Origin of the sequence: Microbacterium aurantiacum, assembly GCF_002872075.1 — a bacterium.
GTDB lineage: Bacteria > Actinomycetota > Actinomycetes > Actinomycetales > Microbacteriaceae > Microbacterium > Microbacterium aurantiacum_A.
On record NZ_PGGU01000007.1, the window covers coordinates 113,313 to 225,044 of the forward strand.

General features: G+C 67.9%; 115 protein-coding genes and 1 tRNA gene (2 of these 116 running past the window's edge). 41 read left to right on the top strand and 75 right to left on the bottom strand.

From position 1 onward, the window contains the following. Together uvrA and CUR96_RS07460 are read right to left on the bottom strand one after the other, a co-directional pair. Positions 1–190, bottom strand: the start of a protein-coding gene (gene uvrA, locus CUR96_RS07455; protein WP_102192674.1) for an excinuclease ABC subunit UvrA. It extends 2,699 nt beyond the left edge of the window; only the first 190 of its 2,889 coding nucleotides appear in the window; its start codon is at positions 188–190; its stop codon lies beyond the left edge, outside the window. A gap of 92 nt (positions 191–282) precedes the next feature. Further along, on the bottom strand, positions 283–723 hold the full coding sequence (locus CUR96_RS07460; RefSeq protein WP_102192675.1) for a MarR family winged helix-turn-helix transcriptional regulator: 441 nt from the start codon (positions 721–723) through the stop codon (positions 283–285). Positions 724–766: 43 nt separating this feature from the next. On the opposite strand from CUR96_RS07460, the gene CUR96_RS18775 reads away from it, so the two are divergent. Next, positions 767–1,009 (top strand): hypothetical protein, encoded by a 243-nt coding sequence (locus tag CUR96_RS18775; RefSeq protein ID WP_102192676.1) that lies wholly within the window; start codon positions 767–769, stop codon positions 1,007–1,009. A 3-nt stretch (positions 1,010–1,012) separates the two neighbouring features. Here the strand turns inward: CUR96_RS18775 and CUR96_RS07470 are convergent, their stop codons facing one another. Both CUR96_RS07470 and uvrB read right to left on the bottom strand, forming a co-directional pair. Further along, a complete protein-coding gene (locus CUR96_RS07470) occupies positions 1,013–1,345 on the bottom strand; it encodes a TfoX/Sxy family protein (RefSeq protein WP_245861122.1) in 333 nt (110 codons plus the stop codon). A gap of 21 nt (positions 1,346–1,366) precedes the next feature. Beyond that, positions 1,367–3,439, bottom strand: coding sequence for an excinuclease ABC subunit UvrB (gene uvrB / locus CUR96_RS07475; RefSeq protein WP_102192677.1), 2,073 nt, complete (start codon positions 3,437–3,439; stop codon positions 1,367–1,369). 65 nt (positions 3,440–3,504) lie between these two features. Between uvrB and CUR96_RS07480 the strand changes: the two genes are divergently transcribed. Continuing rightward, positions 3,505–4,104, top strand: coding sequence for a DUF4126 domain-containing protein (locus CUR96_RS07480; protein WP_102192678.1), 600 nt, complete (start codon positions 3,505–3,507; stop codon positions 4,102–4,104). Here CUR96_RS07480 and CUR96_RS07485 read toward each other — a convergent pair. From CUR96_RS07485 to rpsA, 4 genes are all read right to left on the bottom strand, one after another. Beyond that, positions 4,101–4,892, bottom strand: coding sequence for a GNAT family N-acetyltransferase (locus CUR96_RS07485; protein ID WP_102192679.1), 792 nt, complete (start codon positions 4,890–4,892; stop codon positions 4,101–4,103). The genes CUR96_RS07480 and CUR96_RS07485 overlap by 4 nt on opposite strands. 56 nt (positions 4,893–4,948) lie before the next feature. Next, positions 4,949–6,166, bottom strand: a complete 1,218-nt coding sequence (locus CUR96_RS07490) for an MFS transporter (protein WP_245861123.1) — start codon at positions 6,164–6,166, stop codon at positions 4,949–4,951. Continuing rightward, positions 6,163–6,762: a dephospho-CoA kinase gene (gene coaE / locus CUR96_RS07495; protein WP_102192680.1), complete on the bottom strand. Its 600-nt coding sequence runs from the start codon at positions 6,760–6,762 to the stop codon at positions 6,163–6,165. The genes CUR96_RS07490 and coaE overlap by 4 nt, the downstream gene beginning before the upstream one ends. Positions 6,763–6,891: 129 nt before the next feature. Then, entirely contained in the window at positions 6,892–8,346 is a 1,455-nt protein-coding gene (rpsA, locus tag CUR96_RS07500; RefSeq protein ID WP_102192681.1) for a 30S ribosomal protein S1, read from the bottom strand. 231 nt (positions 8,347–8,577) lie between these two features. On the opposite strand from rpsA, the gene CUR96_RS07505 reads away from it, so the two are divergent. The 3 genes from CUR96_RS07505 to CUR96_RS07515 are packed head-to-tail and all read left to right on the top strand — an operon-like array spanning position 8,578 to position 10,887. Beyond that, a complete protein-coding gene (locus CUR96_RS07505) occupies positions 8,578–9,111 on the top strand; it encodes a hypothetical protein (RefSeq protein WP_102192682.1) in 534 nt (177 codons plus the stop codon). A gap of 44 nt (positions 9,112–9,155) precedes the next feature. Then, positions 9,156–9,917 carry a hypothetical protein gene (locus CUR96_RS07510; RefSeq protein WP_146008134.1) on the top strand — a complete coding sequence of 254 codons (762 nt, stop codon included), beginning with the start codon at positions 9,156–9,158 and terminating at the stop codon, positions 9,915–9,917. 40 nt (positions 9,918–9,957) lie between these two features. Then, complete coding sequence (locus tag CUR96_RS07515; RefSeq protein WP_102192684.1) at positions 9,958–10,887, top strand: 5'-3' exonuclease; 930 nt, start codon at positions 9,958–9,960, stop codon at positions 10,885–10,887. 7 nt (positions 10,888–10,894) lie between these two features. On the opposite strand, the gene CUR96_RS07520 is transcribed toward CUR96_RS07515, so the two are convergent. Both CUR96_RS07520 and trpD read right to left on the bottom strand, forming a co-directional pair. Continuing rightward, entirely contained in the window at positions 10,895–11,881 is a 987-nt protein-coding gene (locus CUR96_RS07520; RefSeq protein ID WP_102192685.1) for a PHP domain-containing protein, read from the bottom strand. 8 nt (positions 11,882–11,889) lie between these two features. After that, complete coding sequence (trpD, locus tag CUR96_RS07525) at positions 11,890–12,954, bottom strand: anthranilate phosphoribosyltransferase (RefSeq protein WP_102192686.1); 1,065 nt, start codon at positions 12,952–12,954, stop codon at positions 11,890–11,892. A 181-nt stretch (positions 12,955–13,135) separates the two neighbouring features. Here trpD and ctaE point away from each other — a divergent pair, with 181 nt between their 5' ends. The 6 genes from ctaE (at position 13,136) to CUR96_RS07555 (ending at position 18,644) form a co-directional block, all read left to right on the top strand. Further along, a complete protein-coding gene (gene ctaE / locus CUR96_RS07530; protein WP_180968967.1) occupies positions 13,136–13,765 on the top strand; it encodes an aa3-type cytochrome oxidase subunit III in 630 nt (209 codons plus the stop codon). Between the two features lie 20 nt (positions 13,766–13,785). Next, positions 13,786–14,589: a cytochrome bc1 complex diheme cytochrome c subunit gene (gene qcrC / locus CUR96_RS07535; RefSeq protein ID WP_102192687.1), complete on the top strand. Its 804-nt coding sequence runs from the start codon at positions 13,786–13,788 to the stop codon at positions 14,587–14,589. A 36-nt stretch (positions 14,590–14,625) separates the two neighbouring features. Then, complete coding sequence (gene qcrA / locus CUR96_RS07540) at positions 14,626–15,708, top strand: cytochrome bc1 complex Rieske iron-sulfur subunit (RefSeq protein ID WP_102192688.1); 1,083 nt, start codon at positions 14,626–14,628, stop codon at positions 15,706–15,708. Further along, the gene (qcrB, locus tag CUR96_RS07545) at positions 15,705–17,519 is read left to right on the top strand and encodes a cytochrome bc1 complex cytochrome b subunit (RefSeq protein ID WP_102192689.1); all 1,815 of its coding nucleotides are present in this window, start codon (positions 15,705–15,707) and stop codon (positions 17,517–17,519) included. Before qcrA ends, qcrB begins: the two co-directional genes overlap by 4 nt. Before the next feature lie 95 nt (positions 17,520–17,614). After that, positions 17,615–18,127 carry a GNAT family N-acetyltransferase gene (locus CUR96_RS07550; RefSeq protein ID WP_102192690.1) on the top strand — a complete coding sequence of 171 codons (513 nt, stop codon included), beginning with the start codon at positions 17,615–17,617 and terminating at the stop codon, positions 18,125–18,127. A 97-nt stretch (positions 18,128–18,224) separates the two neighbouring features. Further along, on the top strand, positions 18,225–18,644 hold the full coding sequence (locus CUR96_RS07555) for a rhodanese-like domain-containing protein (protein ID WP_102192691.1): 420 nt from the start codon (positions 18,225–18,227) through the stop codon (positions 18,642–18,644). 44 nt (positions 18,645–18,688) lie between these two features. Here the strand turns inward: CUR96_RS07555 and CUR96_RS07560 are convergent, their stop codons facing one another. Continuing rightward, positions 18,689–19,078 (bottom strand): MarR family winged helix-turn-helix transcriptional regulator, encoded by a 390-nt coding sequence (locus tag CUR96_RS07560; protein WP_102192692.1) that lies wholly within the window; start codon positions 19,076–19,078, stop codon positions 18,689–18,691. Between the two features lie 85 nt (positions 19,079–19,163). Between CUR96_RS07560 and CUR96_RS07565 the strand changes: the two genes are divergently transcribed. Then, entirely contained in the window at positions 19,164–20,597 is a 1,434-nt protein-coding gene (locus tag CUR96_RS07565; RefSeq protein ID WP_219721969.1) for an MFS transporter, read from the top strand. A gap of 57 nt (positions 20,598–20,654) precedes the next feature. On the opposite strand, the gene CUR96_RS07570 is transcribed toward CUR96_RS07565, so the two are convergent. From CUR96_RS07570 to CUR96_RS07590, 5 genes are all read right to left on the bottom strand, one after another. Then, entirely contained in the window at positions 20,655–21,089 is a 435-nt protein-coding gene (locus CUR96_RS07570) for a cytochrome c oxidase subunit 4 (protein ID WP_102192694.1), read from the bottom strand. A gap of 3 nt (positions 21,090–21,092) precedes the next feature. After that, the gene (ctaD, locus tag CUR96_RS07575) at positions 21,093–22,745 is read right to left on the bottom strand and encodes an aa3-type cytochrome oxidase subunit I (protein ID WP_102192801.1); all 1,653 of its coding nucleotides are present in this window, start codon (positions 22,743–22,745) and stop codon (positions 21,093–21,095) included. Positions 22,746–22,823: 78 nt separating this feature from the next. Then, a complete protein-coding gene (gene ctaC / locus CUR96_RS07580; protein ID WP_102192695.1) occupies positions 22,824–23,741 on the bottom strand; it encodes an aa3-type cytochrome oxidase subunit II in 918 nt (305 codons plus the stop codon). Positions 23,742–23,837: 96 nt separating this feature from the next. Next, positions 23,838–24,200, bottom strand: coding sequence for an iron-sulfur cluster insertion protein ErpA (erpA, locus tag CUR96_RS07585; protein WP_102192696.1), 363 nt, complete (start codon positions 24,198–24,200; stop codon positions 23,838–23,840). A gap of 100 nt (positions 24,201–24,300) precedes the next feature. Then, positions 24,301–25,728, bottom strand: a complete 1,428-nt coding sequence (locus CUR96_RS07590) for a dipeptidase (protein ID WP_102192697.1) — start codon at positions 25,726–25,728, stop codon at positions 24,301–24,303. A 45-nt stretch (positions 25,729–25,773) separates the two neighbouring features. Between CUR96_RS07590 and CUR96_RS07595 the strand changes: the two genes are divergently transcribed. Next, positions 25,774–26,346 carry a DUF3043 domain-containing protein gene (locus CUR96_RS07595; RefSeq protein WP_102192698.1) on the top strand — a complete coding sequence of 191 codons (573 nt, stop codon included), beginning with the start codon at positions 25,774–25,776 and terminating at the stop codon, positions 26,344–26,346. Between the two features lie 62 nt (positions 26,347–26,408). On the opposite strand, the gene CUR96_RS07600 is transcribed toward CUR96_RS07595, so the two are convergent. From CUR96_RS07600 to CUR96_RS07720, 25 genes are all read right to left on the bottom strand, one after another. Next, entirely contained in the window at positions 26,409–27,431 is a 1,023-nt protein-coding gene (locus tag CUR96_RS07600; protein WP_102192699.1) for a quinone-dependent dihydroorotate dehydrogenase, read from the bottom strand. Between the two features lie 10 nt (positions 27,432–27,441). Next, a complete protein-coding gene (nrdR, locus tag CUR96_RS07605) occupies positions 27,442–27,909 on the bottom strand; it encodes a transcriptional regulator NrdR (RefSeq protein WP_102192700.1) in 468 nt (155 codons plus the stop codon). Positions 27,910–27,919: 10 nt separating this feature from the next. Beyond that, complete coding sequence (gene hisD, locus CUR96_RS07610) at positions 27,920–29,224, bottom strand: histidinol dehydrogenase (RefSeq protein ID WP_102192701.1); 1,305 nt, start codon at positions 29,222–29,224, stop codon at positions 27,920–27,922. Positions 29,225–29,227: 3 nt separating this feature from the next. Continuing rightward, complete coding sequence (locus CUR96_RS07615) at positions 29,228–30,406, bottom strand: hypothetical protein (protein WP_102192702.1); 1,179 nt, start codon at positions 30,404–30,406, stop codon at positions 29,228–29,230. A gap of 68 nt (positions 30,407–30,474) precedes the next feature. Next, positions 30,475–33,987: a DNA polymerase III subunit alpha gene (gene dnaE / locus CUR96_RS07620; protein ID WP_102192703.1), complete on the bottom strand. Its 3,513-nt coding sequence runs from the start codon at positions 33,985–33,987 to the stop codon at positions 30,475–30,477. Between the two features lie 50 nt (positions 33,988–34,037). Beyond that, entirely contained in the window at positions 34,038–34,610 is a 573-nt protein-coding gene (locus CUR96_RS07625; RefSeq protein WP_102192704.1) for a GNAT family N-acetyltransferase, read from the bottom strand. A 47-nt stretch (positions 34,611–34,657) separates the two neighbouring features. Further along, a complete protein-coding gene (locus tag CUR96_RS07630) occupies positions 34,658–35,578 on the bottom strand; it encodes an RluA family pseudouridine synthase (protein WP_102192705.1) in 921 nt (306 codons plus the stop codon). A gap of 3 nt (positions 35,579–35,581) precedes the next feature. Beyond that, positions 35,582–36,121, bottom strand: coding sequence for a signal peptidase II (lspA, locus tag CUR96_RS07635; RefSeq protein ID WP_281255046.1), 540 nt, complete (start codon positions 36,119–36,121; stop codon positions 35,582–35,584). Positions 36,122–36,172: 51 nt separating this feature from the next. Then, the gene (locus tag CUR96_RS07640) at positions 36,173–36,772 is read right to left on the bottom strand and encodes a DivIVA domain-containing protein (protein WP_102192707.1); all 600 of its coding nucleotides are present in this window, start codon (positions 36,770–36,772) and stop codon (positions 36,173–36,175) included. 183 nt (positions 36,773–36,955) lie between these two features. Further along, positions 36,956–37,252, bottom strand: coding sequence for a YggT family protein (locus CUR96_RS07645; protein WP_102192708.1), 297 nt, complete (start codon positions 37,250–37,252; stop codon positions 36,956–36,958). Between the two features lie 3 nt (positions 37,253–37,255). Further along, entirely contained in the window at positions 37,256–37,732 is a 477-nt protein-coding gene (locus CUR96_RS07650; RefSeq protein WP_102192709.1) for a cell division protein SepF, read from the bottom strand. A gap of 42 nt (positions 37,733–37,774) precedes the next feature. Further along, positions 37,775–38,452, bottom strand: a complete 678-nt coding sequence (locus CUR96_RS07655) for a YggS family pyridoxal phosphate-dependent enzyme (protein WP_102192710.1) — start codon at positions 38,450–38,452, stop codon at positions 37,775–37,777. An 11-nt stretch (positions 38,453–38,463) separates the two neighbouring features. Next, entirely contained in the window at positions 38,464–39,612 is a 1,149-nt protein-coding gene (gene ftsZ, locus CUR96_RS07660; protein ID WP_102192711.1) for a cell division protein FtsZ, read from the bottom strand. 181 nt (positions 39,613–39,793) lie between these two features. Further along, positions 39,794–40,555: an FtsQ-type POTRA domain-containing protein gene (locus tag CUR96_RS07665; RefSeq protein WP_245861125.1), complete on the bottom strand. Its 762-nt coding sequence runs from the start codon at positions 40,553–40,555 to the stop codon at positions 39,794–39,796. Between the two features lie 171 nt (positions 40,556–40,726). Next, positions 40,727–42,127 (bottom strand): UDP-N-acetylmuramate--L-alanine ligase, encoded by a 1,401-nt coding sequence (gene murC, locus CUR96_RS07670; protein ID WP_102192713.1) that lies wholly within the window; start codon positions 42,125–42,127, stop codon positions 40,727–40,729. Positions 42,128–42,159: 32 nt separating this feature from the next. Further along, on the bottom strand, positions 42,160–43,239 hold the full coding sequence (locus CUR96_RS07675) for a UDP-N-acetylglucosamine--N-acetylmuramyl-(pentapeptide) pyrophosphoryl-undecaprenol N-acetylglucosamine transferase (protein WP_102192714.1): 1,080 nt from the start codon (positions 43,237–43,239) through the stop codon (positions 42,160–42,162). After that, positions 43,236–44,474, bottom strand: coding sequence for a putative lipid II flippase FtsW (gene ftsW, locus CUR96_RS07680; RefSeq protein ID WP_102192715.1), 1,239 nt, complete (start codon positions 44,472–44,474; stop codon positions 43,236–43,238). The genes CUR96_RS07675 and ftsW overlap by 4 nt, the downstream gene beginning before the upstream one ends. Continuing rightward, positions 44,443–45,981 (bottom strand): UDP-N-acetylmuramoyl-L-alanine--D-glutamate ligase, encoded by a 1,539-nt coding sequence (murD, locus tag CUR96_RS07685; RefSeq protein ID WP_102192716.1) that lies wholly within the window; start codon positions 45,979–45,981, stop codon positions 44,443–44,445. The genes ftsW and murD overlap by 32 nt, the downstream gene beginning before the upstream one ends. Further along, positions 45,971–47,077, bottom strand: coding sequence for a phospho-N-acetylmuramoyl-pentapeptide-transferase (gene mraY / locus CUR96_RS07690; RefSeq protein WP_102192717.1), 1,107 nt, complete (start codon positions 47,075–47,077; stop codon positions 45,971–45,973). The genes murD and mraY overlap by 11 nt, the downstream gene beginning before the upstream one ends. Then, positions 47,074–48,486 carry a UDP-N-acetylmuramoyl-tripeptide--D-alanyl-D-alanine ligase gene (locus CUR96_RS07695; RefSeq protein WP_102192718.1) on the bottom strand — a complete coding sequence of 471 codons (1,413 nt, stop codon included), beginning with the start codon at positions 48,484–48,486 and terminating at the stop codon, positions 47,074–47,076. Before CUR96_RS07695 ends, mraY begins: the two co-directional genes overlap by 4 nt. A gap of 27 nt (positions 48,487–48,513) precedes the next feature. Beyond that, entirely contained in the window at positions 48,514–50,283 is a 1,770-nt protein-coding gene (locus CUR96_RS07700; RefSeq protein ID WP_102192719.1) for a peptidoglycan D,D-transpeptidase FtsI family protein, read from the bottom strand. A gap of 28 nt (positions 50,284–50,311) precedes the next feature. Then, complete coding sequence (locus CUR96_RS07705; RefSeq protein WP_102192720.1) at positions 50,312–50,890, bottom strand: hypothetical protein; 579 nt, start codon at positions 50,888–50,890, stop codon at positions 50,312–50,314. Next, positions 50,887–51,825, bottom strand: a complete 939-nt coding sequence (gene rsmH, locus CUR96_RS07710; protein ID WP_102192721.1) for a 16S rRNA (cytosine(1402)-N(4))-methyltransferase RsmH — start codon at positions 51,823–51,825, stop codon at positions 50,887–50,889. The genes CUR96_RS07705 and rsmH overlap by 4 nt, the downstream gene beginning before the upstream one ends. Positions 51,826–51,939: 114 nt before the next feature. Beyond that, positions 51,940–52,371 carry a division/cell wall cluster transcriptional repressor MraZ gene (gene mraZ, locus CUR96_RS07715; RefSeq protein ID WP_102192802.1) on the bottom strand — a complete coding sequence of 144 codons (432 nt, stop codon included), beginning with the start codon at positions 52,369–52,371 and terminating at the stop codon, positions 51,940–51,942. A gap of 279 nt (positions 52,372–52,650) precedes the next feature. Then, the gene (locus CUR96_RS07720; protein WP_102192722.1) at positions 52,651–53,025 is read right to left on the bottom strand and encodes a DUF3040 domain-containing protein; all 375 of its coding nucleotides are present in this window, start codon (positions 53,023–53,025) and stop codon (positions 52,651–52,653) included. 86 nt (positions 53,026–53,111) lie between these two features. Between CUR96_RS07720 and CUR96_RS07725 the strand changes: the two genes are divergently transcribed. After that, positions 53,112–54,212, top strand: a complete 1,101-nt coding sequence (locus tag CUR96_RS07725) for a polyprenyl synthetase family protein (protein WP_102192723.1) — start codon at positions 53,112–53,114, stop codon at positions 54,210–54,212. 18 nt (positions 54,213–54,230) lie between these two features. On the opposite strand, the gene CUR96_RS07730 is transcribed toward CUR96_RS07725, so the two are convergent. Next, on the bottom strand, positions 54,231–54,581 hold the full coding sequence (locus tag CUR96_RS07730) for an Rv2175c family DNA-binding protein (protein ID WP_348639570.1): 351 nt from the start codon (positions 54,579–54,581) through the stop codon (positions 54,231–54,233). A gap of 130 nt (positions 54,582–54,711) precedes the next feature. On the opposite strand from CUR96_RS07730, the gene CUR96_RS07735 reads away from it, so the two are divergent. Further along, positions 54,712–55,884, top strand: a complete 1,173-nt coding sequence (locus tag CUR96_RS07735; RefSeq protein WP_102192725.1) for a LysM peptidoglycan-binding domain-containing protein — start codon at positions 54,712–54,714, stop codon at positions 55,882–55,884. Positions 55,885–55,960: 76 nt separating this feature from the next. Then, positions 55,961–57,898, top strand: coding sequence for a Stk1 family PASTA domain-containing Ser/Thr kinase (gene pknB / locus CUR96_RS07740; RefSeq protein WP_102192726.1), 1,938 nt, complete (start codon positions 55,961–55,963; stop codon positions 57,896–57,898). 67 nt (positions 57,899–57,965) lie between these two features. Here the strand turns inward: pknB and CUR96_RS07745 are convergent, their stop codons facing one another. Next, entirely contained in the window at positions 57,966–59,306 is a 1,341-nt protein-coding gene (locus tag CUR96_RS07745) for a class II 3-deoxy-7-phosphoheptulonate synthase (protein WP_102192727.1), read from the bottom strand. A 27-nt stretch (positions 59,307–59,333) separates the two neighbouring features. Further along, positions 59,334–60,032 (bottom strand): lysophospholipid acyltransferase family protein, encoded by a 699-nt coding sequence (locus CUR96_RS07750; protein ID WP_102192728.1) that lies wholly within the window; start codon positions 60,030–60,032, stop codon positions 59,334–59,336. Positions 60,033–60,184: 152 nt separating this feature from the next. Here CUR96_RS07750 and CUR96_RS07755 point away from each other — a divergent pair, with 152 nt between their 5' ends. Next, positions 60,185–62,017 carry an AMP-dependent synthetase/ligase gene (locus CUR96_RS07755; protein WP_102192729.1) on the top strand — a complete coding sequence of 611 codons (1,833 nt, stop codon included), beginning with the start codon at positions 60,185–60,187 and terminating at the stop codon, positions 62,015–62,017. A 67-nt stretch (positions 62,018–62,084) separates the two neighbouring features. Here the strand turns inward: CUR96_RS07755 and def are convergent, their stop codons facing one another. The 3 genes from def to CUR96_RS07770 all read right to left on the bottom strand — a co-directional run bounded on the left by def (position 62,085) and on the right by CUR96_RS07770 (position 67,813). Continuing rightward, positions 62,085–62,576, bottom strand: coding sequence for a peptide deformylase (gene def, locus CUR96_RS07760; protein ID WP_102192730.1), 492 nt, complete (start codon positions 62,574–62,576; stop codon positions 62,085–62,087). Then, positions 62,576–64,339, bottom strand: a complete 1,764-nt coding sequence (locus CUR96_RS07765; RefSeq protein ID WP_245861126.1) for a MinD/ParA family ATP-binding protein — start codon at positions 64,337–64,339, stop codon at positions 62,576–62,578. Before CUR96_RS07765 ends, def begins: the two co-directional genes overlap by 1 nt. 66 nt (positions 64,340–64,405) lie before the next feature. Beyond that, the gene (locus tag CUR96_RS07770) at positions 64,406–67,813 is read right to left on the bottom strand and encodes a pyruvate carboxylase (protein ID WP_102192731.1); all 3,408 of its coding nucleotides are present in this window, start codon (positions 67,811–67,813) and stop codon (positions 64,406–64,408) included. Positions 67,814–67,906: 93 nt separating this feature from the next. Here CUR96_RS07770 and CUR96_RS07775 point away from each other — a divergent pair, with 93 nt between their 5' ends. Next, positions 67,907–68,719, top strand: coding sequence for a ParA family protein (locus CUR96_RS07775; protein WP_102192804.1), 813 nt, complete (start codon positions 67,907–67,909; stop codon positions 68,717–68,719). Between the two features lie 74 nt (positions 68,720–68,793). Here CUR96_RS07775 and CUR96_RS07780 read toward each other — a convergent pair whose 3' ends face one another. From CUR96_RS07780 to CUR96_RS07790, 3 genes are all read right to left on the bottom strand, one after another. Next, positions 68,794–69,339 carry a MerR family transcriptional regulator gene (locus CUR96_RS07780; RefSeq protein WP_102192732.1) on the bottom strand — a complete coding sequence of 182 codons (546 nt, stop codon included), beginning with the start codon at positions 69,337–69,339 and terminating at the stop codon, positions 68,794–68,796. A gap of 99 nt (positions 69,340–69,438) precedes the next feature. Beyond that, entirely contained in the window at positions 69,439–70,128 is a 690-nt protein-coding gene (gene ftsR, locus CUR96_RS07785; RefSeq protein WP_102192733.1) for a transcriptional regulator FtsR, read from the bottom strand. Next, the gene (locus tag CUR96_RS07790) at positions 70,128–70,610 is read right to left on the bottom strand and encodes an FHA domain-containing protein (protein ID WP_102192734.1); all 483 of its coding nucleotides are present in this window, start codon (positions 70,608–70,610) and stop codon (positions 70,128–70,130) included. Before CUR96_RS07790 ends, ftsR begins: the two co-directional genes overlap by 1 nt. A 102-nt stretch (positions 70,611–70,712) precedes the next feature. Here CUR96_RS07790 and CUR96_RS07795 point away from each other — a divergent pair, with 102 nt between their 5' ends. From CUR96_RS07795 to CUR96_RS07805, 3 genes are all read left to right on the top strand, one after another. Continuing rightward, on the top strand, positions 70,713–71,366 hold the full coding sequence (locus CUR96_RS07795) for a copper resistance CopC family protein (protein ID WP_245861127.1): 654 nt from the start codon (positions 70,713–70,715) through the stop codon (positions 71,364–71,366). Positions 71,367–71,375: 9 nt separating this feature from the next. Next, positions 71,376–72,773 (top strand): dihydrolipoyl dehydrogenase, encoded by a 1,398-nt coding sequence (gene lpdA, locus CUR96_RS07800; protein ID WP_102192736.1) that lies wholly within the window; start codon positions 71,376–71,378, stop codon positions 72,771–72,773. 101 nt (positions 72,774–72,874) lie between these two features. Then, positions 72,875–73,723, top strand: a complete 849-nt coding sequence (locus CUR96_RS07805) for a siderophore-interacting protein (RefSeq protein WP_245861128.1) — start codon at positions 72,875–72,877, stop codon at positions 73,721–73,723. Between the two features lie 12 nt (positions 73,724–73,735). Here the strand turns inward: CUR96_RS07805 and CUR96_RS07810 are convergent, their stop codons facing one another. The 7 genes from CUR96_RS07810 to CUR96_RS07840 all read right to left on the bottom strand — a co-directional run bounded on the left by CUR96_RS07810 (position 73,736) and on the right by CUR96_RS07840 (position 78,654). Further along, a complete protein-coding gene (locus CUR96_RS07810; protein WP_102192737.1) occupies positions 73,736–74,875 on the bottom strand; it encodes an FAD-dependent oxidoreductase in 1,140 nt (379 codons plus the stop codon). Continuing rightward, entirely contained in the window at positions 74,862–75,584 is a 723-nt protein-coding gene (locus CUR96_RS07815) for a methyltransferase domain-containing protein (RefSeq protein WP_102192738.1), read from the bottom strand. The genes CUR96_RS07810 and CUR96_RS07815 overlap by 14 nt, the downstream gene beginning before the upstream one ends. After that, complete coding sequence (locus CUR96_RS07820) at positions 75,574–76,734, bottom strand: type III polyketide synthase (RefSeq protein ID WP_102192739.1); 1,161 nt, start codon at positions 76,732–76,734, stop codon at positions 75,574–75,576. The genes CUR96_RS07815 and CUR96_RS07820 overlap by 11 nt, the downstream gene beginning before the upstream one ends. Before the next feature lie 75 nt (positions 76,735–76,809). Then, positions 76,810–77,424 (bottom strand): CYTH domain-containing protein, encoded by a 615-nt coding sequence (locus tag CUR96_RS07825; protein WP_102192740.1) that lies wholly within the window; start codon positions 77,422–77,424, stop codon positions 76,810–76,812. Then, on the bottom strand, positions 77,417–77,629 hold the full coding sequence (locus CUR96_RS07830) for a response regulator (protein WP_102192741.1): 213 nt from the start codon (positions 77,627–77,629) through the stop codon (positions 77,417–77,419). Before CUR96_RS07830 ends, CUR96_RS07825 begins: the two co-directional genes overlap by 8 nt. A gap of 56 nt (positions 77,630–77,685) precedes the next feature. Next, positions 77,686–78,156: a prepilin peptidase gene (locus CUR96_RS07835; protein WP_102192742.1), complete on the bottom strand. Its 471-nt coding sequence runs from the start codon at positions 78,154–78,156 to the stop codon at positions 77,686–77,688. A gap of 207 nt (positions 78,157–78,363) precedes the next feature. Continuing rightward, positions 78,364–78,654: a DUF1905 domain-containing protein gene (locus CUR96_RS07840; RefSeq protein ID WP_102192743.1), complete on the bottom strand. Its 291-nt coding sequence runs from the start codon at positions 78,652–78,654 to the stop codon at positions 78,364–78,366. Positions 78,655–78,769: 115 nt separating this feature from the next. Here CUR96_RS07840 and CUR96_RS07845 point away from each other — a divergent pair, with 115 nt between their 5' ends. The 3 genes from CUR96_RS07845 to CUR96_RS07855 are packed head-to-tail and all read left to right on the top strand — an operon-like array spanning position 78,770 to position 84,560. Further along, a complete protein-coding gene (locus CUR96_RS07845) occupies positions 78,770–79,561 on the top strand; it encodes a hypothetical protein (protein WP_102192744.1) in 792 nt (263 codons plus the stop codon). After that, entirely contained in the window at positions 79,558–81,096 is a 1,539-nt protein-coding gene (locus tag CUR96_RS07850) for a DNA polymerase Y family protein (protein ID WP_102192745.1), read from the top strand. Before CUR96_RS07845 ends, CUR96_RS07850 begins: the two co-directional genes overlap by 4 nt. After that, a complete protein-coding gene (locus tag CUR96_RS07855) occupies positions 81,096–84,560 on the top strand; it encodes an error-prone DNA polymerase (RefSeq protein WP_102192746.1) in 3,465 nt (1,154 codons plus the stop codon). The genes CUR96_RS07850 and CUR96_RS07855 overlap by 1 nt, the downstream gene beginning before the upstream one ends. 21 nt (positions 84,561–84,581) lie before the next feature. On the opposite strand, the gene CUR96_RS07860 is transcribed toward CUR96_RS07855, so the two are convergent. Further along, a complete protein-coding gene (locus tag CUR96_RS07860) occupies positions 84,582–84,965 on the bottom strand; it encodes a hypothetical protein (protein WP_102192747.1) in 384 nt (127 codons plus the stop codon). 187 nt (positions 84,966–85,152) lie between these two features. Here CUR96_RS07860 and CUR96_RS07865 point away from each other — a divergent pair, with 187 nt between their 5' ends. Next, positions 85,153–86,283 carry a Vms1/Ankzf1 family peptidyl-tRNA hydrolase gene (locus CUR96_RS07865; protein ID WP_102192748.1) on the top strand — a complete coding sequence of 377 codons (1,131 nt, stop codon included), beginning with the start codon at positions 85,153–85,155 and terminating at the stop codon, positions 86,281–86,283. A gap of 54 nt (positions 86,284–86,337) precedes the next feature. Here the strand turns inward: CUR96_RS07865 and CUR96_RS18580 are convergent, their stop codons facing one another. Then, the gene (locus CUR96_RS18580; RefSeq protein WP_180968969.1) at positions 86,338–86,541 is read right to left on the bottom strand and encodes a hypothetical protein; all 204 of its coding nucleotides are present in this window, start codon (positions 86,539–86,541) and stop codon (positions 86,338–86,340) included. Positions 86,542–86,734: 193 nt separating this feature from the next. On the opposite strand from CUR96_RS18580, the gene CUR96_RS07875 reads away from it, so the two are divergent. The 3 genes from CUR96_RS07875 to CUR96_RS07885 all read left to right on the top strand — a co-directional run bounded on the left by CUR96_RS07875 (position 86,735) and on the right by CUR96_RS07885 (position 88,761). After that, complete coding sequence (locus CUR96_RS07875) at positions 86,735–87,658, top strand: DUF72 domain-containing protein (RefSeq protein WP_102192806.1); 924 nt, start codon at positions 86,735–86,737, stop codon at positions 87,656–87,658. A gap of 8 nt (positions 87,659–87,666) precedes the next feature. Next, positions 87,667–87,867 (top strand): KTSC domain-containing protein, encoded by a 201-nt coding sequence (locus CUR96_RS07880; protein WP_245861129.1) that lies wholly within the window; start codon positions 87,667–87,669, stop codon positions 87,865–87,867. A gap of 87 nt (positions 87,868–87,954) precedes the next feature. Then, positions 87,955–88,761, top strand: coding sequence for an SDR family oxidoreductase (locus tag CUR96_RS07885; protein WP_102192751.1), 807 nt, complete (start codon positions 87,955–87,957; stop codon positions 88,759–88,761). Between the two features lie 15 nt (positions 88,762–88,776). Here the strand turns inward: CUR96_RS07885 and CUR96_RS07890 are convergent, their stop codons facing one another. The 4 genes from CUR96_RS07890 to CUR96_RS07905 form a co-directional block, all read right to left on the bottom strand. After that, positions 88,777–89,013 (bottom strand): helix-turn-helix domain-containing protein, encoded by a 237-nt coding sequence (locus tag CUR96_RS07890; RefSeq protein WP_102192752.1) that lies wholly within the window; start codon positions 89,011–89,013, stop codon positions 88,777–88,779. Continuing rightward, positions 89,013–89,498: a DUF2975 domain-containing protein gene (locus CUR96_RS07895; RefSeq protein ID WP_102192753.1), complete on the bottom strand. Its 486-nt coding sequence runs from the start codon at positions 89,496–89,498 to the stop codon at positions 89,013–89,015. Before CUR96_RS07895 ends, CUR96_RS07890 begins: the two co-directional genes overlap by 1 nt. Positions 89,499–89,609: 111 nt before the next feature. Next, positions 89,610–90,212, bottom strand: a complete 603-nt coding sequence (locus CUR96_RS07900; RefSeq protein ID WP_102192754.1) for an NADPH-dependent FMN reductase — start codon at positions 90,210–90,212, stop codon at positions 89,610–89,612. Positions 90,213–90,334: 122 nt separating this feature from the next. Next, positions 90,335–91,237, bottom strand: a complete 903-nt coding sequence (locus tag CUR96_RS07905; RefSeq protein WP_219721970.1) for an NADP-dependent oxidoreductase — start codon at positions 91,235–91,237, stop codon at positions 90,335–90,337. A gap of 127 nt (positions 91,238–91,364) precedes the next feature. Here CUR96_RS07905 and CUR96_RS07910 point away from each other — a divergent pair, with 127 nt between their 5' ends. After that, a complete protein-coding gene (locus CUR96_RS07910) occupies positions 91,365–91,763 on the top strand; it encodes a winged helix-turn-helix transcriptional regulator (RefSeq protein WP_102192756.1) in 399 nt (132 codons plus the stop codon). Positions 91,764–91,781: 18 nt separating this feature from the next. Here CUR96_RS07910 and CUR96_RS07915 read toward each other — a convergent pair whose 3' ends face one another. Further along, positions 91,782–92,645, bottom strand: coding sequence for a helix-turn-helix transcriptional regulator (locus CUR96_RS07915; protein WP_102192757.1), 864 nt, complete (start codon positions 92,643–92,645; stop codon positions 91,782–91,784). A gap of 117 nt (positions 92,646–92,762) precedes the next feature. On the opposite strand from CUR96_RS07915, the gene CUR96_RS07920 reads away from it, so the two are divergent. After that, positions 92,763–94,205: an MFS transporter gene (locus tag CUR96_RS07920; protein ID WP_102192758.1), complete on the top strand. Its 1,443-nt coding sequence runs from the start codon at positions 92,763–92,765 to the stop codon at positions 94,203–94,205. 48 nt (positions 94,206–94,253) lie between these two features. Here the strand turns inward: CUR96_RS07920 and CUR96_RS07925 are convergent, their stop codons facing one another. Further along, a complete protein-coding gene (locus CUR96_RS07925) occupies positions 94,254–94,736 on the bottom strand; it encodes a hypothetical protein (RefSeq protein WP_102192759.1) in 483 nt (160 codons plus the stop codon). Between the two features lie 67 nt (positions 94,737–94,803). Between CUR96_RS07925 and CUR96_RS18840 the strand changes: the two genes are divergently transcribed. Then, positions 94,804–94,932 carry a hypothetical protein gene (locus tag CUR96_RS18840; protein WP_281255045.1) on the top strand — a complete coding sequence of 43 codons (129 nt, stop codon included), beginning with the start codon at positions 94,804–94,806 and terminating at the stop codon, positions 94,930–94,932. Positions 94,933–94,966: 34 nt separating this feature from the next. Then, positions 94,967–95,968 (top strand): aldo/keto reductase, encoded by a 1,002-nt coding sequence (locus CUR96_RS07930; RefSeq protein ID WP_102192760.1) that lies wholly within the window; start codon positions 94,967–94,969, stop codon positions 95,966–95,968. Between the two features lie 12 nt (positions 95,969–95,980). On the opposite strand, the gene CUR96_RS07935 is transcribed toward CUR96_RS07930, so the two are convergent. Continuing rightward, on the bottom strand, positions 95,981–97,603 hold the full coding sequence (locus tag CUR96_RS07935) for an amidohydrolase (protein ID WP_102192761.1): 1,623 nt from the start codon (positions 97,601–97,603) through the stop codon (positions 95,981–95,983). Further along, the gene (locus CUR96_RS18700) at positions 97,600–99,036 is read right to left on the bottom strand and encodes a purine-cytosine permease family protein (protein ID WP_102192762.1); all 1,437 of its coding nucleotides are present in this window, start codon (positions 99,034–99,036) and stop codon (positions 97,600–97,602) included. The genes CUR96_RS07935 and CUR96_RS18700 overlap by 4 nt, the downstream gene beginning before the upstream one ends. A gap of 88 nt (positions 99,037–99,124) precedes the next feature. Here CUR96_RS18700 and CUR96_RS07945 point away from each other — a divergent pair, with 88 nt between their 5' ends. Both CUR96_RS07945 and CUR96_RS07950 read left to right on the top strand, forming a co-directional pair. Continuing rightward, positions 99,125–99,781, top strand: coding sequence for a TetR/AcrR family transcriptional regulator (locus CUR96_RS07945; protein WP_102192763.1), 657 nt, complete (start codon positions 99,125–99,127; stop codon positions 99,779–99,781). 86 nt (positions 99,782–99,867) lie between these two features. Continuing rightward, positions 99,868–100,062 (top strand): three-helix bundle dimerization domain-containing protein, encoded by a 195-nt coding sequence (locus CUR96_RS07950; protein ID WP_102192764.1) that lies wholly within the window; start codon positions 99,868–99,870, stop codon positions 100,060–100,062. 39 nt (positions 100,063–100,101) lie between these two features. Here CUR96_RS07950 and CUR96_RS07955 read toward each other — a convergent pair whose 3' ends face one another. Continuing rightward, positions 100,102–100,866, bottom strand: a complete 765-nt coding sequence (locus CUR96_RS07955) for an SDR family oxidoreductase (protein ID WP_102192765.1) — start codon at positions 100,864–100,866, stop codon at positions 100,102–100,104. 77 nt (positions 100,867–100,943) lie between these two features. On the opposite strand from CUR96_RS07955, the gene CUR96_RS07960 reads away from it, so the two are divergent. Further along, positions 100,944–101,492, top strand: coding sequence for a TetR/AcrR family transcriptional regulator (locus CUR96_RS07960; RefSeq protein WP_102192766.1), 549 nt, complete (start codon positions 100,944–100,946; stop codon positions 101,490–101,492). A gap of 270 nt (positions 101,493–101,762) precedes the next feature. Here CUR96_RS07960 and CUR96_RS07965 read toward each other — a convergent pair whose 3' ends face one another. Both CUR96_RS07965 and CUR96_RS07970 read right to left on the bottom strand, forming a co-directional pair. Then, positions 101,763–102,866, bottom strand: coding sequence for a hypothetical protein (locus CUR96_RS07965; protein ID WP_102192767.1), 1,104 nt, complete (start codon positions 102,864–102,866; stop codon positions 101,763–101,765). Next, on the bottom strand, positions 102,863–103,372 hold the full coding sequence (locus CUR96_RS07970) for a hypothetical protein (protein ID WP_102192768.1): 510 nt from the start codon (positions 103,370–103,372) through the stop codon (positions 102,863–102,865). Before CUR96_RS07970 ends, CUR96_RS07965 begins: the two co-directional genes overlap by 4 nt. A gap of 70 nt (positions 103,373–103,442) precedes the next feature. Here CUR96_RS07970 and CUR96_RS07975 point away from each other — a divergent pair, with 70 nt between their 5' ends. Then, complete coding sequence (locus CUR96_RS07975) at positions 103,443–104,168, top strand: hypothetical protein (RefSeq protein WP_102192769.1); 726 nt, start codon at positions 103,443–103,445, stop codon at positions 104,166–104,168. A gap of 350 nt (positions 104,169–104,518) precedes the next feature. Here CUR96_RS07975 and CUR96_RS07980 read toward each other — a convergent pair. Further along, positions 104,519–104,592 (bottom strand) — tRNA-Pro (locus CUR96_RS07980). A 111-nt stretch (positions 104,593–104,703) separates the two neighbouring features. Here CUR96_RS07980 and CUR96_RS07985 point away from each other — a divergent pair. The 5 genes from CUR96_RS07985 to CUR96_RS08005 are packed head-to-tail and all read left to right on the top strand — an operon-like array spanning position 104,704 to position 108,095. Beyond that, on the top strand, positions 104,704–105,285 hold the full coding sequence (locus CUR96_RS07985; RefSeq protein WP_102192770.1) for a GNAT family N-acetyltransferase: 582 nt from the start codon (positions 104,704–104,706) through the stop codon (positions 105,283–105,285). Then, positions 105,282–105,476, top strand: coding sequence for a hypothetical protein (locus CUR96_RS07990; protein ID WP_102192771.1), 195 nt, complete (start codon positions 105,282–105,284; stop codon positions 105,474–105,476). The genes CUR96_RS07985 and CUR96_RS07990 overlap by 4 nt, the downstream gene beginning before the upstream one ends. Before the next feature lie 47 nt (positions 105,477–105,523). Then, the gene (locus CUR96_RS07995; protein WP_102192772.1) at positions 105,524–106,198 is read left to right on the top strand and encodes a lysoplasmalogenase family protein; all 675 of its coding nucleotides are present in this window, start codon (positions 105,524–105,526) and stop codon (positions 106,196–106,198) included. Then, positions 106,195–106,563 carry an RNA-binding S4 domain-containing protein gene (locus CUR96_RS08000; RefSeq protein WP_180968970.1) on the top strand — a complete coding sequence of 123 codons (369 nt, stop codon included), beginning with the start codon at positions 106,195–106,197 and terminating at the stop codon, positions 106,561–106,563. The genes CUR96_RS07995 and CUR96_RS08000 overlap by 4 nt, the downstream gene beginning before the upstream one ends. Before the next feature lie 53 nt (positions 106,564–106,616). Further along, complete coding sequence (locus tag CUR96_RS08005; protein ID WP_102192773.1) at positions 106,617–108,095, top strand: HNH endonuclease signature motif containing protein; 1,479 nt, start codon at positions 106,617–106,619, stop codon at positions 108,093–108,095. Between the two features lie 76 nt (positions 108,096–108,171). On the opposite strand, the gene CUR96_RS08010 is transcribed toward CUR96_RS08005, so the two are convergent. The 4 genes in view from CUR96_RS08010 to CUR96_RS08025 are tightly spaced (at most 60 nt apart) and all read right to left on the bottom strand, a layout consistent with a single transcriptional unit that may run on beyond the window. Further along, the gene (locus CUR96_RS08010; protein WP_102192774.1) at positions 108,172–109,101 is read right to left on the bottom strand and encodes an NUDIX domain-containing protein; all 930 of its coding nucleotides are present in this window, start codon (positions 109,099–109,101) and stop codon (positions 108,172–108,174) included. A gap of 60 nt (positions 109,102–109,161) precedes the next feature. Beyond that, a complete protein-coding gene (der, locus tag CUR96_RS08015) occupies positions 109,162–110,682 on the bottom strand; it encodes a ribosome biogenesis GTPase Der (RefSeq protein WP_102192775.1) in 1,521 nt (506 codons plus the stop codon). Then, a complete protein-coding gene (cmk, locus tag CUR96_RS08020) occupies positions 110,675–111,349 on the bottom strand; it encodes a (d)CMP kinase (protein WP_102192776.1) in 675 nt (224 codons plus the stop codon). The genes der and cmk overlap by 8 nt, the downstream gene beginning before the upstream one ends. Next, positions 111,342–111,732: the end of a prephenate dehydrogenase gene (locus tag CUR96_RS08025; protein ID WP_245861136.1), read on the bottom strand. It continues 689 nt past the right edge of the window; 391 of the gene's 1,080 nt are visible here — the last part of the coding sequence; the start codon falls outside the window, past its right edge; the stop codon is at positions 111,342–111,344. Before CUR96_RS08025 ends, cmk begins: the two co-directional genes overlap by 8 nt.

Consider the following 111,732-nt stretch of genomic DNA (forward strand, 5'->3'; position numbering starts at 1 on the left):
ACTCGACATAGCGGCGCTGCCCCTCGGCGAAGATCGTGTCGAAGGCGAGGCTGGACTTGCCGGAGCCGGACAGGCCGGTGAACACGACGAGCGAGTCACGGGGGATGTCGATGTCGACGTTCTTGAGATTGTGGACTCGGGCGCCGCGAACGCTGAGTTTTCCTGGGGTGGCAACGGGGACAATAGGCACCGAACAAGTCTACGAGGGGCCACAGACATTGGCTCCGACAGCGAGTCAGGTTCGCGACGAGCGGAGCGTGATCAGCGGCCCGCGGAGAGTGATCAGCCGTTCGAGGTGCGACCGGCGAACCTCGCGACGCCGTCACGGAGCGCCGCCACTTCGCCGACGTCCATCCCCACTGCGGCCATCACCTGACGTGGGACCTCGAGCGCCCGTTCCCGGAGAGCGCGTCCGGCGTCGGTGAGCGTGATGTCGAGGCGGCGCTCGTCGCCGGCGCTGCGCTGACGGGCGACGAGCCCCTCCTTCTCGAGCCGCTTCACGAGCGGCGACGCGGTGGCTGGTTCGAGGGCAAGATCCGCGGCGAGGTCGTTCAGTGTGCGCGGGGCGCGTTCCCAGAGCGCCAGCATCACCAGGTACTGCGGATGCGTCAGCCCGAGCGGCTCCAGGATCGGCCGATAGATCGCGACGACATTGCGCGCGGCAGTCACGAGGGCGAAGCAGAGCTGGTTCTCGAGGCGGAGAAGATCGTCGGCTGCTGTCACAGAATGATCCTACATCGCCCTAATAGTTAGTACACTAAGAGTTATGGTGAAAGACTCCCCCCGCGAACCTCTCCGGGCGCGTATCCGCGAAGCCGGCGGTTTCTACGCGTGGTTCAACACCAACCTGGTGCGCCTGGCCGGGCCCGCGTCCGTCGGGCCGTACGAGAAGACTCCACCGCCGACGGCGGCGGAGCGCGCTGAACGAGCATGTCCCCTGTGCGGCGCGCCGATGACACAGCATGAGATCGACCGTTCGGGCCCGAAACCGCTGATGCACTGTCCGTAGGACTCAATCCGGGGCCGCGCTGTCCTCTCGTGCCGCGTCGAGCCAGAACATCAGCGAGTCATCGTCCTCGATCGCACTCGGCGCGACATCCAGCCAGTTCGAACTCATCGTGCGTGCCCCCATGACCGCGGGGGCCGCACCGGGGTGGGTCAGCAACGCCGCACCATGCTCGGCAGTGACACGGACGAGCAGCACGCCGCCGTTGCGTGCTCCAACGAGGATGCGGCCGTCGACGAGGAAGGCGCGACTGCCGAACATGCGCCTCTCCTCGAGCGCGATGTCGGAACTCAGCAGCGCGCGGATGCGGTCGCCGAGTTCGTTCCCCGCGTCATCCAACCCCGCCTCCTCCGTCGGTGATCAGGCGTGCCCGGCGCGCTCCATGGCGCGCAGTTCCTTCTTCATGTCCTGCACCTCGTCACGCAGCCGCGCCGCGAGCTCGAACTTGAGTTCGCCGGCGGCCGCGAGCATCTGGTCGGACAGATCCTGGATCGTGGCCTCCAGCTGCTGCGCGCCTTCTGCTGCGATGCCGGTGCGTCGGAGGTTGGGCGTCGGCGCCTTGCCCTTGCCGGTTGCACGCCCGCGCTTGGACATCATCTCCGCGGTATCCGCACCCTCGCGGGCGAGCACCTCGGTGATGTCGGCGATCCGCTTGCGCAGCGGCTGCGGGTCGATGCCCCTCTCCAGGTTGTAGGCGACCTGCTTCTCGCGGCGGCGATCGGTCTCGTCGATCGCCTTCGCCATGGAATCGGTCATCTTGTCGGCGTACATGTGCACCTCGCCCGACACGTTTCGCGCGGCACGTCCGATGGTCTGGATCAGCGACGTCCCCGATCGGAGGAAGCCCTCCTTGTCGGCATCCAGGATCGCGACCAGGGAGACCTCCGGAAGGTCGAGACCCTCGCGCAACAAGTTGATGCCGACGAGGACGTCGTACACGCCGGCGCGCAGCTCGCTGAGCAGCTCGACGCGGCGCAGCGTGTCGACGTCGGAGTGCAGGTACCGCACGCGCACCCCGTGCTCGCCGAGGAAGTCGGTCAGCTCTTCGGCCATCTTCTTCGTCAGCGTGGTGACGAGGATGCGCTCGTCGCGTTCGACGCGCAGCCTGATCTCCTCGAGCAGGTCATCGATCTGCCCCTTGGACGGCTTGACGATGATCTGGGGGTCGACGAGACCGGTCGGGCGGATGATCTGCTCGACGATGCCGTCGGCGATGCCCATCTCGTACTTGCCCGGAGTCGCGGAGAGGTAGACGGTCTGGCCGATCCGGTTCTTGAACTCGTCCCAGCGGAGCGGCCTGTTGTCCATGGCGCTCGGCAGCCGGAATCCGTGCTCGACGAGCGTGCGCTTGCGCGAGGCGTCGCCTTCGTACATCGCCCCGATCTGCGGCACCGTCACGTGCGACTCGTCGATCACCAGCAGGAAGTCATCGGGGAAGAAGTCCAGCAGAGTGTGCGGGGGCTCCCCCGGCGCACGGTTGTCCATGTGCCTCGAATAGTTCTCGATGCCGGAGCAGAAGCCGAGCTGCTGCAGCATCTCCAGATCGAAGGTCGTGCGCATCCGCAGGCGCTGCGCCTCCAGCAGCTTGCCCTGCCGCTCGAACTCGGCGAGGCGATCGGCGAGCTCGGCCTCGATCGTGCCGATGGACCGCTGGATCACGTCGGTGCTGGCGACATAGTGCGAGGCCGGGAAGATCGGCACCGCATCGAGCTTCTCGATGACTTCGCCGGTGAGCGGATGCAGGGAGTACAGCGCCTCGATCTCGTCACCGAACAGCTCGATGCGGATCGCGCTCTCCTCGTAGACCGGGATGATCTCGATGGTGTCGCCGCGCACCCGGAAGTTGCCGCGCGAGAAGTCGACGTCGTTGCGGTTGTACTGCATGGAGATGAACTGCCGGATCAGGGCGTCACGGTCGTAGCGCTCCCCCACCTGGAGCGCGACCATCGCGCGCAGGTACTCCTCGGGCGCGCCGAGGCCGTAGATGCAGGACACGGTCGACACCACGACGACATCGCGGCGCGACAGCAGCGAGTTCGTCGTGGAGTGCCGCAGTCGTTCGACCTCGGCGTTGACGGAGGAGTCCTTCTCGATGAACGTGTCCGTCTGGGGGACGTATGCCTCGGGCTGGTAGTAGTCGTAGTACGAGACGAAGTACTCGACCGCGTTGTTCGGCATGAGTTCGCGGAACTCGTTGGCCAGCTGGGCGGCAAGGGTCTTGTTGTGCGAGAGCACCAGCGTCGGGCGCTGCACCTGCTCGATGAGCCAGGCCGTGGTCGCGGACTTGCCTGTGCCCGTTGCACCCAGGAGGACGACGTCGGTCTCACCGGCGTTGATCCGCGCGGCGAGGTCGGCGATCGCCGCGGGCTGGTCGCCCGCCGGAGCGTACTCGCTGATGACCTCGAAAGGACGGACACTGCGCGTGGGTTGCATGTTTCCAGCTTACGAGTGGCCTCGGACACTGGGGCGGCCGTCCGTGCTCCGCCTAGAGTGGTGGCGTGATCGAGTTCATCATCGGCTCCAGCCTGGCGGCATCCGCCGGTCTCAACGCCTGGATGCCGCTGTTCCTCCTGGGACTGGCCGATCGCCTGCTTCCCGCGATGACGCTCCCCTCGGGCTGGTCGTGGCTGTCCAGCGACCTCGCCCTCTGGATCCTCGGGGCGCTCCTGCTGCTGGAGATCATCGCCGATAAGATCCCGGCGCTCGACTCCGTGAACGACATCGTGCAGAGCGTGCTCCGTCCGGCCGCCGGCGGCATCGCCTTCGGAGCCGGATCCGGAGCGCAGACCATCGCCGTCGACGACCCCGCATCCTTCTTCGCCGACAACACCTGGGTACCCGTGGTCGTCGGCATCGCGATCGCCCTCGTCGTGCACGTGATCAAGGCGACCGCGCGAGTCGCCGCGAACGCCACCACGGGAGGCCTGGCGGCACCGGTGCTCAGCACCGCCGAGGACGGCGCGTCGTTCCTGCTCGCCGCCCTCGCGATCGTCGTTCCGGTGGCTGCCGCCGTCGTGCTGATCGCGCTGATCGTCGGAGTGGTCGTACTGTTCCGTCGGCGCTCCCGACGTCGGATCGATCCGGCATCAGTCGGCTAGCAGCCCGGTTTCGTCCAGACATAGGGTGTCGTCGTCGACACCCTGATCAGGCCGGAGCGCTCCAGGATCGGCCGCGAGAACTCCGTCGAGTCTGATTGCAGGAACCGCTTGCCCATCGCGAGAGCCGAGCGGGCTCTTTGAGAGGTGAGGGCTCGATAGATGCCGCGGCCGCGCCATTCCGGCAGGGTGGCACCGCCCCAGAGACCGGCGAAATCGGTACCGGCGACGGGTTCCAGACGACCGGCGCTCACGACCCGGTCGCCGTCGAGCGCGATCCACAGCTCCACCGTGTCGTCCTCACGTACGCGACGAAGCGTCGTCTCGGCTCGCGCCCGCCATTCCGGATCCTCGAACACGATCCCCTGCATCTCCTCCATCGCCCAGATCTTGTCGTCAGAGCGCGTCCGGCGGATCTCGATACCCTCAGGAACCGGAACGTCCTGCGCGAGCAGCGTGGCCTCGCCGATCATGATCGATTCGGGTTCCTCCGCGACGAAACCTCGTGAGACGAGTGCCTGATGCAGCCCGGGAGCATGATCGTGCCCTCGTGTCTTCCACTCGACCGATGTCGTGTCAGGCCGAGCGCGGAAGTGATCGAGGGCGGCGTCGACGAGGTCGCCGATCCCCTCCGCATCCGCTCCCCCGAGATCTGCGTAACTGATGAATCCGCGGCCGCCGGGAAACACCGACAGACGCAACGGGCCGTGGACCACCGTGTCGACAGCATGGGCGGACTCGGAATCCGTACGGAGCTGACGGTCGTAGGCGGCGAGAAAGCGCTGGTGCATCAGGCAACCTTTGCAGACCGCACGCACGCACGCACATCCGGACGCGAGTGCGCGTGTCAGGCTCGCCCGGAACCGGAACGTCGCAACCCTGCTACCGCGACGAGGGCTGCGGCAGCGCACATCGATACGACGAGGAGCACGAACCACGGCCAGCCCACGTGACCGAACACGAGGCCGAGTGCCCATCCGAAGAGACTCGAGCCGGCGTAGTAGCCGAAGTAGTACAACGACGACGCCTGGGCGCGACTGTCAGGAGCAGCCGCGGCCGGCGCCCATCCGGATGCCACCGCATGCGCTCCGAAGAATCCGGCCGTGAAGAGAATGAGGCCGGCGAGCACGACGGCTGCGATCGGCACCAGCATCAGAATCGCTCCGGTAGACGTCACGGCGATCGATCCGAGCAGCACCGGATATCGTCCGTGCCGAGACGCGAGCGAGCCGGCCCACGGCGAGGATGCGGTGCCGGCGAGATAGGCCAGGAACAGCATCGTGACCAGCCACGCCGGCAGCAGGAACGGCGCGGCAGAGAGGTGAAAGCCGAGGTAGTTGTAGACGGCGACGAACGCGCCCATCAGCAGGAAACCCTGAGCGTACAGCGCGAGCTGCACCGATGATCGCAGGGGCACCAGCAGAGTCGTGAGGATGCCCGGGCCGTCATCGCGCATCCGGCGGGGCACGAACCCGCGGGCGCGCGGCGTCAACCAGAGGAACAGCACGGCCGCCACGGAGCAGAGCGCCGCCACGGCCCAGATGCCGGCACGCCATCCCGCGGCCTCGCCGACCACTCCGGAGAGGATGCGACCGACGAGTCCGCCCACCGTGGTGCCCGCGATGTAGCTTCCGGCTGCCGCGGCCGCGTGGCGCGCACCGACCTCCTCGCTCAGGTAGGCCAGCGCGACCGCTGGAACGGCGCCGAGCGCGATCCCCTCGGCGAAGCGGAGCGCGAGCAGCATCCCGATCTCCGAGCTCAGCGGAGCACACAGGCCGAGCGCGGTCGCGGCGAGCACGCCGGTGCCCATGGCGCGGATCCTGCCGGCGCGGTCCGCGACCATCGACCAGGGAATCACGGCCGCGGCGAGCCCGAGAGTCGCCGCGGACACGCTCAGTGCCGCAGAGGCGGGCGCGATGCCGAGGTCCTGGGAGATCCCCGGCAGCACGGCCTGCGGTGAGTACAGTTGCGCGAAGGTCGCTATTCCGGCGAAGAACAGACCGGCGATCAGGCGCCGGAATGCCGGAGACCCCGGGGCGTGCCCGGAGAACGTCTCCGCGCTCACCGGGCGCGGATCCGCTCCCAGAGGGCGTCGGCCTGCGCCTGCGTCTCCTCGATCGTCCCCGAGGTGTCGATCACGACGTCGGCGATGGCCAGACGCCGATCATCGGACACCTGCGCGTCGATGCGGTCCTGGGCCGCATGCTCCTCCATGCCCCGCAGTTCGACGAGCCGGCGCAACCGTTCTGAAGCCGGAGCGTGCGCCACGACGATGAGGTCCCAGGGATCGTCGACGCGTGCCTCGACGAGCAGCGGCACGTCGTAAACCACGACGGCCGACGGATCGGTGGCGTTCGCCGCTTCGAACCGTCGCTGCGATTCGGCGCGGACCGCCGGGTGCACGATCGCGTTCAGGCGGGCGAGGAGTTCGGGATCACCGAAGACCTTGGCACCCAGGGACGCACGCTCGAGCGTCCCCTCGGAGGTGATGACGTCGTCGCCGAAGGCCGCCGCGATCTGCTGCAGCACGGGAGATCCGGCTGCTTGGACGTCTCTGACGATCTGGTCGGCGTCCACGACGATCGCGCCGTGCTCTGCCAGTCGCCGCGCGATGGTCGACTTGCCCGATGCGATGCCGCCGGTGAGCGCGATGAGAGGCATGCCTCCATCCTGGCACGCCGGTCGCCGGCGTCCGCTCGAGAGTAGCGCACGGCGGAAGAGGCAGCTGTTCACCCGGGACGCGAAACGGGCCGCCACCCGAAGGTGACGGCCCGTTCCAGAGCGTTGTGCTTACGCGTTGCCGCCCGAGAGCTTCTCGCGCAGAGCGGCGAGAGCCTCGTCATCGGCGAGCGTGCCGGCACCGGTCGTCTCGCTGGAGAACGCCTGGCCGCCGAAGTCGGCGCCGGCCTCTGCCTCAGCCTCGGCCGCCTTGGTGACCTGAGCCTTGTGAGCTTCCCAGCGAGCCTGGGCTGCAGCGTACTCCTGCTCCCATGCCTCGCGCTGGGAGTCGAAGCCGTCCTTCCAGGCACCCGTCTCGGCGTCGAAGCCCTCGGGGTACTTGTACTCGCCGTTCTCGTCGTACTCGGCGAGCATGCCGTACAGCGCCGGGTCGAACTCGGTGCCGTTCGGGTCTACCGACTCGTTCGCCTGCTTGAGCGAGAGCGAGATGCGGCGACGCTCGAGGTCGATGTCGATGACCTTGACGAAGACCTCTTCGCCGACCGACACGACCTGCTCGGCCAGCTCGACGTGCTTGCTGGAGAGCTCGGAGATGTGGACGAGGCCCTCGATGCCGTCTGCGACGCGGACGAACGCACCGAACGGAACGAGCTTGGTGACCTTACCCGGCGTGACCTGACCGATCGCGTGGGTACGGGCGAAGACCTGCCACGGGTCCTCCTGCGTCGCCTTCAGCGACAGGGAGACGCGCTCGCGGTCGAGGTCGACCTCAAGGATCTCGACGGTGACCTCCTGGCCGACCTCGACGACCTCGGAGGCGTGCTCGATGTGCTTCCAGGACAGCTCGGAGACGTGCACGAGGCCGTCCACGCCGCCCAGGTCGACGAACGCACCGAAGTTGACGATCGACGACACGACACCCTTGCGGACCTGACCCTTGTGCAGGTTGTTCAGGAACGTGGTGCGCGACTCCGACTGCGTCTGCTCGAGCAGAGCACGGCGGCTGAGCACGACGTTGTTGCGGTTCTTGTCGAGCTCGAGGATCTTCGCCTCGATCTCCTGGCCGAGGTACGGCGTGAGGTCGCGGACGCGGCGGAGCTCGATGAGCGAAGCCGGCAGGAAGCCACGGAGGCCGATGTCGACGATGAGTCCACCCTTGACGACCTCGATGACCGTACCGGTGACGACGCCGTCGTTCTCCTTGATCTTCTCGACGTCTCCCCAGGCGCGCTCGTACTGAGCACGCTTCTTGGAGAGGATCAGACGGCCTTCCTTGTCCTCCTTCTGGAGAACAAGAGCCTCGACCTCGTCGCCGACCTTGACGACCTCGTTGGGGTCGACGTCGTGCTTGATGGAGAGCTCGCGCGAGGGGATGACACCCTCGGTCTTGTAGCCGACGTCCAGCAGAACCTCATCGCGGTCGATCTTGACGATCGTGCCTTCGATGATGTCGCCGTCGTTGAAGAACTTCAGGGTCTTCTCGACCGCGGCCAGGAAGTCCTCAGCAGATCCGATGTCGTTGATGGCGACCTGCTTGGTGGCCGGGGCGGTCGTTGCGGTAGTCATGTAGTGGGTTGTCCTTGTGAATGGAACTCGGGCTGGAAGCAGCGGCCGCGCACGGCCACATCATGCTTCGCAGCGGATGGATTGGGATTGCTTGTCACGAACGCGCGCGCATGCACGCCACGAGTGACGCTTCAGATTATCAGAAGATCGGATGCTGTGGGGTTCGAGGTCGCCGGTACGTCCTGTGGATAACTCTGACGCACGCGGGGGCATTCGGGTTAACGTGTCGGGGTGACTCTCGTACGGACCGCGTCGACTCCCCTCGCCGCCCTCGGCGTGCTCGCGCTGGCGGCAGGGCTCGTCGTGGGATGCTCCCCCGCACCGAAGCCGACACCGACAGCCGCCTTCGCGTCGGAGGAGGAGGCTTTCGCTGCGGCGGAGGAGACGTATCGGGCTTACTTGCAGGCGTCTGCAGCCCGAGCAGACGGTGATGAGGCAGCAGATCCCGAGGCGTATCTCTCGGGAGCGGCTCTCGAAAGTGACATTCAGACGCAACGCGAGCTTACGGCCGCCGGACTCAAGATCGTCGGCGCAAGCACCGTTCACGACTTTCTGGGACTGGTCGCCCGCTTCGACACGAAAATTGCTGAGGTCACTGCAGAAGTCTGCGTTGACATCAGTGCCTCTCGAGTCATAGACGACTCAGGCTCCGATGTCACTCCGACCACGCGACCAGAGCGCGGGAAAGTAGAGGTCGTCTTCTCGGGTGACAATGACCAACTTCTAATCTCGAATACCGCACCAGCAGAAAGTTCAGCGTGTTAGAGGCGATCGCACTTGCGGCGCTCATCGGTTCATCTCCGGTGCCGATGGACGCGCCCACCTGTGATCTCGCGGTTTTGCAGCTCTTGGGTTTCTGCCCGAGTGTCGACAACGACGGCAGTGAGGTCGGGATCGGCGGCGAACAGAACACTCCCGGCACGGACCCCGTCTTCAACCCCGGCGACGGAACTGACGAAGGCTCTGAGTCCTCCCCGCCGCCGCAGGAGTTCGACTTCGAGACCTGCCTGCGCAGTTGGAGCTTCATCGATTGCTTCCGTCTCGCCGAAGAAGCCCCTCCCGCGGAGGAGAACGAGGCCCCGGGGATCCGCCCCATCACGATCAGCGACCTCGCCCAGTTCGCCCCGGCCCCCGCGGCCCTCGCCGGCGAACCCGACAACGTCGGCATCGCCGGGATGCCCACGAACTTCGTCACCAACGCATCCACCACGACGCAGACGGGCACGCTCTTCGGCCGGCCGATCTCCGTCCGCTTCACCCCCACCGCATACGACTTCCACTACGGCGACGGCTCCACGACCACGACCACCACCGGCGGAGATTCCTGGGCGGCCCTCGGCCAGGCGCAGTTCACCCCCACTTCGACCAGCCACGCGTATCAGGACCGCGGCATCTATGCCGCCGACGTCGACATCCGCTACGGCGCCGAGATCGACTTCGGCACGGGCTGGTTCCCGATCACAGGCGAACTCACCACCGACGGCCCGCCCCAGCAGATCCGCATCTTCGAAGCACACACCGCCCTCGTGGCCCACACCTGCAACGAGCGACCCGACGCCCCGGGCTGCTGAGCCGACGGCAGGCGTCGGACCCGAGTGCCAGACTGTGCTCATGACCCGCGCCGATCGCCTGATGCTGCTCGACACCGCCAGCCTCTACTTCCGTGCCTTCTACGGCGTTCCCGACAAGGTGAAGGCACCTGACGGCTCTTCGGTCAACGCAGTGCGGGGACTGCTCGACATCGTCGCCAAGCTCGTCACGCTCTACGAGCCGACGCAGGTCGTCGCCTGCTGGGATGACGACTGGCGGCCCCAGTGGCGAGTCGACCTCATCCCGAGCTACAAGACGCACCGCGTCGTCGAGGTCGTCGCCGGGGCGCCCGACGTCGAGGAGGTTCCCGACCCCCTCGAGGCGCAGATCCCGCTGATCCGGCAGACGCTGACGACCCTCGGCATCCCGATCATCGGAGTGGCCGCGCACGAGGCCGACGACGTGATCGGGACCCTGGCGACCCGCGCGACGCTGCCCGTCGACATCGTCACCGGTGACCGCGACCTGTTCCAACTCGTCGACGACGCCCGTGACATCCGCGTCATCTACACCGCGAAGGGCATGAGCAACCTCGAGATCGTGACCGATGCGACCGTCGTCGGCAAGTACGGCGTACTCCCCTCTCAGTACGCCGACTTCGCCACGATGCGCGGCGACGCCTCCGACGGCCTGCCTGGCGTGGCCGGCGTGGGCGAGAAGACGGCGGCGACGCTCCTCCAGGCGCACGGCGATCTCGCCGGGATCCGCGCGGCCGCTGCGGCGGGCGAGGGCATGAGTACGGGCGTCGGCGCGAAGATCCTCGCCGCCTCCGCCTATCTCGACGTCGCCCCGACGGTCGTGGAGGTCGCCAGGAACCTGAGCATCGAGGTCCCCGGCGTCCCTCTCCGCATGCTCGACCCGGCAGAGGCCGACGCCGCTGCGGCTCTCGCCGAGAAGTGGAATCTCGGCGGCTCGATGACGCGCGCCGTCGCGGCCGTGTCGGCCGTCTGACCCGGACTCAGCGCGCCCAGGCGAGCAGGCGATCCAGACCCCAGGTGGTCACGATGCGCGCAGCGGGAATCCCGGCGCGCTCCGCCCGCTCGGCCCCGTGATCGAGGAGCGACAGCTGTCCGGGCGCGTGAGCGTCGGAGTCGATCGAGAACAGGCATCCGGCCTCCAGCGCCAGAGCGATGAGGTCGTCCGGCGGGTCCTGCCGCTCGGGACGGGAGTTGATCTCCACGGCCACGCCGTTCTCCGCGCACGCCGCGAAGACCGCCACCGCGTCGAACTCGGATTGCGGGCGTGTCCCCCGGGACCCCTCGACAAGCCGGCCGGTGCAGTGCCCGATCACATTCACCCTCGGATGCGACACCGCCGCGAGCATCCTCTTCGTCATCGTCTTGGCATCCATGCGCAGCTTGGAATGCACGGATGCCACGACGATGTCGAGTTCGCCGAGCAGGGCTTCTTCCTGATCCAGCCCACCCTCCTCGAGGATGTCGACTTCGATGCCGGCGAGAACCGTGAAACCTTCGGTGGACTGCGCGCGGACGAGCGGAATCTGCTCACGGAGACGCTCGGCGGAAAGCCCCCGGGCGACGCGGAGTCGCGGTGAGTGATCGGTGATCGCCTGATATTCGTGGCCGAGGGCCCGCGCTGCCTCGGCCATCACGGCGATGGACGTGGTGCCGTCCGACCAGTCCGTGTGCGCATGCAGATCGCCGCGCAATGCCGACCTCAGCTTCGATGCGCGCTCCGGCTCCACCGCTCCACGGAGTTCGACCAGATAATCGGGCACCTCGCCGGCCTGCGCCTGTCGGATGACCGCGAAAGTGGATTCGCCGATCCCTTTGCTCGCACGCAGCTTCGCGGGGTCATCGCGCACGTCTTCCGACAACCCCTCCAGCGTCGCGGCCGCCTGTCGGAACGCCTTCGCTCGATAACGCGAAGCCCGCTCGCGTTCCAGCAGAGATGCGATCTCCAGGAGTGCGGCGACAGGGTCCATCATGCGTCCTACGCGGAGGCGAGCTCTCGGCTGACCGCGACCCACTCGTCGAGCTTCGCCGCAGCACGGCCGTCATCGACGGTCGCCGCAGCGCGCTCATACCCTTCGCGCAGCCGCTCCAGGATCGGGCGCTGCACCTGCGTGGCGTCCTGGGAGAGCTCGAAGGCGACGATGCCTGCAGCGGCGTTCAGGAGCACGATGTCGCGAACGGGTCCGGGAGCGCCGCTGAGCGTATGCCGCAGCACCTCGGCGTTGTGCTCGGGTGAACCTCCGATGAGGTCGGACAGCTCCGCGAGCGGAATGCCCAGGTCGCGCGGATCCAGATCGTGCTCGTGGACGTCGCCGCGCGTCACCTCCCAGATCCTGCTGTGGCCGGTGGTGGTGAGTTCGTCGAGACCGTCGTCGCCGCGGAAGACGAGCGCCGTCGCACCGCGCGTGCGGAACACGCCGGTGATGAGCGGGACACGCTCCAGATGCGCCACGCCGACGGCGTTCGCCTCGGCCCTGGCCGGATTGCAGAGGGGGCCGAGCATATTGAACACCGTCGGAACGCCCAGTTCGGCGCGCACCGCGCCCGCGTGCCGGAACCCCGGATGGAAGGCGGCCGCCCAGGCGAACGTGATGCCGGTTCGGTCGAGGACGGATGCCACCGCTGCCGGGTCCAGAGAGAGCTCGAGTCCGAGCGCCCCGAGCACGTCTGACGACCCTGAGGCGGAGCTCGCCGCCCGGTTGCCGTGCTTGACCACCGGTATCCCGGATGCTCCGATGATGATCGCGGCGGTGGTCGACACGTTCACCGTGCCGATCCGGTCGCCGCCCGTCCCGACGATGTCCAGGACGTTGGGCGACACCGGCAGGGGTACGGCGGCCTCCAGGATCGCATCACGGAATCCGACGATCTCGTCGATGGTCTCGCCCTTCGCGCGGAGCGCGATGAGGAATCCGGCGAGCTGCGCCTCGGTCACATCGCCCTGCATCACGTTGCGCATCGCCCAGGTCGACTCCCACACGCTGAGGTCGCGACGCTCCAGAAGAGTGGTGAGCACGTCGGACCAGGTCAGCGAATCAGCCATGTGAGCGATCCTATCCGCGCGCGTCGATGTCGACGCCGAGATGACGCCGGCCGGCGCCCGCAGTTTGCCGCTGATTCACCGACGATTCGCAGTATCTTCTTAGGGTCTCCTAAGTCGCGAGCGGGTAGAAACAGCGCCCCAGGTGCAAGAATCACCCCCTCGGATCGGCCATAATGGAACAGTGACGACCTCAGCGACGTATGCCCCGGCGGCGAGAACGATCAAGCGGCCCAACCCGGTAGCTGTCGGCACCATTGTGTGGCTCGGCAGCGAGGTGATGTTCTTCGCGGGACTCTTCGCGATCTACTTCACCCTCCGCAGCACTTCACCGGACCTGTGGGCCGAGCGGACAGAGCTGCTGAACGTGCCGTTCGCGTTCATCAACACCGTGATCCTGGTCCTCTCCTCCGTGACCTGCCAGATGGGTGTGTTCGCAGCCGAACGCCTGCAGCCGTACACCACGAAGAAGCGCGGGATGCTCGGCTGGGGAATGGTCGAGTGGTTCTTCCTGACATTCGCGCTCGGCGCGGTCTTCGTCTCCGGCCAGGTGTGGGAGTACGCGCAGCTCGTCGCTGAAGGCATGCCGATCAGCGCCGACTCCTACGCATCGGCGTTCTACCTGACCACCGGCTTCCACGCACTGCACGTCACGGGCGGGCTCATCGCGTTCCTGCTCGTCATCGGCCGCGCATATGCCGTCAAGAACTTCGGGCACAAGGAGGCGACCTCCTCGATCGTCGTGTCGTACTACTGGCACTTCGTCGACGTCGTCTGGATCGTCCTGTTCGCCGTTATCTACTTCCTGAAATAAGAGCGGAGCTGATCCCCGAGATGGCACGAGAGAAGAAGCGCCGCTCCAGCGGTCGTCGCAGCCCCTTTGCTGCGGCCGCACTCATCGGAGCAGGTCTGATGATCACTGGCGCCGTGTACGCCGGTGCGTCCGCCGCCTTCGCCGCCACCGACACGCAGGCTGCCGTCTCGACGCAGCTGACCGTGGAGGACGGCGAGAAGCTGTTCACGGCGAACTGCGCCACCTGTCACGGACTCGACCTGCAGGGCACGCCCAACGGACCGAGCCTGTACGGCGTCGGCGAGCTCGCGACCGAGTTCCAGCTCGCAACCGGCCGGATGCCGCTGCAGATGCAGGGCCCGCAGGCTCCGCAGAAGACCCCGCAGTTCACCGAGGACCAGATCAAGGCGATGGCGTCGTACGTCCAGTCGATCGCCCCCGGACCGACCTACCCGGACGCGCACCTCATCGACGGAGAGGGCGACGTCGCCAGGGGCGCAGAGCTGTTCCGTGTCAACTGCGCGATGTGCCACAACGTGGCCGCCGCGGGTGGCGCACTGACTCAGGGCAAGTACGCCCCGGCTCTGACCGAGACCAGCGCCCTGCACATGTATGCGGCCATGGTCACCGGTCCCCAGAACATGCCGGTCTTCGGTGACATGAACCTCTCCGACGAGGACAAGCGCGACCTCATCTCCGCGCTGCTGTACCAGCAGGAGGCCGTGCAGATCGGCGGCGCTTCGCTCGGCTCCCTCGGACCGGTCTCCGAGGGTCTGTTCATCTGGATCTTCGGCATCGGCGCGCTCGTCGCCATCACCGTGTGGATCACGGCGAAGTCCAACTGACGCTTATTCATCGAAGAGGAACGTACGAGGAGCACCATGGCACACGACGACGACTCGCAGGCTCTTGACAGGGCCTACCAGCCCTCTCCGGGGCTGGGCGTCGCAGTCAGCGACCCCGTGCAGAACCCAGGGCTGCCGCCGCATCGCGAGCGGATGACCGACAAGGACCCGCGCGCCGAGAAGAACGCCGCGCGCACGGTCTATTCGCTGTTCTATCTCTCCCTCGCGGGCAGCATCTGGGCGGTCGCCGCCTACATGCTTTTCCCGATCGAGAGCGGCGCGCTCATCGACATCCGCAACAACAACCTGTTCATCGGACTCGGCATCGCACTCGCGCTGCTGGCTCTCGGCATCGGCGCGATCCACTGGTCCAAGGCGCTGATGTCGGACAAGGAGTTCATCGAGTACCGCCACCCCACCCGGGGCAAGGACTCGACGCGCGAAGCCGCCATCGCGGCATTCGCCGCCGCGAATGAGGAGTCCGGCTTCGGACGCCGCTCGATGATCCGCAACTCGCTGATCGCTGCCGTCGTCGCGTCGATCATCCCCGGCGTCACCCTCTTCCGCGGTCTGGCGCCGCATTCGGGTGCCAACCCGGAGCACCCGCACGTCGGCGACCCGGTCGCACTTCTGAAGCACACCATGTGGGACAAGGGGATGCGCCTCGCTCGCGACCCCGATGGAACGCCGATCCGCGCAGCCGACGTGACCCTCGGCTCCGCCTTCCACGTCATCCCCGAAGAGCTCGCAGAGCTCAGCCACCACGACGGCTACCTCGAGGAGAAGGCGAAGGCGATCGTCCTGCTCATGCGCCTGCGCCCGGAGCAGCTGATCGAGGCGGATGACCGCAAGGACTGGTCCTACGACGGCATCGTCGCCTACTCCAAGGTCTGCACCCACGTCGGCTGCCCCGTCGCCCTGTACGAGCAGCAGACGCACCACCTGCTCTGCCCCTGCCACCAGTCGCAGTTCGACGTCACCGACCACGCCAAGGTCATCTTCGGCCCGGCCGCTCGTCCGCTGCCGCAGCTGCCGATCATGGTCGACGATGAGGGCTACCTCGTCGCACGCAGCGACTTCAAAGAACCCGTCGGCCCGAGCTTCTGGGAGCGCCATTGAGCACTGCAACGCTGTCCAAAGAGGACAAGGACACCAAGGCACCGCTCGGCGGGCGCTTCGTCGGCGCCGCATCGAACTACATCGATGAGCGCACCAGCCTCTCCGGTTTCGTCAAGGAACTCGGACGCAAGATCTTCCCCGACCACTGGTCGTTCATGCTCGGTGAGATCGCGCTGTGGAGCTTCGTGGTCGTGTTCCTCTCCGGAACCTTCCTGACGTTCTTCTTCCAGGCGTCGATGGTCGAGACCCACTACACCGGCGCCTACGCGCCGATGCGCGGCATCGAGATGTCCGCCGCTCTCGAGTCGTCGCTGTACATCTCGTTCGACCTGCGCGGCGGCCTCCTGGTCCGCCAGATCCACCACTGGGCCGCTCTCGTCTTCGTCGCCGGCATCGGCGTGCACATGCTCCGCGTGTTCTTCACGGGAGCGTTCCGCAAGCCTCGTGAGCTCAACTGGGTGATCGGCTTCGTGCTGTTCGTGCTGGCGATGGCCGAGGGCTTCACCGGCTACTCCCTCCCCGACGACCTGCTCTCGGGCAACGGCCTGCGCATCATCGACGGCATGATCAAGGGAATCCCGCTCATCGGCGTCTGGACGTCGTACATCCTCTTCGGCGGCGAGTTCCCCGGCACCGACATCGTCGGCCGTCTGTACACGCTGCACATCCTGCTGCTCCCGCTGCTCGTCATCGGACTCATCGTCGTGCACCTCATGTTGATGGTCATCAACAAGCACACGCAGTTCGCCGGCCCCGGCCGCACGAACGAGAACGTCGTGGGCTTCCCGATGATGCCGGTCTACATGTCGAAGATGGGCGGCTACCTCTTCATCGTGTTCGGCACAATCGTGCTGATAGCGACGTTCTTCCAGATCAACCCGATCTGGAACTACGGACCATACGACCCGTCCCCCGTCTCGGCGGGAACGCAGCCGGACTGGTACATCGGCTTCGCCGACGGTGCGCTTCGCCTTGCGCCGTCGAACCTGGACCTCGTCCTGTTCGACCGCACCTTCTCGTTCGGCATCCTGATCCCTCTCGTCGCACTGGGTCTGTTCATCGTGCTCGTCGCGATCTACCCGTTCCTCGAGGCGTGGATCACCGGCGACAAGCGCGAGCACCACATCGCGCAGCGCCCTCGTAACGCGGCGACCCGCACCGCCATCGGCGCAGCCGGCGTCATCTTCTACGCGGTGCTCTGGGCTGCGGCATCCTCCGACCTCATCGCGACGCACTTCATGCTCACGATGGAGGGCGTCATCCTCTCCCTGCAGATCCTGCTGTTCGCAGGCCCGATCGTGGGCTACTTCGTCACGAAGCGCATCTGCATCGCGCTGCAGAAGAAGGACCGCGAGATCGTGCTGCACGGCTTCGAATCAGGCCGCATCGTCCGCCTTCCCGGTGGCGAGTTCATCGAGGTGCACCAGCCGGTCGACAAGTACGACCGCTGGAAGCTCATCGACGTCGACGGCTACCAGCCGCTCGTCGTGCGGCCGAACGCCAAGGGCCGCATCCCGTGGACCGAGAACGTCCGCTCGTCGATCTCCCGCTGGTTCTTCGAGGACCGTCTCGCCCCGCTCACGCAGGCCGAGGTCGAGGCCGCGGATGCGCACCAGCACCACGTCCTCGCACACGACCAGGAGGTCGAGAACGCTGAGATCCAGAGTGCTCATGAGCGCGCCGGAGCACCGGATGCTCCACTCGTGGCGACCGAGGATCACATCGACGAGACGCCGAACACCCCCAGCACGGTGATCGCCACCGAGCCGGTGAAGAAGCCCCGCAAGAACAAGCCGGAGGAGAGCGAGTAGCTCGCCACTCCCCCACGAGGAAGGCCCCGCCGCGCGCAGAGATGCGATCGCCGGGGCCTTCCTCGTTCGTGCTTGCCCCGTGAAAGGATCAGAGGATGCCCGTGACCCCCCGCATCCGTCCCGCGGTCGAGACGGACCTCGACGTCGCCGCGGAGATCGAGGCCGCTGCCGATGCGCTTCTCGTCGAACGGTTCGCCGCTCGCGATTGGCCGGCGGCCGCCTCCGCTGCGGAAAGGTCCGCGCTCCCTGGATTCATCCTTGTCGTGGAGAGCGGCGATGTTCCACCCACCGTGATCGGCTTCGTCCACGTTCTCGAGATCGACGGGCACGCGCACCTCGAGCAGCTGTCCGTGCTCCCTCGGCACGGCAGACGAGGACACGGAAGGATGCTCGTGACTGCGGCCAAAGCCGAGGCCCTGCGGCGCGGGCACCGGTCGATGACCCTGCGCACGTACCGAGATGTCCCCTGGAATGCGCCCTTCTACGCGACGTGCGGCTTCAGCGAGACCGCACCCGACTCGCCTTTTCACCACCAACTTGTCGAGACCGAAGCACGGCTCGGCCTGGAGCAGTACGGCCCTCGCATCCAGATGACCGCCGTCCTCTGAGGAGCCCCCTCGACTGCACGTAGCGATGGCGGAAATCCGATGCTGTTCGACCGACATGTGCGCGCCGACCGGTCACTGCGGTCCATATTCTGAAGACATGATCGAACGTGCAGAATACTTCGCAGCCAAGCTTGCTTACGAGACCGACGCCAGCGACGTGCACGCGGCGCTGAAGGCCGGCGAGCAGATCTTCGTGATCGATGTCCGATCCGATGAGGCCTGGGCTCAGGGGCGCGTCGCCGGTGCGATTCACATGCACTACAGCGAGATCGCGACACGAGCACCGCTCGAGATCCCCCTCGAAGCGAACGTCGTCGTTTACTGCTGGAGCCCTGGCTGCAATGCCGGCGCGAAGGGAGCCCTCGAGTTCGCGAAGATCGGCTACGGCGCCCGCGAGATGATCGGGGGCTTCGAGTACTGGGTGCGCGAGGGCTATCCGGTGGAGGATGCCGAGGGCACGCACCACCGACCCATAGACCCGCTCACCGGCATCCCGCGCGTCCGCACACGGGCCTGACGCCTCTTCGACGGCTCCTGGGGACCGCGCGCCGGGGCCGTCTGTCAGCCGAGATGCTTCGCGAGCACGGCCCTGTGCGTCGGGCTCGCGGCGTTCCAGCGCGCCTTCCCCTGCTCCGTGAGCGTGAGGAAGCTCGCACGACGGTCGAAATCGCACTCGCCTCGTTCTACCAGGCCCGCTTTCTCGAGTCGGGACACCGTGCGCGACAACGCGCTCTGGCTGAGGTACATCTCCGCCTCGAGCGCCTTCATCCTGATCTGGGGATCCGCATCGCTCTCGCTGAGCACGGCGAGAGCCTGAAGGACTTCGAACTCGCTGAGCCCGAGCTCGTGCTGCGCCTGGAGTTCGCTCTCCAGCTCGCAGGAGGCGTTGTGGTAGGTGCGCAGCGTCTCGGACCACTTCACGCAGACATCGCCATCCGGTGCCGATTTCATGGGATCAGCGTAGCATGTGTAAACATTTAATGACTTCGCATTCAATGCGTTGACATCAAATGCACAGGCATGTACGTTGATCGACGTGACACTTACGCAACCAGATCTCAGTTCCCCGACAACCTCCCCGTCGACGAATCGTCGATGGGGTCTCAAACTCTGGGCCATCCTCTTCGTCGCCGGGCTCGCCATGTTCCTGGACGCCCTCGACGTCTCCATGGTCGGCGTCGCCCTGCCCTCCATCGGCGCCGAGCTGGGACTCGACACCACCAGCCTGCAATGGATCGTGAACGGCTACATCCTCGGATACGGAGGCCTCCTGCTGCTGGGTGGTCGCGCTTCCGACCTGCTGGGCCGGCGGCGCGTCTTCCTCGCCGCCCTCGTCGTCTTCGGCATCGCGTCTCTCGTCGGCGGTATCGTCGACGACGGCGCCCTTCTCATCGCCAGCCGTGTCGTCAAGGGAATCGCCGCCGCCTTCACCGCCCCGGCGGCGCTCTCGATCATCACCACCACCTTCAAGCAGGGACACGACCGCAATCGAGCGCTGTCGATCTTCACCGTCTTCGGTGCGACCGGTTACGCCTCGGGACTGATCATGTCCGGGCTGCTGACCGGAATCGACTGGCGGCTGACCTTCTTCGCGCCCGTCGTGGCCGTCGCGATCGTGCTGGTCGCCGCATTCATCGTGGTGCCGCGGGCACAGGAGACCGAACGAGGCCGCATCGACCTCGCCGGAGCTGCCATGCTCACCGGCGGCATGCTCGCCGCCGTCTATACGATCGTCACCGCGCCGGAGACCGGCTTCACCGGCGGGGTCATCCTCACGCTGGTGGTCGCCGTCCTCCTGCTCGGCGCCTTCTTCGTGACCGAGAGCAAGGTGCGGTACCCACTCGTCCGCCTCAGCATCTTCAAGGTGACGTCGATCGTGCGCGCCAACCTCGCCGCCATGGCGATCTTCGGCTCCTACATCAGCTTCCAGACCATCGTGTCGCTGTACCTCCAGAACACCCTCGGCTGGGAGCCTCTGCAGATGGCGCTCGCGCTGGCGCCGGCCGGCATCATCGTCGCGATCCTCTCGCCATTCGCCGGGCGGTTCATCGACCGCTTCGGCACCACGCCGATGATCATCGCGTCGATGACCGCGTTCGTGCTGGGGTACCTGTGGTTCATCCTGCGCGGTGGCAGTCCCGACCCGGCGTACTTCGTCGACTACCTGCCGAGCTTCCTGCTGCTGGGTCTCGGCTTCGCGATCGGTTTCTCGGCTGTCATGGTGCAGGCGACGGAAGGCATCGCCGACGAGGAGCAGGGCCTGGCATCCGGGCTGGTGCAGACGTCCGGTCAGATCGGCGGCGCGATCGTCCTGGCGGTGGCGACCAGCCTGATCAGCGCCACGACGGCGACCAGCATCGCGGCGTACCGCCCAGGCCTCTACCTGGTGATCGCCGTCGCGGTGGTCGGCCTGCTGGCCTCCACCTCGGTGCTCCTGACCCGCCGACGCACGGTGGACGAACGGGTCTGAGAGCACGGCAGACAGAAGAAGGCCCCCGGATATCTCCGGGGGCCTTCTTCGTATCGATCAGCGGGCGAAGTTGCCGCGGTAGTACTCGTACACCCATCCGACGATCGCGACGACGAAGACCGCGAGGCCGATCGGCAGCAGGAAGTGGCCGACAGCCAGTCCGACGATGAAGATCGCTGCGGATCCCGCGAGGACGATCGGCCACCAGGACCACGGGCTGAACTCGCCGAGCTCCGGGTCGCCGTCGTCGATGTCCGCGGTGAGGATGTCCTCGGGCAGTTCGCCTCCCTGGGCCGCGTGAGTGCGGTCGAGGTAGAAGGCGATCATCGCACCCATGAACGCGGTGAAGAACAGGGCGACCGTGCCGACCCATTCGATCCGGTTCACGATCTCGAGATCGGGGTGAGCCAGGATGTTCCATCCGGTGTAGATGACGCCGACGAGCGCGAAGAACGCGGTCAGCACCCACCAGAGAATGACGTTGTCGCGCATGGCTCAGTGGACCTCTCGCTCGACGGGTGCAGTGGTGGCGAACTCCGCCGCCTCCGGGTGATTCAGGTCGAAGGCGGGACGCTCACTGCGGATCCGCGGGATCGAGGTGAAGTTGTGACGCGGCGGCGGGCAGGACGTCGCCCACTCGAGCGATGCTCCGTAGCCCCACGGGTCGTTGACCGTGACCTTCGGCGCCTTGCGAGCGGTGATCCAGACGTTCAGGAAGAACGGCAGCATCGACGCCCCGAGGATGATCGCACCGATCGTCGACACCTGGTTCTGCCAGGTCCAGCCGTCGGCCGCAGAGTAGTCCGCATAGCGGCGAACCATTCCGTCGACGCCGAGCCAGTGCTGGATGAGGAAGGTCATGTGGAAGCCGATGAACAGCATCCAGAAGTGCACGTATCCGAGGCGCTCGTTGAGCATGCGCCCGGTCCACTTCGGCCACCAGAAGTAGAAGCCGGCGAACATCGCAAACACGACGGTGCCGAAGACCACGTAGTGGAAGTGGGCGACGACGAAGTACGAGTCGCTGAGGTGGAAGTCGAGCGGAGGGGCCGCGAGGATGACGCCGGTCAGGCCGCCGAAGACGAACGACACCAGGAAGCCGAGGGCGAAGACCATCGGCGTCTCGAACGTCACGGAGCCACGCCACATCGTGCCGATCCAGTTGAAGATCTTCACGCCGGTCGGAACCGCGATGAGCATGGTCATCAGGGCGAAGAACGGCAGCAGCACCGATCCCGTGACGTACATGTGGTGGGCCCACACCGCCACCGACAGCGCGGCGATCGCGATCGTCGCGTAGACGAGGGTCTTGTATCCGAAGATCGGCTTGCGGCTGAACACCGGGAAGATCTCCGAGACGATGCCGAAGAACGGCAGCGCGATGATGTACACCTCGGGGTGGCCGAAGAACCAGAACAGGTGCTGCCAGAGGAGCACGCCGCCGTTGGCCGGGTCGTAGATGTGTGCACCGAGCACGCGGTCCGCACCGGCGGCGAAGATCGCCGCGGCGAGGACAGGGAAGGCCATGATCACAAGGAGGCTCGTGATCAGCGTGTTCCAGGAGAAGATCGGCATGCGCCACATCGTCATACCGGGAGCGCGCATGGTGATGACCGTCGTGATGAAGTTCACCGCACCGAGAATGGTTCCGAAACCCGAGATGCCGAGTCCCAGCATCCAGAGGTTTCCACCCGCACCGGGCGAGAACGTCGCCCCGGCGAGCGGCTGATAGGCGAACCAGCCGAATGAAGCCGCACCCTGCGGGGTGAGGAAGCCGGCGACTGCGATCGTCGAGCCGAACAGGAACAGCCAGAAGGCGAAGGCGTTCAGACGCGGGAACGCCACGTCGGGCGCCCCGATCTGCAGGGGCAGGATCGCGTTGGCGAATCCGGCGAACAGCGGCGTCGCGAACATCAGCAGCATGATCGTGCCGTGCATCGTGAAGAGCTGGTTGTACTGCTCCTTGGTCGGGACGATCTGCATCCCGGGGGCGAACAGCTCGGCGCGGATGACGAGCGCCATCACGCCGCCGAGGAGGAAGAACAGCACGGACGCGATCAGGTACATGTACCCGATGGTCTTGTGGTCAGTGGAGGTGATCCACTTGACGACGATGTTGCCCTTCTGCTCCACGCGCGAGGAACTCATCAGAGCAGCCTGGCGGGCGGGCAGGGCATGGGGACGGGAGCGGTGAGCGTCGCCGGATTCAGAGTTGGTCGACATGGCTTACTCTCCCTCTTCCTCGGAGTGGGACTCTTCCCCGGAGTCGGACGGTTGCGTGCCCGGGAAGTTTCCGAGACGGTCGTAGGCGTCGGTGATGCTGCCGGTGTTGCCCTTCTCGCGGAGCGACTCGACGTACGCGTCGTACTCGTCCTGCTCGACGACCTTCACATTGAAGAGCATCATCGAGTGGTACTCGCCGCAGAGTTCGGCGCACTTGCCCTTGTACTCGCCGACGCGAGTCGGGATGAAGGACCAGGAGTTGTCCTTCCCGATGTACATGTCCTTCTTGTAGAGGAAGTCGATGATCCAGAACGAGTGGATGACATCGCGGGACTGGAGGTCGATCGTGACCTTCTGGTCGACCGGGAGCACCAGAGTCGGCAACTGCGACTGGTCGATGTTGCCTTCCTTGTCGGGCTGCGCCTGAATGCCCATCGTCCACACGGCGTCCGAGTCGTCCTCGTCCTCGCCGTCGTACTGGAAGTCCCACGCCCACTGCTTGGCGATCGCGGTGATCTCGACGTCGGGGTCATCCCACTTCGCCTCGATCTCGGACTGATCGCGAGCCGTGAAGAAGAACATGCCCAGCACGAGGATGAGCGGCACGATCGTGTAGAAGATCTCGATCGGCATGTTGTAGCGCAGCTGCACCGGCAGGCCGACCTGGCCCTTGCGACGCCGGTATGCGATCGCGGCCCAGGCCATCAGGCCCCACGTGATCACGCCGACCGCGAGGAGCACGATCCACGAGTTCACCCAGAGCGCGGAGACGCGCTCCGTCTGGTCCGTGGTTGCGGGACCACCTTCTACGAAGCCCGGGAGAAAGCCGTTCGCCTCTGTGGGAGTACATCCCGCCAGAACCACAGCTGCCGCAACTCCCAGAGGGAGGGCGGCCCAACGAAGGCGGTGTTTCGAGGGCACGATGCACCTTTCAGATCGCGGACAGGGCACGCCTCAAGTCTAGGGCAACCTCACACCCGATTCATGCCAACCACGCAGGTTGACGGGGGTCCGGAGTCAGTGGAAGCTGTCGCCGCAGGCGCAGCTGCCGGCCGCATTCGGGTTGTCGATCGTGAAGCCCTGCTCCGAGATCGTGTCCTTGAAATCGATCGATGCACCGTCGAGATACGGGACGCTCATGTTGTCGATGATGACCTCGACACCGTCGAAGTCGACGGTCTCGTCGCCTTCGAGGTAGCGCTCGTCGAAGTAGAGCTGGTAGATGAGTCCGGAGCATCCGCCGGGCTGAACGGCGACGCGCAGGCGAAGATCGTCGCGGCCCTCCTGCTCGAGGAGGTTCTTGACCTTGAGGGCTGCGGCCTCGGTCAGGTTGACGCCGTGGGCGCGGGTGGTCTCTGCAGTCAGTGTGGTGTCGCTCATGTCGCTCCTTGTGACGGGCCGCGACGGGCGCGGCTTTCCCATCGATTGTACCGTCGCCACCCGTGCACACGGCGAGGACGAGGGAAAGCCGCGCCGGTGATCAGTGCGGCAGCGTGATCCCGTTCATCCTGCTGAGCAGCAGGGCCTCGGCCGCGACCGCATGGCGGAACGTCTCCAGGTGCAGCGATTCGTTCGGGCTGTGCGCGCGAGAGTGCGGATCCTCCACCCCCGTGACGAGGATCTGAGCCTCGGGGAACTCGCGGACGAGGTCGGCGATGAACGGGATGGACCCGCCGACTCCGAGGTCGACCGGAGCGGCTCCATAGCCGTCGCGCATCGCATCGCGGGTCAGCGCGACCGCCCAGCCGCTGGTGTCCACGAGGAAACCGTTGCCGAGGTCGGCATCGCTGAACGTCAACTCCGCACCGAACGGCGCGTGCGCGCGCAGATGCTGCTGGAGCGCCTCGTATGCCTCCTCGCCGGTCTGCCCCGGTGCGACGCGTGCGCTGATCACGACGGTCACCTCAGGGAGCAGGGTGTTGGATGCTGCCGCGACATTCGTCGCGTCGATGCCGATGACGGTGATCGACGGCTTGTTCCAGATCCGGCTGAGGATGGTTCCATCGCCGATCGGCGTGGTGGCGGGCAGGAGCCCTGCCTCATCGCGCAGCGTCTCCTCGGTGTAGTCGGGAGTCGGAGCATCGCGCTGCGTCATCCCGTCGACGGCGACCGAGCCGTCTTCGTTCCACAGGGTCGACAGGAGCTTCACCGTCGCCATCATCGCGTCGGGAACAGCGCCACCGAACATCCCGGAGTGGGAGGCATGGTCGAGGGTGCGAACCCGCATGGTGAATCGGGCGTTCCCGCGCAGCGAGACGGTCAGGCCGGGAACGACGGAATCCCAGTTGCCGGAGTCGGCCACGACGATGGCGTCGGCGCGCAGCGCGTCCTTGTTGTCGGCGAGGAACTGGGCGAACGAACGCGAGCCGTACTCCTCCTCCCCCTCGATGAACATCGACACGCCGAGTTCCAGGTCGTCACCGAGCACCTCGGCGACCGCCCGAAGGGACGCGATGTGCGCCATGATCCCGGCCTTGTCGTCGGCGGCACCGCGTCCATAGAGCCGACCGCCGTGCACGGTCGGCTCGAACGGCGGGGTCTCCCAGAGCTCGTCGTCTCCCGGGGGCTGCACATCGTGGTGGGCGTACAGCAGGATGGTCGGCTTCCCGTTGCGCGCCGCACGTGTGGCGAGGACGGCCGGCTGGCCCAGTTCGTCCGTTCCCGGGACGGCGGCGCGCAGCACGCGCACTTCGTCGAAGACGCCGGTTCCGGTCGCCAGCGCGGCGACGGCGGCGGCGCTGCGCTCCAGCTGGCTCTGATCGAATGCGGGCCACGCGATGCCGGGGATGCGGACGAGATCGCCCAGGTCGGCCAGGGCGGCGGGGATGCCGGTCGCGACGGCCTCGGTGATCGCCGACTCGGCTTCAGGAGACTGATTTGATTCGCTGGAAGGGGCGGGAGAGTTCATGCGAGTAATCTTAAGGCGAACCCCTGTAGCGAACCGAGGAACCTCGTGGCCCATACCCCTGCCTCCCCATCGACGAATGACGACGCCTCTGAGACGCCAGCCGTCGGAAAGGGACGCGCGACGCCCACCCGCGCACAGCAGGAGGCCGCACGCCGCCGCCCCCTGGTCGCGAACACGAAAGAAGCCAAGGCCGCAGCGCGCGCCGAGCTGAACGAGCGCCGCGCGCGCGCCCAGGCCGGGATGGCCGCCGGCGAAGACAAGTACCTGCCGCCCCGCGACAAGGGTCCGCAGCGCCGCTGGGTGCGCGACTACGTGGATGCCGGCTGGCATCCTGCCGAGTTCGTGATGGCGGTGATGGTGCTCGTCATCCTGGCATCCCTCGCACCCGCGAACCTCGCGATCGCCTACTACGCGTACCTCGTGATGATGGCGTACCTGCTGATCGCCGTCGGCGGGATGATCCTGCTCGGTCTGCGCGTCAAGCGCAAGGCCGCCGAGAAGTTCGGCAAGGAGCGGATGGAGAAGGGCCTCGGCTGGTACGCGGCGATGCGCGCACTGCAGATGCGTTTCATGCGCCTGCCCAAGCCGCAGGTCAAGCGCGGCCAGTACCCGGCCTGACGCACGCCGTCATCGAGAAAGGCCTCATGCTCCGCGGAGCATGAGGCCTTCTTCGTCAGGGCTCAGCCTCGGCGCAGCCCTCGGTTGATCTCGCGACCCCAGAACGGGCCGCGGTAGAGGAAGGCCGTGTAGCCCTGCACAAGAGTGGCGCCGGCATCCAGGCGCTCCTGCACGTCTTCGGCGGTCTCGACGCCGCCGACGGCGATCACGCAGAAGTCCTCCGGCACGGCCGCTCGCACGACGCGGAGCACCTGGATCGACCGCTCCTTCAGCGGTGCGCCCGACAGCCCGCCGGCGCCGGCCGCGTCGACCGTCGCGGCATCGGTGCGCAGGCCGTCGCGGCTGATCGTCGTGTTGTGGGCGATGATGCCGGCCAGACCCTCCGCGACCGCCATCTGTGCGATCGCGGTGATCTCCGCGTCCGGGAGGTCGGGCGCGACCTTCACCAGCAGCGGGGTCTCCCCCGCCGCCGCGCGCACCGCGCGCAGCAGCGGCGCGAGGGTCTCGACGGCCTGCAGGCCGCGAAGGCCGGGAGTGTTGGGGGATGACACGTTGACGGCGAGATAGTCGGCCAGCGGTGCGAGCTTCGCCGCCGAGGCGACGTAGTCGGCCGTGGCGTCCTCCACCTCGACGACCCTGCTCTTGCCGATGTTCACGCCGATGACGGTGTCAGGGGCACCACGACGCAGCTGCGCGAGGCGACGAGCCGCAGCATCCGCTCCGGCGTTGTTGAAGCCCATGCGATTGATCACCGCGCGATCCTCGATCAGCCGGAAGAGGCGCGGCTTGGGATTTCCCTCCTGCGGGATCGCTGTCACGGTTCCGATCTCGACGTGGCCGAACCCGAGCGCGGCGAGGCCGCGCACTCCGACGGCGTTCTTGTCGAATCCTGCCGCGATGCCGAACGGCGAGGGGAAGGTGAGACCGAGGGCCTCGACCTGCAGCGCCGGATCCGGGCGGGTCAGTGCGCGGGTCGCCCAGGAGAACGGCGGCACGCCCAGGATGCGGATCACCGCCATGCCGGCATGGTGGGCGAACTCGGGGTCGAAGCGCGAAAGGACGGCGCGGAAGAGCAGCGGATACATCCCTGCCAGGTTACCGGTCGGCGTCGGACTTCTCGTGGTCGCGGCGCAGCTCGGTGATCGCGCTCTCGAAGTCGTCCAGCGAGTCGAACGCCTGGTAGACGCTCGCGAAGCGCAGATAGGCCACCCGGTCGAGGTCGCGCAGCGGACCGAGAATGGCCAGTCCGATCTCGTTGGTGTCGAGCTGCGACACCCCGGTCTGGCGAACCGCCTCCTCGACGCGCTGGGCGAGGATGGCGAGATCGGCTTCGGTCACCGGGCGCCCCTGGCAGGCCTTGCGGACGCCGGCGATCACCTTCTCGCGACTGAACGGCTCCATCACACCGGATCGCTTGATCACGTTCAGGCTCGCGGTCTCCGTCGTCGTGAACCGGCCACCGCATTCGGGGCACTGGCGGCGTCGGCGGATCGAGAGTCCGTCATCGCTGGTGCGCGAGTCGATCACTCGGGAATCCGGATGACGGCAGAAGGGGCAATGCATGTCGTCTAACCTACGCCGTGAAGCGAGCCTCGATCGCTTCACCGTGCGCGGGCAGGAGCTCGGCGGTCGCCATGGCGACCACCCCCTCTCGCACCGCGGCGAGGGCCGCGTGGTCGTACTCGATCACCTGCTGAGGGCGCACGAACGTGTATGCCCCCAGCCCCGGGGCGTAGCGGGCCTGCCCACCTGTCGGGAGGACGTGATTGCTGCCCGCCATGTAGTCGCCGAGGCTGACCGGAGTCTGGTCTCCGACGAAGACGGCACCGGCGTTCGTGAAAGCGGATGCCGCCGCGCTCGCATCCTCGAGGTGGAGCTCGAGGTGCTCCGGGGCGTAGGCGTTGCTGAACGCCGTTGCCATCGCGCGGTCGTCCACCAGGACGATCGCGGACTGCGGACCTTCCAGCGCTGCGGCGACCCGGACGCTGTGCCGCGTGACCGCCGCCTGCCGCTCGACCTCCATCGCGACCCGGTCGGCGAGGTCGGGTGAGTCGGTGACGAGCACGGCCGATGCCTGCTCGTCGTGCTCGGCCTGGCTGATGAGGTCGGCTGCGACGAGACGGGGGTCGGCGCGCGCATCGGCGACGATGAGGATCTCGGTGGCGCCTGCTTCGGAATCGGTGCCCACGACACCGGCGACGGCGCGCTTCGCGGAGGCGACGTAGTTGTTGCCGGGACCGGAGACGACGTCGACCGGGTCGAGGCCGAGGGTCGGCACGCCCCAGGCGAAGGCGCCGATGGCGCCGGCGCCGCCCATCGCGTAGACCTCGCTGATGCCGAGAAGGCCGGCCGCGGCGAGGATCGTCGGGTGCACGCGACCGTCCTGGTCGGACTGCGCCGGAGACGCGAGTGCGATCTGCTGCACTCCCGCGACCTGCGCGGGGACGACGTTCATGATGACGCTGGAGGACAGCGGCGCCTTGCCGCCGGGGATGTAGACGCCGACTCTGCCGACGGGCTGCCAGCGCTGGGTGATGCGCGCGCCCGCGCCGATCTCGGTGGTCCGGGCGGACGGCACCTGAGCAGCGGATCCCTGCCGCACCCGGCTGATGGCCTCTTCGAAAGCGGCGCGCACGGCGGGGTCGACGGAAGCCAGAGCCTCGTCGATGTGAGCCTGAGGCACGCGTACAGCATGTCCGGCGACGCCGTCGAAACGTTCGGCCTGCTCCCGCAGCGCCACCTCACCGCGTTCGCGCACATCGTCGACGATGCGTGTCGCGGCCTCCAGTGCCTCGGCGCGGGCCTGGACAGCACGCGGCACGGCCGCGAGCATGGCGACGGGCGAGAGCTCTCGCCCTCGGAGATCGATGGTGCGCACGTTCTAGCCCTTCGCGATGTCTGCGACGTCGTGCAGGTAGCCGATGCGTCCGTCGTCGTGCCGCACGACATAGGCGCCGCCCCTGTCCTCGATCACGAGCGCCCAGGCGTCTGGGCCGATCCGGAACAGCGTCTCCCCGCGCTCGTCGTGGACGTCGCGCTCGGTCGGCGCGAGGATCCAGAAGGGCTGCGGGGCGGGAGCCTGCTCGCGCGGGTTCGTTGCATCGAGATCGGTGACGTCGTCCGGGCCCACGGCGGGTTCGGGGCTCTGATCAGCCAGCAGCGCGTCGATCTCATCGGATCCGGACTGCTCCTCAGCATCCTGCCCCCGCGACCGTCGCGAGTACGACGGCACATAGGCATCCTCGGACGTGGTCTCCTCGGTCCCGGTGTCCCCATTGGATGCGTGCGCGGCAGTGGGGACCTGGCCCGCGAAGTCGGAGCGCGCGATCTCGTCCGTCGTGTGAGCTCCGGACAGTTCGAGGTCGAGCACCATCGTGGCCGAGTCGTTCTGCGGAGTGCCTGCGACGGCATCCGACTCGCGGGCAGAAGCCTCGGGATCGGCGGTCACATCCTCCGAGGCGACCGGCGCCGTCTCCGCAGCGACCGGCTTCGGGCGCGGGATCACCGGTCGGACCGGGTTCGCGTTGCGGTGCGCCAGCGTGACGAGTCGCCCCTGGAAGTCTTCCTTCAGGCCGGGAACGATCGGGGCGAAGACGGTGAAGGCGACGAGCGCCAGAGCTGTCAGCACCTGGAGGAGTGCGTTCCAGGGCAGAGTCCAGCCGCCGTACTCGACCGAGGCGGCCACCGCGCCCCACAGGCTGCCGAGCCACACGGTCGCCGAGACCGAGAAGGCGACGGAGGCGAACTGGTCGATGCCGAGCGAGCCGACCCGGCGGATGCCGTCCGGCGAGAACCGGCGAAGGACCAGCAGGAAGACGGCGACCGTCGGCAAGCCGATCGGCAGGATCCACTGGATTCCGAGCGCCCAGATCGACGCGCTGCCTCCGAGCGGGAAGAACGAGAGGACGAAGGCGACCACCCAGACAGCGACGATCAGCAGCTCGCGAAGGGTGAAGCCGAGGACACCGTACTCGGGTGTGACCTCGTCGTCGTAGAGGACTCCGTCCTCGATGAACGGATCGCTCTCGCTGTCGGTGATCTCGGGCTGGTCGGTGCTCATAGTCGTCCTTTCGTCGCAGTGCGCGGCGGGGTCGTTCCGCGCTCCCAACGCGTCCCGATACTACCCGGTCATCCCAAACAGGACGGGCCGAGCAGTGACTTGAGGTCACCGAACAGGTCGGCGGTCACCTTGACCGGCATCGGCACTTCGAACACCTTCGCGGTGCCGCCGCGGTGCACGCGCAGCACGACCTCGGTGTCTCCGGAGTGCCGACGCAGCACGTCGGCGAGCTCGTTCATCACGCGCTCCGTGGCACGCTGCTCCGCCAGCACGAGCGCAAGCGGTCCGGCCGCATCGAACGAGCCGACGTCGGGGGCGAAGGCCGACTGGGCATGGAGATTCAGCCCGTCGTCGCGGCGCGAGACGCGTCCGCGCACCGCGAGGATCGAGTCCTGCTGCAGCACGAGCTGGAACTCGGTGTAGGTCTTGCCCATGAACATCACGGTGACCTCGCCGTTGAAGTCCTCGACGGTGATCATGCCGTACGGGTTGCCGCTGGATTTCGCCACTCGGTGCTGCACGCTCGTGACGAGCCCGGCGACGGTGACCTGCTCGCCGTCCTGGATGTCTTCGGAGTTGTTCAGGTCATGGATCGAGATCGAGGCGTGCTTCGCCAGCGGGACCTCGAGTCCGGCGAGCGGATGGTCGGAGACGTAGAGTCCGAGCATCTCGCGTTCGAACGCCAGCTTGTCCTTCTTCGTCCACTCCGGGCGATCCGGCACCTTCGCGTCGTGCTGCGGCTCGTCCCAGAGGCTGTCGAAGTCGAAGCCGACCTCGCCGTGGGCCTCGCGACGCTTGTCGAGGACGATCTGCTCCACCGCATCCTCGTGGATCTCCATGAGGGCGCGGCGGGTGTGTCCGAGCGAGTCGAACGCCCCCGCTTTGATCAGCGACTCCACGGTGCGCTTGTTGGCGACGTGCAGCGGGACCTTGCTCAGGAAGTCGTGGAACGACGCGAAGTTCTCCTCCTGGCGGGCCTGCACGATGCCGTCGACCACGTTGCTGCCGACGTTGCGCACCGCGCCGAGGCCGAAGCGGATGTCTTCTCCGACTGCGGCGAAGAAGTTGATGGACTGGCCGACGTCCGGTGGAAGCACCTTGATGCCCATGCGGCGGCACTCGTTGAGGTACAGCGCCATCTTGTCCTTCGAGTCGCCGACGCTGGTGAGCAGCGCCGCCATGTACTCGGCGGGATAGTGCGCCTTGAGGTATGCGGTCCAGTACGAGATCACGCCATAGGCGGCGGAGTGCGCTTTGTTGAAGGCGTAGTCGGAGAAGGGCAGCAGGATGTCCCAGATCGCCTTCACGGCGCCGTCCGAGTACCCGTTGGCGTGCATGCCGGCCTGGAAGCCGGCGTACTGCTTGTCCAGTTCGGACTTCTTCTTCTTGCCCATCGCGCGACGGAGGATGTCGGCCTGGCCGAGCGAGAAGCCGGCCACGCGCTGGGCGATCGCCATCACCTGCTCCTGGTAGATGATCAGGCCGTAGGACTCGTCCAGGATGTCGGCGATCGACTCGGAGAGCTCGGGGTGGATCGGCGTGATCTCCTGGAGGCCGTTCTTGCGCAGGGCGTAGTTGGTGTGCGAGTTCGCACCCATGGGGCCCGGACGGTACAGCGCGATGAGCGCCGAGATGTCGCCGAAGTTGTCGGGTTTCATCAGGCGCATCAGCGAGCGCATCGGCCCGCCGTCGAGCTGGAACACGCCGAGCGAGTCACCACGGGCGAGCAGGTCGTAGGAGCCCTGGTCGTCGAGCGCGAGTTCTTCGAGCACGAGGTCTTCGCCGCGGTTGAGCTTGATGTTCGCCAGGGCGTCGGAGATGATCGTCAGGTTTCGCAGCCCGAGGAAGTCCATCTTGATGAGTCCGAGGGACTCGCACGACGGGTAGTCGAACTGCGTGACGATCTGACCGTCCTGCTCCCGCTTCATGATCGGGATGATGTCGATCAGGGGGTCGGACGACATGATGACGCCCGCAGCGTGCACGCCCCACTGGCGTTTCAGGTTCTCCAGCCCCAGCGCCGTGTCGAAGACCGTCTTCGCCTCCGGGTCGGTCTCGATGACGACCCGGAACTCGCCGGCCTCTTTGTAGCGCGGATGCGTCGGGTCGAACATCCCGTCCAGCGGCATGTCCTTGCCCATGACGGCCGGCGGCATCGCCTTGGTGAGCTTCTCCCCCATGCTGAACGGGAAGCCGAGAACGCGACCGGCATCCTTCAGGGCCTGCTTGGCCTTGATCGTGCCGTAGGTCACGATCTGCGCGACGCGCTCGTCGCCGTACTTCGCGGTGACGTACTGGATCACCTCGGAGCGGCGGCGATCATCGAAGTCGACGTCGAAGTCGGGCATCGAGACGCGGTCGGGGTTGAGGAAGCGCTCGAAGAGGAGGCCATGTGCGATCGGGTCGAGGTCCGTGATCCCCATGGCGTATGCGGCCATGGACCCGGCACCGGAACCACGACCAGGGCCGACCCGGATGCCGTTCTTCTTGGCCCAGTTGATGAAGTCGGCGACCACGAGGAAGTAGCCGGGGAATCCCATCTGGGTGATGACGCCCGACTCGTACTCGGCCCGCTTGCGGACGTCATCGGGGATGCCGTGCGGGTAGCGCATCTGCAGGCCCTGCTCGACCTCCTTGATGAACCAGCTCTCCTCGGTCTCGCCCTGCGGCACCGGGAAGTTGGGCATGTAGTTCGCGCTGGTGTTGAACTCGACGTCGCAGCGTTCGGCGATGAGCAGCGTCGAGTCGCAGGCCTCTGGGTTGTCGCGGAAGATCTGCCGCATCTCCGCGGCGGACTTCACGTAGTAGCCGTCGCCGTCGAACTTGAAACGGTTCGGGTCGTCGAGCGTCGATCCCGACTGCACGCAGAGCAGAGCGGCGTGGCTGGTGGCATCGTGCTGGTGGGTGTAGTGCAGGTCGTTGGTGCCGACGAGGGGGATGCTGAGGTCCTTGGCGATCTTCAGCAGGTCTGTCATGATCCGGCGCTCGATGGAGAGGCCGTGGTCCATGATCTCGGCGAAGTAGTTCTCCTTGCCGAAGAGGTCCTGGAACTCGGCCGCCGCCGCCCGTGCGGCGTCGTACTGCCCGAGGCGGAGACGGGTCTGGATCTCGCCGGAGGGGCAGCCGGTCGTGGCGATGAGTCCCTTGGAGTATTTCTGCAGGATCTCGCGGTCCATGCGGGGCTTGAAGTAATAGCCCTCCATGCTCGCCAGAGACGAGAGCCGGAAGAGGTTGTGCATGCCCTCGGTCGTCTCGCTGAGGAGGGTCATGTGCGTGTACGCACCCGAGCCGGAGACGTCGTCCCGCTGCTGCTCGGGCGATCCCCAGCGCACTCGCGTCTTGTCGCTGCGGTGCGTCCCCGGAGTGACATAGGCCTCGATGCCGATGATCGGCTTGATGCCGGCATCCTTCGCCGTCTTGTAGAACTCGAAGGCGGCGAACGTATTGCCGTGGTCGGTCACCGCGACGGCCGGCATCCCCTGTTTCACGGCCTCCTGGATCAGCGGCCCGACCCGCGCAGCACCGTCCAGCATCGAGTACTCGCTGTGCACGTGCAGGTGAACGAAGGAGTCGGATGCCATGGGTTCAAGTCTACTTTCGGCGTCAGACGTTGCAGTTCAGAGTGCCGGATTCAAGAGAGATCGAGCCGCATGAGCACCCGCGGGAATCCGTCGAGCACCGAGCCGGTATCCGCCGCCTTCTTGAAGCCGGCATCCTCGAAGAGCCTTCTCGTGCCCACGTAGGCCATGGTCAGGTTCACCTTCTCGCCGCCATTGTCGACGGGATAGCCTTCGATCGCCGGAGCTCCGCGTTCTCTCGCGTACGCGACCGCTCCCTCGATCAACGCGTGCGAGACGCCCTGCTTCCGATATCCGGGACGTACCCGGAAGCACCACAGCGACCACACGTCGAGCTCGTCGACGTGCGGGATCAGCCGGTTCCGCGCGAAGCTCGTGTCGCGCCGCGGGTGCACAGCGGCCCAGCCGACCGGCTCGTCGTCGAGGTACGCGATCACGCCCGGTGGCGGATCGTGTTCGCACAGTTCACGCACGCGGTCCGCACGCGCCTGCCCGGTCAGCGACAGGTTCTCCTTGCTGCCGACGCGGTAGCTCAGGCAGAAGCACACGTTCGATGTCGGCTTCTTCGGTCCTACCAGCGCCGCGACATCCTCGAAAACGGTCGCGGGCCGCACCTCGATGCTCATGAGCACAGTCTGCCCGAAGCATCCGACACCCCGAAGGTGCGGCGTGACTACTCCCCGCGGAGCACGTCGAGCGCGTGCCGGAAGTCTGCCGGATACGGCGACTCGAACTGCACCCAGTCGCCGGTGGCGGGGTGGTGGAAGGCGAGCCGATGCGCGTGCAGCCACTGCCGCGTCAGGCCGAGCCTGGCCGACATCGTCGGGTCGGAACCGTACAGGGGGTCACCCACGCAGGGATGCCGGTGCGCGGCCATGTGCACGCGGATCTGGTGCGTGCGGCCGGTCTCGAGGTGGATCTCCAGGAGCGAAGCCCCGGGAAATGCCTCGAGCGTCTCGTAGTGCGTGACCGACGGCTTGCCGTCCGGGATCACGGCGAACTTCCACGAGTGGTTCGGGTGCCGTCCGATCGGCGCATCGATCGTTCCCGCCAGCGGATCCGGATGCCCCTGGACGACCGCGTGGTAGATCTTCTCCACCGTGCGCTCCTTGAACGCGCGCTTCAGTGCGGTGTACGCGGTCTCGGTCTTCGCGACCACCATGAGTCCGCTGGTACCGACGTCGAGCCGGTGCACGACGCCCTGGCGCTCCGGGGCTCCGCTCGTCGCGACCTGGAACCCCGCAGCCGCCAGGGCTCCGACGACGGTCGGCCCCTCCCAGCCCACCGAGGGGTGCGCGGCGACGCCGGTCGGCTTGTCGACCACGACGATGTCGTCGTCGTCGTGGACGATACCGAGATCGGGTACCGCGATCGGGATGATCCGCGGCTCCTCCTTCGGTCGCCATTCGACCTCGAGCCAGCCGCCACCGCGTAGACGATCGGACTTGTCGAGCGTCACGCCGTCGAGCCTGACGCCGCCGGCCGACGCCACATCAGCGGCGAAGGTGCGTGAGAAGCCGAGCATCTTGGCCAGTGCCGCATCGACGCGCGCACCGTCCAGACCGTCGGGGACGGGAAGAGACCGCGATTCCACCGTTCAGTGCTCCACGTCGACCGGTTTGGGCTCATCCGGGTTCTCGGATGCCGCCGCTTCAGCCGCGGCATGGTCACGATCGCGGGTGCCATCGAACCGGAGCCCGAAGACCACGAGCAGCGCGACCGAGATCATCCCGGTCACGATGAAGATGTCCGCGACGTTGAAGATAGCGGGCATCATCCACGGCATCGAGATCATGTCGACGACTTCACCGACAGGGAATCCCGGCTCGCGGAGCAGTCGGTCCGTGAGGTTGCCGAGCACGCCGCCGAGCAGACATCCGAAGACGACGGCCCAGAGCCGCGAGCGCAACGCGAGCGCCTTCCAGATGATCACGGCAGCGACGACCGACAGCGCGATCGTGAAGATCCAGGTCACCTCGGACCCGAGCGAGAACGCCGCTCCGGGGTTGCGGACGTAGTACAGCTGAAGGAAGCCTCCGAGCACCGGAACGGATTCCTGCAGCGGCAGGTGGGTGATCGTGAGGTGCTTCACAAACTGATCGGCGGCCAGCACGAGCGCTGCGAGAATCGCAACGATCGCACCGGCCGCCGACCGACGAAGGGGACGACGTCCTGGCAAAGGGTCGACCTACAGTCCGATCGCCGAGACAGGCGTCGAGTCCGTCGACGCCGACTTCTCGTCGAGGTCGCGGAGCTGGCCCTCGATGTAGCCGCGAAGCTGGTTGCGGTAGTCGCGCTCGAAGTTGCGGAGTTCGGTGATGCGGGCCTCGAGCGAGTTGCGCTCGCGCTCCATGCGGGAGGTCTCTTCGCGCTGCTTGGCCTCGGCCTCGCCGCGGATGCGGTTCACCTCTGCCTCGGCGTCGGCGATGAGCTGGTTGCGCTTCGCCTCGCCCTCGGCGACGTGCTCGTCGTGCAGACGCTGCGCGAGCTCGATGATGCCTGCGGTCGCGGTCGCGGAGCCGGAGGCTGCGGGCTCTGCCGGGACCTCGGCGACGGGGGCGGGCGCGGGGGCCTCGACGACGGCAGGAGCCGGGGCTGCAGCCTCAGGAGCCGCACCGGACTCGTACGCGGCCAGCTTGGCCTTGAGCTCGACGTTCTCCTCGAGCGCCTTGCGCCACTCGATGACGATCTCGTCGAGGAAGTCGTCCACCTCGTCCGGGTCGAAGCCGTCCTTGAAACGGACGTGCTGGAACTGCTTGGTGACGACGTCATCCGGGGTAAGTGCCATGGGTGGCTCCTCTTTCGATGAGTTCTTTTGCCAGTTTCGATGTATGGCGTGGTCGTGATGTGGCGCGAACCCGGGGCGCGCACCTGGGAGCCAAGCATAGTCCCCGTGTCTGAAAGACGCGATGCCGCGACACCCCATGCGCGACGAACTCGTCGGGCCGACGCCCGGTGGTTCGAGCGTCTCTCAGGTGAAGAGGCTGACGATGTTCATGAGGATCAGCACCACGAGCATGGTGAGCGCGAATCCGAAGTCCAGAGACAGCGTTCCGATGCGCAACGGCGGAATCAGGCGCCGGAAGAACCGGATCGGGGGGTCGGTGATCGTGTAGACGATCTCAGCGACGATCAGGCCAGGACCCTTCGGACGCCACTCCCTGTTGAACAGCGGAATGTAGTCGAGGATCAGACGCGCGAAGAGGACGAGGATGTACAACAGCAGCATCAGGTGAACGATGCTGGCGAGGACGGAGACCAGCTCCACGGGTTACGACTGGTCGAAGCCCGCAGACTCGGCGTCTGCGTGTGCGATTCCCCCGTGGCCCGACACCGCGATGTTCTCCGGCGACAGCAGGAAGACCTTCGACGTCACGCGCTCGATGCGGCCGTAGAGGCCCAGGGAGAGACCGCTGGCGAAGTCGATGAGGCGTCGCGCGTCGGCGTCGCTCATCTGGGACAGGTTGATGATGACCGGCACGCCCTCGCGGAAGCTCTCGGCGATCAGCTGGGCGTCGCGGTACTGCTTCGGATGCACAGTCAGGATCTCGTTCACCGTGCCGGCAGCAGGCTGCCGCACGGCGACAGGACGGCGCAGTGGCGTCACGGGGGCCGGAACGGCCTCCTCCCGATCGCGCTGCTCGCGGTCGCGGTGAGCACGGGCAGGAGCTTGCGTCTCCTCCTCGTAGACCTCTTCCTCGTCGGCGAGGCCGAGATACACCATGGTCTTCTTCAGCGGGTTACCCATCGTGTCCTCCGGTTCGAACGTTCGGGCTGGTCTGTTTAGAGGTTAACCCCGGTCGGGCCGGGGTCCTGTGATTGCGGAGCCGATCCGCAGGTGTGTCGCGCCTGCAGCGATGGCCTCGGCGAAGTCGCCGGTCATCCCGGCGGAGATCCAAGTCGCGTCGGGTGCGATCAGGCGCACCCGATCGGCCGCGTCACGCAGACGCGCGAAGGCGGGTGCCGGTTCCTCGTCGAGAGGAGCGACCGCCATCACTCCGCGGAGCCGGAGCGACCCGAGCCCGAGCACGTGCTCGGCGAGAGCCTCTGCCGCGTCCGGCTCGACTCCCCCGCGTCCGGCGTCGCCCGTGAGATTGATCTGCACGAGGACGTCGAGCACGGAGTCGTCCTCGGCGGCGCGGTGAAGCGCATCGGCCAGCCGTTCGCGGTCGACCGAGTGCACGGCATCCACCCGGCTCCTGATCGCCGCCGCCTTGTTCGTCTGCGCCTGGCCGATGAAGTGCCAGTGCAGATCGAGGTCCTGCAGCTCGTCGGCCTTGGCAGACATCTCCTGCTGCCGGTTCTCGCCGACGTCGCGCACGCCGAGCGCATGGAGCTCCCGAACGAGGGATGCCGGATGGAACTTTGTCACCACGATGCGGGTGAGCTCCCCGGCATCGCGGCCGGCTCGTCGCGCGGCGTCGGCGATCTGCATGTCGATCGCCGACAGCCGTGCAGCCAAATCCATCGGAGTGCTGATTACTTGAGGAACTCGGGGATGTCGATGTCATCCTCGGCGAACGCCGGCTCGAGGCTCGTCGCGGGGACCCGGGTCACCGAGTCGCCCTCGGTCTTCTCCGGCACGGACGGAACGTCGGAGGCGGTGGAGAGCGGAACCTCGGGCAGCGTCGAAGCGGCTGCCGGACGGCTGACCACCATCGGGTCCAGTCGAAGCGTCGGTTCACCGCTGTCGAATCCGGCGGCGATCACCGTGACGCGCACCTCGTCGCCGAGAGTGTCGTCGATGACCGTGCCGAAGATGATGTTCGCCTCAGGGTGAGCAGCTTCCTTGACCAGATCCGCGGCATCGTGAATCTCGAAGATGCCGAGGTTCGAACCACCCTGGATCGAGAGCAGCACGCCATGCGCACCCTCGATGCTCGCCTCGAGCAGCGGCGACTCGACCGCGAGCTCGGCTGCCTTGATCGCGCGGTCGGCTCCACGGGCGGAACCGATGCCCATGAGCGCGGATCCGGCGCCCTGCATGACCGACTTGACGTCGGCGAAGTCGAGGTTGATCAGACCCGGGGTCGTGATGAGGTCGGTGATGCCCTGCACACCGGCGAGGAGCACCTGGTCTGCGGTTGCGAACGCCTCGATCATCGAGATGCCTCGGTCGCTGATCTCGAGCAGCCGGTCGTTCGGCACCACGATGAGGGTGTCGACCTCTTCCTTCAGCTTGGCGACGCCGGCCTCGGCCTGGCTCTGGCGGCGACGGCCTTCGAAGGAGAACGGCTTGGTGACGACGCCGATGGTGAGGGCCCCGATGGACTTCGCGATGCGCGCGACGACAGGTGCGCCACCGGTGCCGGTGCCGCCTCCCTCGCCCGCGGTGACGAAGACCATGTCGGCTCCCGTGAGCGCCTGCTCGATCTCTTCGGCGTGGTCCTCCGCTGCACGGCGGCCGACCTCCGGGTCAGCGCCCGCGCCGAGGCCGCGGGTGAGCTCACGGCCCACATCGAGCTTGACGTCGGCGTCGCTCATCAGCAGCGCCTGCGCGTCGGTGTTGACGGCGATGAACTCGACTCCGCGGAGGCCGAGATCGATCATGCGGTTGACGGCATTGACGCCGCCACCGCCGACGCCGACGACCTTGATCACGGCGAGGTAGTTCTGGTTCTGGCTCATGGCCGGCCTCCGAATAGTCGAGCCTGTCGTTTAGGCGGGAAACCCGGGTGTGAACCTTAAACCTCAACTAGAGGTGTAAAGTATTTCCCGGTATTGGTTTCTCTTGTTCGAAGGTAAGCGCCGCATGCCCGCGCGTCCGCAGCGACACGGGCGTGTCGCTGCTTTGCCGCGCGGATCGGGCTCAGCCGACGACGGCGAGGTCGGGCGAGGAGACGTCGATCGTCTGCGCGTCCGGCTTCGCGCCCATCGCCCGGCTCAAGGTCAGCGCCTTGGCACGCGATTCCTCGGCGCTCCCCCACACCACGACCAGCCCCGATGCGAGGGTCAGTGTGACGTCATCCGCGGTCGACGCACGGACGCCGGTGACGGCAGCGCGTACATCGGCGGGCAATGAGCGCATCACCAGTCCGACGCTCTCGAACGCGATGGAATCGACTCCGCCCTCGACGTCGATGAGCGGCTGACCTGGCGGCTGGTCGCTCGTCGTCGCGAGCGCCACGCCCGCCGCATCGACGAGCGTGTATCCGGCGTCCGACTCGATCACGCCGACCGCGGTGCGCTCGACGATGCTGACCGTCAGGTCATGCGGCGGCTTCGCCTCCAGCGCGTACGTCTCGATCAGCGGGAAGGCGAGAAGCGCGGCCTTGATCTCACTCGTGTCCACCAGCGCCAGCGGCGTTCCGATCTGGCCGCTCAGCGCCGCCTCCACGACCGCAGGGTCGAGGACCGTCGCGCCCACGACGGTGATCTTCTCCACGGCGAACAGCGGGCTGTAGGCCGTGGCCACGCTGCCGCCGATCAGCAGCAGCACCGCCCCGATGCCACTGATCCAGATGATGCGGCGTCGACGGGAGCGCTGCGTGAAGCGGCGGATCTCGGCACGCAGCGCTTTACGCCGGGCGCGTGCCGCACGCCAGACATCACGGCTCGTCGTCGGGGTCATGTCCGGCAGATCAAGCCCATCCGGGAGAGGCGGCTCGTCCGACAGGTCGGGCTCACCTTCGACCGCGTCCGGCTCCCGTTGTGTCCGATCGGCCTTGCGGCGAGGGCGCGGGGGCGGCGGCGGTGTCTCCTTCTCCGCCGGCGTCGGCAGCGGTGCGGGCCGGCGCATCGACTAGGCCTTGGAGGTCTGCCGCAGCGACTCGAGCACCTGCGGGATGATCTGGTAGACGTTTCCGCAGCCGAGCGTGATGACGAAGTCGCCGGTTCGGGCGACGGTCGCCGTGTAGTCGGCGGCCTCCTGCCAGTCGGCGACGTAGTGCACGTTCGAGGCGTCGTGGAACGCGCCGCTGACGAGCTCGCCCGTCACTCCGGGCACCGGGTCCTCCCGCGCGCCGTAGACGTCGAGCATCACGGTGTGGTCCGCGAACTCCTCGAGCACGTCGGCGAACTCCTGGTACATGTGCTGGGTACGCGAGTACGTGTGCGGCTGCTGGATCGCGATGATGCGTCCTTCACCCGCGAGAGTGCGCATGGCCTCGAGCGCGGCGCGGACCTCGGTCGGGTGATGCGAGTAGTCGTCGTAGACGGCGACACCGCGTTCGACGCCGTGCTGCTCGAGCCGGCGTACGGTGCCGGCGAAACCCTCCATCGCCCGAGCCGCGTCGGCGAGGGGATGACCGAGTGCCCGCAGCACGGCGATGCCGCCGGCCGCGTTGATCGCATTGTGCACTCCCGGCACCGCCAGCTGCAGACGCACGCTCTCGCCGTCGTGGGTGATGGTGGCCGATACCGGGCCGTCGGTGACGATGTCGGTGATGCGCACATCGGCGCCCGCCGCCTGGCCGAAGGTGATCACGTTCGGATGCGTGAGCCCGGCGCTGACACGGAGTGCACCGGCGTCGTCACTGGAGATCACGACCGCCTCGGTCGCCGCATCGGCGAACCGGATGAAGGCGTCGTGGAACGCCTCCTCCGAGCCGAAGTGGTCGAGGTGGTCGGGGTCGACGTTGGTGATCAACGCGATCGCCGTGTCGTAGAGCAGGAAGGTGCCGTCGGACTCATCTGCTTCGATCACGAACAGCTCACCGGATCCGGTGGCGCTGGACAGGCCGAGCTGCTCGATGACGCCTCCGTTGACGAAGTGCGGGTCGGCTCCCAGCTCGCGCAGGGCGGTGACGATCATGCCGGTCGAGGTTGTCTTGCCGTGGGCGCCGGCAACCGATACCAGCCGGCGGGACCCGATCAGCCAGTGCAGCGCCTGGGAACGGTGGATGACATGCAGCCCGCGCTCCTTCGCCAGCAGGAACTCAGGATTCTCCGGCCAGATGGCGCCGGTGTGCACCACCGTGTCGGCATCGCCGAGGTGCGCGGCGTCGTGCCCGACGTGCACGGTCGCCCCGGCAGCCGCAAGCGCACGGAGGTTGTCGCTGTCGGCGCGGTCGGAGCCGGAGACGCGGATGCCGGCATCGAGGAACATCCGCGCGAGTCCGCTCATGCCGGAACCGCCGATGCCGATGAAGTGGGCGTGGGTGATCGTCTCGGGGATCGGGAGGGTGAGGTCGGGTCTGATCATGTCGAAACCAGTCTAGATGGGGCCTGAACCGACTAGCTGGAGGCGCCCAGGGCGCGGTCGATCAGCGTCACGACGTTCTCGGTGCCGTTGCGTGTCCCGGTGCGCTCCGCTGCCGCGGCCATCCGGGCGATGCGCTGCGGGTCGCTCAGCAGGGGGATGACGATCTGCCGCACGGCGTCGCCGTCGAAGGTCGCGTCGTTCAGCAGCTCGGCGGCCCCCGCCGCCACGGCCGATGCCGCGTTGAGGCGCTGTTCGCCGTTGCCGACGGAGTAGGGGACGTAGAGAGCCGGGATCCCCAGCGCGCTGATCTCGCTGACCGTGGCCGATCCCGAACGCGAGACGATGAGGTCGGCGAGCGAGAACGCCAGGTCCATCCGATCGACGTACCGCCGGACGACGTAGCCGGGTACCTCCGGATCGGCGAGGTCGCTGCGCTCCCCCGTGACGTGCAGCAGTTGCCACCCAGCGGCGAGGACGTCGCCCCAGGAATCCGCGAGGGCTTCGTTGAGCCGCTGCGCGCCGAGCGAGCCGCCGAAGACGAGCAGCACGGGGCGATCGGGGTCGAGACCGAACGTCTCCGCGGCTTCCGCACGCGACGCGTTCCTGTCGAGGGCGATGATCTCGCTTCGCAGGGGCATGCCGACCACTTCGCTGCGCCGCAAGGGCGTGCCCTCGAACGCGACGCCGACGGCGGCAGCGCCACGGGCGCCCAGGACGTTGGCGAGGCCCGGCTTCGCGTTCGCCTCGTGAACGACGAAGGGGATGCCCTCGCGGCGCGCGGCGACGTATGCCGGAGCCGAGGCGTAGCCGCCGAAGCCGACGATCACGTCGACGCCATGCGCGCGGACGTGCTCTCGCACCTGGGCGATGGCCCGGCGGAAGCGCCCGGGAAAGGCGACCGCCTGCGTGTTCGGACGACGCGGGAACGGCACTTTGTCCACGATGAGGAGCTCGTATCCACGTTCGGGGACGAGTCGGGACTCCAGCCCCTCCGCCGTGCCCAGGACGAGGACCGATGCCTCCGCGTCTCGCGTGCGCAGCGAATCGGCGACGGCGAGCAGGGGGTTGACATGGCCGGCGGTTCCTCCGCCGGCGAGCAGGTACGTGGTCACCTGGTGACCCTACCCCGCCCTGCCGAACGGCCCCGTTCAGCCTTCGCCGGCTCAGCCATGGGAATCGTGCGCGCGAACGCGAGCAGCACGCCGCACGCGATGAGCACCGCGAGCAGCGCGGTCCCGCCCTGCGACATGAAGGGCAGCGGCACGCCGAGCACCGGGAAGATGCCGATCACGACGCCGATGTTGATCACGGCCTGCCCGACGATCCAGACGGTGATGCCGCCGGCCGCGACCCGGATGAACGGATCTGCTGTCTTGCGGATGATGTGGAATGCGCCGACGGCGAAGAACGTGAAGAGCGCGAGCACGACGATGCAGCCGATGAGTCCCAGCTCCTCGCCGACGATCGCGAAGATGAAGTCGTTCCCCGCGGCGGGCAGCCAGCCGTACTTCTCCTGCGAGTTGCCCAGCCCGAGACCGAAGATGCCCCCGTTGGCCATGCCCCAGATCCCGTGGATGGACTGGTAGCAGTCGCCGTAGTACGCCGACATGTCATCGCAGGTCGCCGTGATGCGGCGCATCCGGTCGGGGCTCGTGAGTGCGTAGGCGAGGACGGCGGCGACGCCGAGGATCAGCGGCAGGATGAACAGCCTCAGCTTCACCCCGGAGAAGAACAGGCAGCCCAGCAGGATGAGCACGAGCACCATCGAGGTGCCGAGGTCGTGACCGGCGAGCACGGTGCCGATCGCGAGCACGCCGACCGGGATCACCGGGATGAAGACCTGATGCCAGGTGCCGAGCATCGCCTGCTTGCGCAGCAGCACGTAGGCGACCCACAGCGCCAGAGCGATCTTGAGGAACTCGGAGGGCTGCACGTTGAATCCGGCGATCAGGATCCAGTTGCGGTTTCCGCCGTCCGCGACTCCGAGCGGCGTGAACACGAGCAGCTGCAGGAGCACCGCTCCGAACAGCGCGGGCCAGGCCAGCTTCTTCAGAAATGCGACCGGCAACCGGCTGATCACGAACATCAGGGGAACCCCGATGACGGCGAAGACGCCCTGTCGCAGCGCCCCGTCCATCGGGTTGCGCCCGCTCGCTACAGCACTCGCGCTCGTCGCCGAGAGCACCATCACGAGCCCGAAGATCGTCAGCAGCAGCGCGGTCGACGCGATGAGCATGAACTCCGTCGACACCGGAGTGAACCTGCGCCCGAGCGAGACCCGGGCGGCGAGTCCACCGGACTCGGAGCGCCCCTTCTCAGTGCGCGGGGTCCGAGCGACCTGTGTCATCGGCGCTCCCCCGGTCGATCCAGTCCCGCACCGCTTCGGCGAAGCGGCGGCCGCGATCCGAATAGCTGGCGAACTGGTCGAAGGATGCCGCCGCCGGGGCCAGCAGGACCGTGCCCTCGTCGTCGACGATCCCCGCCGCGATCTCCACGACACGGTTCATGACGTGTCCAGTCTCGTCAGCTTCGACCTCGAACACCGGCACCGCGGGCGCGTGTCGCTGGAATGCCGCGATGACCGAGGCTCGTTCGACGCCGATGACCACCGCCGCACGTGCGGTCGCGCCGACGTCGGCGATGAGGTCGGCGATGTCCACGCCCTTGAGATCTCCGCCGACGACCCAGACCGCTCCGGGGTAGGCGCGCAGAGACGACGCCGCGGCGTGCGGGTTCGTCGCCTTCGAATCGTCCACCCAGGTGATGCCGGCGTGCCGGGCGATCACCTGGATGCGATGGGCGTCGAGGTGGAACTTCTGAAGGGCTGCGTGGATCGCCGCAGGTGCGACGTCGAACGAGCGTGCGAGTGCGCTGGCGGCAAGGATGTTCTGAACGATGTGCGGGGCCGCCAACCCGGCACTCTGCAGGTCCGCCAAGGTGGTGAGTTCCAGCGCGCTGCGGGCGCGGTCCTCATGGAACGCACGATCGACGAGAAGGCCCTCCACGACGCCGAGGTCGCTGGGGCCCGGGATGCCGAGATCGAAGCCGATCGCCCTGGCGCCCTCGATGACGTCGGCGTCCTCGACCATGCGCCTGGTCGCTTCGTCTGCTTTGTTGTACACGCAGGCGACCCGGGTGTTGCGATACACGATCGCCTTCGCGTCGCGGTACGCCTCGGCGCTGCCGTGCCAGACGAGGTGATCGTCGGCGAGGTTCAGGCAGACCGCCGCATAGGGGAACAGCTCCCCCGCGGCGCTCGACTGCCCCAGGTACCACAGCTGGTGGCTGGAGAGCTCGACGACCAGTACGTCGAAGCCGGACGGGTCGCGCACCGCGTCGAGCACCGGTACCCCGATGTTCCCGCACGGAGCCGCCCGCAGGCCGCCCTCGACCAGCAGCGACGCGGTCAGCTGCGTGGTGGTCGTCTTGCCGTTGGTGCCGGTGATGAGCACCCATTCCGCAGGTGTGCCGTCGGCGCGGACCACCTTGTCTCGTACGCGCCAGGCCAGTTCGATATCGCCCCACAGGGCGACGCCGGTTTCCTGCGCCCAGCGGATGACCGGATGCGAGGGCGGAAAACCCGGGGAGGCGACGATGACCTCGGGGTCGAAATCGGTCAGCGCATCCGGGATCGGCGCCAGCGAGCCGAGCTCGAACCGGGCTCCGATCACGGGAAGCAGCCGCTCGTACTCATCGGTGGCCGACTCGCTGAGCACGAGGACGTCGGCACCCAGTTCGGCCAGCGTGTCGGCCACGGAGAACCCGGTCACCGACAGCCCCAGAACCGCGACCTTGAGCCCCCGCCAATCGGCGTGCCAGCTGGTCAGAGCATCCAGCCGGGCCTCAGTCGACACGCGTCAGCCACTCGACGTAGAACAACCCCACCGCTGAGACCGCCAGCAGGCCGGCGATGATCCAGAGGCGCACGACGATGGTGACCTCCGACCAGCCCCGCATCTCGAGATGGTGGTGGAACGGGCTCATCAGGAAAAGCCGCTTGCCGCGGGTCGCCTTGAAATAGAGGCGCTGCAGGATGACCGACCCGGAGGAGATCACGAAGACCCCCGCGATCACGAAGAGCAGCAGTTCGGTGCGGGTCAGGATCGCCATGGCGGTGATGACGCCGCCGATCGCCATCGATCCGACGTCGCCCATGAAGACCTTGGCCTTCGGCGCGTTCCACCAGAGGAAGCCGATGAGACCTGCGGCGAACGACGCCGAGATGATGGCGAGGTTGAAGGGATCGCGTACCTCGTAGCACCCCCCGAGCGCCTCGGCGTCGACGACCGTGCAGGACTGCTTGAACTGCCAGAAGGCGATCAGGCTGTACGCGCCGACGACGAAGACACCGGCGCCTGCCGCGAGTCCGTCGAGCCCGTCGGTGAGATTCACGCTGTTCGACGTCGCCACGCCGATGATCGCGATCCACACCAGGTACAGGATCCAGCCGAGGATCGCACCGAAGAAGAAGAGATTCAGCCAGCTGATGTCCCGGAACAGCGAGATCGAGGCGCTCGCGGGGTTCTGGCCGAAGGTGTTCGGGAAGTTGAGTGCGACGATGCCGAACGGGACGATCACGAGCAGCTGCCCGATCACCTTGCGCCATCCGGAGAGGCCGAGGCTGCGCTGACTGCGCACCTTCATGTAGTCGTCGATGAAGCCGACGGCGCCGAAACCGACCATCAGCCAGATCACCAGGATGGAGGACAGAGCGGGCACCTCGCCGCTCACGTAGACCCCCGTGAAGTAGCCGACGATGGTGCCGAGGATGAAGATCACGCCGCCCATCGTGGGCGTTCCCCGTTTGGCCTCATGGCTCGGGTTGGCGATGTCCTCGGGGGTGCGGATGACCTGCCCCCATCCCCACCGGCGGAACAGCCGGAGGAAGACGGGAGTCAGGAAGAGCGTGAAGGCGAGCGATATCGCCGCCGCCATTAGCAGAGACCTCACGAGAACAATTCTCCCAGACGATCGCCGAGATGCCGGAGGCCCACGGAATTGGATGATTTCACGAGCACGCGGTCGCCGTCGCGGAGTTCGGTGCGCAGGTACTCGAAGGCGGCATCCTGATCGGGCAGGTGCACGGCCTCGCTGTTCCAGGAGCCCTCACCGACCGCCGAGAGGTAGAGCCGCCGGGCCTCGGGTCCGACGACGACGATCCGCTGGATGTTCAGTCGAACGGCGAGCAGACCGATCCGGTCGTGCTCCTCGCCGGCGCTCTCGCCGAGCTCGGTCATCGCGCCGAGCACGGCGACGGTGCGCTCCTCGGGCCCGGTGATCTGAGCGAGCGTGCGGAGCGCGGCGGCCATCGAGTCGGGGCTCGCGTTGTAGGCGTCGTTGATGATGCGCACGCGGTCGCTGCCGAGCGGCTGCATCCGCCAGCGTTCCGCGATCTCCACGGTCTCCAGCCGGGCGACGGCGTCGGCCGCCGGCACACCCAGCACAGCGGATGCGGCGATCGCGGCCAGCGCGTTGCCGACATGATGCGCACCGAGAACCTGCAGGCGGAGCGGCAGGCGGTCGCCCTCGACCTCGACCGTGCAACGTGTACCGGAGGCGGAGACCTCGATGTCCCGCGCGCGGACGTCCGCACCAGGGCCCTGCCCGAAGCCGAAGACGCGCATTCCGCGATCGACGGCGAGTTGGCGCATCGCGGCGACCCGCGAGTCGTCCACGTTGAGCACGGCGGTCCCGTCGGTCCGTGCCGCTGCCACGAGTTCCGACTTGGCTCTCGCCGTCTCCTCGATGCCGCCGAATCCGCCGGCGTGCGCCATCCCGACCATCAGCACGACCGCGACGTCCGGCTCGACGAGACCGGCGAGGTGCGCGATGCTGCCGGGCGCTGCGGCGCCGAACTCGCAGACGAGGTACCGGGTCTGCTCCGTGACACGGAGCATCGTCACGGGAGCCCCGACCTCGTTGTTGTACGACTTGATCGGCGACACGGTCTCGCCCTCGGCCTCGAGGATGCGGGCCAGGAAGTTCTTCGTCGTGGTCTTGCCGTTCGAACCGGTGATGCCGACGATCCGCAGGTCTCCTCTCGCGCGCACGCGCGCGACGACTTCCCTGGCGAGGTCGGCGAGAGCGCTGACGACATCGGTGACGACGATCTGCGAGACCTGATCGTCGACGGGACGTTCGACGATCGCCAGCACCGCGCCGGCCTGTACGGCGGCGCCGACGAAGCGGTGACCATCGGTCTCGGCGCCGGGTTTGGCGACGAAGACCGAGCCCGGCTCCATGGTGCGGGAATCGGTGTCGACCACACCGTCGACCAGGGTCTCCGGGGTGTCAGTGCCGAAAACGCGCAGTTCGCCCCCGGTGATGGCGGCGAACTCAGCAAGCGACAGGGCGATCATGAAATCTCCAGGCGAGGCTCTCGCCGGCTAATCGAATTTGGGCAGCAACTCGTCCATCGGCGTGGAGGACGGCATCACCCGGTAGGCCTTCATCACCTGCGTCATCGCCTTCTGGAAGGCCGAAGCGGTTGCTGCGGACGATACAACCTTAGTCGGCTGATCGAGGGTGACCACGACGACGAACTGGGGGTCATCGACCGGAGCGAAGCCCACCATGCTCGTGTAGTAGACCCCGGACTTGTAGCCGCCGTTGCCGTCCGGCACCTCTGCGGTGCCGGTCTTGCTGGTGACGCGGTAGCCGGGAACCTCGATGTCCTTGGACAGCCCGCCCTGCACCGCGACGTTCTCCAGCATCCGCGTCAGGTTCGAAGCCGTCTCCGGCTTGATGATCTGCTCGCGCTTCGGCTCGTCAGGGGTGACCACGGTGCCGTCCGGCTTGGTGCACGACTCGATGAGCGAGAGGTCGACCTTCTCGCCGCCGTTCGCAATGGCCTGGTACGCGCCTGCGACCTGGGGCACGGTGACGGTGTAGGCCTGGCCGAAGGTGGTCGCGTAGCGGGACTGGTTGTCCCACTCGCCGGCGGGATGCAGGATGCCGGAGACCTCGTCCGTGAATCCGACGGTCGGTTGGCCGACGCCGAACCGCTGCAGATAGTCGTAGCGGACCTCCGGGCTGACCATGTCGCCGAACTTCGACAGTGCCACGTTCGAGGAGTCGATCAGCGCACCGGCCAGCGTGTAGTTGTTGGCCGGGTGCGAGAACGCGTCGTTGACCACAGCACCGTTGGGGAACGTCTCCCGCGACGAGGCGGTCACGCTGGAGAGCGGCGTGGCACCCGCCGCATCCATCACGGCCGCCGCGGTGATGGCCTTGAACGTCGAGCCGGGCTCGTAGTCGTGGGTGAAGACCTTGTTGCCCCACGTGTCCGGGCTCGAGGCGTCGAGATCGTTCGGGTCCATGGCGGGCCATTCGGCTGCCGCCCGGATCTTTCCGGTCTTCACATCGACGACGAAGACTGTTCCGCCCTGGGCACCCTGCTTCTGCGCCTCCTCCGCGATCATCTGCTGCATGTACCACTGCAGATCGCTGTTGAGCGTGAGCTGCACCGTTCCGCCGTCGACGGCATCCACGATGCGCTCGCTCCCCGGAATGACCACCCCATCCTTGCCCTTGCGGATGGTGCGTTCACCGTCGGCCGGAGCAAGGCATCGGCTCTCGAGCTTCTCGATCCCCTCCTGCGCCGTTCCTTCACCGTCCAGGAAGCCGACGATGTTGCCTGCGACGGCGCCGTTCGGGTACACACGCGTCTCGCGGGCTGTCATGTGCAGGTAGGCCAGACCGAGGTCGCGCAGTTCGATGTACTGCTCGGTGGTCAGCGACTTCGCGAGCAGCGCGTATTCGCTCTCGGAGTTCTTCGCCAGAGCATCGGCGACGATCGCCCGGACCTCGTCGCCGGTCTGTCCGGTGACCTTCGCGATCTTCTCGGACGCCTCGGCCCAAGGCAGCTTCGGCTCCTTCTTCTCCAACTGGGTGATGACCAGCGGGCTGAGCTGCGCGTCGTAGATGAGGACACTCGAAGCGAGCACTGTGCCGTCAGAATCGATGATCGAGCCGCGCTGGCCGGCGATCTTGTCGGTCGTGCCGAGTCCGGTGTTCAGCGAGTCCTCGACGTGGGCATCGGCGTTCACGACCTGGATGTCGACCAGGCGGACGACGAACGCCGCGAGCACCGCGAGCACGACGGCGAGGGCGACGACGGTGCGTCGCCGCGGGCTGCGGGTGGCTCGTGTCGTCATGGGGCTCTCTCCGTCTGCGGGTGTCGGCTCAGCGGGTCGTGGGGCTGGGGAGGCCGTCGGTGATCGCCGGCGGCAGGTCGGAGGTCGTGCTGTCGGAAGTCGTGCTGTCGGCGCCGTCTTCCGTGACCGGCGGCGCGGTCTCGGCCGCAGCGCCGGGCAGCAGGGCGTTGCTGACCGCTCCGGCACCGTTGGGGTCGACCGTCGAGTACCACTCGGCACCCGTGCCGGCACCGAACACCGCGCCGTCGCTGAGGCGCAGGTACGAGGCCGAGCCGGCGACGACCATGCCGAGATTGGCGGCGTTGCTGGCGAGCAATTGTGGCGAGCTGAGACCTGTGAGCTCCTCCTGCAGAGCGTGGGTGCGCAGGTTGAGCTCGCGCTGCTGCGAGCTGAGGTCGGCGAGCGTGAACGAATCCTGGGTGATCGCCAGCGAGAGAGCGATCTGAGCGGCGCCGATCGCCATCGCTCCGCCGAGCGCGATCAGCGCATAGGCGAGTTTCGGCTTGCGACGCGCGGCAGGACGCTCGACCGGGCGGAGCCGCCGCTCCGGTGACCTGGTCGGTGCCGAGGGCCGGGGCAGGGCGCGTGCGGTGGCGTTGAGGCTCATGCCGACTCCCTGATCTTCTCGGCCGCACGCAGACGCACCGGGATGGCCCGGGGATTGCGCGCGCGCTCGGCGTCGTCTGCAAGTTCCGCGCCCTTGGTGACGATGCGGAACCGCGGCGCGTGCTCGGGAAGCTCCACGGGGAGACCGGCCGGCGTCGTCGAGGCGGCACCGGCGGCGAACGCCTGCTTGACCAGACGGTCCTCCAGCGACTGGTACGACATCACGACGATCCGACCGCCGACGCTCAGCGCGTCCATGGCGGCAGGGATGGCGTCTGCGAGCACGTTCAGCTCGGCGTTGACCTCGATGCGCAGGGCCTGGAAGACCCGCTTGGCCGGATGGCCGGCACGTTGCGCGGCGGCCGGGGTCGCCGCGATCAGCAGCTCCACGAGTTCGCCGGAGCGGGTGATCGGCTTCTTCTGCCGCGCCTCGATGATGAAGCGGGCATAGCGGCCGGCGAGCTTCTCCTCGCCGTAGCGCTCGAAGATGCGACGGAGGTTGCCCTCGTTGTAGGTGGCGATCACCTCGGCCGCGGTGACGCCCTTCGTCTGGTCCATGCGCATGTCCAGCGGCGCATCCTTGGAGTAGGCGAAGCCGCGCTCGGCCTCGTCCAGCTGCAGCGACGAGACGCCGAGATCGAAGAGGATGCCGGCGGCGCCCTGTGCGTGCAGGCCGATCTCGTCGTACACGGTGTGCACGAGGGTGATCCGGTCGGCGAAGCGAGCGAGACGCTCCCCCGCGATCCGGAGAGCGTCGGTGTCGCGATCCAACCCGATGAGGCGGATGTTGCTGAAGCGCTCGAGGAACGCCTCGGCATGGCCGCCCATGCCGAGCGTGGCATCCACCAGCACCGCTCCATCGGCCCTGAGGGCGGGAGCGAGCAGTTCGACGCAGCGGTCGAGCAGGACGGGGGTGTGTATGTCGCGGAGGTTCATGATCTTTCTCGGGTGAAGTTCTCTTTCCGGTGACCAGGGCCCTGATCCCCCTCCGCTCGACCCGGCACCGGGGAAGTGTGTCGGGGCGGGAGCGGCGGGGCATCACAGCCGTGGTCAGAAGAGTCCCGGAATCACCTCCTGCTCCAGGTCTGCGTATGTCTCCTCGCCGGCCGCGAGGTAGGTGTTCCAGCTCTCGGCATCCCAGATCTCGGCGTGTGCGCCGACTCCGGTGACGACGAGTTCCTTCTGGAGCCCGGCGTACTGACGAAGGTGCGCCGGGATGGTGATGCGGTTCTGGCTGTCCGGCATCTCCGCACTCGCTCCGGAGAGGAACAGGCGCATGAAATCACGTGCCTGCTTGTTGGCGAGCGGCGCCTGTCGGATCCGCTCGTGCATGGTCTCGAATTCGGCCGTGCTGAAGACGTAGAGGCAGCGTTCCTGCCCGCGGGTGACGACGATGCCGCCGCCCAGGTCTTCGCGGAACTTCGCGGGAAGGATGACCCGTCCCTTGTCGTCGAGCTTCGGTGAGTGCGTCCCCAGCAACATGGCCATCACCCCCTCTTCGTCCGGCCAACTCGAGGTGCGCCCCACTTTACTCCACTTTCCTCCACAAACCTACGGACAATCGCCGCGATCCCCCACTCGCGCACACCTGAGTCCACCGAGATTGTTGATTTTCTGCGGTGGAGGCGTGTGGAGGGAGGGTGGAGGAACGGAGCAGACCGGCATCGGAACGTGCCGCGCCGGGATCGAGCCGGGCCTGGAAACACGGAAGGCCCGGATGCTCAGAGCATCCGGGCCTTCCGTAGGAAGTTGTGGAGGAGGTCAGCGACCGTCCTGTCGGCGATCCCACCGATCGTTCATGCGATCCATGAAGGAAGCCGAGTTCTGCGGCTTGGCCGGTTTGCCCTCACGGGGCGAAACCGGGGTGGTGCGTCGAACAGGCGTGACGGCGATCATCACGCCGGCGAGCATCGTCGCGAAACCGATCACGCCGACGACGATCCCCAGCACGTCGCCGAGGGCGACGCCGGCGATCAGCGCACCGACGCCGGCAAGGAGAAGAAGAGCTCCGTACACGAGGTTGCGATAGCTCAGGGCACGGTCACCGGAGGGCGCGCTCACGACATCGGCGTCGTTGTGCAGGAGATGGCGTTCCATCTCATCAAGCAGACGCTGCTCCTGTTCGGACAGTGGCATCTCGTCCCCCTCGGGTATGGTGCCTTACATTCTACGCCCCGCCCGGCGGTCTGGGCTAGCCGTCGGGCACGTCGTTCCGTGTACGTATGCTGAGAGTCGTGCCCTCCCCCTCCCTCGTCCCCGATGCCGTCGCCGAGCGTCTGGAGCTCTTCCTCGGCAGGATGCGTTCCGAGTCCGCGGAGTACGGTGCCGATGCGATCTCGTTCCTCGACGCGGCAGCCGGCACCCTCGTCGGCGGCAAGCGGCTTCGGGCGCGGTTCTGTCACTCGGGCTGGAGTTCGGTCGCCCGCTTCCTCGACCGGAACGCTGTGGAGGGCGAGGCGCTCTGGGACCTGTGCGCCGCCCTGGAGATCTTCCAGTCCGCGGCTCTCGTGCACGACGATCTGATCGACAACTCCGATACCCGCCGGGGCCGTCCTGCCGCGCACCGTGCTCTCGAACGCGCACATCTCGAGGCCGGCTGGACGGGCGACGCCGACTCCTTCGGACGCGCGTCGGCGATCCTGCTGGGAGATCTGCTCGTCGCCTGGAGCGACGACCTCATGGAGGCCGGTATCGCCGATCACCCTCACGCTGCGACCGTGCGCGCGGAGTACGCCCGGATGCGCCGCGACGTCACCACCGGTCAGTTCCTCGACATCGCCGAGGAATCGGCCTGGAGCGTGAACCCAGGGGCGACCCACGCGGAGCGCGCCCTAAGGGTCGTGTCACTGAAATCGGCCAGATACAGCATCGAGCAGCCGCTGCTCCTGGGGGCGTCGCTCGCCGGCGCTGACGCCGGCCAGCTCGCAGCCCTGCGTCGATTCGGTCATCCGCTCGGCATGGCGTTCCAGCTCCGCGACGACGTGCTCGGGGTCTTCGGCGACGCCGCCGTCACCGGCAAGCCCGCGGGCGATGACCTTCGCGAAGGCAAGCGCACCGTGCTCATCGCTCTCACCCGGGAGGCGCTGGATGCGTCGCCGCGCAACCTGCTCGACGAGTTGCTGGGCGATGCGGCGCTCACCGACGGACAGGTGTCGTCGCTGCAGGCCACGATCGCGGACTCGGGCGCCCTCGACCGTGTCGAGGGCATGATCGCGGACTACGCGAGGGAAGCCGATCGGGCGCTCTCGGGGGCTCGCCTGGACAACGCCGCCGTCAGCGAACTCCGCGACCTCGCACGCGCGGCCACCGTGCGATCAGCCTGACTCGCACCGCCGCCGGGATCAGGCGAGAGTGCGCGCGATCCGGCGGACCTCGCTCTTGTGACCCGCGAGCAGAGCGGCGATGGGCGAGCGCCCCATCGTCTCCTCGTCGCTGAGCAGCCAGTCGATGACCTCGTCGTCGGTGAAACCGGCGTCCTTCAGCACGATGATCGTGCCACGGAGCGAAGGCAGCGGCTCACCGTCGACGATGAAGATCGCGGGAACGGTGAACGCCCCGTTGCGGCGGGAGCCGATGAGATGGTGGTCATCGATGAGTCGTCGTACCCGACCGAGCGGCTCATCGAGCACCTCGACGAGATCGGGCATGGTCAGCCACGCGGTGGCACTGGTTTCAGGGGCGTTCTCAGACACCCTGCCACTATCTCACCTCCCGTCTGGCGTCGCATCCAGTCACATCTGTCACATAGGTCACATGAGTCACTTCTGTTGACTTTGGTTTACTTCCGTGCCAGCGTGGCAGAAGTCAAAAAAGGGGGAAGCTTTGAGACTCCATGCTTCGCGTCGTACGCGATATCTGACTCTGGCCGCGCCGGCAGCCGTACTGGGAACGCTCGCCGGCACGCTCGTCGCCGCCCCCGCTTCAGCGGATGCCGCGCCGCCCCTTCGTCCCGTCGAGCGCCTCAGCGGAGCATCCGTGCGCAGTCTGCCGGCGCAGACCGCTCCGGCTTCGTACACCGTGCAGCCCGGCGACACCGTCTCCGGGATCGCCCAGCGCTTCGGACTGAGCACCGGTGATGTCCTGGCGTGGAACGGCCTCACCGTGCGCTCCGTGATCTATCCCGGGCAGAGCCTCGCGCTCGCGGGTGCCGCGGCTCCGGCGGCAGCGCCTGCCCCCGCCCCGGCAGCAGCGATCGTGCACACGGTCGTCTCCGGCGACACCGTCTACGCAATAGCTCAGAAGTACGGCACCACCGTCGACGCCGTGCTGGCGGCGAACGGCCTCGCCCGTGACTCGATCATCTACCCCGGTCAGGCGCTCGCCGTGTCGGGGGCGGCAGCACCGGCAGCCGTTCCCCCCGCACCGGTCACCGCTCCTGCGGCACCCGCCACCGGGCAGACCCACACGGTCGTCGCCGGCGACACGCTCTTCGGCATCGCCCAGAAGTACGGCACGACCACTCAGACTCTGTTCGCCGCCAACGGCCTGAGCGCCGCGTCGATCATCTACCCCGGTCAGACGATCCTCGTGGCCGCGCAGGCAGCTGCACCTGCACCCGCGGCCGCGGCCAACCCGCCGCTGACCGCGACCCTGGATGCGGAGCAGGCGGCCAACGCCGCGCTCATCATCAGCATCGGACGGCAACTGGGCATCTCCGACCGCGGGATCGCCACGGCGCTCGCGACGGGCATGGTCGAATCCTGGCTGCGCAATCTGGACTGGGGCGACCGCGACTCCCTCGGCCTCTTCCAGCAGCGGCCGAGCACCGGCTGGGGCACCGCGGAGCAGATCCGGGATGCCGATCGCAGCATCCGCGTCTTCTATGGCGGTCCCGGCGACCCCAACGGCAGCGCGACGCGGGGACTGCTGGACATCGCCGGCTGGGAATCCCTCGGCTTCGGCGCCGCAGCGCAGGCCGTGCAGATCTCGGCGTTCCCCGATCGCTATGGCCAGTGGGAGGCCCAGGCCTACCAGTGGCTCGCCCTCCACGGATGACGCTCGGGGCAAACCCGCAGGGTCCAGAGGTGAGCCGCTCCCCTGGCTTTCAGGCAGTTCTCCATAGAATTTCCCTGTGACGATCAATCAGCAGGCCGACCCTCTCATCGGGCGGCTTGTCGACGGTCGTTATCGAGTTCGCGCGCGGATCGCCCGCGGCGGCATGGCGACGGTCTACGTCGCCACCGACCTCCGTCTCGAGCGCCGCATCGCGCTCAAGGTGATGCACGCGCATCTCAGCGACGACTCCGCTTTCCAGAGCAGGTTCATCCAGGAGGCTCGGGCAGCCGCGCGGCTCGCCGATCCGCATGTCGTCAACGTCTTCGATCAGGGTCAGGACGGCGAGCTCGCCTACCTGGTCATGGAGTACCTGCCGGGGATCACCCTGCGTGAGCTGATGCGCGAGCAGCGCCGGCTGACGATCCCGCAGACGATCACGATCATGGATGCGATCCTCGCCGGGCTCTCCGCAGCGCATCGCGCCGGGATCGTGCACCGGGACGTGAAGCCGGAGAACGTGCTGCTCGCCGAAGACGGACGCATCAAGATCGGCGACTTCGGGCTCGCCCGCGCGACGACGGCGAACACCGCGACCGGCGCCCAGCTCCTCGGCACGATCGCGTATCTCGCCCCCGAACTCGTCACCCGCGGCACGGCGGACGCCCGCAGCGACATCTATGCGCTCGGCATCATGCTCTACGAGATGCTGACCGGCGAGCAGCCGTACAAGGGCGAGCAGCCGATGCAGATCGCGTTCCAGCACGCCACCGAGTCGGTGCCGCGTCCGAGCGTGCGCAATCCCGGCGTTCCGGAGCCGCTCGACGAGCTCGTGCTCTGGGCGACCGAGAAGTCGCCCGACGAACGTCCCGACGACGCGCAGGAGATGCTCGACCGGCTGCGCGAGATCGAGCGCGAACTCGGCATCGCCCCCGCGGTGGCTGCGGCGACCATGCCGACCCGGCGATCGCAGGCCGACTCCGCCGACCTCACCCAGGTGATGCCGAGCACGATGGTCATCGCCGATCCGACGGCGCCGGTTCCGCAGCAGCTCGACAACGCGACAGTCCTGCGTCGTCGCGCATCCAAGCGCCGCGCCCGAGGGGCGTTCCTGCTCACCCTCGTCCTCCTGCTCGCGGTGCTCGCCGGCGGCGTCGGTTGGTGGTTCGGCTCCGGACCGGGGTCTCTCATCGCGGTGCCCAGCGTGGCGGGTACATATGACGAAGCGGCGGCGACGCTGCAGGCCGAGGGCTTCACGCCGGTTCGCGCCGACGAGCACTCCGTCGACGTGGCGGCCGATACGGTCATCCGCACCGATCCGGCAGCCGGTGAGCGCCTCGAGCAGGGCGCCGAGGTCACCGTCATCATCTCTCTCGGACCGGCTCAGCACGACGTCCCCCGCTTGAACGACATGACCGAAGACGAAGCGATGGGTGCCCTCGAAGAAGTGAAGGCGCAGATCGGTCCGTCCACGGCCGTGTACTCAGGGGCGGATGCCGGGCTCGTCATCAACGCGTACGTCACCCCCCGGTCGGGCGGTGACGTCTACGAATGCGGCGAGGGCTGCCAGCTGTTCGAAGGCGACGGCATCGAGCTCCTCGTGTCGCTCGGCGCTCTCCCCGACGTGGTCGGGATGACGGCGAACGCGGCCGTCAACGCGCTCGCGGAGAAGGAGATCACCGTCTCCGCGCAGTCGGAGGAGTTCCACGACACGATCGAAGAGGGACACGTCATCGCGATGGCCGAACGTGACGGCGGCGGGAACTGGCGACCCGGCGACTCCACGACGCTCGTGGTGTCGAAGGGCCCTCAGCTGTTCGAGGTACCCGACGTCACCGGTCAGAATCGCGATCAGGCGGCCAACACGCTGCGCGAGGCCGGCTTCGAGCCCACGTGGAACCCGCTGTGGACACCGTTCCCGAACGGACTCACGGAGGTCACGGGCACCGATCCGGCCGCTGGGACCATGCGCCGCGCAGGCAGCCAGGTCACGCTGCTGATCCGCAGCGCTCTCTGACCGGCATCCGCGCCCGAAACGACGAAACGGCCTCTCCTCTCGGAGAGACCGTCTCGATGAAGCCGGGTCAGCGCTTCTCGAGCTCCTCGGCGACGAGGAAGGCCAGCTCGAGGGACTGCATGTGGTTCAGACGCGGGTCGCAGAGGCTCTCGTAGCGGGTCGCGAGAGCCGCCTCGTCGATGTGCTCCGAGCCGCCGAGGCACTCGGTGACGTCGTCACCGGTGAGTTCGACGTGGATGCCGCCCGGGAACGTGCCGACGGCGCGGTGGGCTTCGAAGAAGCCGCGCACCTCGTCGACGACGTCGTCGAACCGACGGGTCTTGTAGCCGGTGGGCGTGGTGATGCCGTTGCCGTGCATCGGATCGGTCACCCACAGCGGCTGAGCGCCCGAGTCGCGGACGGCCTCGAGCAGCGGCGGCAGCGCGTCGCGGATCTTTCCTGCACCCATCCGGGTGATGAACGTCAGGCGCCCCGGCTCGCGGTCCGGGTCGAGCTTGTCGATCAGCGCGAGAGCGGTGTCCGGCGATGTCGTCGGCCCGAGCTTGACCCCGATGGGGTTGCGGATCTTCGAGAAGTAGTCGACGTGCGCGCCGTCGAGGTCGCGCGTCCGCTCGCCGATCCAGAGGAAGTGCGCGGAGGTGTTGTACGGCGTGTCCGTACGCGAGTCGATGCGTGTCATCGGACGCTCGTAGTCCATCAGCAGGCCCTCATGGCCGGTGAAGAACTCGACGCGCTTGAGCTCGTCGAAGTCGGCTCCGGCCGCCTCCATGAACTTGATGGCGCGATCGATCTCGGCGGCCATCCGCTCGTAGCGCTGGTTGGCCGGGTTCTGCGCGAACCCCTTGTTCCAGGAGTGCACCTCGCGGAGGTCAGCGAAGCCACCCTGAGTGAAGGCGCGGATGAGGTTCAGCGTGGAGACAGCCGTGTGGTAGCCCTGCAGCAGGCGTCCTGGGTCCGCCTGACGCGAGCCCTCGGTGAAGTCGTAGCCGTTGACGATGTCGCCACGGTAGGCGGGGAGAGTCACATCTCCGCGCGTCTCGTCGTCGCTGGAGCGCGGCTTGGCGAACTGCCCCGCCATGCGGCCCATCTTCACGATCGGCATCGAGGCGCCGTACGTGAGCACGACGGCCATCTGCAGCACCGTCTTGATGCGGTTGCGGATCTGCTCGGCGGTGGCCCCTGCGAACGTCTCGGCGCAGTCGCCGCCCTGCAGGAGGAAGGCCCGGCCGGACGCAGCACGCGCGAGGCGGTCGCGGAGGTTGTCGACCTCACCGGCGAAGACCAGCGGAGGGAGCCCGGCGATCTGCTGCGACACGGCCGCGACTCGATCGGCATCGGGCCACCGCGGCTGCTGCTTGATGGGGAGTGAGCGCCACGCGTCAAGGGCGTCGATGTGGTGCTGAAGCATCCTCCCAGCCTAGTGGGCGCCGATGCCTCAGGAGCCGCGTGTGACGCGTACCGGAAGCCGGTCCTTCACCGTCGACGCATACACGTCCTCGTACTCCTGAGCGCCCAGCCGCTGCAGCGCGACCATGATCTCATCGGTCACCGAGCGGAGGATGTAGCGATCGTTCTCCATCCCGGCGTACCGGGAGAAATCGAGCGGCTCGCCGATCACGATGCCGATACGCATGACCCGCGGGACGCGCTGGCCGATCGGCATCGCGATGTCGGTGTCGACCATGATGACCGGGATCACCGGCACCTTCGCCTCGAGAGCCATCCGCGCGATGCCGGTGCGCCCGCGGTACAGCTTGCCGTCGGGGCTGCGCGTGCCCTCGGGGTAGATGCCGAGGAGGTCGCCCCTGCCGAGCACCTGGAGTCCGGTGTTCAGGGAGGCCTCGGAGGCCTTGCCTCCGGAGCGGTCGATGGGGATCTGCCCCGTCGCCTTCATGAAGAACTTCGTCGCCCAGCCCTTGATGCCCCGCCCGGTGAAGTAGTCGCTCTTGGCGAGGAACGACATCGGCCGATCGATCACGAGCGGGAGGAACACCGAGTCCGCGAAGGAGAGGTGGTTGCTGGCGAGAATGGCTCCGCCGCTCGCGGGCACGTTGCGGCGGCCCACGATCCAGGGACGGAAGATCGCCTTGACCAAGGGCCCGATCGCGACGTACTTCATCAGCCAGTAGAACATCGAGGTGAAGTCTAGGGCACGGCCGCGCCATCCATGGGAGGAGTTCGGATGGCCCATTCGCCTACGCGACTCGGTGTCACTAGGTGTGCGACTGGATTCCATGGCTTAGACTCGGGTGCAACCCGTGCCCGACCGGTACCGAAGGAGCTGCCGTGGTCCAGTTTGAAGTCCCCGCGATCGTCCCCGCCGACCCTGACGCGAACATCGCCGACCTGCTGGTGAAGCGCGTCGAAGCCACCCCTGACCTGGCACTGTTCTCGGTGCCGGACGGCCAGGGCTGGCGCGACATCACCGCCGCCGATTTCCAGACCGCGGTGGTCGCGCTGGCGAAGGGTTTCGCCGCCGCCGGCATCCAGCCCGGTGAGAAGGTCGGATTCCTGGCGCGCACCACCTATGAGTGGACGCTCGTCGATTTCGCCCTGTTCTACGCGGGGGCCGTGATGGTGCCCATCTACGAGAGCAGCTCCCCCACGCAGATCCAGTGGATCATGGAGGACTCCGGCGCCATCGCCCTGATGGTCGAGTCGCCGGAGCACTACGCGCGCGTCGACGAGATCCGGGGCGACATCCCGCTCGTCCGTGAGGTCTGGCAGCTGCACCTCGGCGCCATCGACGTGCTGGTGGCCCAGGGGGCCTCGGTGTCGGATGCCGAGATCGAGCGCCGCCGCAACCTCGCCGTCGGGTCGGACATCGCCACACTGATCTACACGTCGGGCTCGACCGGACGCCCGAAGGGCTGCGTGCTCACGCACAGCAACTTCGTCGAGCTGTGCCGCAACTCGGGCAAGGCGCTCGACAAGGTGCTGAGCATGCCCGGCGCGTCCACCCTGCTGTTCATCACCACAGCGCACGTCTTCGCCCGCTTCATCTCGATCCTCGACATCCACGCCGGCGTGCGCACCGGCCACCAGCCCGACACCAAGCAGTTGCTGCCGGCCCTGGGTTCGTTCAAGCCGACGTTCCTGCTCGCCGTTCCCCGTGTCTTCGAGAAGGTGTACAACTCGGCGGAGCAGAAGGCCGAGGCCGGCGGCAAGGGCAAGATCTTCCGCGCCGCCGCTGACGTCGCCATCGAGCACTCCAAGCTGCTCGAAGAGGGCAAGAAGGTCCCACTGGGCCTCAAGATCAAGTTCGCGCTCTTCAACAAGCTGGTCTACAGCAAGCTGCGAGCGGCGATGGGCGGCAACGTGCGGTACGCGGTCTCCGGGTCCGCTCCCCTCGGTGCGCGCCTGGGCCACTTCTTCCACAGCCTCGGCGTCGTCATCCTCGAGGGCTACGGTCTGACGGAGACCACCGCACCCGCGACCGTCAACCTCGCCGACAAATCGAAGATCGGCACCGTCGGTCCCGCGCTTCCCGGAGTCGGCGTGCGCCTGGCCGAGGACGGCGAGATCGAGGTCCGCGGCATCAACGTGTTCAGGGAGTACTGGAACAACCCGCAGGCGACCGCCGAGGCGTTCAGCGAAGGCGGCTGGTTCCGAACCGGCGACATCGGCAGCTTCGACGCCGAGGGATTCCTGACGGTCACCGGGCGGAAGAAGGAGATCATCGTCACCGCCGGCGGCAAGAACGTCGCCCCGGCAGCGCTCGAGGACCCCATCCGCTCGAACCCCATCATCGGTCAGGTCGTGGTCGTCGGCGATCAGCGCCCCTTCATCTCGGCGCTGATCACGCTCGACCCCGAGATGCTGCCGACCTGGCTGGCGAACAACGGCCTTCCGTCCGAGATGTCGCTGGCCGAGGCTGCGACCAGCGCAGACGTCCGCGCGGAGATCCAGCGCGCGGTCGACGCGGCGAACACCCGGGTTTCGCGCGCGGAGTCCATCCGCAAGTTCACGATCCTCGACTCGGAGTGGACGGAGGCATCCGGTCACCTCACGCCGAAGATGTCCATCAAGCGCAACGTGATCCTCAGCGACTTCGCCGACGAGATCGCGGCGATCTACGAGGAGCCGGTCACCACGACCAACGTCTCCCTCGGCGGTTGAGCCGCTGCTCGTTCAGCGAATCGACATACGACGAAGGCCCCGCCACCGGCGGGGCCTTCGTCGTATGTCAGAACCAGTCGCTCTCACGCACTTCGCGCATCGCGAGCTTGCGGGTCTCCGGGTCGAGCCGGGAGAGATAGATCTTTCCGTCGAGATGATCGGTCTCGTGCTGCAGGGCCTGGGCGAGTAGGCCCTCTCCCTCGAGGACGACCGGATCTCCATCGAGGTCGATGCCTTCGACGCGTGCCCACGGATGCCGCAGCGCATCATGCCAGAGTCCTGGCACCGACAGGCACCCCTCCCCGGTCGGCACGGCTTCACCGCGCACCTCGGTGAGGACGGGGTTCAGCACGTATCCGATGTCGCCGTCGATGTTGTAGCTGAAGGCGCGGACGGCGAACCCGATCTGCGGGGCCGCGACGCCGGCACGGCCCGGCAGCTCGACGGTCTCGACAAGGTCGGTGACGAGGGCGCGGACGCCGTCGTCGATCTTCTCGATCGGCGCGCAGACGGTCCGCAGGACTGGGTCTCCGAAGATGCGGATCTCGCGGACGGCCATCAGGCGGCCTTCGTGCGCAGGCCCTCGACGAGGTGCGCTGCGAGTTCACGGGCGGCCTGGCGGGTCTCCGATCGCAGGTTGGAGAAGACGATGGTGCCACCACCGGCGATCTGGGCGTCGTACGGCACTCGCACGACCCGCTTCGCCCGGGTGGCGAAATGCGCTTCGAGTTCGTTCAGCCGCACCAGTGGAGTACCAGGGGTGGATTGGTTGAGCACCACGATCGCCTCGCGCGCCTGCTCGGCGTAGCCGTTCGTCTCCAGCCACGTCAGTGTCTCCGAGGCGAGTCGCGCCTCATCGACGCTGAGTCCGCAGACGATGACGATCTGATCGGAGAGATCGAGCGTGGCCGACATGACGGAGTGCACGATTCCGGTTCCGGTGTCGGTGAGCACCAGCGAGTAGTAGTGCGCCGCGACATCGGCGACGTCGCGGTAGTCGTTGTCGCTGAACGCCTCGGCGATGCGCGGGTCGGAGTCCGAGGCCAGCACATCCAGCCGGGTCGCGTCGCGGGAGACGATCGCGGAGAGGTCGTGGTACCCCTTGACGTCATCATGGATGCGGACGAGATCGCGCACCGACTTGCTGTGGTTGGGTCGCACGATGCGGTCCGCCAGGGTTCCGCGGTCGGGGTTCGCATCGACCGCGATGACACGATCCTCGCGAGCATCCGCCAGCGCCATTCCGAGCAACGCGGTGATGGTGGTCTTGCCCACGCCGCCCTTCCGCGACAGGACAGGCACGAACCGGGCGCCGCCCACGAGTGGGGCCGCGATCCTCGCCGTGAGCGCCTTGCGCTCGCGCGCGCGGCGTCCGTCGCCGATGTTGATCCTCCGGCCTGACAGCGAGTACAGCAGGTGGCTCCAGGCCCCTTCGGGCTCGGGCTTGGAGACCTGATGCGGGTCGAGGAGGCGATCGGCGGTGAGCAGATCGGCGCTCTCGCGCGCTGCGTCGCCGAGATCATCCAAGCGCTTCGAGGTCAATGCGACCTCGGCGCGCGCGGCGGCGCGCACCGGCTGCGCGGCGACCGCCTTGTCGTTCGAGGTGTCCACGGCGGGGGTCTCCTTCTCGGTGGTCAGCGGCGGCACGGATCCCGCGGATGCGGTGGATGCAGTGGATGCTGCCCGGTCGGCGCGAGCCTGCGCGAGGAACTGCGCGGCGGCGGCGGACTCGGCTGCGACGGACGCGGCGGCACGGGATGCGGCCGCGCGGTCCTCTTCGATCACCGGGGCCGCCACGGGTTCGGTGCCGGCGAGGATCCGTTCCCGAGCGAGGGGCGTCTCCTCGACGGGCTCCTCGACGGGCTCCACATCGAGGATGGGTTCCACATCGACATCGGATTCCTCGACATCGGGTTCCTCGACATCGGGTTCGTCAGCGACGGCTTCCTCCTCGACGACGGGTTCCTCGACCATCGCATCCGGCTCCCCCGCATCCGGGATCGTCGCGGCATCCCGGGCCGTCGTCTCGGACTCCGCGGGGATCTCGATAATGATGTCGGCGGCGTGGATGCGGCCGATCGCGCGTGCGTCTTCGAAGGGCTTCTCATCGACGATGACGTCGTCGACGATGAGGTCGGCGATGATCTCGCCCTCGACGACACCGTCGTCGGCGAGATCGTCGTCTTCGTCCTTGGGCAGTGCGACGTTCACCTGAGCGGTGCCGCCGAGGATGCCGATGCCGGTCGTGTCCAGGGACGCGGCGGCGTCGAGCACTCCTCGCGAATCATCCTCGAGCGGGTCGTCGATGTTCTTCGGGGTCACGATGTCACTCCAAGCTTGTGCGGGCCTCGGGTGCGCACCAGGTGCGCGGCCCTCGCCCGGACAAGATTAGTGCGCGGGGCGGATGACGACCAAAAGATCTCCGGCGTCGACCTGCTGGGTCGCCGAGATCGCGAGGCGCTCCACGATGCCCTCGATGGGCGCGGTGATGGCGGCCTCCATCTTCATCGCCTCGATCGATGCGACCGGTTCGCCCGCCCGCACGCTGTCCCCGATCTCGGCCTTGAGCGTCACCACACCGGAGAACGGCGCGGCGATGTGGCCCGCGATCGACGTGTCCGCCTTCTCGACCTGGTGCGCATCGACCGCGATGGATCGATCGCGCACGAAGACCGGCCGCAGCTGACCGTTCAGCGTCGTCATCACGGTGCGCATGCCTTTGTCGTCGGCCTCGCCGATGGCCTCGAGCCCGATGAACAGCTGCACACCGCGGTCGATCTCGATGACGTGCTCCTGCCCGGGCACGAGGCCATAGAGGTAGTCACCGGTGTCGAGCGCCGACAGGTCGCCGAACTGCTCCCGCATCTGCGAGAACTCACGCATCGGAGCCGGGAACAGCAACGTGTTCAGGCGCGCGCGCCTGGTGGCGCTGTCGCCGGCCAGTGCCGCCTCATCATCGGCGGAGATATCCGTGACCGCGACGCGGATCTCTCGGCCGGCGAGCACCTTGGTGCGGAACGGCTCCGGCCACCCGCCGGGCAGTTCGCCCAGCTCGCCCGCCATGAATCCCACGACGGAATCCGGAACGTCGTACTTCTCGGGGTTCGCCTCGAAGTCGGCGGGGTCGGCCTTGACGGCTGCGAGGTGCAGGGCAAGGTCGCCGACGACCTTGGACGAGGGCGTGACCTTCGGCACGCGACCGAGGATCCGGTCCGCTGCTGCGTACATGTCCTCGATCAGCTCGAAATCGTCGGCGAGCCCGAGGGCCTTCGCCTGCTGCCGCAGGTTCGACAGCTGACCGCCGGGGATCTCGTGATGGTAGACACGGCCGGTGGGACCGGGAAGACCGGATTCGAACGGTGCGTACTGACGCCTGACCGCCTCCCAGTAGGGCTCGAGGTCGGATACCGCGTCGAGCGGGATGCCGCTGTCGCGGTCGGTGTGCGCGAGTGCGGCGACCAGGGCCGACAGCGACGGCTGGCTCGTGGTGCCGGAGAGCGGTGCGGATGCCGCATCCACGGCGTCGACGCCGACGGCGCTGGCTGCGAGGAGCGTCGCGAGCTGCCCGCCGGGGGTGTCGTGGGTGTGCAGGTGCACCGGAAGGTCGAAGCGCTCGCGCAGCGCGCTGACGAGTTTCGCCGCCGCAGCCGGTCGGAGGAGGCCGGCCATGTCCTTGATCGCGATGATGTGAGCCCCGGCGTCGACGATCTGGTCCGCCAGACCCAGGTAGTAGTCGAGCGTGTAGAGATCCTCGGCCGGGTTCAGCAGGTCACCCGTGTAGCACAGCGCCACCTCGGCGACGGCGGTCCCGGTGCTGCGGACGGCCTCGATCGCCGGACGCATCTGCTCGACGTCGTTGAGGGCATCGAAGATGCGGAAGATGTCGACGCCGCTGGCGGCCGCCTCCGCGACGAACGCCTCGGTCACAGCCGTCGGGTACGGGGTGTACCCGACGGTGTTTCGACCTCGGAGGAGCATCTGGATCGCGACGTTCGGCAGCGCCGCACGGAGCTTGTCCAGCCGCTCCCAGGGGTCCTCGCCGAGGAAGCGCAACGCGACGTCGTAAGTCGCTCCGCCCCACGCCTCCACCGAGAGCAGCTGCGGGGTGAGGCGAGCGATGTGAGGGGCGACGGCGACCAGGTCGCGCGTGCGCACCCGCGTCGCCAGCAGGGACTGATGCGCGTCCCGGAAGGTCGTGTCGGTGACCGCCAGCGCGGTCTGCTCCCGCAGGCTCCGCGCGAATCCCTCCGGCCCGAGTTCGAGCAGGCGCTGCCGCGAGCCGGGAGCCGGAGCCGCGTCGAGGTCGACCGCAGGGAGCTTGGTCACCGGGTCGACCGCACCGGGATGCGCGCCGTTCGGCTTGTTGACGGTGACGTCGACCAGCCAATTCAGTATCTTCGTGCCGCGGTCCTTGGACACGCGGCCGCGCAGCAGTTCCGGCCGCTCGTCGATGAAGGAGGTGCTCACGTCGCCGGCGATGAACGCCTCATCCTCGAGCAACGCCTGCAGGAACGCGATGTTCGTGGAGACGCCACGGATGCGGAACTCGGCCAGCGCACGGCGGGCGCGGGCGACCGCGGCCGGGAAGTCACGACCGCGGCAGGTGAGCTTGGACAGCATCGAATCGAAGTGCGGGCTGATCTGCGAACCGGCAGCCGTCGTGCCGCCGTCCAGGCGGATGCCCGCGCCGCCGGGCGAGCGGTAGGTGGTGATCTTGCCGGTGTCCGGGCGGAATCCCTGCGTCGGGTCCTCTGTCGTGATCCGGCATTGCAGTGCGGCTCCGCGCACATGCAGCTTCTCCTGCTGCAGGCCGAGTTCGGAGAGCGTCTGCCCCGCTGCGATCCGCAGCTGGGTCTGCACGAGGTCGACGTCGGTGATCTCCTCGGTGACCGTGTGCTCCACCTGGATGCGCGGGTTCATCTCGATGAAGACGACCTCGCCCGCGCGCTCCCCCGCCGTCTCCAGCAGGAACTCCACCGTGCCGGCGTTCTCGTAGCCGATCGATCGCGCGAATGCCACGGCATAGCCGTGCAGAGCGGTGCGGATCCTGTCATCGAGGTTCGGCGCCGGGGCGATCTCGACGACCTTCTGGTGGCGGCGCTGCACCGAGCAGTCGCGCTCGAACAGGTGCACCGTCTCGCCGGACTTGTCGGCGAGGATCTGCACCTCGATATGGCGGGGACGCACGACGGCCTGCTCCAGGAACATCCGCGCGTCGCCGAAGGCGCTCTCGGCTTCGCGCATCGCCTCGGCCAGCGCAGGAGCCAGTTCGCCTTTCGAGGCGACTCGGCGCATCCCGCGACCGCCGCCACCGGCGACGGCCTTCGCGAACAGCGGGAAGCCGATGTCGTCGGCCTGCGCGACCAGCGCATCCACATCGTCGGATGCCTCGGTGGAGCGCAGCACCGGCACTCCCGCGCCGATGGCGTGGCGCTTGGCTTCGACCTTGTTACCGGCCATCTCGAGGACCCGAGCGGGCGGTCCGATGAAGACGATGCCATTGGCCGCCGCCTTCTCTGCCAGTTCCGGGTTCTCGGAGAGGAACCCGTACCCGGGGTAGATCGCGTCCGCACCCGCCTCCTTGGCGACCCGGATGATCTCGTCCACGTCGAGGTAGGCGCGTACCGGATGGCCGCGCTCGCCGATCTGGTACGCCTCGTCGGCCTTCAACCGATGCAGCGACCCACGATCCTCATAGGGGAAGACCGCGACGGTCCTTGCTCCCACCTCGAACGCTGCACGGAAGGCGCGGATCGCGATCTCGCCGCGATTGGCCACAAGGATCTTCTGGAACATGCACACCTCTGATAGCTCGATGCACGGCGAATTCGTCGCACATGGCGCGGGGCTGAGTGTTTCCCCAGCCTAGGGGAAGGTAACGTGGAGTCCGTGCACGTACTCAGCGTCAGCTCTCTCAAGGGCGGTGTCGGCAAGACGACCGTGACTCTCGGCCTGGCCTCCGCGGCCTTCGCCCGAGGCGTCCGGACTCTCGTCGTCGACCTCGACCCGCAATCCGATGTGTCGACCGGCATGGACATCCAGGTCGCCGGCAGGCTCAACATCGCTGATGTCCTGGCGAACCCGAAGGAGAAGATCGTCCGCCAGGCGATCACCTCCAGCGGCTGGGCGAAGGTCCACCCCGGGACGATCGACGTGCTCATCGGCAGCCCCTCGGCGATCAACTTCGACGGGCCGCATCCGAGCGTCCGGGACGTCTGGAAGCTCGAAGAGGCCCTCGCCGCCGTCGAAGCCGACTACGACCTCGTGCTCATCGACTGCGCGCCGTCGCTGAACGCGCTCACCCGAACCGCCTGGGCGGCGAGCGACCGCGTCATGGTCGTCACCGAGCCCGGCCTGTTCTCGGTGGCCGCGGCCGACCGAGCCCTCCGCGCGATCGAGGAGATCCGCCGAGGTCTCTCCCCCCGCCTCCAGCCGCTCGGCATCGTCGTGAACCGGGTGCGTCCGCAGTCGATCGAGCACCAGTTCCGCATCAAGGAACTGCGCGACATGTTCGGCCCCCTCGTGCTCGCACCGCAGCTTCCGGAGCGCACCTCTCTGCAGCAGGCCCAGGGTGCGGCGAAGCCCCTGCACATCTGGCCGGGCGACTCCGCTCAGGAACTCGCCGCGGACTTCGACTCGCTGCTCGACCGGATCATCCGCACCGGCCGCATCGCCGTCTCCGAGACCGGCACACAGGCCTGACGCCTCCCCCAAGCAAGAACGGCCATCCTCTCGCGAGGGTGGCCGTCAGCTTCTGTCCGCGAGCGTGACCGGAGTCAGGCGGAGCGCTTGGTCCGGCGCGCCGAGAGCTCGTCGACGGGGTCCGGTGCGGTCGGGTCGAACTCGACCAGAGTCGACTCGACCTCGCGGAGCACCTTGCCGACTGCGATGCCGAAGACGCCCTGACCGCGGCTGACGAGGTCGATGACCTCGTCGTTCGAGGTGCACAGGTAGACCGACGCTCCGTCGCTCATGAGCGTGGTGCCGGCGAGGTCGCGGATGCCGGCAGCACGGAGCTGGTCGACCGCCGTGCGGATCTGCTGCAGCGAGATGCCCGTGTCGAGCAGTCGCTTCACGAGCTTGAGGACCAGGATGTCGCGGAAGCCGTAGAGCCGCTGAGAGCCGGAGCCGCTGGCGCCGCGGACGGTGGGGACCACCAGCTCGGTGCGCGCCCAGTAGTCCAGCTGGCGGTACGTGATCCCGGCTGCGCGTGCGGCGACCGCACCGCGATAGCCGACCTCATCGTCCATGGCGGGCAGACCGTCCGTGAAGAGGAGTTCGGACACGAACCGCGGGTCGCCTGAAAGCTCATCCGCATTCATATGAAGTCCTCTCTGGAGCCGTTACCTCCACGCTAGAGCAGTGCCCCAGCAGCGGCAATGACATCTGCGCGTCGGTGAAGGTGTGTCGCAATCAGTTCGTTACGAAAGCACGCGCGAGAGCGCATCCTTGACGAACAGCGAGCGCACTTCGTCGATCTTGGCGGCCAGATCCGGCGCCATCTCGCTCGCCTTTGCGCGTGACGTGGCATCCGTTCGGCGCAGCAGCGCGGACATCGCCGATTCGATGAGGGCCACCTCGCGCTCGGCCCCCTGCCGTACGGCACGAAGGTGTCGCGGTTCGATGCCGTGCCGATCCAGCGCGACGAGTCCGCGCAGCAGCGCGACGGTCGCCTCCGAGTACGACTCGCTCGCGGTGATGACGCCGGTGCTGATCGCGTCGTTGAGCAGTTGCGGACCGGCGCCGGCCGCGGAGAGCAGTTCGCCGCGGCGATAGCGCCGCGGCGGGGGCGTGATCGACGGTGGCGGCGTGAGACCGGTCCCTGCCTGGCCATTGGCCTCGGCCTCGTCGAGCTGCTCGCGGATGACGCTGAGCGGCAGATAGTGATCGCGCTGAAGCACGAGCCCCAACCGTAGGCGCTCGATGTCGGACTGCGAGAACTTGCGGTAACCCGACTCGGTGCGTGATGGCGTCACGATGCCCTGGACTTCGAGGAAGCGCAGCTTGCTGGAGGTGAGTTCCGGGAACTCCGGCGTGAGTCGTGCGAGCACCTGGCCGATGCTCAGAAGACCCGCGGACGCTGAGCGTTCGCGGGCGTGAGGTGCCGCCATCAGCCGTTCGCCGCCGAGCGGTCGACGGGTGAGATGAAGAAGTTCAGCCGGAACTTGCCGACCCGCAGCTCGGAGCCGTCGACAAGGGAGCTGCGGTCGACGCGTTCCCCGTTCACGTAGGTTCCGTTGAGCGAGCGCTGGTCGATGATCTCGAACGAAGAGCCGTTGCGGGTGATCTCGGCGTGACGACGCGACACCGTCACGTCATCGAAGAAGATGTCGGCCTCGGGATGCCGGCCCACCGTCGTGACATCCGTGTCCAGAAGGTAGCGGGCGCCCGCGAGCGCACCGGAGCGCACCAGCAGCAACGCCGATCCGGAGGGCAGCGCCGCGATGGCCGACTGCTCGACCTCGGTGAGCTCCACCCCGAAGGGTACGAACGACAGATCGGAATCGTGCCCGAACGTCTGCGTTGCATCGTGCTTCTGCTCGCCGGAACGGTGAATCGCTTCCCCGCCCGATCGGCTCTCGCTGTCTGTCACAGTGGCCCTCCTCGTCGTCCAGACTATCCGATGCGGGGGGCGGCGCGGGAGGGTCGGGTCAGCACTCAGCCCGCACATACCGGAGATTCCTACGCTGACCAGGTGCACATCACCGTTCGCCGATTTCCCGCCGCTCCGTTCGTTCTTGCCGCGAGCGTGCTCGCAGCCGTCCTGATGCTGGTCACTCCCCTGCCTGCATCCGCCCACGACAGCCTCCAGTCGTCGAGCCCGGCTGCCGACAGCACCGTGCCCACATTGCCTGCCGAGCTGACGCTCACGTTCAGCGCGGGCCTCGTCGACGGTAAAGGGGCGACGGAGGTCGTGGTCACCGATGCCGCGGGCAACTCCGTCACCGACGGCCCCGCCACCGTCGATGGCGCGACCGTCACACAGCCGCTGGTCTCCGAGGCGGATGCGGGCGTGTACCGCGTGATCTGGAAGGTCGTCTCCAGCGACGGCCACCCGACCTCCGAGGAGTTCTCCTTCACCGTGGCGACGAGCACCCTCGCCGAGCCGACCGCAGCGACGACCGCCGACCCCGCACCGTCGGAGACGCCGTCGGCCGTGCAGAGTCCGCCGGCCACTGCGACACCGGAGGGCACCCCCGCCGACGGCGACGCATTCCTGCGCGTTCTGCCCTGGATCATCGGCGCCGTGATCGTCGCCGGACTGGGTGGGGCCATCGTCGCCACGATGGTCCGGAGGGCCCGGCGCCGGGGCACCGCATCCGATTCCGACGACGCCTCAGCGCGCTAGGCTTGAGGCATGCCACACTACGATGTCGTCGTCCTCGGCGCGGGTCCTGGCGGATACGTCGCCGCCGTTCGCAGCGCACAGCTCGGCCTGTCCACTGCCATCATCGAGGAGAAGTACTGGGGCGGTGTCTGCCTCAACGTGGGCTGCATCCCCTCCAAGGCGCTCCTGAAGAACGCGGAGCTCGCGCACACCCTGAAGCACAAGGCCGAGTTCTTCGGTATCTCGGGTGAGTTCACGCTCGACTTCGGCAAGGCGTGGGATCGCAGCCGCGAGGTGGCCGACGGCCGCGTCAAGGGCATCCACTTCCTGATGAAGAAGAACAAGGTCACCGAGTACGACGGTCGCGGCACCTTCACCGGCCCGAAGGCCATCTCGGTGGCGAAGACCGACGGCACGACCGAAGAGGTCACCTTCGACAACGCCATCATCGCGACCGGGTCGACCGTCCGCCTCCTTCCCGGCGTGACGCTCAGCGACAACGTGGTCACGTACGAGGCGCAGATCATGGCCCGCGAACTCCCGGAGTCGATCGTCGTGGTCGGCGCCGGCGCCATCGGCATGGAGTTCGCGTACGTGCTGACGAACTACGGGGTCAAGGTCACGATCATCGAGTTCCTCGACCGTGCCCTTCCGAACGAAGACGTCGACGTCTCCAAGGAGATCGCCAAGCAGTACAAGAAGCTGGGCGTCGAGATCCTCACCTCGACCAAGGTCGAGACCGTCGTCGACAACGGATCGTCCGTCACCGTCACCTACACGGCAAAGGACGGCCAGCAGAGCTCGATCGAGGCCGACAAGGTCCTGATGTCGATCGGCTTCGCTCCGAGCGTCACGGGCTTCGGCCTGGAGAACACCGGCGTGAAGCTCACCGACCGCGGTGCGATCGACATCGATGACCACATGCGCACCAACGTCGAGGGCATCTACGCGATCGGTGACGTCACCGCGAAGCTGCAACTCGCCCACGTCGCAGAGGCGCAGGGCGTGGTAGCCGCCGAGACCATCGGCAAGGCGGAGACGATGACGCTGGGCGACTACCGGATGATGCCTCGCGCGACGTTCTGCTCGCCGCAGGTGGCGTCGTTCGGCCTCACCGAGCAGCAGGCACGGGACGAGGGTCGCGACATCAAGGTCTCGACGTTCCCGTTCATGGCCAACGGCAAGGCGCACGGCCTGGGCGAGCCCGTCGGCTTCGTGAAGCTCATCGCGGATGCCGAGCACCTCGAGCTCATCGGCGCGCACATGATCGGACCGGATGTGTCGGAGCTCCTCCCCGAGCTGACTCTCGCGCAGAAGTGGGATCTGACCGCTCTCGAACTGGCCCGCAACGTGCACACGCACCCGACGCTGTCCGAGGCCCTGCAGGAGGGCTTCCACGGACTCGCCGGGCACATGATCAACTTCTGATCGACCTCGGTTGAGAACGGCCTGACTGCGAAACCGTGGTCAGGCCGTTTTCACTTCGCCCGCCCGTCCACCGCCGTCCTGTTTCCCATGGAGGAGATCCCGTGACCGAGTCGAACCGCCTGTACGGAGAGGTGATCGAAACCGAGGTGCTCAGCCCGCACATGCTGCGCGTCGTCCTGGGTGGCCCCGGGCTGGACGCCTTCGAGCCGATCGGGGACACCGACCAGTACGTCAACTGCTTCTTCCTCCCCGAGGGAGCACCGTACGAAGTGCCGTTCACCGACGACGCCATCCGGGATCTCCCGCGCGACCAGCGCCCGTTCGCACGCAGGATCACCGTGCGCGCCTGGGACCCGCAGACGCGACAGCTGGCCCTCGACTTCGTCGCCCATGGCGAGATCGGGTACGCCGGGAGATGGGCGCTGCACGCACGACCAGGCGACCGGCTGCAGCTGCGTGGTCCGGCCGGCGGCTACCGCCCGGAGGCTGATGCCGACAGTTATCTGCTGGTCGGCGACGCGAGCGCGCTTCCTGCGATCGCCGCGTCCGCTGAGGCTGTTCCCGAGGGACGACCGGTGGTGATCGTCGCAGAGGTCCCGTCGGCCGAGGACGAGATCCCCCTCGAGTCTCCGGGCGAGCTCACCGTGCGTTGGGTGCACACGGTCGACGGCGGAGACGCCGTCCGCCTCCTGGCCGATGCCGTGGCCGCACTTCCCCGCCCGGAAGGAGTCGTGAGCGCCTTCGTGCACGGCGAAGCCGAGTCGGTGCGCGCGGTGCGCCGAGTGCTGCTGAGCGAGCGCATCGTCGCTGAGGATCGGCTGTCCTGCTCCCCGTACTGGCGTCTCGGTCACGATGACGAGGCATGGCGATCGGTCAAGGCCGCCTGGGTCCGCGAGGTGGCGGCCGAGACGCTTCCCTCCCCCGTCCGTACCGAACGGGCGTCCGCCTGACCGGCAGAGCTCCTATAGGCCCCTCATCGTGATCATGTCCGCCATCCGTACGCTCCGGGCACCGGACCCGAGCGCGCGGATCAGCAACTCTCGAGCGTGCAGGCCGAGAGGCTGCGCCGGAGCACCCATCGCCATGTAGAACCGGGCTCGGCTCTGGGTGCGGCGCGCGGCTCGTCTGCTGCGCCGCTCGAACCCGCGGAAGTCCGGTGTCCCCCGCCCCAGGGATTGCTCGATCCGTTCGGTGAGGCGCACGGCATCCAGCCAGCCGAGGTTCATCCCCTGTCCGCCGATCGGGCTGATCTCGTGCGCGGCATCCCCGAGGAGGATGACCCGTCCGACGACCGTGTGGGCGGCGAGATGCTGCGCCGCCCGGAACGCCGTCGGGCGGACGCCGTCCGGGACAGTCAGCCCGATACCGGTGCGCTCTTCGATCGCCGCGCGCATGTCAGCGGCATTCCAGCGGGTCCTCGTCGCGGTCGCTGCACCGCCCGACGCATCCCGCACCACCCAGCGCCGTGTGCCCCCGGGGAGCGGGAAGGACTCCACCAGCCCTCCGGGTTCGCAGTGCAGACGGGCACGGGAGTCGGCTTCGGGGTCGGCGATGTCCATCATCAGATACTCGGCGACACCCCGTCGCGGCTGCCATCCGACTCCGAGCATCTCGCGGATGCCGCTGCGCACGCCATCGGCTGCGACGAGGAAGGATGATGTGAGCTCACGCCGGACACCCCCGACGTCGACGGTCAGCCGGACGAAGTCGCCCTCGTCTCGGACGGCGAGTGCGTCGCAGCCCGACCGGAGAGCCGCCGGGGCCGCCTGTTCGAGTCGTTCACGCAGCAGGGCGCCGGTCCGATACTGCGGCAGGACCAGGACCGGACGTTCAGGCCTGAAGTCGACGGAGGCCAACGTGCGGCCCCGGCTGAGCACGTCGCCCCCTTCCAGCGCCAGTGCCTCCGAACGCACGCGGTCGCCGATCCCTGCCGCATCCAGCGCTTCCAGTCCCGGTGGATGGATTCCGATCGCCCTGCTGCGCTCGTCGGCTCCGGTGCGCCTCTCGCAGACGGCGACGTCCAGCCCGCGCTGAGCGAGCAGACAGCCGAGCATCAGTCCCACCGGCCCGGCGCCGACGATCACGACGTCATGGTCGAGCATCGGGCGGCTCCCTCCGCAGTTCGAGCCGGGCAGGGATTCCCCTTCGTACCGCCCACCCGGCCGGCGCCACCGCTGACAGCTCCTCTGCCGTGTAGGAGCGGCGGATGCTGGTCAGCCCGTCGTCCCGGATGAACGACCCGGCGAGCAGATTCCCCGCGAAGGGCCACGTGCCGGCGGCGAAGAGCACGTACGCGGCTCTGCTCCGTGCGATGTCGTGATGCACGACGAGGCCGCGGTCGCCGGCGAGCCGACCCGTGTCCGCCAGGAGCTCCGGCAACTCGTCCGCGGTGAGATGGTGCAGCAGATGGTTGGACACGACCACGTCGAAGACGGCACCCTCACGGACCAGATCGGAGGTGTGCGCGCAGCGGTACCGCACCCCGGCGCCGTCGTCGTGCGCCTCCGCCCAGCCCGTCGCGCGGGCATCGGCATCCAGTGCCGTGATCGACGCCGCGAGCCCGTCGCGGTGAAGCCGTCGAGCGAGCTCCCGGCACAGATCGCCGCCGCCGGCACCGACGTCGAGGATGCTGATCGTCCGACGGCGGGCGCGTGGGCGGATGTCCCGCCGGTAGAGGAGCCCGGGGCGGGAGACCACGGCATTCACCAGCCGGAACCGCTCATAGGTGCGCTCCAGCATCCGGCGATCTGCGCCCGGGTCGTCCATCAGCTCGCGTGCCCCCGCCGCACGGGCCGACAGCTCAGGCGGCATGGCTCCCCGGGGCGACGACGGTCATCAGCGCGCTCTCGGCGGTGAGCCCGGGACCGAAGGCCATCGCCGAGACGCGCTCGCCGTCCTGCGCCCCCTCGTCCAGGATCCGCTTCATGACGAAGAGGACGGTCGCACTGGACATGTTGCCGTACTCGCGCAGCGTCTCGCGCGCCGGATGCAGCTGCTCATCGGTGAGTCCCAGCTTGTCCTGCACCCTGTCGAGGATGCTGCGCCCCCCGGGGTGGATCGCCCAGTGCTCGACCGCATCGCCGATCGTGTCGTCTTCGAAGGCCGCGGCGAGCGCGGGTTCCGCGTACAGCGGTCGGAGGGCATCATGGATGCTCTCGCCGATGATGTGCGGCACGGCGGTGGAGAGGACCATCTCGAACCCCTGATCCCCGATCGTCCACGCCATGTCCTTCTCGCCCTCGGATGTGATCGACGTGTGGAAGCGGTCGAGGCGGAGGCCGGGGACGTCCGAGGAGAAGGTGCGCGCGGTGACGAGGCCCGCCGCCGCTCCGTCCGCGAAGAGGGAGGAGGCCACGATCAGATCCGGGTCGTCCGAGGAGCGCAGGTGCAGCGTGCACAGCTCGACGCTGACGACGAGCACCACGGCGTCGGGATCCGCTCCGCAGAACTGGCTCGCCGCCCGCAGTGCCGGCATCGAGGCGTAGCAGCCCATGAACCCCAGGTGGTAGCGCTGCACTCCGTCACGCAGACCGAGCGCGCGCACGATCTGAAAGTCCGGGCCCGGTGCATGGAATCCCGTGCACGACACCGTGATGACGTGGGTGACGTCGGCGGCGGTGATGTCCGGGTCTGCATCCACCGCCCGGCGCGCTGCTTCGACGAACATCCGGCCGGCCTCACGCGTGTACAGCTCGTTCCGCGTCTTGGTGCCCGGGGAGAGCAGTTCGCCGGAGGCCCTGTCGAAGAATGTCGGCGCCTCGACATCGGTGCTCAATGACAGCTCATCGAGCACCGTGTACCGGGTGTCGATGCCGGACACGTTGAACGACGTCGCGACGATCCGCTTCGCCAGCCGACCGATGTCGGGCTGGGCGGCGAAGACGTCGCGTACCTCCTCCTGGATCAGGACGGTGTCGGGGACGATCGTCTGGATGGACCTGAGCACGGGAGCATGGCGCATGCTGTCACTCAAGCATGCCGCGTCCTGACACGGAAGGGGCTGGCGCCGGGAGCGCGTCTCTGCGAAGGTGCGGGCTCAGAAGCCGAGCGCACGGGCGAGCTTGGAACCCGATGAGGCGTGCCGGCCACCGGCCGCGAAGACCGCCGCCTGCACGGCGAGGAAGAACGCTTCGCGTCCCGCCGCATCGGTGGGCGCTGCCGGCCCCAGCTCCATCTCCCACTCACGCCATGCGCGCTGCGTGCCGGTGCGGAGATCCGTGGCGCGGACGTGGTCGTCGACGAATTCGGCGACGACGCCACCGGGGCCGGTGAGCAGGTAGGCGGTGCGATCGTTCTCGATGCGCGCCAGCGGGATGAGCGGATCCGTCGTCCAGCGGGAGATCGTCTCGGCGACGGCATCCGGCACGGCGTCGCCTTCGCCCAGCGGCCAGCCCAGCTCGAGACGTCCGTCCCCCTCCCGGGGGCCCTTCACGTGCCACCCGGCATCCGGTCCACCGGTACGGCGGCGCAACGCGACGCCGGAACGCGAGAGAGTGGCGGCGGCCGTATCGAGATAGCGGGCGTCGAGCGCCCTGGCCTCTCCCTCGGTGACCGCATCCACCCCGGGGATCGCACCCCAGTCCGGCAGGGGGGTCTCCGGGTCGACGTCGAACTTGCGCTCGATCTCGACCGTTCGGGACGGTTCAGTCATCGGCAGGATTGATGTCCTCGAGGGACTCGTCGTACCAGTAGTCGACCTCGGTGGGTCCGTCGTGTGCGCCGGTGTTCGCCGGCGTGCCGCGTCGGTGGTACACCACCTGCGTCTCGCTGTAAGGGACGATCAGCTTGTCGTCCGCATCGCCGAGGGGGATGATCTGCCCGTCCAGCGGGCCTCCGTGGAGTCGTGCGAGTGCCATGTGCTCACACTAGTGCCGCTCCGGTGCGGCGAAGGAGGAGCCCCTCGGCGAGGCGCTCAGCCCGCCGCGATGCCGAGGACGGCTCCGACGATCATCCAGGGGCCGAAGGCGATCCGGGTGGAGCGGTCCGCGCGATGCAGGGCCATCAGCACCAGCGCATACAGCGCGCCGAGCACGAAGGCGGATGCCGCGCCGACGGCGAGCGCCTGCCAGCCGTGCCAGCCGAGCACGATCCCGATCACGGCGGCGAGCTTCACATCCCCGCCGCCCATGCCCTCCCTGCTCACCAGCCGCAGCGCCGCGTAGAACCCGCCGAGGATCAGCATCCCCAGCACAGCGCCGATCAACGACCGCACCTGCCCGGTCAGCAGGGCTTCGATGATCGCGAGTGCCAGCAGGGCGACCAGCGTGGGCAGCACGATGCGGTTCGGCAGCCGGTGCGTCCTGACGTCGATGACGAGGAGCCACACGCCGACTCCGAGCAGCGCGAGATGCACGAGCACGACGAGCGCTTCGTGGAGATCCATGAGGGAAGGCTAGAAGATCGGCGGATGCCGCGTGCGGGGGCTGTGGATAACTCGACTTCCCCGGCGAGCGCCGCGAGCGCGTCTCGCCGAGTGCACGGCATCTCGCCGAGTGCACGGCATCTCGCCGAGTGCACGGCTTATTGCCGCGAACAAGCCGTGCACTCGGCACCAAGCCGTGCGTTCGAGGCGCGGCGACTCGGAGTCGTGTCAGAGATCGATGATGTCGAGGTCGACCGTGACGATGTCACCCTCGCCGATCCTCTGGGCCTCGCGGATCGCCTTCTTCAACGGCAGCACGTATCCGGCGTCCCCGGGGAAGATCGAGGTCGACCAGATCGAGGAGCCGATCCTGGCGCGCACCCGGAGCGAACCGAACCCGCGCGATGGCGAGGGCAGTTCGCGCAGTTCGGCGGAGAGCTCCTCCGGCATCGTCGCGAAGAACCAGGAGTCCGTGCGTGCGTTCCACCGGATCACGGTGCTCTCGAATTCGATCCGCATGGCCACAGCGTAGTCAGCGCCGCAGACATCCTCGTGCTCCCGGCGATGTCCGAGGTTCGAATTAGCGTCATCATCTCTACTTGCTTTATTCGAATATATCTTCGAGGATGGATTCATGGGGATCGGGCTCGATGCGGTGACCGCGCTCTCTCCGGTCGGCGACTCCCGCGCCGGAGAGGTGCTGCGGCTGCGCCGCGAGATCAGCAGGATGCAGCGCCGTCGCAGCGAGCATCCGCTGCTCCCCCTCGACCCTGCCTTCGCATCCCTGCTGCCGGAGGAGGGCCTGCAGACGGGTGCCGCCTACACGGTCACCTCCTCGCCCGGTCTCGTGCTCGCGCTGCTGAGCGCGGCGTCGCAGAAGGGGCTCTGGTGCGCGGTCGTCGGCATGCCGACCCTGGGGGTCGAGGCCGCAGCCGGGTTCGGCATCGACCTCGAACGCCTGATCCTCGTCCCCGACCCCGGCGAGCGCTGGCTGGCGGTGACGTCCGCCCTCTCCGAGGTGGTCCCGCTCATCGCCGTGCACCCCGGTACGCGGATGCGCGATGCCGATGCCTCCCGCCTGAACGCACGCCTGCGCGATCGCGGCTGCACGCTGCTCGTGACCGAGTCGCCCGCCACCGGCATCTGGCCGCAGAGCGAGGGGTCGATCCGCATCCACGATCCGCACTGGCACGGTCTCGGCGCCGGCTGGGGGCTGCTCTCGGACTGCACCGTGACGGTGACCGCGCAGACCAGGCGCGCGCCGATGCCGTCGAGCGTCCAGGTGCGACTGCCGGGCAGCCGGGGCGGGGTCGAGGCTCTGGCTGCCGACCTCTCCTCGCTTCCTGCGCGTCGCGACGTCACGGTGTTCGACAACGGCACCGCAGCGCCTCCCGTCGACATCTCCCGCTGGGCGGCCGCCGGATGAACGCTCCGCTCCGCGTCCTCGTGCTGTGGTTCCCCGACTGGCCGCTGCGGGCCGCTCTCGGCGGCCCCCCTCCGCATCCGCCCACCGCCCTGGTGCACGCGAACGCGGTGGTGGCCTGCACCGCGTCGGCACGCGAGCACGGGGTCCGCGTCGGTCAACGCCGCCGGGTCGCGCAGGGACACCTCCCGGCGCTGCGGGTGCTCCCCCACGACCCGGCCGGAGACGAGCGCGCGTTCCTCCCCGTGCTGCAGCTCATCGAGAAGCACGCCCCCGGCGCCTCTCTGCTGCGTCCGGGTCTCGCCGCTCTCCGCGCACGTGGCGTCGCCCGGTATCACGGCGGCGAGGGCGAGGCCGCAGACGCCCTCCTCCGCATCCTCACGCATGCCGGCTTCCCCGAAGCGCGGATCGGCATCGCCGACGGTCCGTTCACGGCGGAGGCGGCGGCTCGCAGCAACCAGCCGTGGACCGTCGTGCCCCCTGGCGGGGCGAAGGAGTACCTGAGCCCGTTCGCCGTGCAGGCCCTGCGTGACGAACAGCTCGCCGGCCTCCTCATCCGCCTCGGGGTGCACACCCTCGGCGACTTCGCCGCTCTCGACGCGCTCGAAGTGCGGGACCGCTTCGGCGAGCGGGGGGCGCGTCTGCATGCGCTCGCCGCCGGCGCCGATTCACGCCCGCTCGTCCCCCGGGCACCCGACCCCGTGCTGGTGCGCACCGCAGAGTTCGAACCGCCGCTGGCCGGCGCCGATCAGGTCGCCTTCGCCGTGCGGCAGACGGCGGATGCGGTGATGCTCGCCCTCGGCGATGCCGCGGCCGTCTGCACCGAGGTGCGCATCGATCTGACCGACGACAACGGCCTGGTCTTCTCCCGTTCCTGGCTGCATCCGACCTGCTTCGACGCCGCCGATCTCGTCGACCGGGTGCGCTGGCAGCTGGAGGCACTGGCAGCGGAGCATGCGCGGGAGCCCGTCGACGAGGCCAGGGCCTTCGGCGGCATCGCCGCTGTGCGCATCGTCCCGGTCGCCGTCGACGATGCCGCGCACCATCAGCCGGGGCTCTTCGGATCCGGATCCGACGAACGTCTGCACCATGCCGTCTCCCGCGTGCAGACGATGATCGGACACGAGGGCGTGGTCACCGCGACGGTCTCCGGCGGCCGCTGGCTCGCCGACCGGCAGGTGCTCACCCCGTGGGGTGAGCGCGCAGTCGCACCACGGGATCCGGAGCATCCGTGGCCGGGGAGCCTTCCCGACCCGGTGCCCGCCGAGGTGTTCCTGCCGCCACGGCCGATCGGCGTCCAGGCGGCTGACGGCAGTTCGATCGGCATCGACGCACGCGGAGCGCTCTCCGCCGCCCCCGCGCACATCGACGGCGCCGTCGTGCAGGCATGGGCGGGCCCCTGGCCGATCGACGAGCACCGCTGGGATCCTGCGCGAGGACGCCGGGGCCACCGCCTGCAGGTCGTCGACGACCGGGACCGGGCATGGCTGGTCTTCCGCGCCGGTGACCGCTGGTGGGCGGAAGGCAGGTATCGCTGATGGGCTGGCACAACCCCCCGCTGACCTGGGCGGAGCTGGAGCGCACCCTCAGCGGCGACGCACCCGTCGAGAAGAGCCCTGCCGCCGAGCCCCCGGCTCATCGCGTCGATCCTGGTCCGGTGAGCCGGCGACGAAAGCGCCTCCCGCCCGCGCAGATCACCCGCCCTGCGGATGCGGTGCCCTATGCCGAGCTGCACGCCCACTCCTCGTATTCGTTCCTCGACGGCGCCTCCTCGCCGGAGGAGCTTCTCGCCGAGGCCGAGCGGCTCGGGCTCACCGCTCTCGCCCTCACCGACCACGACGGCTTCTACGGCGCCGCCCGCTTCGGCGAGCTGGCCGAGAACATGAACCTCCAGGTGCAGACGGTGTTCGGCGCCGAGCTGTCGCTCGACCTGCCTGCTCCGCAGCGTGGTGCCGCCGACCCGGCCGGCGAGCATCTGCTCGTCCTCGCGAGCGGACTGGAGGGGTATCACCGCCTCTCCGGGGCGATCTCCGCCGCCCAGCTGCGAGGCGGCGAGAAGGGCCGGCCCGTCTACGACCTCGACGAACTGGTCGAGAAGGCCGGCGACCACTGGACGATCCTGACCGGGTGCCGTAAGGGCGGCGTGCGCCGCGGCCTGGAGCACGGCGATGCGGAGACGCCGCTGCGGCGCCTCGTCGACCTGTTCGGGCGCGATCACGTCGCCGTCGAGCTGTTCGATCACGGCGATCCGCTGGACACCCGCCGCAACGACGCCCTCGCCGACCTCGCCGGCCGGATGCGTCTGCCGGTCGTCGCCACGAACAATGTGCACTACGCCGCCCCCGAGCGCGCCCGGCTCGCCGAGGCGGTGGCCGCGGTGCGGGCGGTGCGCAGCATGGACGACCTGGACGGATGGCTGCCCGTGCACGGCGGCGCGCACCTGCGCAGCGGGGCGGAGATGACCGAGCGATTCCGCCGCTACCCCGGCGCGATCTCCCACGGGCTCGAACTGGCCGCGGCATCCGCCTTCCCGCTGCGCCGAGCGCGGCCGGCGCTGCCGCAGCAGAAGGTGCCGGAGGGGCACACTCCGATGAGCTGGCTGCGTGCGCTCGTCTGGGAGGCCGTCCCGGAGAAATATCCGCGTCTCGATGCCGCGGGGCGGAGCAGGATCGAGCGTGAGCTCGACGTCATCGAGGAGAAGGACTTCCCCGGCTACTTCCTCATCGTGCACGGCATCGTCGCCGAGGCACGCCGGCGCGGCATCCTCTGCCAGGGACGGGGATCCGCTGCGGCGAGCGCCGTCTGCTATCTGCTGGGGATCACCGCCGTCGATCCGATCCTCTACCGGCTGCCCTTCGAGCGCTTCCTCGCCACCACGCGCCAGGAGGAGCCGGACATCGACGTGGACTTCGACTCCGACCGCCGGGAGGAGATCATCCAGTGGGTGTACCAGGAGTACGGCCGGGAGCGCGCGGCCCAGGTGGCGAACGTCATCCAGTACCGTCCGAAGAACGCCGTGCGCGACATGGCCAGGGCGCTCGGCTTCTCCCCCGGTCAGCAGGATGCCTGGTCACGCCAGGTCGACGGCTGGGGCGCGGGCATCGAGCCCGTCGAGGGGCACGACATCCCTGCGAACGTGCTCGAGTACGCCGGTGAGCTGCTGAAGGCGCCCCGGCATCTCGGCATCCACTCCGGCGGCATGGTGCTCACCGCCCGCCCTGTCGGCGAGGTCGTGCCCGTGGAGCACGCGCGCATGGAGAACCGCACCGTCATCCAGTGGGAGAAGGACGACGCCGCCTGGATGGGCCTGGTGAAGTTCGACCTGCTGGGACTCGGGATGCTCGCCGCCCTCCAGCACTGCTTCGACCTCATCGAGGACGCAACGGGCGAGACCTGGAAGCTGGAGACCCTCCCCAAGGAGGAGCCTGCGGTCTACGACATGCTCTGCCGCGCCGACTCGATCGGGGTATTCCAGGTCGAGTCACGGGCGCAGATCGGCCTGCTCCCCCGGCTGCAGCCACGCTGCTTCTACGATCTCGCGATCCAGATCGCCCTGATCCGCCCCGGTCCCATCCAGGGCGGTGCGGTGCATCCCTTCGTCCGCCGGAAGATGGCGAAGGACAGGCTCGACGAGGAGAACAGGGAGCGGGCGCAGCGCGGCGCGGAACCGCTGGAGCTGGAGATCCCCTACCCGCATGACGATCTGAAGCCGATCCTGAAGCGCACCCTGGGCATCCCGATCTTCCAGGAGCAGCTCATCCAGATGGCGACCGCGATCGGAGACTGCACGGCTGACGAAGCCGATCTGCTGCGCCGGGCGATGGGATCCAAACGCGGCCTGGAGAAGATCGAGCAGGTCCGCGAGAAGCTCTATGCGGGTATGACCAGGCGCGGCATCGACGAGGACACCGCCGACCGCATCTACGCGCAGATCCAGGCGTTCTCGAACTTCGGCTTCGCCGAGTCGCATTCGCTGTCGTTCGCGCTGCTCGTGTACGCCAGTTCCTGGCTGAAGCTGCACTACCCGGCGGCCTTCCTCGCGGGGCTCCTGCGCTCGCAGCCGATGGGCTTCTACTCCGCGGCCACACTGACCGCCGACACCCGCCGGCACGGCGTGGAGGTGCGTCGCCCCGATCTGCACGCCTCCGGGGCGACCGAGATCCTGGAGCCGCTCGCCGGCGCGCCCACGAGAGCGCCGACCGGGCTGGATGCCTGTCTCGACGATCCGCAGCCGACGCCCGCCCGATTCGACCGGAGCGCACCGGACGAGTCCGCCGCCCACCGCCGAGACGGCGGATACGCGGTGCGACTGGGGCTCAGCGGCGTCCGCGGGATCGGCATGCCGATGGCGGAGCGCATCGTCGCCGAGCGGGAGGCGAACGGTCCGTACCGGGATCTGAACGATCTGGTGCGGCGCACCGATGCGACGGCCGCTCAGCTGGAAGCGCTCGGCACCGCCGGCGCCTTCTCCTGCCTCGGCCTGAAGAGACGGGAGGCCATCTGGCTCGCGGGCGCCGCCGCCGATGACCGCGCCCGGTTCCTGCCGGGGACGACCGTGTCGGTGCAGCCGCCGCTGTTCGCCGATCAGAGCAGCTATGAGCAGCTCGCCGCCGATCTCTGGGCGACCGGGGTCTCCACCGACGACCATCCGATGGCGCACTTCCGCGCGGCGCTGCGTGAACGCGGGGTGCTCACCGCTGCCGACCTGCAGACCCATGAGACGGGCAGGCGCATCGAGGTCGCCGGACTCGTCACGCATCGGCAGCGACCGGCGACCGCCGCGGGGGTCACCTTCATGAACCTCGAGGACGAGCACGGACTCGTCAACGTCGTCTGCTCGACCGGGGTCTGGAACCGCTACCGCCGTGTCGCGCGGGAGTCGCCGGCGCTCATCATCCGCGGCATCCTCGAGCGCTCCACCGAAGGCGTCGTCAACGTGCTCGCCGATGCGTTCGAAGACCTGCGCACCGGGATCTCGCATCGGTCACGGGACTTCCGATAAGGGTCCGTCGTGACGGGTCTGTCACCAGAAGCGCTCCGCCTCCGGCTGAGGAGGGCGATCGCTGCCGCCCCAGCGGTCGGCTTCTGCCTTCGCGGCGTCCGCGGCCGCATCCGCATCGCGCAGCGCCACCTTCGCGCCGGTCGGCCCGGGGCCGATCGGGTCGACGGTCAGCACCGTGCCCGCACCCGCCCCGTGCATCGTGACCGTGCAGTCGAGCACCCTGCCCAGCCAGCGCGAGATCTCGCCGTGGGGCTCCTCCGCACGCTGGAAGCGGATGCCGGTGTCGAGGTCGACGAGAGAGAGGACGACCGGCCCTCCGGTCAGATCGTCGTGGCGTTCGGTCACCTCGAGCCGATGCCCCTGCGGGATCGCGACCTGAGCACTCAGCACGAGAGTTCTGTCCATGACCTCAGCCTACGAATCCGCGGGCCGCAGCGGAAGGCGCCTCCCGGGCGGCGACGCTAGCGAGGGCACCTGCATCCGTCAACCCCGGTCGACGGATGCAGCGGCCGCGTCTAACGTCGCTTCCGAAACATTCGACGAAGGGAGTCGAGATGAACGACAGCCAGCGCGACAACCTTACGGAGGAGTCATGATCGGCGCCGGACAGCTCGTGTCGCTGCTCGAGGAACCGGGCCCGTGGACGTACGCGTATGTCGACGGTCAGGGAGCCGAGCCGCAGGGGATCGAGGACGCGCGCAGGGAATCGGTGCGACGCAGGCTCGAGGAGGCCGGCGCGCCCGAGGCGGATGCGGCGGCCGTGCTCGAGGTGCTCGACAACGCCGCCGGCCTGCCGAGTCCGTCAGCGCGGTACGTGCTCGCTCGGGACGGCGAAGTGGAGGTCGACGAGTCCTTCCCCGGTGCCCGGCTGGGGCCCGAGCAGTGCGGACACGCGCAGATCCCGCCGATCCTGCCACTCCTGCGCGATCGCGCCGACGACATCCGCTACGTCGTGGTGGAAGCCGGCCGCGGAGACGCCGAAGTACGACTGGAACGAGCCGGACGCCCTCCCGAGCACGTGCAGGAGATCGAGGGGCGCACGGATGCGCTGCCCAAGGTACAGGCCGGTGGCTGGTCGCAGTCGAGGTATCAGCGCACCTCCGAGGAGATCTGGAAGCACAATCAGGCCGACGTCGCCAGGATCGTCGACCGGCTCGTGCAGCAGCACTCGCCGCGGTTCGTCGTCGTCTCCGGCGATGTCAGGGCCCGGCAGCTGCTGCGCGACGAGCTCGGCACCGCCGCGCAGAAGATCCTCATCCTCGTCGACGCGCACACGCATGCCGCGGGCGCGGACCGGACCGCGCTGGACGAGGCGATCGCCACCGCACTCGAGGAGCAGCTGCGCAGCACCGAGCAGGACATCGTCGATCGCGCATCCACCGACAGCGGCAGCGCAGGCGCCCACGGTCTCGGGGCCGTCGTCGAGGCGCTCCGTCAGGCACGGGTGGAGAGCCTTCTCCTGGATGCGCGGATGCTCGACTCCGATGCCGCCCTCGCGGCCCTCGACGAGTCGCCCTGGGTGGCGCCCGTCGAGGACGACGAACCCGCGAACGTGATCGAGCGGGTCCCGGCCGCCGAAGCCCTGGCGCGCGCGGCACTGCTCACCGGAGCGCGGGTGGTGGTCGCAGAAGACGACCACCAGAGCGATGACGACGAACGCGCTGATCGCATGGCGCGTGAACCGCTCGCCGTGCTGCGCTGGTCGGGGTCCAGTCCGGGATGATGCCGTGGTGAGGGCGGTTCGTGGCGACACCACCGCCCTCACCCGCGGTGCGCACTACTCTCTCGGGTGATCCTCGTCGAGCAGGATCTCTTCCCGTTGCTCCGCGACATCGGCCGGGTCGGCGTCTGCCCCGCCGAAGTCCGCCTCGGCGACAGGCGGCGCCTCCGGGTCGTCCGGATCGTCGATCTCCGGGCGTTCCTGCTCCTGGAGATCGGCGGTCGGCTTCTGATCGTCGATGGGGTCGTTTCCGATGGGCATGGGATGCTCCTCCCTCGAGGTGTGATGCCTTCACCCTCCGATTCCCGGAGTGCGCCGGCAAGGGGGTTGACGCCGCCCGGCAGAACCCGGCTGGGGGCGCACATGGTCCTAGCCCCTCCCCGCCGGTGCGTCAATCGGGTGGGTGCACGCGACGGACGGCGCCTAGGGTCGATGCGTTGTGAAGGAGCCCGACATGACCCCCGACGATCGCGACCGGCGAGACCGTGCCGGACGACTCGTCGATCCCGGGCGGGAGGGCACGCGCGGACGGGTACGGGTCGGAGTCTCCGGATGGCGATACCCGCGGTGGCGGGACGACTTCTACCCGACCGGACTCCCGCAGAAACAGGAACTGGAATTCATCGGCGAGCGGTTCTCCACTGTCGAGCTGAACGGATCCTTCTATTCGCTGCAGCGGCCATCGAGCTATCGGCACTGGCGGGAGAGCGTACCGCCCGAGTTCGTCTTCGCCGTCAAGGGCTCCCGCTACATCACTCACATGCTGCGCCTCCGGGACCCGGGGCAGGCGCTGGCGAACTTCTTCGCCTCCGGCGTGCTGGCACTCGGAACGCAACTCGGCCCCATCCTCTGGCAGCTCCCGGAGCGGCAGCGCTTCGATCCCGACGTGCTGGACGCCTTCTTGAGAGCGATTCCCCGTTCGACGGGCGAGGCCCTCGAGTTGGCCCGGCGGCACGACGAGCGGCTCGAAGGCAGAGCGTGGCTCGAGATCGAGTCGGACGTGCCGCTGCGCCATGCGATCGAACCGCGATCGGCGAGCTTCCACGACCCTCGATTGGCCCCTCTGCTGCGAACCCACGGCGTCTCCCTCACCGTCGCCGACACGGCGGGAAGATGGCCGCGGTTCGAGGATCTCCCGGCCGATTTCGTCTACGTCCGCCTGCACGGCGGGCAGGAGCTGTACCACAGCGGCTACACCGCGGCGGAGCTGCGGGAATGGGCCGACCTCGTGAACAGCTGGGCCGACGGCTACGCATCCGACGGTCGGCCGCGCGATGTCTACGTGTACTTCGACAACGACGCGCGCGGGCACGCACCGCACGATGCCCTCGCCCTCGCGGCCCTCGTCGGCGACGAGACCGAACGGATGAGCCGATGAAGCGCCGCGTGGTCGAATCATCAGTGATCTCATCCATCGGCTATGCGCCGGAGACCGCCGTACTGGAGATCGAGTTCCTGGGTGGCGGCACGTACCGCTACTACACCGTTCCCCCGTCGGCACACCGAGCGCTCATGGACGCCGACAGCAAAGGACGCGCCTTCATCGACCTCATCCGCGATCGGTACCCGACCGAGCGCATCGATTGATGCAGCAGCCGTTGCCGGTGTATCTCACGCGTCGCGGGCTGTAAACCCCCTCTCGGCCGGCGGCCGAGCACGGCTACCTTCGCTCGCATGTCACCGAGAGGCTTCTCCCCCGCATCCGCCATCGTCACCGCGTCCGACTCCGGGATCGGTGCCGCCACAGCCCTCGCCCTCGCCGATGCCGGCATGGACGTCGGAGTCACCTGGCATTCCGACCAGGAGGGCGCTGAGCGCACGGCCGAGGCTGTGCGTGAACGCGGCCGCCGTGCCGTCGTCGCGCGATTCGATGCGACAGCGATCGACGAGGTCGCCTCGGTCGTGGATCAGTTGGCCGATGATCTCGGCGGGCTGGACGTCTTCGTGAACAACGCCGGCGGCGGAACAGGAGGCCCATTCCTGGACGTGTCGACCGATCAGTGGCGCGAAGTCATCTCACTGAACCTCGATGGCGCGTTCGCGGGCCTTCAGGCGGCTGCGCGGCGAATGGTCTCGGCAGGCACGGGCGGCCGGCTGATCGCGGTGACGAGCGTGCATGCGCACCAGCCTCGGGTCGGAGCGGCAGCCTACGTGGCCGCCAAGCACGGCCTCGCCGGACTCATCGAGACCATGTCGCAGGAACTCGGGCAGCACGGGATCACCGCGAACGCGGTCGCGCCCGGCGAGATCGCGACGCCCATCAACGACATGGAGTCGTCGGATGCCGATTCCACGCACCGCCCCGGAGTGCCGCTCGGCCGGCCCGGAAAACCGGAGGAGGTCGCCGCGGTGATCGCTTTCCTCGCCTCCCCCGCCGCGAGCTACGTGACGGGCGCGAGCTGGTCGGTCGACGGCGGGATGCTGCAGATGGGCCCGCAGGCCGGGTCGCATCTCACCGACGATTCGTGGCGCCGGGGCTGAATCGTCGGGACTGCCTCAGCCCGCGGCATCGACCCCGAGCACGGCATCGGACGGCACCCACCGCAGCAGGTCTCCCGGCTGGCAGTCGAGGGCTTCGCACAGCGCGTCGAGCGTCGTGAAGCGGACGGCCTTGGCCCGCCCGTTCTTGAGCACGGCGAGATTCGCGGGGCTGATCCCGATCTGCTCGGCGAGGACGCCGACCGCGAGCTTGCGCTGCGCCAGGACGACGTCGATGTCGACGACGATCGGCATCAGACCACCTCGTCGAGCTCGGACCGCAGCGCACGCGCCTCGGCGTCGCGATCGATCGCCTGCACCAGCAGTCGCCTCATCACCACCACGAGCAGCGCCATCCCCATCAGCACGCACGACGCCCCGCAGATCAGTCCCACGATCCCGGGTGCCACGCCGCCGGGGGCGAGCAGGACGGCGAGGCTGAAGGTGAGCACGGCCGCAGCGGCGATGGCGCCGATGATCACGTCGACGTAGCGGAATGCCCGCGGCGAGAAGACGGCGCCCTTGCGGACGAGCGTGAGCAGACGCCAGACGCAGACCGCGAAGACCTGCATCGTGAGCACGCCGAGCCCCAGGATCACGACGAATCCGATCCGGCCCGGCATGGACTCGTTCTCGAGGTCGGCCCAGATCAACGGCAGCAGCACGGTCTGCACGACGAGCGAACCCGCGAGCGAGATCGCGATGACGGCGCGCAGGATGTAGATCGTCAGATTGCCCATGGTGCTCTTCCTTTGTTCGAGACACCCAGTCTATCGAATGTCGATAGATTTCGCACGATAATCGATGGTAGGCGATTCCAGGTCAGCTGAGCAGCCGCGAGCAGGCTCGGGTCAATGCTTCGTGTCCGGGTGATCGTCGCCGATGTGGCCCGGATGGATGCTCGAGAGCACCCTCTCGACGAAGGCCGCGTACTCCTCCATGTAGTGCCGGAGGAACTCTTCGGTGCCACTGTCGTTCACTTCGCCGTTCTCGCCATAGATCTCGGGCTTGAAGGTGATGTAGGCCTCGGGCGCGTTCAGTTGCGGCGCATCCAGAAAGCTCAGCACGCTGCGCATCGAGGCCTGCATCACCGCGGTCCCGATGGCGCCGACGGATGCACCGATGATCCCGGTCGGCTTGCGGGCGAAGGAGTTCTGCCCCCAGGGCCGAGAACCCCAGTCAATGGCGTTCTTGAGCGGCGCGGGGATCGAGCGGTTGTACTCCGGTGAGATGAAGAGCAGTCCGTCCGACTGCTCGACCGCCCGCTTGAATTCCGTGACGGCCGCAACCGGATTCATCTCGTCATCGCGGTTGTAGAGCGGGAGATCACGGATCGAGATCTCGGTGAGCTCGAGCTCGGCCGGCGCCAGGCGCACCAGCGCCTTCGACAGAACGCGGTTGATCGAGTCACCGGAGAGGCTTCCGATGAGGTAGCCGATGCGATGCGACATGATTTCTCCTTCGGGTTGTCGGGGCGAAGGTGCTCCTGTCTAGTCCGCGACGTCGACTTCGTCAACCGGGTGGCGGCGACCCGGCGGATGCTCCGAGCACCGGGCCGCCACCACCGCGGCCGCGTTCACGGCACGAGAACCACCCGTCCACGAGCCCCCGGCTGTGCAGCGACCCCGTGCGCAGCGCGCGCGTGTTCGAGGGGCATGACGCTGTGCACGCGCGCAGGCAGGCGCCCCGCGGCCGCGTCGATCAGAAGCGTGGCCAGCATCTCACCGGAGGACTCCACCATGACCGCCGAGGTTTCGATCCCGCGGACGGCATCGGGCACCGCAGGAGGCACGACGCCGACATAGATCCCGTCGTCTTTCACGGCCGCCAGAACGGCGTCTCCGAGAGCGGCGGCGTCGAAGACGGCATCCCACTCCGCGTTCTCGGGCAGTGCGATCACGAGCGCGCCCCCCATGGACTCCACGAAGGCGCGATCGCTCTCTCGTGCGAGGCCGCCCACCTCGAAGCCCCGGTCGGCCGCCAGGCGCAGAGCGTAGCCGCCGACGGCACCCGCAGCGCCCGTCACGAGCAGTCGGCGGCCGTCGGCAGGCCCGAAACGCACCAGAGCCTGATGGGCGGTGAGCGCGTTCAACGGCACGGTGGCCGCGTCGACGGCGGTGATCCCGTCCGGCCGCTGCGCGACAGCATCCGCCGGAACCACGACGTATTCGGCGTAGGCGCCGAACGACTTGTCGACTCCGGCGGACAGCGCCGCGACGGGCGTGCCGACGACGAACTCGCCGACGCCGTCGCCCACCGCATCGATGGTGCCCGCGAGATCCCATCCCAGCCCCACCGACGACGCGGTCACCCAGCCCAGCTCGTGATACACGCCCGCCCTCGTCTGCAGATCGACCGGATTGACCCCGGCTGCTTCGACCTTGATCCGCACCTCGCCGGCCTTCGGCTCGGGGATCGCCGTCTCGATGATCTCGATCACTTCGGCGTCTCCGGGGGTGTGCACGACTGCTGCTCGCATAGGAGCTCCTCTCATCCGGGCCACGGCTCTTGCGCTGCGGCTCACTGTGTTCCAGGATGAGATATCCGCTCTCCAGCGGGAAGTAGGCACCTGAAAGTGCGTAAGGTGCACTGAAGTGAGGAACCCCATGCCGACTCGAACCGCTGCCGCCGAACGCGAGGCATCCAAGGAGGCGTACAACGCCTATCTCGCGACATGCCCCAGCCGTCAGGTGCTCGCCACCCTCGCGGACAAGTGGGTGGTCCTGGTCATGCATGCGCTCGAGGACGAGCCGCAGCGATACTCCCAGCTCAGTCGCCACATCGCCGGAGTGAGCCAGAAGATGCTCACTCAGACGCTGCGCGGCCTCGAACGCGATGGCCTAGTGGTGCGCACGGTCGAGCCCACTGTTCCCGTCACCGTCACCTACGAGCTCACCGACCTGGGCCGTTCACTCGTGCAGGTCGTCAGTCCGCTCAAACGGTGGGCCGAGACGCACATCGAGGTCATCCGCCATTCGCAGGCGGAGTACGACCTCCGCGCATAGCCGATGCCGCGACCGGCGTCACAAAGAGGTGAGAAGACGAAGCGCCGCCTGCGCCGCGCTCCCCGCGGGTGCGGTGTGAGTGAGGATCCGCTGCCCGTTGGCTTCCGGAAGGTGCAGGACCTCGTAGTCCAGCGACAGGTCTCCGATCGCCGGGTGCCGGAAGCGCTTGTTGCCACTGGTGCACAGCCGCACCGAATGCCCGGCCCACAGCGATGCGAATTCCGGGCTCTTCAGGCTGAGCTCGCCGATGAGCTCCGCCAGATGCCGATCGTCGGCGAATCGCGCGGCCGCGTACCGCATCGAGGCGACGGCCACCTCGGCCTCCGTTTCCCAATCCGCGTAGAGATCGCGGGTGTGGGGATCGCAGAACAGCATCGTGATGAGGTTGGGCCGTCCGTCCGGGCGAGTCGGCGCCGTGACGTCGAGATGGCCGGCCAGCAGCAGGTGGCCGGCACTGTTCCAGGCGAGGATGTCGTTGAAGCGCCCCAGCAGGACGGCAGGCACGTCCCCCATCGCGTGCAGCAGTTGCTCGGCACCGGGTTTCGCGATCTCCGGCGCGGACGCCCGCGCGCGCTCGGCGGGCGTCGGATGCGCCAGCGCGAACAGGTGCGCCCGTCCGTCGTCGTCGAGCTGCAGCGCTCGTGCGAGCGCCTCGATCACGGCATCCGAAGCGTTCTGCGACTGCCCCTGCTCGAGCCGCGTGAGATATGTCGCGGAGACGCCGGCGAGCTGAGCCAGCTCCTCACGGCGCAGACCCGGCACCCGGCGTCGACCGTAGGAGCGGACGCCGGCGTCCTCCGGCGTCAGACGATCCCGTCGGGAACGCAGGAACTCCCCGAGCTCGGTGACGGGCGTGTCTGCTTCCCGTGTGCGTGCGTCCATGCATCCATTCTCTCCGGCTTCGGATGCCGGAGCCTGCCCCTGTCAGTACTAGGCACCGCCAGCCCACCCGATCCAGGGTTCTGGCTCGGTTCTCGGCGGCCGTGGAACCTGGATGCCATGACTGACGTGCATTCATCGACTCGACCTCTTCCCTCTCGGCCCGGACCTCTGACCCGCCGTGACCGGCTCGCCGTCATGGTGCTGCTGACGGCCAACTTCACGCTCGCCGTCGACTTCTCGATTCTCAACGTCGCCTTGCCGCACATCGGCCGCGAACTCGGTTTCGCGACGTCGGCGCTGCAGTGGATCGTCACGGCGTTCGCGCTCTGCGCCGCCGGGTTCACGCTGTTCTTCGGCCGCGTGGCCGACCTGTTCGGACGGCGGCGGCTGTTCCTGATCGGGATCGTGCTGCTCGGCATCTCGTCGCTGGCCGGCGGGCTCGCTCAGGAACCGATGCTCCTGCTCTCGGCCCGAGTGGGGCAGGGCATCGCGACGGCGATGATCACTCCGGCCGCACTGTCCCTGTTGACCACGACGTTCACCGAGGCATCCGCCCGCGCCCGCGTGCTCGGTCTCAACGGCGCGCTCATGGCGGCCGGCTTCACCGCCGGCGCCGTACTCGGAGGCGTCCTCACCGGAACCGTCAGCTGGCGGTGGGCCTTCCTCATCAACGTGGTGGTCGCCGTCATCGTCCTGGCCATCGCGCCGTTCGTGCTCCGGGAGCCTCCGGCAGGGCCGCGTCCGCGCCTCGACGTGCCGGGTGCCATCACCGTCACACTTGCCCTGGTCGCCCTGGTCTTCGGTATCGACATGGCCGGTCGGGCCGGCTGGGCGAGTCCCGCCGCGTGGGGGCCGATCGCCGCCGCCGTGCTGCTGTTCGGGGCATTCCTGGCGATCGAGTCACGCGTCGTCGATCCGCTGATCGCACCCGCGCTCCTCCGGCGCAGCAACATCGCCTGGGGCAACATCGCCGGACTCCTCGCCTTCGCGACGGAGACCTCGCTGGTGTTCCTCCTCACGCTCTATCTTCAGGAGACGCTGGGGTTCGACGCCGTCGTCGCCGGCCTGATCCTGGCCGTGCTCGGGATCGGCACCGTCATCGGCGGCCTCATCGCTCCCCGAGTCATCGGAATGCGCGGAGCGAAGACGGCGATCATCTTCGGGTTCGTCCTGCAGGTCGCGGCGACCCTGCCGCTCGCGTTCCTCACCGACGACCACGCCTGGGTGCTCCCGCTCGTGATCCTCACGTTCATCGGCGGCATCGCGAACCTCGTCGCGATCGTCGGCTACACCGTGACGGCCACGTCGGATGTTCCCTCGGAGCAGCAGGGACTGGCCACCGGACTGGTCACGATGAGCCAGCAGGTCGGCATCACTCTGGGCACTCCGGTCATGTCCGCGATCGCGACGAGTGTCGTCGCATCCACACTGCTGCCCGGCCTGCGGGTCGCGATCGGCGTCAATGCCGGGATCGCGCTCGCCGCGGCGCTGCTGGTCGCCGTGTTGCTGCGGGCGCCGGCGGGCTCTCGCCTGGCTCAACGGGGAGGGCTCGCGGAGTAGCCGATCGGATCGCTCGCCTGCACGGAGCGTTTCGAGCCGGGAGCCGGCTCAGCGGTCGATGGGTCCGTGGATCACGCCCCAGACCCTTCGCGACTCGTCGATCATGGCCGGCAACTCGGAACCGGGGAACGCGTGCGCTGCGTCGGTGCAGCGCTGGGCACTGCAGGCGTGCTGCACGACAGGTCCGCCCTCGATCGGCAGCTTCAGATGCAGACGGAAAGTTTCCATCTCGTCCGTGATGTCTTCCGCGAGGACCACACGAAGGGAGACGCGACGACCCGTCGGCCTCAGCTCGGCAGTGGCCTTCTCGCGCGCGACGGCATTGACCCACAGGCTCACGCCGACGAGGGCGGCGAACGCGCACGCCAGCAAAGCTCCCGCGACGGCCCACCACTCGGGTGCCAGACGCAGGCTCAGGACCCCGCCGATGATGCCGATGAGGGTGAGAGGCACGGCCGCCACGCGCATTCCCACCGCGGCACGATGACCGATCGGGTCGACCTGGGTCCATTCGGGATGCACGTCCTGCATGGCAACACTCTAGAGCCCGGTGCGGGCGACTCGACGGGAGGATCTGTAACGCGGCGCCACTTGGATCATGACCGTGACCGAGACCGATCTCCGGGAGCGTACGATTTCGACAGCGGCACTCACCGCCGTCGCAGGCGGGACGACCGACCTCGACCTTCGTCCCTTCCAGTTGGTGACATTGCGCTTCGCCCGCTGAACACCCCACCCCCGATCTTCAAGAAGGAAGCGTCATGACTTATACGGCCGAGCCCGCCAGGTATGAATCGATCAAGACGGCACGCTCCGGGCGGAGCGGGCTGATCCTGCCGCGCGTGTCCCTGGGCCTGTGGAACAACTTCGGCGAGGACCGCACCTTCGAGACGCAGCGGGCGATCCTGCGGCGGGCGTTCGATCTCGGTGTGTTCCACTTCGACCTGGCGAACAACTACGGACCGCCTGCCGGCAGCGCCGAGCGCAACTACGGCCGCATCCATCAGCTCGACTTCCGTCCCTACCGCGACGAGCTCGTCATCTCGACGAAGGCGGGCTACCAGATGTGGGACGGCCCGTTCGGCGATTGGGGTTCGCGGAAGACGATGATCGCGTCGCTGGATCAGTCGCTGCAGCGGCTCGGCCTCGACTACGTCGACGTGTACTACTCGCATCGTCCCGACCCGGAGACGCCGATCGAGGAGACGATGGGTGCGCTCGCCACGGCGGTGCGTCAGGGCAAGGCGCTGTACGCGGGGATCTCGAACTACTACACACCCGAGGAGACGCGGGCGGCTTCGGCCGCGCTGCGCGCCGAGGGCGTGCCGCTGACGATCCATCAGCCGCGCTACAACATGTTCGACCGTCGCATCGAGGAGGAGGGCCTGCTCGACACACTGACAGAGCTCGGTGTCGGTGCGATCGCCTTCTCTCCACTGGATCAGGGTCTGCTCACGGGCCGGTACCTGGAGGGCGTCCCGCGCGACTCGCGGGCAGCGACGGGCAGGTGGATGACAGAGTCGAACATCACCGAGGAATACCTCACCCGGGCACGCGCTCTGAACGACATCGCCGTCTCGCGCGGTCAGACCCTCGCCCAGCTCGCGATCCAGTGGGTGCTGCGGGACTCCGCGGTGACCAGTGCGCTCATCGGCGCCTCGAGCGTCAAGCAGCTCGAGGACTCGCTGCGCGCGCTCGATGGCGCCCCTCTCACGGACGAGGAGATCGCCCGCCTCGAGCCGCTCGCGGCGAAGCCTGCCTGACCTCCTCGGCGATCACGAGCGATCTTCCGCTTCGTAACGGGTCCTCCCGGCGACGATCGTCTGGATCACGCGGGCATCGAGCAGGGACGCCGGTCCGTCGATGAACGGATCGGTGTCCAGCACGATCACATCGGCCGCGTATCCGGGGGCGATGCGGCCGCGCCAGTCGCCATCACCGACGGATGCCGCGGCATCCCGCGTCGCGTGACCGATCGCCGCCGCGAGAGGAAGCGCGAACTGCGGGTGGATCGCGCCCACGCTGCGATCGAGCGCCGAGGCGCGAGTCGATGCCACGTACATGTTCGCCAGCGCCTCGTGCGGGGCCGTCGGCGCATCCGTCGAGAAGGCCAGCAGCGCTCCGGCGATCTCGTACTCCGGCCACGGGAACGCGCGGTCGACACGGTCGTCGCCGAGCATCTCCGCCCAGTTCGCGAAGATCGCGGGGTCGCTGTGCACCGGCTGCATCGATGCGGTCACGCCGAGGCGTGCCATCCTCTCGGCCGTCCCGGGGGCCGCGTACTCGAGGTGCTCGATGCGGTGGCGTCGCGGTCGCTCCCCGTTGACGGCGATGGCGTGCTCGATGGCGTCGAGCGCGATCTCGCTCGCGTAGTCGCCGATCGCGTGCTGTGCGACCTGGAGGCCGGCGGCATCCGCTGCCGCGACGACGGGGTTCAACTGTGCGACCGGCCAGATGGGCTCGGCGTTCGACCCGTCGGCGTACGGATGCCGCATCGCCGCGGTGCACGCATCGATCACGCCGTCGAGGATGAGCTTGATGCCGACGACGCGAACGCCGGAGAACGAGTCGTCGCGGGAGAGCTCCGCCGCACGAGCGACCTGCGCGAGATTCTCCACGTCATCGCCGGTGTTGTTGACGATCCAGTGCGCGGCGACGCGGATCGGAAGCTCTCCCCCGTCTCGCACCTTCGCTCGCTGGAGCGCCTCGAGTCCGAACTCGTCGAAGGCCATGTCGATCGCGCCAGTGACTCCGGCAGCCAGGTAGGCGTCGATCACACGTTCCACGTCCGCATCCCGGTCGGCGTCGGTGGTCGTCTCGTCGCGGTGAGCCCAGGCGTACTGCGTCGCTGCGGTCTCGTAGAGGAGCCCGGTCGGCTCCCCCGCCGCGTCCCGGGAGAAATACCCGCCGATCGGATCGGGCGTCTCCCGGGTGATGCCGAGTTCGGCCAGCGCCGCACTGTTGACCCAGCACGAGTGGTAGTCGTTCGCGTCGAGGTACACGGGGATGTCGTCGACGACCGCGTCGATCATGGCCGCGGTCGGCGCACCATCCGGCACCGAATCGAACAGCCATCCTCGACCGCGCAGAACCGCGGCATCCGGATTGGCAGCTCTCGCTTCGCGTAGCAGCGTCTGGATCTCGTCGAGCGAGCGAGCGGCGGTGAGCGGCACCTGTCCGAGCGCGGCACCCGCCATGAGGAGGTGCGTGTGGGCGTCGGTGAAGCCGGGGAGGACGAGCCTGCCCGCCAGGTCGACGGTCTCGTCGGCCGCGGGGGCGCCCTCGCCGGTGCCGACGTAGGCGATCGTCTCGCCGTCGATCACGAATGCCTCGGCCCAGGCCTGCGCCGGGTCCGGATCGGCGGTGAAGATGCGTCCGTTGAGGTAGCGGGTGGTCACGGTCGACCGTCCTTTCCGAGTGGCGTGCGCAGCAGGCCGGCGTATAGCACCGCGGCGACGAGCATGCCGACGGGTACCGAGAGATCGATGTATCCGGTGGATTCGGCGACTGGACCGCTCCAGACGCTCGTCGACAGGCACAGCGCGGTCGCGATCCCGCCGACGATGAGCGCGGTGATGCCGGGGATGCTCCATCCCCCCGAGCACCAGTACCGGCCGCCGGGTCCGTCGTGGAAGAGGTCGACGCCGTCGTAGTCGTAGCGGCGCAGGATGACGTCGACGACGAAGATCGCCATCGCCGGCCCGGACACGACCACGAGGAACTGCAGCATGAGGTTCGCCGCTTCCACGAGGTTCGACGCGAGCACGAGGTAGATCGTCAGTGCCGTGCCGACGACGCCGACGATGATGGCGGCCGGGATGCGGCGCAGGCGGAAGCCGATCGCCTGGAGGGCCATGCTCGATGTGTACGCCGTCATGGCGTTGAGGGCGATCGTGTTGATGATGACACCGATGACGAGCACCGGTCCCAGCCAGGCGGGCAGCAGATCCAGGAGGGCGACGTCTATACCGGTCTCGAACGCGGCGACGCTCAGTCCCGTGGCCAGCAGCACGCCGACCGTGGTGAAGACGATGAACGGGATGGCGCCTCCGAGTGCGGTCGCGGCGGTGATGTGCGAGGGCTTCGTGTCGCGCGGGAGGTAGCGGGCGATGTCGGGGCTGTTCATGAACGACAGCGGGGTCGAGGCGAGGATCGTGAAGCCGATCGAGATCGACGACCAGAGGGCGGGGCCGCTCAGGGGCTCCGGGGCCGCGTACTGCCAATCGACCGACGGCAGGATGAACGCGGCGACGGCGAGGAAGATCACGAACAGCGCGGCGGCCATGTAGGGGTAGGCGCGCAGGATCAGACCGTGGCCGAAGATCGCCACGAGGATCGTGATGGCGGCGACGACGACCGTGACGCCGATCGGGACCCAGGTCGGGTCGTCCATGCCCGCGCGTCGCAGCAGGTCGGCTCCCATGAACGACGATGCGAGCCACGTGAGCGAGAGGAAGACCGCGCCGATGAACCAGCCGACCACGGCGACGAAGAGGCGGTTGCCGAGCACCCCGTACATCGCTCGCGTCACGACCGAACCGGAGGTACCGGCTGCCGGCCCGCTTCCGGCGATGATCCCCGGCAGCACCCAGAGCAGTGAAGCCGCGACGATCACGGCGATCGCCTGCCAGATCTCGAGGCCGAGCAGGATCAGCGAGGCACCGATCGTGAGGTTCAGGATGCTGACGCTCGGCGCCGCCCAGATGAGGAACAGATCGCGCGCCCTGCCGTGGCGTTCGGCATCATCGATCAGCTCGATGCCGCGCGTTTCCGGTCGTGATGCCGTGTCGAGGGCGTCGGCATCAGCGCCGGTGGGGTGGATCTGGGTCATGGAGTTCCTTTCGGGAGGAGCGTCATTGCTGTAGTCGCCGTGTTATTGGTCACATGCCCAATGGACTATTGGTCACTTAGTCAATAGCATGAGTGGGGTGACGTCAAGCACTTCTTCGAACTCCGCTCCCCCGCGAACCCGCAAACCTCCGGAAGAGAGGCGGGAAGACATCCTCGCCTGCGCCGCGGCGATCGCGATCGAAGAGGGACTCGAGCGCATCACGCTCCGCGCGGTCGCAGCGCGACTGGGTGTGCGGCCGGGACTGATCACGCATTATTTCCCCGTCGCGGAGGACCTGGTGGTCGCGGCCTTCGCCCGCGCGGCGGTGCTCGAGCGGGAGCAGTTCTTCACGTCGGGCGGCACGCCCCTGCAGAGGCTCGCCCACTTCGTGGATCACATCGAGCGGCGCCGATCACTCCCGTTGGCGAGGCTCTGGCTGAACGCGCGACATCTGGCACGGTTCAGCCCGTCCCTCGACGCCGAGCTCGACGTTCAGGACGAACTCGACAGGGAGCGCCTGACGGTCATCATCGCTGACGGCATCGCCTCCGGCGACTTCGGAGAGGTGGATGCCGAAGCGGCATGCATCCGGATCCTGATCGCCGTCGACGGCGGCGGGTCGTATGTGAACGCGTCGAGGCAGATCGAGCACCCGGCTCATACGCGGGTCGTGGCGGATGTGGCGGAATGGGCGCTGGGGATGCCGGCGGGGACGTTGCGGGAGGCTATCGACGCGGGGGCGTGAAGATCTGTCAGAATCCTCCCTCGCGGCAACAAGAACACTGGGGATACTCACTTCCCCTGGCTGACGTTGCGACGTAGCATCGCCGTGTGGCAACGAACATCGACCCCGCCGAGATCGTGACGCAGGTCACGAATCGTATCGCTGAAAGCCATCCTCACGAGAGCCGAGCGCACATCTCATCGCTCGCCGTCGAGGAGTTCGAGAAGATATCTGACAGCAGGGTGACGGACTACTTCACGGTGCTCACAGAGCGCGCTGTCCGGGAACGACTCAAGGCCTAGACGCACGTCTTCGGGACGATCCTCCGCTCGAGCAACTGCTCAGAGCAGCGCGCCGCCCGTCGCATCCAGGTACTGGCCGGTGACCCATCGTGCGTCTTCCGAGACGAGGAAAGCCACGACGTCGGCGACGTCGGGCGGCGTTCCGATGCGGTTGAACGGCGACATCGCAGAGACCATCTCCTGCGCGTCAGAGCTCGCCCGCAGCCACCCTGCGTTCATGTCGGTGTCGATCACTCCCGGCGCGACCGCATTGACCGTGATCCCTCGCGCGCCAAGATCCTTCGCCGCACCGAGGATCATGGTGTCCAGCGCCGCCTTCGACATCGAGTACGCCAACAGATCCGGATCAGCGCGCTTCGTGAGCCCGGTCGACATCGCCACGACGCGGCCGCCGTTCGCCAGCCTGCTCTGCGCCTGCTGCAGCAGGAAGAAGACGGAACGCGTGTTCACCGCGAAGAGCTCGTCGAACCACTCGGCGCTCGTCGAGGCGAGCGAGCCCTGCCCGGCGATGCCGGCGTTCGCGACGAGGATGTCCAGGCCGCTCGAGCCGGTCCGCCTCTGAAGCTCGGCATCGAGTCGGGGGAACAGAGTGTCCACACCGTTCGGCGCACTGAGGTCAGCCCCGACGGAGAACGCCTGCCCGCCTGCAGAGGTGATCGCCGCGACGACTTCGCGCCCCGAGGCCTCGTCACGTCCATGGACGGCGACGAGTGCGCCATCAGCGGCCAATCGTTCGCTGATCGCCCGTCCGATCCCCCGCGACCCACCCGTCACCAAAGCCGTCTTGCCATCGAGTCCACCCATTGCGCATCTCCCTTTGTTTAACGATCACTACACAAGGAACGTAGCGCATTAATGTATCGAGCGCTACAATTTGGATCATGGGACGCCCACGCACCTTCGACCGCGATGTCGCGCTCGCATCCGCGTTGCAGCTGTTCTGGCGCAACGGCTACAAGGGCACCTCGATCAGTGATCTCACGACTGCGATGGGGATCGCCCCACCGAGTCTCTACGCGGCGTTCGGCGACAAGCGGCAGCTCTTCGACGAGGCGGCAGATCTGTACCAGAGCCACCCGGCGTCGTTCTCGACACGCGCACTGCAGGAGCCGACCGCACGGGCGGCGATCGCCCGCCTGCTGCACGATGCGGCGCTGGAGTACACGAAGGCAGGACAGCCGCGCGGATGCCTGATCCTGTCTGAGCCCCTACTCGGACGACACAGGGAACAGTCGCGGCACGCGTTGATTGAGCGGCTCCAGCGAGGGCGGACGGATGGCGATCTCGACGTGGAGGTCGACATCGACGCACTCGCCGACTACATCACGGTCGTCCTCAGCGGATTGTCCGCGCAAGCCCGCTACGGCGCAGACCACGTCCAGCTCATCGCCGCGGCGGACGCGGCGATGCGTGCTTGGCCGGACTCGTAGCGGCCGCCACACCGACAGCAGAGCGGATCCGCCGGGTCTTCCGGGGTCTCACCCGTTACGCAGGCAAGCAGAAGGCCCGAAGACTCTCGCGAGTTTCCGGGCCTCATCTGGTCGGGCTGACAGGAATTGAACCTGCGACCCCTTGACCCACAGCACCTTTATACGCGCTCGCACGAGTCCCTGCGTGCCCCTCGGCGTCACCCGCTATCGCTCCGGCCTTCGTGAGGGATTCGTAGACGGCGAAGGCGAAGACTCGACCGCTCAGTGCGCTCAGTTCGTGCCGAATCCACGCCGAGTGTTTCGCTTGATGGACTCCCACACAACACCCTGATCATCTGACTCGTCGGTCGGGGATTCAAACGCCTCAGGCGGTACCACTATCTCCTCACCGCCGAGGTGCTTCGGCGGCTGAGCGTAACGCCGTCGCGCGAAATCGTCGTCCCATGTGCCGGTTCCCGCGTGCGCATCCACCGCGGCCTTGCCGAAGGCCGCACCTTGGAGGAAATCGGATGAACCAGCGAGTATTCGGTAATCGATCGCTTCATCGGACCAAGCCGCCGCAAGGGCCATGATGGCATCCTGTGCGCCGCTCCACATCTCTTCGACCAATTGATGCACGATCGTCGTAGTGCCGAGTTCATCCGGGTACAGAATCTCCATCTGGAGATCGAGCGTGACCTTATCCATCTCCGAAACCACGTGCGGCGATGTGTCGGCATCCACGATGCGCGAGCCAGGCGTGAGGCTCCAGTCGTATGTGAGTTTGGGTTCGACACGGCGAGCCACACCATCCGTGCCAACGATGCGAGCCTCGTGTTCGATCCAGGATGGCGCGAGGGTTCCTTGCAACTCCAGACGGTGCTTGTCCTCGTTGTCTACCCAAGCAAGCACGGCGAGCAGGTGGTTCTCAGCAAGATTGCCGGTGGTCCGCGCCCACATAAACGGCTGGCTCGCGTAGATCGCACGCTGAACCCGCTCCGGCAGTCCCTTCATCCGCCCCGCTTGCTGTCGCCACGACTTCGATGTGAGAGCGATCGGGTATTGGAGCGCGTTCGAGGGTGTGCCACCATCGGCGGTCACGATTCGAGTCAGCGTGGTGTTGAGGATGCTCCTCAAGTGGTGAGCGATCTCGGCGATCTGCATACCCCAATGCTCGATCGCAGGTGGAGGATCGACCGAGTCCACCTGGATATACCAACCGCACTCCGGGGCTCCCTTGACGACCAGGCTCGTCCGAAGCGGGCCCGGCTTCCGCCACCGACTGATGTCAGCCACCAGTTCATCCGAGCGCCGCCGGGTCAGGTCAACTCGTGGCCGCATGGCTTTCATGAGCCATTCGAAGCGCTCCATCACGACATCCTCGGGATCAGTCATGAATGCTCCTCCGCGGGAACCCGGCTGGCGGTCTTGTGGTCCTCGGAGAACACCACGCCCGCCTGCCGCTCCACGGAGGGGATTACCTCAGCGGTCGAGATGTCGCCGCGTGCCCACAAAGTGAGCACGAGCATAGCCTCCCCCACTCTGTCGGCAACGTCGCGCGTCCGTCCCTGCACCATCGAGAGCATGAGTATGAGCACATCCAGGATTGGTTGCTCGTTGGGCGTCAGCCGCACCGTGAGTTCGTTTAGCCGGGCACCGAACTTCGCTTGTGCCTCACCTCGGAGGAGATCGCCCGCGGGGCGCTGACGCATCTCCAGCAGTGCAGTCATCGCCGCGAGGAGCAGATCGCGGCGCTCTGTCGCCAGCCGCTCACGCTCAGCGCGCTTGCGCTCCGCCGACTCCCGAATCCATGGCACGATCACGGTGCCGACGAGAGAGAGCAGGGCACCGATCACAACGCCCCATAGGCCGATCATCGCGGCATCGGTTCCATCGTCCATGTCGCGAGCGTATCGTTCCCACGGGCAGCGTCACCCTAACCGCGGTTAGAAGTGCGATACGGTCGCAGACATGCCGGGCGTCATCGCTGATCTTCGGGACGGGCCGAAAGAAAAAGTGCCAGAGGTGCGTAACGCGTACCGCTTCCTTCGTGGCGCGCACAACTCCGTCCAGGGCATTGTCAACGCCTCACAGGCGCTCGCGGAGCAACGGCGAAGCGCAAACTCGACCACCACGGGTCGGCCCGCTAGCGAGGAAGTCGACTTACTCCGGTCCGCGCTTGTGATGGCCTCCAGCGGGATCGACGCATCGATGCAACGCATCATCTGGGACGCTGGCCGCTACCTAATCCCGAAGTCAGGCACAGCGGCTCGCGCCCAGTACGAGGCGCACCTGAAACAGGCGCTCTCCGGGAAAAACAACGTAGACGACGGGCTCCGCAACGCGATCATCGGTGCTGAGCCGCGGGACGGTCTGCTGGAGTACTACCTCGCGATGAAGACGCGCGCGAGTTTCCAAGGGAGCGGTGATCTCAAGAAGCGTGTTCGCGGCACGCTCGGCGTGCCACACGCGAGCATCCCCGACTCGTCGCTGGAATCGCTCGATTCGTTCTTTACGGCACGCAACAAGATTGCCCACGCGATGGACTACCAGCGCCCGGACGAGCCAGGGCGGACCAAGCGAACCCACCGATCCGTCGATGAAGTGACCGCGATGTGTAACAACGCTCTCGCGGTCTCCGCTGATCTGCTTCACGCCGTTGCGGACGTGATCATTGCCACGCGGCGTGTGAAGTAATCACCAGTCGCCGCTCAGAAGCGACTTACGCGGACCATCGACGTTCAGCTGTCCGAATGGCTTCCGGTTCGGCATCCGGCCCGCCACGCCCCACCCGCGGGCGCGCCGTTCACGGCCGGGGCGTAGGTTCCTGGAAACGTAGTTCCCGGAGCGCGGAGCGATGGGCGTCGAGCAGGCCGCGGAGGCGATGGAACGCGCGATCGCTGTGTGAGCGGAGCGGCGGAGTAGTAGCCCCCGGGTCCGCGCAACTGAGGCGTCGTGAGAGAAGGGCACCTGCCGGGTAGTAATCCGGTAGGTGCCCTTTCGTGTTCTCCCGCGTAATTCCGCGGAGATCCGACCTTCTGATTCGGTCGGGCTGACAGGATTTGAACCTGCGACCCCTTGACCCCCAGTCAAGTGCGCTACCAAGCTGCGCCACAGCCCGTTCTCCTGCACTCACGCGCAGGCAACTCCACTATCTTAGCCTCACCTCGGGGCCGTCCGCGAACAGCCTGGTGCGTTGCGAGTGTCGGATGCTCGGCGTAGCGTCGCGTGCATGGTGACGATCACGACAGAGCCGGCCACCACGTCGCGGTGGGACGACGTTCAGCATGCCCTCACCGGCGGCGGCGACGGCGCCAGCTGCCAGTGCATCTGGCCGGTTCTCAGCAACAAGGACTGGAACGAGACGACGACACCTCAGCGGAAGGAGATGCTCCGGAAGGAGATCGATAGCGGTCCGCCACCCGGCATCATCGCCTACGTCGACGGAGAAGCCGCCGGCTGGATCCGCATCGGTCCACGCACGCGGCAGGCGCGCATCCCGCGCACGCGCATGATCGCCGCTGCGAGCACAGAGCCCTTCGACGACGAGACAGTGTGGGCGGTCACCTGCTTCGTCGTGCGCCGCGAACATCGTGGCGGCGGCCTCAATCTCGAACTGCTCCGCGCTGCCGTCGACCTCGCCCGCGAATCCGGCGCCCGCCTGATCGAGGGCTATCCGGTCGTGACAGGCGGCGAGAAGCAGCGCTCGAACGACCTGTTCCACGGCACCCTCGGAACGTTCCTCGAGGCCGGCTTCACCGAGAAGACCGAACTCAAGCCGGGCCGCGCCCTGGTCACGCTCGAACTCTCATGAGCGAGTCCGAACTGCCCGCCTCCATGGGCAAGGTCGCGCGACGCGAACTCGCGCTGCACGGGTGGACGAGGCTCGACCAGTTCGACGGCGTTTCTGCCAAGGAGCTCCTCGCGATTCACGGCGTGGGGCCGAAGGCGATCCGCATCCTCCGCGAGCACTTGGAACCCGAAGGGCGATACCTCGCACCGTGAGCACCCCCGCACGTCGGCCGGTGACGCCCTCGCCCTACGATGAGAGCATGCCGCGCCCCCCGTTCTCTTCACCGATCGCGTGGGCGTTCGTCCCCTACGTCGCCATGTCAGTGCTCCACGTCGCGCTGCTCGCGTTCGGAAGTCCGCTCGCGGCACCGACCAAGCTCGCCCTCATGCCGCTGCTGGCCGTCCCGGTGCTGGTGGCGACGCCACGGTTGCGGCCGGCCGCGAAGACCGCTCTCCTTCTCGTGGCCATCGGCGCCTCGTGGCTCGGGGACGGCGCCGGCGCATTCTTCCCCGCGGCACCCGAGCTGCCGCTCATGCTGGCATTCTTCGGCGTGGCCCACCTCGCGTACATCGCACTGTTCCTCCGCTTCCTGAAGCGACGCCGCCTTCCTCTGTGGACGGTCGTCTACGTCGCCTGGTGGATCGCCATGATCATCACGCTGGGCCCGCACACCGGTGGATTGCTCATCGCCGTCGGCGCGTATGGCGTCGTGCTCGCCGGCACCGCCGCATTCGCCGCGCGCTGCCACCCCCTCGTCGCCATCGGCGGGGCGTTCTTCCTGGCCAGCGACACCGTCCTCGCGTTTCAGCTCTTCCTTCCCGACGCCCTGCCCGCGTGGAGCAGCCCGGCCGTCATGCTCACCTACACGCTGGGGCAGGGGCTGATCGTCGGCGGGGCGCTCCTCACCCGACACGATCGGAGCACGTCATCATGAACGCCGCGCGCGTCGACAGCTGGCTCTGGGCCATCCGCATCTACAAGACCCGCTCGGCGGCCACGACCGCATGCCGCGCGGGGCATGTACGCGTGAACGGCGAGAAGGTGAAGGCGGCACAGCAGGTGCGCATCGGAGACGAACTGCGGGTCCGGATCGCCGGATTCGATCGGATCCTGGTGGTGCGCCAGCTGCTCGTGAAGCGCGTCGGCGCGCCGGTCGCTGTTACGGCATATGAAGACCGGACTCCGGAGCGCGAGCCGCAGGCCGCCCTTGGTCTCCGCGATCGCGGAGCGGGTCGGCCCACCAAGCGCGAGCGCCGGGATATCGACCGCCTGCGCGGTCGGGACGAGCCGCTGGACTGAGAATTCAGCGGATTTCCCCTTCCCAAATTAGAACATATGTGCGATACTGGAACATGGCCTCCTTCACCGACGACGACATCGAGCAGCGGCAGCGCCTGCTCGACGAGTGGGTGCAGACGAGGCGCCAGATCGCCGTTCTGGAAGCGCGAGCGGCGAATCTGCTGAACGATCGGCTCGCGGTTCTGGATGCGGATGTGCAGGAGTTCCCGTTCCACCGCGACGCGATCCACCGCTCCATGATCGCGGAATACTCGGCTGCCGGACACATCTCCAAGGGCAGCGTCGAGTACGCGTTCTCCGCCACCCGGGAGCTGCACAGTTGGCTGCCCGCGGCGCGCGCGGCATTCGAGGCGGGAGACATCACGGCGGCACATGTGCGAGAGATCGCCTGTGCCGGCGGGGTGGTCCGCGAGGCGGTCACCGAGGGCCGGGTGGATGCCGAAACCCTCACCCTCTTCGACACGGCGGCCACCGTCGCTGCCACGGGAGACACCCCGGCTCGTACCCGGGTGCTGGTCCGGCAGATCGCCGCTGCCCTTGCCGGAGAGACCCTCGTCGATCGGCACACCCGAGCCAAGAAGGAACGCGCCGTCACCGTGCGCCCCGCCGGCGACGGTCTCGCACTGCTGATGGTCGTCCTCCCCGAGTACCTGGCCACCGCGATCCTGGATCGCCTGACCACACTCGCGCACGAGATCATCTCCGCCCGCGACGACCAGGAGCCCGCCCTCGACCCCGACCTCCTCGACGACGGCCCGGAACCGATCTACGAGACCGACCTCGACCCCAGCGCCGATTTCGACCCCAGCGCCGCCCTCGTCACAGGCGCGATCTTCGGTGACACCGACACGTTCACCACCGATCCGCATCCCGGCCTCACCGTCTCCGACCTGGTCGACCCGCTCACGGATCCCACTCACAGCCTCGACATCGAGCACTACCCCGGCGACGGCCGCGGCATCGATGAGATCCGCGCCGACCTGCTCACCGATCTGCTCCTCGCATCCGATCCCACGGCCGCACACGGCACGGGCCTCGACAACATCACCGCTCGGATCCAGGTCACGGTCGCCGCGACCACCATTGCCGACGTCGACGACCGCCCCGCCGAACTCGACGGGCACGGACCGCTCCACCCCGATGCCGCTCGCGCCCTCGCCGGCCGCACCACGATGTGGTCGCGACTCTTCATCGATCCCACGGGCATGATCACCGAGACCGACTCCTACGTTCCGACCGCGAGCATGCGCCGTCATCTCAGAGCCCGAGATCAGCATTGCCGATTCCCGGGTTGCCGCATGCCCGTCGACAGATGCCAGAGCGACCACAATCACGACCACGCCAAGGGCGGCAGCACCTCGCTCGGTAACCTCTCGTACTTCTGCGCGGGGCATCACATCCTCAAGCATCCCGACGTGGATGAGCGGCACCGATGGGACGCACGCCTTCATCCCGACGGCAGCATCCGCTGGACCAGCCCACTGGGCAACACCTACATCGACCCTGCACTCCGTCGCGTGATGTTCGTCTGACGCGAGCCGGGCGTTGATCTTGACCCGACCCGTATCGTCCGGGCCCAAAGCACACGGCTCCGCAACGGGCGGCGAATCACTGAGCGCGCTGCGACTCCGCACGATCCAGAAGCCGCACGAGCCAGCCGGCGGACTGCACAGCAGCACCCGCCTCTTCGGCACGCGCGCGAAGCCCGCGGTCGCTCGTCACGATGGTGACGCTCTCCCCCGCAGCCAACCGCCGAACGGCCTCGGCGACGATCGCATCGTCTCCGCCGGCATCCGCACGCACGACGGTGACAGCGGCATCCGGCGCATCATCGACGTCCGCAAAGTCCCGCGCGAGTCCTTCGACGACGAGCACCACGTCAGGGAACCACGCCGATCCGGCGACGCCGAGCTCCTCAGCAGCGACCCCGAGTCCAGCCAGCCGGGATCGCAACCGCGCCGCAGCGCCCGCCCGATCCTTCCACCAGCCGTCCGGCACCGAGCCGACGACGTTCGCGCCATCCACGACGAGTGACGGCCGCACCGACAGCAACGAACGCAGCACCGGCCAGGCGTCACCGAAACCGGGGTGCAGCGGCCGCTCCGCGACCTCATCGATCGGCACCCACTCCAGGGCGACGCTCTCCGGATCGCTGATCACGGGTTCGAACGGCTCCTGCACGTCGCCGACGACCGTCGTGTACGACCAGATGCCGAGATCCAGCACGCTCGTGAAGCGCGGCTGAACGGCACCGTCCGGGATCCCCGCCTCCTCCTGCGCCTCACGCAGCGCGCCGACGATCGCGGCCTCGCCCTCGTGCAGCGCGCCACCGGGCAGTCCCCAGGTGCCGCCGAAATGACTCCAGGACACCCGATGCTGCAGCAGGATGCCGCGATCCGCATCCACCGCCAGCAGCCCGGCGGCGCCGAAGCGCCCCCAGTACTTCTCGCCGGTGGGCGCGACGACCCAGGCGTCTCCGGGATCACGAGGCCCCGACGGGCGTCGCGGCTCGCCAGGTGAAGGGGGAACGATCGTCACCCCTTCACCCTTTCACAGCATCCGCGCCGCAGCATCGAAGACGTCATCCGGCGACAGCGATCAGCGCTGGCGCTTCTCCCGCACGCGCATGTTGATGACGATCGGCGTTCCCTCGAAGACGTACAGCTCGCGCAGGCGGCGCTGGATGAACCGGCGGTAGCCGGGGTCGAGGAATCCGGTCGTGAACAGCACGAACGTCGGCGGACGCGTCGACGCCTGCGTGCCGAATAGGATGCGCGGCTGCTTTCCACCGCGCAGCGGGTGCGGGTGCTCGGCCACGAGCTCGGCGAGGAAGGCGTTGAACTTGCCGGTGGCGATACGACGGTCCCAGCTCTCCAGCGCGGTCTCCAGCGCAGGAACCAGCTTGTCGAGGTGCCGACCCGTCTTCGCCGAGATGTTCACACGCGGGGCCCAGGCCACGTGTGCCAGGTCCTGCTCGATCTCGCGCTCCAAGTACCGGCGGCGATCCTGGTTCTCCAGGTCGTCGTCGTTCAGACGATCCCACTTGTTGAAGGCGAGCACGAGGGCGCGACCCGACTCGATGACGAGGTCGATGATGCGCACGTCCTGCTCGCTGATGCTCTCCGAGACGTCGAGCACGACGACCGCGATCTCCGCCTTCTCCAGCGCAGCCGAGGTCCGCAGCGAAGCGTAGAAGTCGGCGCCCTGCGCCATGTGCACGCGACGGCGGATGCCGGCGGTGTCGACGAGACGCCACAGCTTGCCCCCGAGTTCGACGATCTCGTCGACCGGGTCGCGGGTGGTGCCGGCGAGGTCGTTCACGACGACCCGCTCCTCCCCCGCCGCCTTGTTCAGCAGCGAGGACTTTCCGACGTTCGGACGCCCGAGGATCGCGACACGACGCGGCCCGCCGATCTCGTGCTTGGCGACGGCGGACACCTCGGGCAGCGTCTTCAGCACTGCGTCGAGCAGATCGGCGACACCGCGGCCGTGGATCGCGGAGACAGGGTGCGGCTCGCCGAGTCCCAGGCTCCACAGCGCCGCCGCTTCCGGCTCCTGACGCGTGTCATCGACCTTGTTCGCGACGAGGAACACCGGCTTGCCGCTCTTGCGCAGCATCTTGACGACGTGCTCGTCGGTGGAGGTCGCCCCCACCATCGCGTCGACGACGAACAGCACGACGTCGCAGAGGTCGATCGCGACCTCGGCCTGCGCTGCGACCGAGCGATCGATGCCACGGGCATCCGGCTCCCATCCGCCGGTGTCGACGAGCGAGAATCGGCGGTCGGCCCACTCCGCCTTGTAGGTCACGCGGTCGCGGGTGACACCGGGGGTGTCCTCGACGACGGCCTCGCGGCGTCCGAGGATGCGGTTCACGAGCGCGGACTTGCCCACGTTCGGGCGTCCGACGATCGCGACGACGGGCAGCGCCGGAAGGTACTGGATTCCGTCCTCGCCCAGCGTGATGCCGGCGAGGAGCTCCGCGTCCTCATCGTCGAGCTCGTAGTCGGCGAGGCTCGCGCGCAACGTTTCGGCGCGCGACTCGGCGAGCTCCTCGTCGAGCGCTTCCATCTTCTCGGCGAGCTGGTCAGGGCCGCCTTCGTATTCTTCGTCAGCCATTGTGAACTCCTCGGCGTCGTTGGATCACCGTCAGCACGGCATCGATGGTCTGGGGGAAATCTAGGTCGGTCGAGTCGACGACCTCGACGCCGTCGGCGGCGTTGAGGAAATCGACGACGGCACTGTCGGAGGCGTCGCGGCGATGCAGCGCCTCGGCGACCGCGGCGGCGTTCTCGCCGGCGAGCTCACCGGCGCGGCGGGCCGCCCGCACCTCGGGGGCGGCGGTCAGCAGGATGCGCACCGGTGCGTCCGGTGCGACGACGGTCGTGATGTCGCGGCCCTCGACGACGACCGCGGGATACGGCGCATCCGCGACGAGAGTCCGGAAGAGCCGGTTCACCTGGTCGCGCACCGCCGGCACTCGGGCGACGCCGCTCACCGCTCCGGAGACCCGCGGTTCGCGGATCGCATCGGTGACGTCGACGGCACCGACGCGCACGGTGCGGTCGTCGGGATCGAGGCCGAGTTCGACGGGGAATGCGGATGCCGCAGCCAGCACCGCATCGGCATCCGCCGTGTCCGCCCCCTGATCGAGGACGTGCCAGGCAAGCGCGCGATATGCGGACCCGGTGTCGAGATAGCCGAAGCCGAGCTGGCGGGCGACCGCCTTCGAGACGCTGGACTTGCCCGAACCGGCCGGGCCGTCGATCGCGATGAAATCAGTCATTGGTCGTCCCCGCGATCCGCCATCCGTGTTCCTGGAGCCCGGCGATCGCGCCGTGCAGCGCAGCCGGGTCGACGCTCAGCTCGGCGAGACCGAACTGCGCTCCCGGCGAGTGCTCCAGGCGGAAATCCTCCACGTTCACGCCGAGCGCGCCGAGGTCGCCGAACAGGCGTCCGAGCTGGCCGGCGGTGTCGTCGACCATGACGATGAGCTGTTCGAATCGACGGTTCTGCCCGTGCTTGCCCGGGAGCCGCTCGACGCCGTCGTTGCCCTGGCGGATCGTCTCGGCGACGACGCGTCGCGCGCCGGGCTCCTCCGGGGCGCGCAGCGCGGCGGAGACCTCTTGAAGATCGGCGGCGAGCTCATCGAGGATCTCCACGACGGGT

What these genes read in the sequence shown, in the direction of transcription:
- CUR96_RS18775 (WP_102192676.1), top strand. Translation starts at nt 767, where the DNA reads ATGGTGAAAGACTCCCCCCGCGAACCTCTCCGGGCGCGTATCCGCGAA.
- uvrB (WP_102192677.1), bottom strand. Translation starts at nt 3,439, where the DNA reads ATGCAACCCACGCGCAGTGTCCGTCCTTTCGAGGTCATCAGCGAGTAC.
- CUR96_RS07485 (WP_102192679.1), bottom strand. Translation starts at nt 4,892, where the DNA reads ATGCACCAGCGCTTTCTCGCCGCCTACGACCGTCAGCTCCGTACGGAT.
- coaE (WP_102192680.1), bottom strand. Translation starts at nt 6,762, where the DNA reads ATGCCTCTCATCGCGCTCACCGGCGGCATCGCATCGGGCAAGTCGACC.
- rpsA (WP_102192681.1), bottom strand. Translation starts at nt 8,346, where the DNA reads ATGACTACCGCAACGACCGCCCCGGCCACCAAGCAGGTCGCCATCAAC.
- CUR96_RS07510 (WP_146008134.1), top strand. Translation starts at nt 9,156, where the DNA reads ATGGACGCGCCCACCTGTGATCTCGCGGTTTTGCAGCTCTTGGGTTTC.
- CUR96_RS07515 (WP_102192684.1), top strand. Translation starts at nt 9,958, where the DNA reads ATGACCCGCGCCGATCGCCTGATGCTGCTCGACACCGCCAGCCTCTAC.
- CUR96_RS07520 (WP_102192685.1), bottom strand. Translation starts at nt 11,881, where the DNA reads ATGGACCCTGTCGCCGCACTCCTGGAGATCGCATCTCTGCTGGAACGC.
- trpD (WP_102192686.1), bottom strand. Translation starts at nt 12,954, where the DNA reads ATGGCTGATTCGCTGACCTGGTCCGACGTGCTCACCACTCTTCTGGAG.
- qcrC (WP_102192687.1), top strand. Translation starts at nt 13,786, where the DNA reads ATGGCACGAGAGAAGAAGCGCCGCTCCAGCGGTCGTCGCAGCCCCTTT.
- qcrA (WP_102192688.1), top strand. Translation starts at nt 14,626, where the DNA reads ATGGCACACGACGACGACTCGCAGGCTCTTGACAGGGCCTACCAGCCC.
- CUR96_RS07550 (WP_102192690.1), top strand. Translation starts at nt 17,615, where the DNA reads ATGCCCGTGACCCCCCGCATCCGTCCCGCGGTCGAGACGGACCTCGAC.
- CUR96_RS07555 (WP_102192691.1), top strand. Translation starts at nt 18,225, where the DNA reads ATGATCGAACGTGCAGAATACTTCGCAGCCAAGCTTGCTTACGAGACC.
- CUR96_RS07560 (WP_102192692.1), bottom strand. Translation starts at nt 19,078, where the DNA reads ATGAAATCGGCACCGGATGGCGATGTCTGCGTGAAGTGGTCCGAGACG.
- CUR96_RS07570 (WP_102192694.1), bottom strand. Translation starts at nt 21,089, where the DNA reads ATGCGCGACAACGTCATTCTCTGGTGGGTGCTGACCGCGTTCTTCGCG.
- ctaD (WP_102192801.1), bottom strand. Translation starts at nt 22,745, where the DNA reads ATGAGTTCCTCGCGCGTGGAGCAGAAGGGCAACATCGTCGTCAAGTGG.
- erpA (WP_102192696.1), bottom strand. Translation starts at nt 24,200, where the DNA reads ATGAGCGACACCACACTGACTGCAGAGACCACCCGCGCCCACGGCGTC.
- CUR96_RS07590 (WP_102192697.1), bottom strand. Translation starts at nt 25,728, where the DNA reads ATGAACTCTCCCGCCCCTTCCAGCGAATCAAATCAGTCTCCTGAAGCC.
- CUR96_RS07600 (WP_102192699.1), bottom strand. Translation starts at nt 27,431, where the DNA reads ATGTATCCGCTGCTCTTCCGCGCCGTCCTTTCGCGCTTCGACCCCGAG.
- nrdR (WP_102192700.1), bottom strand. Translation starts at nt 27,909, where the DNA reads ATGCATTGCCCCTTCTGCCGTCATCCGGATTCCCGAGTGATCGACTCG.
- CUR96_RS07615 (WP_102192702.1), bottom strand. Translation starts at nt 30,406, where the DNA reads ATGAGCACCGACCAGCCCGAGATCACCGACAGCGAGAGCGATCCGTTC.
- dnaE (WP_102192703.1), bottom strand. Translation starts at nt 33,987, where the DNA reads ATGGCATCCGACTCCTTCGTTCACCTGCACGTGCACAGCGAGTACTCG.
- CUR96_RS07625 (WP_102192704.1), bottom strand. Translation starts at nt 34,610, where the DNA reads ATGAGCATCGAGGTGCGGCCCGCGACCGTTTTCGAGGATGTCGCGGCG.
- CUR96_RS07640 (WP_102192707.1), bottom strand. Translation starts at nt 36,772, where the DNA reads ATGGCACTTACCCCGGATGACGTCGTCACCAAGCAGTTCCAGCACGTC.
- CUR96_RS07650 (WP_102192709.1), bottom strand. Translation starts at nt 37,732, where the DNA reads ATGGGTAACCCGCTGAAGAAGACCATGGTGTATCTCGGCCTCGCCGAC.
- CUR96_RS07655 (WP_102192710.1), bottom strand. Translation starts at nt 38,452, where the DNA reads ATGGATTTGGCTGCACGGCTGTCGGCGATCGACATGCAGATCGCCGAC.
- ftsZ (WP_102192711.1), bottom strand. Translation starts at nt 39,612, where the DNA reads ATGAGCCAGAACCAGAACTACCTCGCCGTGATCAAGGTCGTCGGCGTC.
- CUR96_RS07665 (WP_245861125.1), bottom strand. Translation starts at nt 40,555, where the DNA reads ATGACCCCGACGACGAGCCGTGATGTCTGGCGTGCGGCACGCGCCCGG.
- murC (WP_102192713.1), bottom strand. Translation starts at nt 42,127, where the DNA reads ATGATCAGACCCGACCTCACCCTCCCGATCCCCGAGACGATCACCCAC.
- ftsW (WP_102192715.1), bottom strand. Translation starts at nt 44,474, where the DNA reads ATGACACAGGTCGCTCGGACCCCGCGCACTGAGAAGGGGCGCTCCGAG.
- CUR96_RS07695 (WP_102192718.1), bottom strand. Translation starts at nt 48,486, where the DNA reads ATGATCGCCCTGTCGCTTGCTGAGTTCGCCGCCATCACCGGGGGCGAA.
- CUR96_RS07700 (WP_102192719.1), bottom strand. Translation starts at nt 50,283, where the DNA reads ATGACGACACGAGCCACCCGCAGCCCGCGGCGACGCACCGTCGTCGCC.
- CUR96_RS07705 (WP_102192720.1), bottom strand. Translation starts at nt 50,890, where the DNA reads ATGAGCCTCAACGCCACCGCACGCGCCCTGCCCCGGCCCTCGGCACCG.
- rsmH (WP_102192721.1), bottom strand. Translation starts at nt 51,825, where the DNA reads ATGAACCTCCGCGACATACACACCCCCGTCCTGCTCGACCGCTGCGTC.
- mraZ (WP_102192802.1), bottom strand. Translation starts at nt 52,371, where the DNA reads ATGTTGCTGGGGACGCACTCACCGAAGCTCGACGACAAGGGACGGGTC.
- CUR96_RS07720 (WP_102192722.1), bottom strand. Translation starts at nt 53,025, where the DNA reads ATGCCACTGTCCGAACAGGAGCAGCGTCTGCTTGATGAGATGGAACGC.
- CUR96_RS07725 (WP_102192723.1), top strand. Translation starts at nt 53,112, where the DNA reads ATGCTGAGAGTCGTGCCCTCCCCCTCCCTCGTCCCCGATGCCGTCGCC.
- CUR96_RS07745 (WP_102192727.1), bottom strand. Translation starts at nt 59,306, where the DNA reads ATGCTTCAGCACCACATCGACGCCCTTGACGCGTGGCGCTCACTCCCC.
- CUR96_RS07750 (WP_102192728.1), bottom strand. Translation starts at nt 60,032, where the DNA reads ATGTTCTACTGGCTGATGAAGTACGTCGCGATCGGGCCCTTGGTCAAG.
- def (WP_102192730.1), bottom strand. Translation starts at nt 62,576, where the DNA reads ATGGCCGTCCGCGAGATCCGCATCTTCGGAGACCCAGTCCTGCGGACC.
- CUR96_RS07770 (WP_102192731.1), bottom strand. Translation starts at nt 67,813, where the DNA reads ATGTTCCAGAAGATCCTTGTGGCCAATCGCGGCGAGATCGCGATCCGC.
- CUR96_RS07780 (WP_102192732.1), bottom strand. Translation starts at nt 69,339, where the DNA reads ATGAATGCGGATGAGCTTTCAGGCGACCCGCGGTTCGTGTCCGAACTC.
- ftsR (WP_102192733.1), bottom strand. Translation starts at nt 70,128, where the DNA reads ATGGCGGCACCTCACGCCCGCGAACGCTCAGCGTCCGCGGGTCTTCTG.
- lpdA (WP_102192736.1), top strand. Translation starts at nt 71,376, where the DNA reads ATGCCACACTACGATGTCGTCGTCCTCGGCGCGGGTCCTGGCGGATAC.
- CUR96_RS07810 (WP_102192737.1), bottom strand. Translation starts at nt 74,875, where the DNA reads ATGCTCGACCATGACGTCGTGATCGTCGGCGCCGGGCCGGTGGGACTG.
- CUR96_RS07815 (WP_102192738.1), bottom strand. Translation starts at nt 75,584, where the DNA reads ATGCCGCCTGAGCTGTCGGCCCGTGCGGCGGGGGCACGCGAGCTGATG.
- CUR96_RS07820 (WP_102192739.1), bottom strand. Translation starts at nt 76,734, where the DNA reads ATGCGCCATGCTCCCGTGCTCAGGTCCATCCAGACGATCGTCCCCGAC.
- CUR96_RS07825 (WP_102192740.1), bottom strand. Translation starts at nt 77,424, where the DNA reads ATGACTGAACCGTCCCGAACGGTCGAGATCGAGCGCAAGTTCGACGTC.
- CUR96_RS07830 (WP_102192741.1), bottom strand. Translation starts at nt 77,629, where the DNA reads ATGGCACTCGCACGACTCCACGGAGGCCCGCTGGACGGGCAGATCATC.
- CUR96_RS07835 (WP_102192742.1), bottom strand. Translation starts at nt 78,156, where the DNA reads ATGGATCTCCACGAAGCGCTCGTCGTGCTCGTGCATCTCGCGCTGCTC.
- CUR96_RS07840 (WP_102192743.1), bottom strand. Translation starts at nt 78,654, where the DNA reads ATGCGGATCGAATTCGAGAGCACCGTGATCCGGTGGAACGCACGCACG.
- CUR96_RS07845 (WP_102192744.1), top strand. Translation starts at nt 78,770, where the DNA reads ATGGGGATCGGGCTCGATGCGGTGACCGCGCTCTCTCCGGTCGGCGAC.
- CUR96_RS07850 (WP_102192745.1), top strand. Translation starts at nt 79,558, where the DNA reads ATGAACGCTCCGCTCCGCGTCCTCGTGCTGTGGTTCCCCGACTGGCCG.
- CUR96_RS07855 (WP_102192746.1), top strand. Translation starts at nt 81,096, where the DNA reads ATGGGCTGGCACAACCCCCCGCTGACCTGGGCGGAGCTGGAGCGCACC.
- CUR96_RS07860 (WP_102192747.1), bottom strand. Translation starts at nt 84,965, where the DNA reads ATGGACAGAACTCTCGTGCTGAGTGCTCAGGTCGCGATCCCGCAGGGG.
- CUR96_RS07865 (WP_102192748.1), top strand. Translation starts at nt 85,153, where the DNA reads ATGATCGGCGCCGGACAGCTCGTGTCGCTGCTCGAGGAACCGGGCCCG.
- CUR96_RS18580 (WP_180968969.1), bottom strand. Translation starts at nt 86,541, where the DNA reads ATGCCCATCGGAAACGACCCCATCGACGATCAGAAGCCGACCGCCGAT.
- CUR96_RS07875 (WP_102192806.1), top strand. Translation starts at nt 86,735, where the DNA reads ATGACCCCCGACGATCGCGACCGGCGAGACCGTGCCGGACGACTCGTC.
- CUR96_RS07885 (WP_102192751.1), top strand. Translation starts at nt 87,955, where the DNA reads ATGTCACCGAGAGGCTTCTCCCCCGCATCCGCCATCGTCACCGCGTCC.
- CUR96_RS07890 (WP_102192752.1), bottom strand. Translation starts at nt 89,013, where the DNA reads ATGCCGATCGTCGTCGACATCGACGTCGTCCTGGCGCAGCGCAAGCTC.
- CUR96_RS07895 (WP_102192753.1), bottom strand. Translation starts at nt 89,498, where the DNA reads ATGGGCAATCTGACGATCTACATCCTGCGCGCCGTCATCGCGATCTCG.
- CUR96_RS07905 (WP_219721970.1), bottom strand. Translation starts at nt 91,237, where the DNA reads ATGCGAGCAGCAGTCGTGCACACCCCCGGAGACGCCGAAGTGATCGAG.
- CUR96_RS07910 (WP_102192756.1), top strand. Translation starts at nt 91,365, where the DNA reads ATGCCGACTCGAACCGCTGCCGCCGAACGCGAGGCATCCAAGGAGGCG.
- CUR96_RS07915 (WP_102192757.1), bottom strand. Translation starts at nt 92,645, where the DNA reads ATGGACGCACGCACACGGGAAGCAGACACGCCCGTCACCGAGCTCGGG.
- CUR96_RS07920 (WP_102192758.1), top strand. Translation starts at nt 92,763, where the DNA reads ATGACTGACGTGCATTCATCGACTCGACCTCTTCCCTCTCGGCCCGGA.
- CUR96_RS07925 (WP_102192759.1), bottom strand. Translation starts at nt 94,736, where the DNA reads ATGCAGGACGTGCATCCCGAATGGACCCAGGTCGACCCGATCGGTCAT.
- CUR96_RS18840 (WP_281255045.1), top strand. Translation starts at nt 94,804, where the DNA reads ATGACCGTGACCGAGACCGATCTCCGGGAGCGTACGATTTCGACAGCG.
- CUR96_RS07930 (WP_102192760.1), top strand. Translation starts at nt 94,967, where the DNA reads ATGACTTATACGGCCGAGCCCGCCAGGTATGAATCGATCAAGACGGCA.
- CUR96_RS18700 (WP_102192762.1), bottom strand. Translation starts at nt 99,036, where the DNA reads ATGACCCAGATCCACCCCACCGGCGCTGATGCCGACGCCCTCGACACG.
- CUR96_RS07945 (WP_102192763.1), top strand. Translation starts at nt 99,125, where the DNA reads ATGAGTGGGGTGACGTCAAGCACTTCTTCGAACTCCGCTCCCCCGCGA.
- CUR96_RS07955 (WP_102192765.1), bottom strand. Translation starts at nt 100,866, where the DNA reads ATGGGTGGACTCGATGGCAAGACGGCTTTGGTGACGGGTGGGTCGCGG.
- CUR96_RS07960 (WP_102192766.1), top strand. Translation starts at nt 100,944, where the DNA reads ATGGGACGCCCACGCACCTTCGACCGCGATGTCGCGCTCGCATCCGCG.
- CUR96_RS07965 (WP_102192767.1), bottom strand. Translation starts at nt 102,866, where the DNA reads ATGACTGATCCCGAGGATGTCGTGATGGAGCGCTTCGAATGGCTCATG.
- CUR96_RS07970 (WP_102192768.1), bottom strand. Translation starts at nt 103,372, where the DNA reads ATGGACGATGGAACCGATGCCGCGATGATCGGCCTATGGGGCGTTGTG.
- CUR96_RS07975 (WP_102192769.1), top strand. Translation starts at nt 103,443, where the DNA reads ATGCCGGGCGTCATCGCTGATCTTCGGGACGGGCCGAAAGAAAAAGTG.
- CUR96_RS07985 (WP_102192770.1), top strand. Translation starts at nt 104,704, where the DNA reads ATGGTGACGATCACGACAGAGCCGGCCACCACGTCGCGGTGGGACGAC.
- CUR96_RS07990 (WP_102192771.1), top strand. Translation starts at nt 105,282, where the DNA reads ATGAGCGAGTCCGAACTGCCCGCCTCCATGGGCAAGGTCGCGCGACGC.
- CUR96_RS07995 (WP_102192772.1), top strand. Translation starts at nt 105,524, where the DNA reads ATGCCGCGCCCCCCGTTCTCTTCACCGATCGCGTGGGCGTTCGTCCCC.
- CUR96_RS08000 (WP_180968970.1), top strand. Translation starts at nt 106,195, where the DNA reads ATGAACGCCGCGCGCGTCGACAGCTGGCTCTGGGCCATCCGCATCTAC.
- CUR96_RS08005 (WP_102192773.1), top strand. Translation starts at nt 106,617, where the DNA reads ATGGCCTCCTTCACCGACGACGACATCGAGCAGCGGCAGCGCCTGCTC.
- der (WP_102192775.1), bottom strand. Translation starts at nt 110,682, where the DNA reads ATGGCTGACGAAGAATACGAAGGCGGCCCTGACCAGCTCGCCGAGAAG.
- cmk (WP_102192776.1), bottom strand. Translation starts at nt 111,349, where the DNA reads ATGACTGATTTCATCGCGATCGACGGCCCGGCCGGTTCGGGCAAGTCC.